Origin of the sequence: Ruicaihuangia caeni (assembly GCF_040536845.1) — a bacterium.
GTDB lineage: Bacteria > Actinomycetota > Actinomycetes > Actinomycetales > Microbacteriaceae > Ruicaihuangia > Ruicaihuangia caeni.
In genome coordinates, this window is record NZ_CP159582.1 from 688,495 (window position 1) to 802,961 (window position 114,467).

100 protein-coding genes, 2 tRNA genes, 3 rRNA genes and 1 other RNA gene (1 of these 106 running past the window's edge) are annotated in these 114,467 nt (G+C 67.2%); 33 read left to right on the forward strand and 73 right to left on the reverse strand.

All coding sequences use genetic code 11. From position 1 onward, the window contains the following. On the forward strand, positions 1–817 hold the 3' portion of the coding sequence (locus ABV606_RS03150; RefSeq protein WP_353988767.1) for an MFS transporter. Its footprint begins 506 nt before the window's first position; only the last 817 of its 1,323 coding nucleotides appear in the window; its start codon lies beyond the left edge, outside the window; its stop codon occupies positions 815–817. Between the two features lie 41 nt (positions 818–858). Here the strand turns inward: ABV606_RS03150 and ABV606_RS03155 are convergent, their stop codons facing one another. The 3 genes from ABV606_RS03155 to ABV606_RS03165 all read right to left on the reverse strand — a co-directional run bounded on the left by ABV606_RS03155 (position 859) and on the right by ABV606_RS03165 (position 4,243). Further along, complete coding sequence (locus ABV606_RS03155) at positions 859–1,728, reverse strand: ADP-dependent NAD(P)H-hydrate dehydratase (RefSeq protein ID WP_353988310.1); 870 nt, start codon at positions 1,726–1,728, stop codon at positions 859–861. A gap of 143 nt (positions 1,729–1,871) precedes the next feature. Then, entirely contained in the window at positions 1,872–2,915 is a 1,044-nt protein-coding gene (locus ABV606_RS03160) for a hemolysin family protein (RefSeq protein WP_353988311.1), read from the reverse strand. Next, positions 2,912–4,243: a hemolysin family protein gene (locus ABV606_RS03165; protein WP_353988312.1), complete on the reverse strand. Its 1,332-nt coding sequence runs from the start codon at positions 4,241–4,243 to the stop codon at positions 2,912–2,914. Before ABV606_RS03165 ends, ABV606_RS03160 begins: the two co-directional genes overlap by 4 nt. Positions 4,244–4,492: 249 nt before the next feature. Here ABV606_RS03165 and ABV606_RS03170 point away from each other — a divergent pair, with 249 nt between their 5' ends. Further along, entirely contained in the window at positions 4,493–8,296 is a 3,804-nt protein-coding gene (locus ABV606_RS03170; protein ID WP_353988768.1) for a multifunctional oxoglutarate decarboxylase/oxoglutarate dehydrogenase thiamine pyrophosphate-binding subunit/dihydrolipoyllysine-residue succinyltransferase subunit, read from the forward strand. A 198-nt stretch (positions 8,297–8,494) separates the two neighbouring features. On the opposite strand, the gene ABV606_RS03175 is transcribed toward ABV606_RS03170, so the two are convergent. After that, entirely contained in the window at positions 8,495–8,737 is a 243-nt protein-coding gene (locus ABV606_RS03175) for a zf-HC2 domain-containing protein (protein WP_353988313.1), read from the reverse strand. After that, on the reverse strand, positions 8,730–9,392 hold the full coding sequence (locus tag ABV606_RS03180) for a sigma-70 family RNA polymerase sigma factor (protein WP_353988314.1): 663 nt from the start codon (positions 9,390–9,392) through the stop codon (positions 8,730–8,732). The genes ABV606_RS03175 and ABV606_RS03180 overlap by 8 nt, the downstream gene beginning before the upstream one ends. Positions 9,393–9,482: 90 nt before the next feature. Between ABV606_RS03180 and aroA the strand changes: the two genes are divergently transcribed. The 3 genes from aroA (at position 9,483) to ABV606_RS03195 (ending at position 12,815) form a co-directional block, all read left to right on the forward strand. Then, a complete protein-coding gene (gene aroA, locus ABV606_RS03185; RefSeq protein ID WP_353988315.1) occupies positions 9,483–10,895 on the forward strand; it encodes a 3-phosphoshikimate 1-carboxyvinyltransferase in 1,413 nt (470 codons plus the stop codon). Positions 10,896–10,910: 15 nt separating this feature from the next. Further along, positions 10,911–11,936 carry a ribosome small subunit-dependent GTPase A gene (gene rsgA, locus ABV606_RS03190; protein WP_353988316.1) on the forward strand — a complete coding sequence of 342 codons (1,026 nt, stop codon included), beginning with the start codon at positions 10,911–10,913 and terminating at the stop codon, positions 11,934–11,936. Positions 11,937–12,068: 132 nt separating this feature from the next. Further along, on the forward strand, positions 12,069–12,815 hold the full coding sequence (locus ABV606_RS03195) for an inositol monophosphatase family protein (RefSeq protein ID WP_353988769.1): 747 nt from the start codon (positions 12,069–12,071) through the stop codon (positions 12,813–12,815). 317 nt (positions 12,816–13,132) lie between these two features. Here ABV606_RS03195 and ABV606_RS03200 read toward each other — a convergent pair whose 3' ends face one another. Next, positions 13,133–14,593, reverse strand: a complete 1,461-nt coding sequence (locus ABV606_RS03200; protein WP_353988317.1) for an MFS transporter — start codon at positions 14,591–14,593, stop codon at positions 13,133–13,135. 167 nt (positions 14,594–14,760) lie between these two features. On the opposite strand from ABV606_RS03200, the gene ABV606_RS03205 reads away from it, so the two are divergent. Continuing rightward, positions 14,761–15,060 carry a DUF1905 domain-containing protein gene (locus ABV606_RS03205; RefSeq protein WP_353988318.1) on the forward strand — a complete coding sequence of 100 codons (300 nt, stop codon included), beginning with the start codon at positions 14,761–14,763 and terminating at the stop codon, positions 15,058–15,060. Between the two features lie 98 nt (positions 15,061–15,158). Next, positions 15,159–16,112: a zinc-binding dehydrogenase gene (locus ABV606_RS03210; protein WP_353988319.1), complete on the forward strand. Its 954-nt coding sequence runs from the start codon at positions 15,159–15,161 to the stop codon at positions 16,110–16,112. A 96-nt stretch (positions 16,113–16,208) separates the two neighbouring features. Here the strand turns inward: ABV606_RS03210 and ABV606_RS03215 are convergent, their stop codons facing one another. The 5 genes from ABV606_RS03215 to ABV606_RS03235 form a co-directional block, all read right to left on the reverse strand. Then, positions 16,209–16,958 (reverse strand): trimeric intracellular cation channel family protein, encoded by a 750-nt coding sequence (locus tag ABV606_RS03215; protein ID WP_353988320.1) that lies wholly within the window; start codon positions 16,956–16,958, stop codon positions 16,209–16,211. A gap of 105 nt (positions 16,959–17,063) precedes the next feature. After that, positions 17,064–17,434: a transfer-messenger RNA gene (ssrA, locus tag ABV606_RS03220) on the reverse strand. 123 nt (positions 17,435–17,557) lie between these two features. Next, complete coding sequence (locus ABV606_RS03225) at positions 17,558–17,941, reverse strand: VOC family protein (protein ID WP_353988321.1); 384 nt, start codon at positions 17,939–17,941, stop codon at positions 17,558–17,560. 63 nt (positions 17,942–18,004) lie between these two features. Then, entirely contained in the window at positions 18,005–18,481 is a 477-nt protein-coding gene (gene smpB, locus ABV606_RS03230) for an SsrA-binding protein SmpB (protein WP_353988322.1), read from the reverse strand. A gap of 79 nt (positions 18,482–18,560) precedes the next feature. Beyond that, positions 18,561–20,390 (reverse strand): glycoside hydrolase family 15 protein, encoded by a 1,830-nt coding sequence (locus tag ABV606_RS03235; protein ID WP_353988323.1) that lies wholly within the window; start codon positions 20,388–20,390, stop codon positions 18,561–18,563. Between the two features lie 36 nt (positions 20,391–20,426). Between ABV606_RS03235 and ABV606_RS03240 the strand changes: the two genes are divergently transcribed. After that, the gene (locus ABV606_RS03240; RefSeq protein ID WP_353988324.1) at positions 20,427–21,932 is read left to right on the forward strand and encodes a glucose-6-phosphate dehydrogenase; all 1,506 of its coding nucleotides are present in this window, start codon (positions 20,427–20,429) and stop codon (positions 21,930–21,932) included. A 94-nt stretch (positions 21,933–22,026) separates the two neighbouring features. On the opposite strand, the gene ftsX is transcribed toward ABV606_RS03240, so the two are convergent. From ftsX to prfB, 3 genes are all read right to left on the reverse strand, one after another. Next, entirely contained in the window at positions 22,027–22,944 is a 918-nt protein-coding gene (gene ftsX / locus ABV606_RS03245) for a permease-like cell division protein FtsX (protein WP_353988325.1), read from the reverse strand. Next, a complete protein-coding gene (ftsE, locus tag ABV606_RS03250) occupies positions 22,941–24,209 on the reverse strand; it encodes a cell division ATP-binding protein FtsE (protein ID WP_353988326.1) in 1,269 nt (422 codons plus the stop codon). Before ftsE ends, ftsX begins: the two co-directional genes overlap by 4 nt. A gap of 100 nt (positions 24,210–24,309) precedes the next feature. After that, entirely contained in the window at positions 24,310–25,416 is a 1,107-nt protein-coding gene (gene prfB, locus ABV606_RS03255; RefSeq protein ID WP_353988327.1) for a peptide chain release factor 2, read from the reverse strand. Here prfB and ABV606_RS03260 point away from each other — a divergent pair. Next, complete coding sequence (locus ABV606_RS03260) at positions 25,415–26,773, forward strand: MFS transporter (RefSeq protein ID WP_353988328.1); 1,359 nt, start codon at positions 25,415–25,417, stop codon at positions 26,771–26,773. The genes prfB and ABV606_RS03260 overlap by 2 nt on opposite strands. Before the next feature lie 44 nt (positions 26,774–26,817). Here the strand turns inward: ABV606_RS03260 and ABV606_RS03265 are convergent, their stop codons facing one another. The 7 genes from ABV606_RS03265 to ABV606_RS03295 form a co-directional block, all read right to left on the reverse strand. After that, on the reverse strand, positions 26,818–27,264 hold the full coding sequence (locus ABV606_RS03265) for a pilus assembly protein TadG-related protein (protein ID WP_353988329.1): 447 nt from the start codon (positions 27,262–27,264) through the stop codon (positions 26,818–26,820). Positions 27,265–27,338: 74 nt separating this feature from the next. Further along, positions 27,339–27,809 (reverse strand): hypothetical protein, encoded by a 471-nt coding sequence (locus ABV606_RS03270; RefSeq protein ID WP_353988330.1) that lies wholly within the window; start codon positions 27,807–27,809, stop codon positions 27,339–27,341. Next, a complete protein-coding gene (locus ABV606_RS03275; protein ID WP_353988331.1) occupies positions 27,784–28,164 on the reverse strand; it encodes a TadE/TadG family type IV pilus assembly protein in 381 nt (126 codons plus the stop codon). Before ABV606_RS03275 ends, ABV606_RS03270 begins: the two co-directional genes overlap by 26 nt. 13 nt (positions 28,165–28,177) lie before the next feature. Next, entirely contained in the window at positions 28,178–28,357 is a 180-nt protein-coding gene (locus ABV606_RS03280) for a hypothetical protein (RefSeq protein WP_435415339.1), read from the reverse strand. 49 nt (positions 28,358–28,406) lie between these two features. Next, complete coding sequence (locus tag ABV606_RS03285) at positions 28,407–29,324, reverse strand: type II secretion system F family protein (RefSeq protein ID WP_353988333.1); 918 nt, start codon at positions 29,322–29,324, stop codon at positions 28,407–28,409. Further along, complete coding sequence (locus tag ABV606_RS03290) at positions 29,312–30,061, reverse strand: type II secretion system F family protein (protein WP_353988334.1); 750 nt, start codon at positions 30,059–30,061, stop codon at positions 29,312–29,314. The genes ABV606_RS03285 and ABV606_RS03290 overlap by 13 nt, the downstream gene beginning before the upstream one ends. Before the next feature lie 132 nt (positions 30,062–30,193). Further along, entirely contained in the window at positions 30,194–31,441 is a 1,248-nt protein-coding gene (locus ABV606_RS03295) for a CpaF family protein (protein ID WP_353988335.1), read from the reverse strand. Between the two features lie 226 nt (positions 31,442–31,667). Here ABV606_RS03295 and ABV606_RS03300 point away from each other — a divergent pair, with 226 nt between their 5' ends. Genes ABV606_RS03300 through ABV606_RS03310 form a run of 3 tightly spaced genes read left to right on the forward strand, consistent with a single transcriptional unit; the run spans position 31,668 to position 35,026 of the window. Beyond that, entirely contained in the window at positions 31,668–33,053 is a 1,386-nt protein-coding gene (locus ABV606_RS03300; RefSeq protein WP_353988336.1) for an extracellular solute-binding protein, read from the forward strand. A gap of 3 nt (positions 33,054–33,056) precedes the next feature. Further along, positions 33,057–34,022, forward strand: coding sequence for a carbohydrate ABC transporter permease (locus tag ABV606_RS03305; protein ID WP_353988337.1), 966 nt, complete (start codon positions 33,057–33,059; stop codon positions 34,020–34,022). After that, a complete protein-coding gene (locus tag ABV606_RS03310) occupies positions 34,019–35,026 on the forward strand; it encodes a carbohydrate ABC transporter permease (protein ID WP_353988338.1) in 1,008 nt (335 codons plus the stop codon). The genes ABV606_RS03305 and ABV606_RS03310 overlap by 4 nt, the downstream gene beginning before the upstream one ends. A 19-nt stretch (positions 35,027–35,045) precedes the next feature. Here the strand turns inward: ABV606_RS03310 and ABV606_RS03315 are convergent, their stop codons facing one another. After that, positions 35,046–35,708: a hypothetical protein gene (locus ABV606_RS03315; RefSeq protein ID WP_353988339.1), complete on the reverse strand. Its 663-nt coding sequence runs from the start codon at positions 35,706–35,708 to the stop codon at positions 35,046–35,048. Positions 35,709–35,824: 116 nt separating this feature from the next. On the opposite strand from ABV606_RS03315, the gene ABV606_RS03320 reads away from it, so the two are divergent. Together ABV606_RS03320 and ABV606_RS03325 are read left to right on the forward strand one after the other, a co-directional pair. Continuing rightward, positions 35,825–35,906: transfer RNA gene (locus ABV606_RS03320), tRNA-Leu, on the forward strand. 551 nt (positions 35,907–36,457) lie between these two features. Beyond that, the gene (locus tag ABV606_RS03325; RefSeq protein WP_353988340.1) at positions 36,458–37,243 is read left to right on the forward strand and encodes a DedA family protein; all 786 of its coding nucleotides are present in this window, start codon (positions 36,458–36,460) and stop codon (positions 37,241–37,243) included. Here the strand turns inward: ABV606_RS03325 and ABV606_RS03330 are convergent. The 8 genes from ABV606_RS03330 to murI form a co-directional block, all read right to left on the reverse strand. Next, the gene (locus tag ABV606_RS03330) at positions 37,218–37,919 is read right to left on the reverse strand and encodes a metal-dependent transcriptional regulator (RefSeq protein WP_281487174.1); all 702 of its coding nucleotides are present in this window, start codon (positions 37,917–37,919) and stop codon (positions 37,218–37,220) included. The two genes, ABV606_RS03325 and ABV606_RS03330, sit on opposite strands and share 26 nt — an antisense overlap. Then, entirely contained in the window at positions 37,916–38,734 is an 819-nt protein-coding gene (locus ABV606_RS03335) for a metal ABC transporter permease (RefSeq protein ID WP_281488087.1), read from the reverse strand. Before ABV606_RS03335 ends, ABV606_RS03330 begins: the two co-directional genes overlap by 4 nt. A gap of 44 nt (positions 38,735–38,778) precedes the next feature. Continuing rightward, a complete protein-coding gene (locus ABV606_RS03340; protein ID WP_353988341.1) occupies positions 38,779–39,543 on the reverse strand; it encodes a metal ABC transporter ATP-binding protein in 765 nt (254 codons plus the stop codon). Then, a complete protein-coding gene (locus ABV606_RS03345) occupies positions 39,540–40,439 on the reverse strand; it encodes a metal ABC transporter substrate-binding protein (protein ID WP_353988770.1) in 900 nt (299 codons plus the stop codon). The genes ABV606_RS03340 and ABV606_RS03345 overlap by 4 nt, the downstream gene beginning before the upstream one ends. A 124-nt stretch (positions 40,440–40,563) precedes the next feature. Continuing rightward, positions 40,564–41,469, reverse strand: a complete 906-nt coding sequence (locus tag ABV606_RS03350; protein ID WP_353988342.1) for a cation diffusion facilitator family transporter — start codon at positions 41,467–41,469, stop codon at positions 40,564–40,566. Between the two features lie 118 nt (positions 41,470–41,587). Further along, positions 41,588–42,214, reverse strand: coding sequence for an RdgB/HAM1 family non-canonical purine NTP pyrophosphatase (gene rdgB / locus ABV606_RS03355; protein ID WP_353988343.1), 627 nt, complete (start codon positions 42,212–42,214; stop codon positions 41,588–41,590). 9 nt (positions 42,215–42,223) lie between these two features. Next, positions 42,224–42,949: a ribonuclease PH gene (rph, locus tag ABV606_RS03360; protein WP_281487170.1), complete on the reverse strand. Its 726-nt coding sequence runs from the start codon at positions 42,947–42,949 to the stop codon at positions 42,224–42,226. Next, positions 42,946–43,854 (reverse strand): glutamate racemase, encoded by a 909-nt coding sequence (gene murI, locus ABV606_RS03365; protein WP_281487169.1) that lies wholly within the window; start codon positions 43,852–43,854, stop codon positions 42,946–42,948. The genes rph and murI overlap by 4 nt, the downstream gene beginning before the upstream one ends. A 221-nt stretch (positions 43,855–44,075) precedes the next feature. Between murI and ABV606_RS03370 the strand changes: the two genes are divergently transcribed. Next, positions 44,076–45,362, forward strand: coding sequence for a nicotinate phosphoribosyltransferase (locus ABV606_RS03370; protein ID WP_281487168.1), 1,287 nt, complete (start codon positions 44,076–44,078; stop codon positions 45,360–45,362). A gap of 170 nt (positions 45,363–45,532) precedes the next feature. Here ABV606_RS03370 and ilvC read toward each other — a convergent pair whose 3' ends face one another. From ilvC to ilvD, 4 genes are all read right to left on the reverse strand, one after another. Continuing rightward, a complete protein-coding gene (gene ilvC, locus ABV606_RS03375) occupies positions 45,533–46,558 on the reverse strand; it encodes a ketol-acid reductoisomerase (protein WP_281487167.1) in 1,026 nt (341 codons plus the stop codon). A gap of 92 nt (positions 46,559–46,650) precedes the next feature. Next, positions 46,651–47,157, reverse strand: a complete 507-nt coding sequence (gene ilvN / locus ABV606_RS03380; RefSeq protein WP_281487166.1) for an acetolactate synthase small subunit — start codon at positions 47,155–47,157, stop codon at positions 46,651–46,653. A 3-nt stretch (positions 47,158–47,160) separates the two neighbouring features. Continuing rightward, complete coding sequence (locus tag ABV606_RS03385; protein ID WP_435415347.1) at positions 47,161–48,954, reverse strand: acetolactate synthase large subunit; 1,794 nt, start codon at positions 48,952–48,954, stop codon at positions 47,161–47,163. Between the two features lie 45 nt (positions 48,955–48,999). Continuing rightward, entirely contained in the window at positions 49,000–50,694 is a 1,695-nt protein-coding gene (ilvD, locus tag ABV606_RS03390) for a dihydroxy-acid dehydratase (RefSeq protein WP_281487165.1), read from the reverse strand. A 103-nt stretch (positions 50,695–50,797) separates the two neighbouring features. On the opposite strand from ilvD, the gene ABV606_RS03395 reads away from it, so the two are divergent. Further along, the gene (locus ABV606_RS03395) at positions 50,798–50,971 is read left to right on the forward strand and encodes a hypothetical protein (RefSeq protein ID WP_353988344.1); all 174 of its coding nucleotides are present in this window, start codon (positions 50,798–50,800) and stop codon (positions 50,969–50,971) included. Positions 50,972–50,980: 9 nt separating this feature from the next. On the opposite strand, the gene mnhG is transcribed toward ABV606_RS03395, so the two are convergent. The 8 genes from mnhG to ABV606_RS03435 all read right to left on the reverse strand — a co-directional run bounded on the left by mnhG (position 50,981) and on the right by ABV606_RS03435 (position 59,773). Then, positions 50,981–51,355, reverse strand: a complete 375-nt coding sequence (gene mnhG, locus ABV606_RS03400) for a monovalent cation/H(+) antiporter subunit G (protein WP_353988345.1) — start codon at positions 51,353–51,355, stop codon at positions 50,981–50,983. Beyond that, positions 51,352–51,741 (reverse strand): monovalent cation/H+ antiporter complex subunit F, encoded by a 390-nt coding sequence (locus tag ABV606_RS03405; protein WP_353988346.1) that lies wholly within the window; start codon positions 51,739–51,741, stop codon positions 51,352–51,354. The genes mnhG and ABV606_RS03405 overlap by 4 nt, the downstream gene beginning before the upstream one ends. After that, positions 51,738–52,286: a Na+/H+ antiporter subunit E gene (locus tag ABV606_RS03410; protein WP_281487162.1), complete on the reverse strand. Its 549-nt coding sequence runs from the start codon at positions 52,284–52,286 to the stop codon at positions 51,738–51,740. Before ABV606_RS03410 ends, ABV606_RS03405 begins: the two co-directional genes overlap by 4 nt. Beyond that, complete coding sequence (locus ABV606_RS03415) at positions 52,283–53,887, reverse strand: Na+/H+ antiporter subunit D (RefSeq protein WP_281487161.1); 1,605 nt, start codon at positions 53,885–53,887, stop codon at positions 52,283–52,285. Before ABV606_RS03415 ends, ABV606_RS03410 begins: the two co-directional genes overlap by 4 nt. Beyond that, positions 53,884–54,528 (reverse strand): Na(+)/H(+) antiporter subunit C, encoded by a 645-nt coding sequence (locus ABV606_RS03420; RefSeq protein WP_353988347.1) that lies wholly within the window; start codon positions 54,526–54,528, stop codon positions 53,884–53,886. Before ABV606_RS03420 ends, ABV606_RS03415 begins: the two co-directional genes overlap by 4 nt. Beyond that, a complete protein-coding gene (locus ABV606_RS03425) occupies positions 54,525–57,404 on the reverse strand; it encodes a Na+/H+ antiporter subunit A (RefSeq protein WP_353988348.1) in 2,880 nt (959 codons plus the stop codon). The genes ABV606_RS03420 and ABV606_RS03425 overlap by 4 nt, the downstream gene beginning before the upstream one ends. A 99-nt stretch (positions 57,405–57,503) precedes the next feature. Further along, positions 57,504–58,295: a trehalose-phosphatase gene (gene otsB, locus ABV606_RS03430; RefSeq protein ID WP_353988349.1), complete on the reverse strand. Its 792-nt coding sequence runs from the start codon at positions 58,293–58,295 to the stop codon at positions 57,504–57,506. Further along, positions 58,292–59,773, reverse strand: coding sequence for an alpha,alpha-trehalose-phosphate synthase (UDP-forming) (locus ABV606_RS03435; RefSeq protein ID WP_353988350.1), 1,482 nt, complete (start codon positions 59,771–59,773; stop codon positions 58,292–58,294). Before ABV606_RS03435 ends, otsB begins: the two co-directional genes overlap by 4 nt. Positions 59,774–59,893: 120 nt before the next feature. Between ABV606_RS03435 and ABV606_RS03440 the strand changes: the two genes are divergently transcribed. Next, positions 59,894–60,739, forward strand: a complete 846-nt coding sequence (locus ABV606_RS03440; RefSeq protein WP_353988351.1) for a sugar phosphate isomerase/epimerase family protein — start codon at positions 59,894–59,896, stop codon at positions 60,737–60,739. Then, on the forward strand, positions 60,736–61,872 hold the full coding sequence (locus ABV606_RS03445) for an MFS transporter (RefSeq protein ID WP_353988352.1): 1,137 nt from the start codon (positions 60,736–60,738) through the stop codon (positions 61,870–61,872). The genes ABV606_RS03440 and ABV606_RS03445 overlap by 4 nt, the downstream gene beginning before the upstream one ends. Before the next feature lie 60 nt (positions 61,873–61,932). On the opposite strand, the gene ABV606_RS03450 is transcribed toward ABV606_RS03445, so the two are convergent. The 16 genes from ABV606_RS03450 to ABV606_RS03525 all read right to left on the reverse strand — a co-directional run bounded on the left by ABV606_RS03450 (position 61,933) and on the right by ABV606_RS03525 (position 84,450). After that, positions 61,933–63,153, reverse strand: a complete 1,221-nt coding sequence (locus ABV606_RS03450) for an MFS transporter (protein WP_353988353.1) — start codon at positions 63,151–63,153, stop codon at positions 61,933–61,935. A gap of 100 nt (positions 63,154–63,253) precedes the next feature. Further along, positions 63,254–63,370, reverse strand: a 5S ribosomal RNA gene (gene rrf / locus ABV606_RS03455). A 128-nt stretch (positions 63,371–63,498) separates the two neighbouring features. Then, positions 63,499–66,611: ribosomal RNA gene (locus tag ABV606_RS03460) — 23S ribosomal RNA — on the reverse strand. A gap of 412 nt (positions 66,612–67,023) precedes the next feature. After that, positions 67,024–68,547: ribosomal RNA gene (locus ABV606_RS03465) — 16S ribosomal RNA — on the reverse strand. Together the 16S, 23S and 5S rRNA genes form the textbook arrangement of a ribosomal RNA operon. A gap of 483 nt (positions 68,548–69,030) precedes the next feature. Further along, on the reverse strand, positions 69,031–70,812 hold the full coding sequence (locus ABV606_RS03470) for a YhgE/Pip domain-containing protein (protein ID WP_353988354.1): 1,782 nt from the start codon (positions 70,810–70,812) through the stop codon (positions 69,031–69,033). Next, the gene (locus ABV606_RS03475) at positions 70,809–73,709 is read right to left on the reverse strand and encodes an MMPL family transporter (RefSeq protein WP_353988355.1); all 2,901 of its coding nucleotides are present in this window, start codon (positions 73,707–73,709) and stop codon (positions 70,809–70,811) included. The genes ABV606_RS03470 and ABV606_RS03475 overlap by 4 nt, the downstream gene beginning before the upstream one ends. Further along, positions 73,709–74,263, reverse strand: a complete 555-nt coding sequence (locus ABV606_RS03480; RefSeq protein ID WP_353988356.1) for a TetR/AcrR family transcriptional regulator — start codon at positions 74,261–74,263, stop codon at positions 73,709–73,711. The genes ABV606_RS03475 and ABV606_RS03480 overlap by 1 nt, the downstream gene beginning before the upstream one ends. Before the next feature lie 83 nt (positions 74,264–74,346). Continuing rightward, positions 74,347–75,909: a glycerol kinase GlpK gene (gene glpK / locus ABV606_RS03485; RefSeq protein WP_353988357.1), complete on the reverse strand. Its 1,563-nt coding sequence runs from the start codon at positions 75,907–75,909 to the stop codon at positions 74,347–74,349. Then, a complete protein-coding gene (locus tag ABV606_RS03490) occupies positions 75,906–76,808 on the reverse strand; it encodes an alpha/beta fold hydrolase (protein WP_353988358.1) in 903 nt (300 codons plus the stop codon). The genes glpK and ABV606_RS03490 overlap by 4 nt, the downstream gene beginning before the upstream one ends. Position 76,809: 1 nt before the next feature. Beyond that, a complete protein-coding gene (locus tag ABV606_RS03495; RefSeq protein WP_353988359.1) occupies positions 76,810–78,249 on the reverse strand; it encodes a carboxyl transferase domain-containing protein in 1,440 nt (479 codons plus the stop codon). Then, positions 78,246–79,865, reverse strand: coding sequence for an AMP-binding protein (locus ABV606_RS03500; RefSeq protein WP_353988360.1), 1,620 nt, complete (start codon positions 79,863–79,865; stop codon positions 78,246–78,248). Before ABV606_RS03500 ends, ABV606_RS03495 begins: the two co-directional genes overlap by 4 nt. A 31-nt stretch (positions 79,866–79,896) precedes the next feature. Then, entirely contained in the window at positions 79,897–80,340 is a 444-nt protein-coding gene (locus tag ABV606_RS03505; protein WP_281489256.1) for a MaoC family dehydratase, read from the reverse strand. 97 nt (positions 80,341–80,437) lie between these two features. Continuing rightward, positions 80,438–81,193 carry an SDR family oxidoreductase gene (locus ABV606_RS03510; protein WP_353988361.1) on the reverse strand — a complete coding sequence of 252 codons (756 nt, stop codon included), beginning with the start codon at positions 81,191–81,193 and terminating at the stop codon, positions 80,438–80,440. A gap of 61 nt (positions 81,194–81,254) precedes the next feature. Then, entirely contained in the window at positions 81,255–82,667 is a 1,413-nt protein-coding gene (locus ABV606_RS03515) for a TRAP transporter large permease (RefSeq protein WP_353988362.1), read from the reverse strand. A 31-nt stretch (positions 82,668–82,698) separates the two neighbouring features. Continuing rightward, complete coding sequence (locus tag ABV606_RS03520) at positions 82,699–83,238, reverse strand: TRAP transporter small permease (protein WP_353988363.1); 540 nt, start codon at positions 83,236–83,238, stop codon at positions 82,699–82,701. 45 nt (positions 83,239–83,283) lie between these two features. Next, entirely contained in the window at positions 83,284–84,450 is a 1,167-nt protein-coding gene (locus ABV606_RS03525) for a TRAP transporter substrate-binding protein (RefSeq protein WP_353988364.1), read from the reverse strand. A gap of 280 nt (positions 84,451–84,730) precedes the next feature. Between ABV606_RS03525 and ABV606_RS03530 the strand changes: the two genes are divergently transcribed. From ABV606_RS03530 to ABV606_RS03540, 3 genes are all read left to right on the forward strand, one after another. Then, positions 84,731–85,684, forward strand: coding sequence for a sugar-binding transcriptional regulator (locus ABV606_RS03530; protein ID WP_353988365.1), 954 nt, complete (start codon positions 84,731–84,733; stop codon positions 85,682–85,684). 135 nt (positions 85,685–85,819) lie between these two features. Continuing rightward, on the forward strand, positions 85,820–87,589 hold the full coding sequence (locus tag ABV606_RS03535; RefSeq protein WP_353988366.1) for a glycerol-3-phosphate dehydrogenase/oxidase: 1,770 nt from the start codon (positions 85,820–85,822) through the stop codon (positions 87,587–87,589). Positions 87,590–87,615: 26 nt separating this feature from the next. Then, positions 87,616–87,810, forward strand: a complete 195-nt coding sequence (locus tag ABV606_RS03540) for a hypothetical protein (RefSeq protein ID WP_353988367.1) — start codon at positions 87,616–87,618, stop codon at positions 87,808–87,810. Here ABV606_RS03540 and ABV606_RS03545 read toward each other — a convergent pair. Both ABV606_RS03545 and ABV606_RS03550 read right to left on the reverse strand, forming a co-directional pair. Then, positions 87,807–88,778 carry an IS481 family transposase gene (locus tag ABV606_RS03545; protein ID WP_353988368.1) on the reverse strand — a complete coding sequence of 324 codons (972 nt, stop codon included), beginning with the start codon at positions 88,776–88,778 and terminating at the stop codon, positions 87,807–87,809. The two genes, ABV606_RS03540 and ABV606_RS03545, sit on opposite strands and share 4 nt — an antisense overlap. A 193-nt stretch (positions 88,779–88,971) precedes the next feature. Continuing rightward, positions 88,972–89,436, reverse strand: coding sequence for a MarR family winged helix-turn-helix transcriptional regulator (locus ABV606_RS03550; RefSeq protein ID WP_353988369.1), 465 nt, complete (start codon positions 89,434–89,436; stop codon positions 88,972–88,974). Positions 89,437–89,869: 433 nt separating this feature from the next. Between ABV606_RS03550 and ABV606_RS03555 the strand changes: the two genes are divergently transcribed. After that, positions 89,870–90,850: an isopenicillin N synthase family dioxygenase gene (locus ABV606_RS03555; RefSeq protein ID WP_353988370.1), complete on the forward strand. Its 981-nt coding sequence runs from the start codon at positions 89,870–89,872 to the stop codon at positions 90,848–90,850. 235 nt (positions 90,851–91,085) lie between these two features. Continuing rightward, on the forward strand, positions 91,086–91,226 hold the full coding sequence (locus tag ABV606_RS03560; RefSeq protein WP_353988371.1) for a hypothetical protein: 141 nt from the start codon (positions 91,086–91,088) through the stop codon (positions 91,224–91,226). Between the two features lie 50 nt (positions 91,227–91,276). Here the strand turns inward: ABV606_RS03560 and ABV606_RS03565 are convergent. Further along, positions 91,277–91,352, reverse strand: a tRNA-Lys gene (locus tag ABV606_RS03565). 153 nt (positions 91,353–91,505) lie between these two features. Here ABV606_RS03565 and bcp point away from each other — a divergent pair. Further along, a complete protein-coding gene (gene bcp, locus ABV606_RS03570) occupies positions 91,506–91,985 on the forward strand; it encodes a thioredoxin-dependent thiol peroxidase (RefSeq protein ID WP_353988372.1) in 480 nt (159 codons plus the stop codon). Positions 91,986–92,003: 18 nt separating this feature from the next. On the opposite strand, the gene ABV606_RS03575 is transcribed toward bcp, so the two are convergent. After that, complete coding sequence (locus ABV606_RS03575) at positions 92,004–92,471, reverse strand: hypothetical protein (protein ID WP_353988373.1); 468 nt, start codon at positions 92,469–92,471, stop codon at positions 92,004–92,006. 171 nt (positions 92,472–92,642) lie between these two features. Here ABV606_RS03575 and ABV606_RS03580 point away from each other — a divergent pair, with 171 nt between their 5' ends. After that, the gene (locus ABV606_RS03580) at positions 92,643–92,891 is read left to right on the forward strand and encodes a WhiB family transcriptional regulator (RefSeq protein ID WP_281489244.1); all 249 of its coding nucleotides are present in this window, start codon (positions 92,643–92,645) and stop codon (positions 92,889–92,891) included. Between the two features lie 134 nt (positions 92,892–93,025). Here ABV606_RS03580 and ABV606_RS03585 read toward each other — a convergent pair whose 3' ends face one another. From ABV606_RS03585 to ABV606_RS03595, 3 genes are read right to left on the reverse strand one after another with little or no spacing between them, the layout of a single operon-like run. Continuing rightward, entirely contained in the window at positions 93,026–94,516 is a 1,491-nt protein-coding gene (locus tag ABV606_RS03585; protein ID WP_353988374.1) for a sensor histidine kinase, read from the reverse strand. A 51-nt stretch (positions 94,517–94,567) separates the two neighbouring features. After that, positions 94,568–95,548, reverse strand: coding sequence for an AAA family ATPase (locus ABV606_RS03590; RefSeq protein WP_353988375.1), 981 nt, complete (start codon positions 95,546–95,548; stop codon positions 94,568–94,570). 17 nt (positions 95,549–95,565) lie between these two features. After that, positions 95,566–96,201: a hypothetical protein gene (locus ABV606_RS03595; protein ID WP_353988376.1), complete on the reverse strand. Its 636-nt coding sequence runs from the start codon at positions 96,199–96,201 to the stop codon at positions 95,566–95,568. Positions 96,202–96,314: 113 nt separating this feature from the next. Between ABV606_RS03595 and ABV606_RS03600 the strand changes: the two genes are divergently transcribed. Then, positions 96,315–96,596 (forward strand): helix-turn-helix domain-containing protein, encoded by a 282-nt coding sequence (locus ABV606_RS03600; protein ID WP_353988377.1) that lies wholly within the window; start codon positions 96,315–96,317, stop codon positions 96,594–96,596. On the opposite strand, the gene ABV606_RS03605 is transcribed toward ABV606_RS03600, so the two are convergent. Continuing rightward, positions 96,572–97,165 (reverse strand): hypothetical protein, encoded by a 594-nt coding sequence (locus ABV606_RS03605; RefSeq protein WP_353988378.1) that lies wholly within the window; start codon positions 97,163–97,165, stop codon positions 96,572–96,574. The genes ABV606_RS03600 and ABV606_RS03605 overlap by 25 nt on opposite strands. 143 nt (positions 97,166–97,308) lie before the next feature. Between ABV606_RS03605 and ABV606_RS03610 the strand changes: the two genes are divergently transcribed. Next, positions 97,309–97,764, forward strand: a complete 456-nt coding sequence (locus ABV606_RS03610; protein WP_353988379.1) for an Rv3235 family protein — start codon at positions 97,309–97,311, stop codon at positions 97,762–97,764. A gap of 56 nt (positions 97,765–97,820) precedes the next feature. Here the strand turns inward: ABV606_RS03610 and secA are convergent, their stop codons facing one another. The 6 genes from secA to mtrA form a co-directional block, all read right to left on the reverse strand. Beyond that, a complete protein-coding gene (gene secA, locus ABV606_RS03615) occupies positions 97,821–100,640 on the reverse strand; it encodes a preprotein translocase subunit SecA (RefSeq protein WP_353988380.1) in 2,820 nt (939 codons plus the stop codon). Between the two features lie 170 nt (positions 100,641–100,810). Next, on the reverse strand, positions 100,811–101,479 hold the full coding sequence (gene hpf / locus ABV606_RS03620) for a ribosome hibernation-promoting factor, HPF/YfiA family (RefSeq protein ID WP_281489236.1): 669 nt from the start codon (positions 101,477–101,479) through the stop codon (positions 100,811–100,813). 49 nt (positions 101,480–101,528) lie between these two features. Then, positions 101,529–102,317: a ComF family protein gene (locus ABV606_RS03625; protein WP_353988381.1), complete on the reverse strand. Its 789-nt coding sequence runs from the start codon at positions 102,315–102,317 to the stop codon at positions 101,529–101,531. Between the two features lie 126 nt (positions 102,318–102,443). Further along, complete coding sequence (locus ABV606_RS03630; RefSeq protein ID WP_353988382.1) at positions 102,444–104,132, reverse strand: GerMN domain-containing protein; 1,689 nt, start codon at positions 104,130–104,132, stop codon at positions 102,444–102,446. Continuing rightward, positions 104,129–105,862, reverse strand: coding sequence for an MtrAB system histidine kinase MtrB (gene mtrB / locus ABV606_RS03635; protein ID WP_353988383.1), 1,734 nt, complete (start codon positions 105,860–105,862; stop codon positions 104,129–104,131). Before mtrB ends, ABV606_RS03630 begins: the two co-directional genes overlap by 4 nt. A gap of 4 nt (positions 105,863–105,866) precedes the next feature. Next, complete coding sequence (mtrA, locus tag ABV606_RS03640) at positions 105,867–106,547, reverse strand: MtrAB system response regulator MtrA (RefSeq protein WP_281489232.1); 681 nt, start codon at positions 106,545–106,547, stop codon at positions 105,867–105,869. A 126-nt stretch (positions 106,548–106,673) separates the two neighbouring features. On the opposite strand from mtrA, the gene ABV606_RS03645 reads away from it, so the two are divergent. From ABV606_RS03645 to ABV606_RS03665, 5 genes are read left to right on the forward strand one after another with little or no spacing between them, the layout of a single operon-like run. Further along, positions 106,674–108,116 (forward strand): hypothetical protein, encoded by a 1,443-nt coding sequence (locus ABV606_RS03645; protein ID WP_353988384.1) that lies wholly within the window; start codon positions 106,674–106,676, stop codon positions 108,114–108,116. Next, the gene (locus ABV606_RS03650; RefSeq protein ID WP_353988385.1) at positions 108,116–108,751 is read left to right on the forward strand and encodes a DUF4129 domain-containing protein; all 636 of its coding nucleotides are present in this window, start codon (positions 108,116–108,118) and stop codon (positions 108,749–108,751) included. The genes ABV606_RS03645 and ABV606_RS03650 overlap by 1 nt, the downstream gene beginning before the upstream one ends. Further along, positions 108,748–110,079 (forward strand): DUF4350 domain-containing protein, encoded by a 1,332-nt coding sequence (locus tag ABV606_RS03655; RefSeq protein WP_353988386.1) that lies wholly within the window; start codon positions 108,748–108,750, stop codon positions 110,077–110,079. Before ABV606_RS03650 ends, ABV606_RS03655 begins: the two co-directional genes overlap by 4 nt. Beyond that, positions 110,072–111,043, forward strand: coding sequence for an AAA family ATPase (locus ABV606_RS03660; protein WP_353988387.1), 972 nt, complete (start codon positions 110,072–110,074; stop codon positions 111,041–111,043). The genes ABV606_RS03655 and ABV606_RS03660 overlap by 8 nt, the downstream gene beginning before the upstream one ends. Positions 111,044–111,098: 55 nt before the next feature. Continuing rightward, a complete protein-coding gene (locus tag ABV606_RS03665) occupies positions 111,099–112,409 on the forward strand; it encodes a DUF58 domain-containing protein (RefSeq protein ID WP_353988388.1) in 1,311 nt (436 codons plus the stop codon). Positions 112,410–112,513: 104 nt separating this feature from the next. Here ABV606_RS03665 and ABV606_RS03670 read toward each other — a convergent pair whose 3' ends face one another. After that, entirely contained in the window at positions 112,514–113,509 is a 996-nt protein-coding gene (locus ABV606_RS03670; RefSeq protein ID WP_353988389.1) for a stage II sporulation protein M, read from the reverse strand. Positions 113,510–113,525: 16 nt separating this feature from the next. On the opposite strand from ABV606_RS03670, the gene ABV606_RS03675 reads away from it, so the two are divergent. Beyond that, positions 113,526–114,383, forward strand: coding sequence for an RDD family protein (locus tag ABV606_RS03675; RefSeq protein ID WP_353988390.1), 858 nt, complete (start codon positions 113,526–113,528; stop codon positions 114,381–114,383). Positions 114,384–114,467: the final 84 nt, after the last annotated feature.

The following is a 114,467-nucleotide window of genomic DNA, read 5'->3' on the forward strand; positions in this document are numbered from 1 at the left end:
GGGATGGACGCTCGTCATCGCGGTCGTCTTCACGGTCGTGTCGTTCGTGCACCTGCTGTTCGTGCGCATCCCTGAGGAGCGGCCGGTCACCGACGACGGAAGGCCGCCGGCGGTCGACCTCCGCGGCAGCATCGCGGTGATCCGTGCCGTGCCGGGCCTCTTCGCGCTCATCGTCTTCACGACCCTGAACAACCTCATCGGCGGTGTCTACATCGCGTTGATGGACCCCTACGGGTTGACGCTGTTCCCTGTCGAGGCCTGGGGAATCGTCTTCGGCGTCAGCTCGACGGGGTTCATCATCGGCGGCATCCTCGTCGCGAAGTTCGGCCTCGGACGCAACCCCATCCGCACGATGCTCACGATCGTCGTCGTGATGGGGGTGCTCGGCGCAATCTTCACAGTGCGCGAATGGTGGTGGCTCTACGCCGCCGGAATCTGGCTGTACATGGTGCTCATCCCGGCCGTGGAGGCGGCCGAGCAGACGGTGATCCAACGTGTCGTCCCCTTCCGCCGCCAGGGCCGCGTCTTCGGGATCGCCCAGGCGTTCGAGGCGGCTGCAGCGCCCATCACCGCGTTCCTGATCGCGCCGATCGCCGAGTTCTGGATCATCCCCTACATGCGCTCCGACGCCGGCGCATCGGCCTGGGGGTGGCTGCTGGGCGAAGGAGACGCGCGCGGCATCGCGCTCGTGTTCTTCATGAGCGGGCTGGCGTTGGTCGTGCTCGCAGTGCTGGCGTTCGCCACGCGCTCGTACCGGATGCTGTCGCAGGAGTTCTTGGCCGGTAGAGCGGAGACACCCGCGGCTGCCACAGCGTGAGGTGAGCGCCGACGAGGAGGCGCGCCTCATCGGCGCTTCGTTCAGGCTTCCGGTTCGCGAGTCGCTTGCCGGGCGAGTTCTGCTATCACCTCGGGCAGGTGTTGGCACAGCTCCAGCACGGTGAACGGTCCTCCCCTGGATGCGCGGTTCGCGGCGATGCCGTGCACGACCGCGGCGCTCGCAGCCAGCCCAGCCAGCGCGGCGGCATCGGCGCCGCTCGCGGCCTCCGCTTCCCACCGGGCGGCTCTGGTCGCGAGCATGGCACCGAGTACGCCGCCCAGCGCGTCGCCCGCGCCCGCTGTCGCGAGCCAGGGGGTGGCCGATCGAGCACCCACTACGACGTCTCCGCCGGCGACGACAGTGAGGTTCCCCTTGAGCAGCACAACGCAGTCCCACCGACGCGAGGCCTCACTCGCAGCGGCGACCGGATCGGCGACCACCGCGTCGCGCGCGGCTCCGAGCATCCGCGCGAGTTCACCGGCGTGAGGTGTGATGATCAGCCGCCCCGGGTTTCCGGTCGAGCGGTGCAGCCCTTCGACCACGAGATCGAGCGCTCCGGCGTCGGCCACGACCGGCACTCCGTCGGCGAACGCTTCTCGAAGCGTGCGCTCTGTGGAGGCGCCCCGATGCTCGGCGTCGATGCCGCTGCCGACGAGCCAGGCCTGCACTCGCCCCCGCGCCAGGACCGCCTCAGGGCGACGCTGCAGCACGAGCGAGCCGACGGCTTCCGGGCCGACGTAGCGCACCATGCCGACGCCGGTGTGCAAGGCCGCGTCGACGCCGAGCACCGCGGCTCCCGGATACGCCTCCGACCCGGTAGCGATGCCGAGCACTCCGCGCGAGTACTTGTCGTCGTGCTCGAGAGGCGCGGTGAGGTACCGCGCGGCGTCAGCGGGGCGCCAGGTTCGCATGGTGCCACGATAAGCGAGCCAGACTGCTCCCGCCGTGGCGGCTTCACGGTCCGGGCGCGGCCCATCGCCCACAGACATCCCGTTGGACGCCGCCGCGCTGTCCGCAGCGCAACCGCGCCTCGGACCGCGTCGCCGCCCCTCGCTCAGCGTCGCCGCGTCGCGTCTCTCACCTCGCCGACCAGTTCCTCGATGATGTCCTCGAGGAAAATCACGCCACGCGTGTTTCCGTCGGTGTCGAAGGTCCTCGCCAGGTGCACTCCGTTGCGACGCATGGTCGCGAGCGCGTCTTCGAGGTCTTGGCCCTCGAACACCGAGATCAGCTGGCGCACGCGCTTCGGCGGCACCGGCTCTGCGTAGCCGCCGTTGTCGAGATCGATCACGTCCTTCAGATGCACGTAGCCGGTCGGCTCACCCTGCTCATCGACGAGGACGTAACGGCTGAAGCCGCGCTGCGCGACCGACCGCTCCACATCCGACGGCGTTGCTTGCTCAGGCAGCGTCACGATGCGGTCGAGCGGCAAGGCGATGTCTCGCACCTGCTTTTCCGTGAACTCGAATGCCGCGCTGAGCGCACCGGTCGTGTCTGCGAGCACGCCCTCACGTGTGGAGTGCTGCACGATCGTCGCCACCTCGTCGAGGGTGAACGCGCTCGTCGCCTCGTTCTTCGGCTGCACGCGGAACAACCGCAGCACACCGTTCGCGACGGCGTTCAGCGCGACGATCACCGGCTTGAACACCCGGCCCACGAACACCAGTGGCGGTGCGAGCAGCAGCACGGCACGGTCGGGCATCGAGAACGACAGGTTCTTCGGCACCATCTCGCCGTAGACCACGTGCAGGAACGACACCAGCACGAGCGCGATGATGAAGGACACCGTGCCGATGACCTCCGGCGACCAGCCGGTGTACTGCAGCGGCAGTTCGAGCAAGTGATGGATCGCGGGCTCGGAGATGTTCAGGATGAGCAGCGAGCAGACCGTGATGCCCAATTGGCTGGTCGCGAGCATGAGCGTGGCATGCTCCATCGCCCAGAGCGCCGTGCGGGCGGCACGCGAACCGCGTTCGGCCTTGGGCTCGATCTGCGAGCGACGCGCCGAGATGACGGCGAACTCTGCACCGACGAAGAACGCATTCACCAGCAGCAGGATGCCGAGCCACGCGATGCCCCACCAGTCGGCGGCGCTCATCGGGATGCTCCTTGGTCGTCGGCCGCATCATCGGCGTGCGGAATGTACCGGATGCGGTCGATGCGCCGCCCGTCCATGCGATCGACTCGCAACGTGCCGCCGTCGAGTTCGACGGTGTCGCCGACGTCGGGAATGCGGCCCAGCTCGCTCATCACGAAACCAGCCACGGTCTCATACGCACCGTGCTCCGGCACCACGACGCCGGCGCGCTCCCTGAGCTCATCGGGTCGGAGGCTTCCCGGGAAGCTCACCCAGTCGCGCGCGCGGACCACGCCGGCCCGCGAACGGTCATGCTCATCCGAGACCTCGCCGATCAGTTCCTCGACCAGATCCTCCAGCGTCGCCACGCCAGCGGTCCCGCCATACTCGTCCACGACGATCGCCATCTGGTAGCCGCGGCCCCGGATCTCACCCAGCAGCATGTCGAGCCGCATCGTCTCGGGCACCCGCAACGCCTCGGTCTGCAGCGCCGAGACAGGCACCTCGGCACGCTTCTCACGCGGCACCGCCACGGCCTGCTTGATGTGCACGAGACCCAGGATGTCGTCGATGCCGTCGTCTCCCGTCACCGGAAAGCGCGAGAGGCCCGTGCGGCGCGCGAGTTCGATGACCGTCTCGGCCGAGTCGCCGCGGCCGACCGTCGATAGGCGCGGGCGCGGGGTCATCACATCGGATGCCGTGCGATCGGAGAACGCCAGCGTGCGCGCCAGCAGGGTCGCCGTGTCGGCCTCGAGCGAACCCTCTCGGGCGGAGCGGATCACCAGCGAACTCAGCTCCTCTGCGGTGCGGGCGCCGCTGAGCTCCTCCTTCGGTTCGATGCCCATGCTCCGGAGCGTGGCGTTCGCGGTTCCGTTCAGCGCGACGATCGCCGGCTTGAACGCCCAGGTGAAGGCTGTCTGGAACGGCATGACGACTTTGGCGGTGGCCAATGGCAGCGCCAGCGCGAAGTTCTTCGGCACGAGCTCGCCGATGATCATCGACAGCAGCGTCGCGATCACCATGGCGATCGTCGAAGACACGGCGGGGACAGCGGCATCCGGGATTCCCAGCCCGGTGATCGGCTCTCGCAGCATCCCGCTGAAGGCCGGTTCCAGGGTGTAGCCGGTGAGCAGAGTGGTGAGCGTGATGCCGAGTTGCGCGCTCGAGAGGTGCGTCGATGTGATGCGCAGCGCCGAGATGGTGAGCCCGAGACGGGTCTCGCCGCGAGCGCGGCGAGCTTCCAGATCGGCTCGGTCGAGGTTCACCAGTGCGAACTCGGACGCGACGAATAGTCCGGTGCCGATGGTCAGGATGATGCCGATGGCCAGCATGACGAGCTCAGTGGGCATCGACACCCCCGATCACCGGCGAGCGTCTATGGGAGGGGTCGGACGAGCAAGACGGAGGGTCATCCATGGTGCGTTCCACTATAACGAGCGCGTTCGATGGAAATTCTGCTCGATTTTTCATGCGGCAGGAGCCTCACCGGATGCCGGCGCAGGCACCAGAACGCGTAGGCTAGAAACCGGTGTGCCTATGACTGGAGGCGCGCGTCAAGAGCAGCGATTGCGTGATTTGGTGAAAGTGGGCGGTTGGCTGTGTCAAGCCGTGTAACCGGAACTCGCTCGAATGATTCCTCGACCGGCGAGTTCGGTGCGAACGAGTGGCTCGTCGACGAGATGTACGAGCAGTATCTCGAAGACAAGAACTCGGTGGATCAGTCCTGGTGGCCGATTCTCGAACGGTACAAGCCCTCGGTGAAGAACGGCGGCGCTGTCGCCGCCACTGAGGCCGGTGAACTGCCGAAGCAAGCGGCATCCGACGCGATCGACGCACCATCGACCGCCGCGAACGGCACCGCACCGCAGGCCGCTCCCGCAGCGCCGGGGGCCGTGAACCCGCCCACCAAGCCCACGCCGACCAGCCCGCCGGTCGTCACCGGCGCGCAGCCCATCGCGAAGACCACTTCGGTGCAGCCGAAGCCGCAGCCGATCCCGGCGCAGGCGCCGACCAAGCAGTCGGCTGAGCCGGCCGCCGAGGTGACCGAGCGGCAGGACGAGGTGCAGCCGCTTCGCGGGGTCGCGAAGACCGTGGCCACGAACATGGACGCGAGCCTCGCGGTGCCGACGGCGACGAGCGTGCGCACGATCCCGGCGAAGCTGATGATCGACAACCGCATCGTCATCAACAACCACATGAAGCGCACGCGCGGCGGCAAGGTGTCGTTCACCCACCTCATCGCGTGGGCGATGGTGAAGGCGCTGAAGGACTTCCCCAGCCAGAACGTCTACTACGACGTCGTCGACGGCAAGCCGTCGGTCGTGACCCCGGCCCACATCAACCTCGGCATCGCGATCGATCTTCCGAAGCCCGACGGTTCCCGCACGCTCGTCGTGCCGGGCATCAAGCGGGCCGACACCATGAACTTCGGCGAGTTCCTCAACGCGTACGAAGACGTCGTCAAGCGGGCGCGGAACAACAAGCTGACGCTGGCCGACTTCCAGGGCAACACCATCTCGCTCACCAACCCCGGCGGCATCGGCACGGTGCACTCGGTTCCCCGGCTCATGCAGGGCGCGGGATGCATCATCGGCGCCGGTGCGCTGGAGTACCCGGCCGAGTTCCAGGGGTCGGCGCCCAAGACGCTGGCAGAACTCGGCATCGGCAAGACGATCACCCTCACCAGCACCTATGACCACAGGGTCATCCAGGGCGCCGGTTCGGGCGAGTACCTCAAGCTGCTGCACGAGCTGCTGATCGGGCAGCGCGGCTTCTACGAGGAGATCTTCGCGGCGCTGCGCATCCCCTACGACCCGATCCGCTGGGCCGCCGACATCAAGATCGATCTCGCCGAGCGCGTCGACAAGACCGCGCGAGTCCAAGAGCTCATCAACTCCTACCGGGTGCGCGGTCACCTCATGGCCGACACCGACCCGCTCGAGTACGTGCAGCGCTCACACCCCGACCTCGACATCAACTCGCACAGCCTCACGTTCTGGGACCTCGACCGCGAGTTCGTGACGAACGGCTTCGGCGGCAAGCGCACCATGACGCTGCGCGACATCCTCGGCGTGCTGCGCGACTCGTACTGCCGCACCATCGGCGTCGAGTACATGCACATCCAAGACCCGGTGCAGCGCCGCTGGTTCCAGGACCAGCTCGAGAAGCCGTACGAGAAGCCGACGCACGACGAACAGATGCGGATTCTCGGCAAGCTCAACCAGGCCGAGGCGTTCGAGACCTTCCTCCAGACGAAGTACGTGGGCCAGAAGCGGTTCAGCCTCGAGGGCGGCGAGTCCACGATCGCACTGCTCGATGAGATCCTGCAGGGCGCGGCCGAGGCCGAGCTCGACGGGGTCGCGATCGGAATGGCGCACCGCGGTCGACTCAACGTGCTCACCAACATCGCGGGCAAGACCTACGGTCAGGTGTTCCGCGAATTCGAGGGGACGACCGATCTGCGCGCACCGCAGGGCTCGGGCGATGTGAAGTACCACCTCGGCACCGAGGGAACCTTCACCGCCGCCTCCGGCAAGCAGATCCCCGTGTCGCTCGCCGCGAACCCGTCGCACCTCGAGGCCGTCGACGGCGTGCTCGAGGGCATTGTGCGCGCGAAGCAGGACCGCAAGCCGATCGGCTCGTTCACGTGGCTCCCGATCCTCGTGCACGGCGACGCCGCGATGGCCGGCCAGGGCGTGGTCGTGGAGACCATGCAGATGTCACAACTGCGGGCCTACCGCACCGGCGGCACCGTACACGTCGTCATCAACAACCAGGTGGGCTTCACCACGCCGCCCGGTGAGGGCCGCACCTCGGTCTACGCGACCGACGTGGCGAAGACCATCCAGGCGCCGATCTTCCATGTGAACGGCGACGACCCCGAAGCCGTCGTGCGGGTCGCGGAACTCGCATTCAAGTACCGCCAGGAGTTCAAGCGCGATGTCGTCATCGACCTCGTGTCGTACCGCCGGCGCGGGCACAACGAGGGCGATGACCCGTCGATGACCCAGCCGCTGATGTACAACCTGATCGAGGCCAAGCGCTCGGTGCGCACCCTGTACGCCGAGGCGCTGGTCGGCCGCGGCGACATCACCGAGGAGGAGTTCCAGGCGGCGCAGCGCGACTTCCAGGAGAGCCTGGAGCGCGCCTTCGCCGAGACGCACGAGGCGCAGACCGGCTCGATCCCTGCGGTGTCGGCCAGCGGCATCATCTCGGCTCAGATCGAGGAGCCGCCCCACTCCCCCGAGACGACCGGCGTCGACCGGGCGATCATCGAGTTGATCGGTGACGCGCACAACAACAAGCCCGCCGGCTTCACGGTGCATCCGAAGCTTCAGCAGCTGATGAACAAGCGCGTGGACATGAGCCGCAACGGTGGTATCGACTGGGGCTTCGGAGAGCTGCTCGCGCTCGGATCGCTGCTGGTCGAGGGCACACCGGTGCGTCTCGTCGGGCAGGACGCGCGCCGCGGCACCTTCGTGCAGCGTCACGCGGTGCTGCACGACCGTGAGAACGGCCAGGAGTGGCTGCCGCTCGGCAACCTCGCGGAGAACCAGGGTCGCTTCTGGGTCTACGACTCGCTGCTGAGCGAGTACGCCGCGATGGCGTACGAGTACGGCTACTCCGTGGAGCGCACAGACGCCCTGGTGCTGTGGGAAGCGCAGTTCGGCGACTTCGCCAACGGCGCCCAGATCGTCATCGACGAGTTCATCGCGAGTGCCGAGCAGAAGTGGGACCAGCGCGCCGGCCTGGTGCTGCTGCTGCCGCACGGCTACGAGGGCCAGGGCCCCGACCACTCGTCGGCCCGTATCGAGCGCTTCCTGCAGATGGCTGCCGAAGACAACATGACGATCGCCCGTCCGTCGACTCCGGCGTCGTACTTCCACCTGCTTCGCCGCCAGGCGTACGCACGGCCGCGCCGTCCGCTCATCGTGTTCACACCCAAGGCGATGCTCCGCCTTCGGGGCGCGACGAGCGAGGTCGAGGACTTCCTCACCGGGCGCTTCGAACCGGTGATCGACGACGCCTCGGTAGACGACCGCTCAGCCGTCACTCGGGTGCTGCTGCATGCGGGCAAGCTCCACTACGACCTGAAGGCCGAAGTGCAGAAGCAGGAGCGAACCGACGTCGCCCTCGTGCGAATGGAGCAGTTCTACCCGTTCCCGGCCGACGAGCTGCAGACGGCGCTGCGCATGTACCCCAACGCGAACGAGATCGTGTGGGTGCAGGAAGAGCCCGAGAACCAGGGCGCTTGGCCGTTCCTGGGCCTCGAGCTTCCGAAGCACCTCGAGGGTCGGAGCCTGCGCGTGTCGTCGCGCCCGGCATCCGCTTCCCCCGCCACGGGCTCGAACAAGCGCAGCGCGCAAGAGCACGCGGAACTGATCGCGGCCGCGTTCGCCTAGACCGCGCCTGCGTGAACTACGGTGCCCGCCTCGGAATCTTCCGGGGCGGGCACCGTTCGTTTGTCGCTGGCTGGACCGGGTGCTAGTGACGCCTGCTCAGTCCGCCGACGTAGATGCCCTGTTCAGACCGCCTTCGCGGTGACCGTGCTCAGTTCGCTGAATTGAGACTCTGCTCAGGCCGTATGGGAGTGACCTTGCTCAGACCGTCTGGGTCGCTTCAACGCTTCGAATGTGGGTCAGCACAAGCGCACGCAACTCTTCCGGCGCGCGCTCCCGGCACGCGCGGCGCACGGCCTCAGTGAGCGCAGCGCCCAATCGGTGCTCGCTCCGACAGTCCTCGCACTCGGCGAGGTGCTGGGCGACCATCGCGGCGTCTTCAGCGCCCAACTCGTTGTGCAGGTACTCCTCGAGTTCGGCGCGGGCCTTCTCGCAATCAGTCATTTCGGGCTCCCGTGCGGCCGATGCCGCGCTCCGCGGCGTAGTCGGCCAATCGCTCTCGCAGCATCCGTCGACCGCGGTGGAGGCGGCTCATGACGGTGCCGGTAGGGGTCTTCATCATTTCAGCGATCTCCTGGTAGGAGAAGCCCTCCACATCGGCGAGGTAGACGGCGATGCGGAAGTCATCGGGGATCGACTGGAGGGCGTCCTTGACGGCACCCGCCGGCATCCGGTCGATCGCTTCGGCCTCTGCCGACCGCGACGAGCTTGACGTCGCCGACTCGGCGGAACCGACCTGCCACTCCTCGAGTTCGTCGATGGAGCCCTGGTAGGGGTCGCGCTGCCGCTTGCGATACGCGTTGATATAGGTATTGGTGAGGATGCGGTACAGCCAGGCCTTGAGGTTGGTGCCTTGTTTGAAGGATCCGAACGCGGCAAAGGCCTTCGCGTACGTGTCCTGCACGAGATCGGCGGCGTCGGCCGGGTTTCGCGACATACGCATCGCCGCTGCGTAGAGCTGATCCATGAACGGCATGGCCTGCGCCTCGAAGACGTCGCGCACGTCGTCGTGCTCACTGTCCTGGCTTCGGTCGTCAGCGGCCGGCTGGATCGCGGCATCCGCGTCCGGCCGGGTGTCATCACCCGTCACGTCGTCCATCGTGCGCCAGTCTAGGCGCGCGGCTTCGAGCGTGAATGCCATTGCGTGAGCCCCGATCCCTTTGAGAAAGTGCCGATACTCTGGAAACCGATGCTGATCTCAAAGTATTCCCAGCCCGATTTCGATCCCTATGGCGACAACCAGCGGAACGCGGGTGAACCGGGACCATGGCAGGCGCCAGTCGCGACGGCGCCCCTGGCCGCGCGGCTTCAACTGCCAGGCTCGAAGAGCCTGACGAATCGCGAACTCGTGCTGGCTGCCCTGGCAGACGGGCCGTCGACCCTGCGCCGCCCGCTTCGGTCTCGCGATAGCGAGCTGATGATTGAGGCGCTGCGCGCACTCGGCGTCTCCATCGAGGCGGTACCGGGCGACGGTGCATACGGGCCCGATCTGCGAATCACACCCCCTGGAGAGCTGCTCGGCGGCACCTCGATCGAGTGCGGGCTCGCCGGCACGGTCATGCGCTTCATGCCCCCGATGGCCGCACTCGCGCTCGGCCCGGTGGCCTTCGACGGTGATGAGTATGCGCGCAAGCGCCCGATGCGCGCGACCATCGAGTCGCTTCGCTCGCTCGGTGTCGAGGTCAATGACGACGGACGCGGCTCGCTGCCGTTCAGCCTGTACGGCACCGGCCGTGTCACCGGTGGCGAGCTCGAGATCGATGCGAGCGAGTCGAGCCAGTTCGTCTCGGCCCTGCTGATGGTCGCGCCCCGCTTCGAAGAGGGATTACTGCTGCGGCACACGGGCGACCGGCTCCCGAGCATGCCGCACATCGAGATGACTGTCGAGTGCCTTCGAGCCCGCGGAGTGACCGTAGAATCCCCGGAACCCGGCGTCTGGAAGGTGGCACGGCAGCCGATTCGGGCGCGCGATCTTACGATCGAGCCCGACCTCTCCAATGCGGCGCCGTTCCTCGCGGCCGCGCTCGTCGCGGGTGGCACCGTCACGATCGACGACTGGCCTGCGACGACCACGCAGGTGGGCGCTCACCTCGAGGAGCTGCTCCCCCGCTTCGGTGCAAGCGTGACCCGCCATGGCGACGCGCTCACCGTCGACGGCGGGGATGGCGTACGAGGCGGAGCTCAGCTGCCTGGTGTGGAGCTCGACCTCAGCGAGGGCGGTGAGCTCGCGCCCGCGCTCGTCGCGCTCGCAGCACTCGCGGCCGGCCCCAGCCGCATCACTGGCATCGGACACCTGCGCGGACACGAGACCGACCGGCTCGCCGCACTCGCAGCCGAGATCAACGGTCTCGGTGGCGCGGTGACGGAACTGGAGGACGGTCTCGAGTTGCAGCCGCGCGAGCTCCACGGCGGGCCTTGGAAGGCGTACGCCGATCACCGCATGGCGACATCCGGTTCGATCATCGGCCTGGCGGTCGAGGGAGTTGCGATCGACGACATCGCCACCACCTCCAAGACGCTTCCGGAGTTCCCCGAGCTGTGGCGAGGCATGCTCTCGCACGACGGCGCCGGGTCGGATGCAGCGGCGATCGGCAGCGTGTAGGCCGGGCAGCGCGGCATGAGCTGGTGGAGCGACGACGACGTCGACGAACCGTACGGCGAGTACGACGAGTCGGCGGTGCGCTCGCGCCCCAACCCCAAGGGGAACCGACCGCGCACCAAGATCCGTCCGGAGCACGCCAACGCGCAGGAGGGACGGGTCATCACCGTCGACCGTGGTCGCTACGGCGTGGTGATCGATGAGGGCGGAGCTGACGAACGGACCGTCACGGCGGCGCGCGCCCGAGAGCTGGGCAAGAAAGCGATCGTGACCGGCGATGTTGTGGACTTGGTCGGCGATACGTCCGGCGAGCCGGGATCGCTCGCCCGCGCCGTGCGGGTGCGCGAACGAGAGACGCTGCTGCGGCGCAGCGCCGACGACACCGACGAGGTGGAGCGCGTCATCGTCGCCAATGCCGACCAGATGCTCATCGTGGTCGCTGCGGCGAACCCCGAGCCGCGCCAGCGGCTCGTCGACCGATACCTGGTCGCGGCCTTCGATGCCGGCATCCGACCTCTCGTGGTGGTCACGAAGACCGACCTCGCTGATCCGGCCGAGTTCCTCTCGAACTTCAGCGATCTCGACCTCGAGGTCTACCTCAGCCGTCAGGACGACCCGCCCGTTGACGAGCTTCGCGAGCGGCTCGCCGGGCACCGCACCGTCGCGGTCGGGCACTCCGGTGTGGGCAAGTCGACCCTGGTGAACGCTCTGGTGCCCGGCGCTGATCGCGCCACCGGGCGAGTGAACGAGGTGACCGGTCGCGGGCGGCACACCTCGTCGTCGACGGTGTCGCTCCGACTGCCGACAGGGGGGTGGATCATCGACACTCCGGGCGTGAGGTCGTTCGGCCTCGGCCATGTCGACCGCGGCAATGTGCTCCGCGCGTTCACGGATCTCGCGGCGATCGCCGAGGGGTGCCCCCGCGGATGCACGCATATGCCGGACTCACCCGATTGCGCGATCGAAGAGGCGGTCGAGCGGGGAGAGATCGCCCGCCATCGCCTCGACTCGGCGCAGCGGCTGCTGGCGGCGCTCGGCGCCTGAGCCCCGACCGGCCCCACCGTGCTGGCGCTGGTGCTGGGCCGACGTTGGGCACGCCCTGGCCGCGCGCGCGGCGGCTACGCTGATGGCGTGACCGAGTACAGCATCGACGACGATCTCGCCTTCGCCCTCTCGATGGCGGGTGATGCAGACCTGATCTCGCTCGACCGGTACCGTGCCGCGAACCTCGATGTGCAACTGAAGGCCGACCGCACCCATGTGACGGATGCCGATAAGCGCGTCGAGGAGGTGCTGCGTCAACGCATCGCCGACTCACGCAAGGGCGATGCGGTCTTCGGTGAGGAGTTCGGGTCGGCGGGCGCATCCGCGCGTCAGTGGATCATCGATCCCATCGACGGCACCGCGAACTTCATGCGAGGGGTGCCGATCTGGGGCACGCTGATCGCGCTCGCGATCGACGGCGACGTGGTGCTCGGAGTAGTGAGCGCGCCGGCGCTCGGCCGACGCTGGTGGGCCTCGCGCGGCGAAGGCGCGTGGATGCAGCACGAGGGCGGCGCGCCCCAGCGGCTCGCGGTCTCAGACGTCGCGACGCTGGCCGAGGCGAACATCAGCTACAACCGGTTGCAGGGCTGGGACGAGATCGGGCGCCTCGATCGCATCATCGAACTCACGCGCACCGTCTGGCGCGAGCGGGGCATCGGCGACATGTGGTCGTACATGCTCGTGGCCGAGGGCGCCATCGACCTGGTGAGCGAGCCCGACCTCAAGCCCTACGACATGGCCGCCATCGTGCCGATCATCGAGGAGGCGGGCGGCAGGTTCACCTCGATCGACGGTGAGACGGGCCCCTGGCACGGCAGTGCGCTCGCCACCAACGGCCTGCTGCACGACGAAGCGCTTCGCGCGCTCGCCGCCCGCTGAGGCTCAGCGCGACCTCACGCCGCGCCACCCGGTGGAGCCCTTCGCCGAGATGACAGAATCGGCGAGCGTCAAGCGGTTTGCGGATGCAGACTGTGTCATCTCGCCGCAAAGAGGTGCGTCGCCGAGGGGTGCGTGAGCGATGGCTCGCGGGCGGGCGTGTCGCGGCGTGGTGTGGCATGGGCGGGTGTGTCGCGGGCGGTCGTGTGGCGGGCGGTCGTGTGGCCGGCGGTCGTGTGGCCGGCGGTCGTGTGGCCGGCAGGCGTGTCGCGGGCGGGCGCGTCGCGGGCGGGCTCGGCGTGGGCGGTAGGGTCCTGCGGTCAGGCGATGGGTCGGTCGCGGCGGAGGATGCGCACATCGGCGATGGCGAACACGGCAGCGACCAGCAGGATGCCGAGAGCCGCCGCCATGCCCGAGGCGTATGCCGAGCGGAAGCCGGCGGCATCCGCTCCCGTTCCGGCGAGCACCGCGTAGAACGCGGAGGCCGCGACGGCCACGCCGATCGCCGTGCCCACGCGCTGGCCCACCTGGCCGACCGAGCCAGCGACACCGCCCTGCACGACCGGAACCTGCGAGAGCGTGATGGTCTGGTTCGGCGAGATGACGCAACCAGCGCCGAGGCCGCCCAGCGTCATTCCGCAGGCAATGGCCCACGGCACCAGGTCGTGCGGAACAAGCACGCCCGCGATGACAACGATGGAGAAGCCGACGAACACTCCGGCAACGCCCACCGCGACCAGCTTGGGCCCGTACTGCTCGACCCGTCGTCCGCTCCACCACGACGTGAATGCGGAGGTGAGTGCGAACGGGATGCTCACCATGCCCGCGATGACCGGCGAGAAGCCGAGTCCCTGCTGCACGTAGAGCACCGTCAGCAAGAAGCTCGCCGGCATCGCCGAGAAGTAGGCGGTCGCGATCAGCGTGCCGTTCCGGAACGTGGCGAGGCGGAACAGCCGGAAGTCGATCACGGGAGACTTGCCGCGCCTGCGGTACGCGAGCTCCCAGTAGGTGAAGAGCGAGCCGAAGACGGCGAAGCCCACCAGCCACCACCACCGCGCAGGGTCGTCGGAGGGCCCCCCGGTCGTGAGCACGAACGGCAGCATCAGGCAGAACACGGTCGCACCGAGCAGACCGATGCCGACGAGGTCGAGCGAGCGGTCGCCCTGCGGCTTCAGCTGCACCGCCGGCAGCAGCTTGATCGCCAGCAGCAGAGCCAGCACCCCTAGGGGCACGTTCATCCAGAACAGCAGGCGCCAGCCGTTCTCGGGGCCTCCTGCTGCGATGAGCACTCCCCCGAGGGTCGGGCCGATCGCGGTGGAGATGCCGATGATCGCGCCGAATACGCCGAACGCCCGGCCGCGCTCGGGGCCGACGAAGAGTTGCTGGATCAGACCGAGCACCTGCGGCATCTGGATGCCGGCCGCGACGCCCTGCAGCAACCTGCCCACGACCAGCATCTCGATGTTCGGAGCGAGCGCGCACCAGAGACTCGCGAAGGTGAACGCGGAAAGGCCGATGATGAACATGGCCTTGCGGGAGCGGAGATCACCCAGCCGGCCGGCCGGTACGAGCAACAAGCCGAAGGCGAGCGCGTACCCCGCCACGATGAGCTGCAACTCGGTCGGTCCGCCGTTGAGCGAGGCTTCGATGGGCGGGATTCCCACGTTGATCTTCGAGATATCGAGGATCGTCAGCGCCGCGACGGTCACGCAGACCGCGAACGCCTCCCACTTCGCGCGATCGGAATGACCAGGGGCTGCGTGTGCTGAGGAATCTGTCATGGGGCTCCCCTCAGTTATAGCCCTACGCTCCGGTTCTTGCAGAACCTGCACGTTCTTGAGCGGCGTGTTCGACGAAGCGGCTCGCACAATGCAGTGTCGATATATCGCACGGGATGAGCGCGGTCTGTGGCAGGGCCGATGACCGAGGTCTGTGGCACGGTGGATGCGTGCGATTCGAGTTCGATGCGGAGCTCTGGCGGTGGCACGCGCGCCGGCACGAGCTCTGGACCTTTGTCAGCGTGCCTGCTGAGGCATCCGCCGAGATTCTCGAGGTCTCTGCGGGCCTCGCCGGCGGCTTCGGTTCGCTCAGGGTCGAGGCGGTCATCGGCGGCACAACGTGGCGCACCTCGATCTTTCCCGGAGGCGACGGCACCTATGCGCTGCCGGTGAAGAAGGCCGTGCGGGAGGCTGAATCGCTCAGCCTCGGCGATGTGGTGACCGTCGCGATCGAGCTCGTGGACATCTGACTGACCGCTGGGAGAGCCGGCGGCCGCCCTTCTCGCCGAGGCGACAGGCTCGCACAATGGCCGCAGGAGAGCGAGCACCGTTCTCGAGGGAGGCTCTGATGAAGGCATGGCAGTTCACCGGTACGAACAAGCCGCTCGAGCTGAATGAAGTACCCGAACCGACCGCCGGACCAGGCGAGGTCGTGGTCGAGGTGAAAGCCGCCGGCGTCTGCCACTCCGACGTCTCGGCGCTCGACGATCCGGGCTGGATGGCGCTGTTTCCCACGCTTCCCCGCACGATGGGCCATGAGAACGCCGGCGTCATCGTCGAGGTGGGCGAGGACATGGACCAGTGGAGTGTCGGCGACCGCGTGGGCTTGGCGCCGGTCATGAGCGACGGCGACGCACTCGGATACGGCAAGTGGGACGGCGGTTTCGCGCAGAAGCTTGTGGCGACCTCCGAGAATCTCGTGCGGCTTCCCGATGAGGTGCCGTTCGATCTGGGTGCCATGGCGACGGATGCCGGCCTCACCGCGTATCACGCCATCATGGCTGTCGGCGGGGCTAGGGCGGGCATGCGCGTGGGAGTCATCGGGCTCGGCGGGCTCGGGTACATCGGCGCCCGCGCCGCTGTGCTCTCGGGCGCCGAGGTGTATGCGGCCGAGGTCAACCCTGAGCCACAGAAGCTCGCCGATGAGATCGGATTGTCGGGCGTTGCCGCATCGATCGACGCCTTCAAAGACAAGAACCTCGAGTTGATCGTCGACTACGCGGGATTCGGCACCACCACCGCAGCGGGCATCGAAACGCTCGGCGAGTTCGGCACGTTCGTGCAGGTCGGCATGGGCAAGCTGGAAGCGCACATCAACACGTATCCGATCATCATCAACCAGTTGACGATCAAGGGTTCGAAGTCGGGCACGCGCGAAGACCTCGAGGGCATCTATGAGCTCATGAAGACCGGCAAGCTGAACCCTCCGATGAACCACATCACGCATGGCGACATCCCGGACGCGATCGACAAGCTGCGCGCCGGCGGTGTCATCGGTCGCTTCATCGCGATGTACGAGTGACCGCGCGGTCGAACCCGCTCATGCGCGCGGGCTGAGCCTCGGCGGTACAGCGGGCCCGGCCGGTGCGCCGGGGCACGAAGCAGAGGATCGACCGCGTCAACCGCGCGGTACCGCTGCTCCCCCGTCGCCTTCATCACCTGGTCCGCGACGTTCGCTGCCACGACGCTTGCTGCCACCGCGCCGGTTGCCGCGCGCGAGACGGGCTCTGGCGGCTCCCAAGGCTGACCACTCGTCGCTCTGCGGCAGCGTCCACTGCTGCCACCTGGCGAGCAGGCAGAGCGCTCCGCCGACCAAGGTCGCCACCACGGAACCGACGACCGGCATGCCGAGTTCGAAGAAGAGCACCATGACCGCACCGGCGAGCAGTGCGCAGGTGGCGTACAAGGTGTTGCCGCCGAGGATCGTCGGGACCCTTCGCAGCACCACGTCGCGCGTGAACCCGCCGCCGACTGCCGTGACGGCGCCGAGCAGCACCGCAGGGAGCCAGCCCAGCCCCACGGCGAGCGCCTTCTGCGCACCGGCTGCCGCCCAGCATCCGAGCGCCAGTGCATCGACGTACGGCCAGACTCGATTCCAGATCGGTCCTTCGATCTTCACGAGGTAGACGGCGAATGCCGCGGCGAGCGCCGTCGGCACATAGGCGTAGTCAGTGAGCGCGACCGGAGGACCGTGCTGCAGCAGCACATCGCGGATCATGCCGCCACCGAGGCCCGACATGACCGCGAGCGTGGCTGAGCCCAGCGGATCGAGCCGCGCTGAGCGGGCGATCACCGCGCCGAGCATGGCGTTGGCGAAGACCCCGACCAGGTCGAGCACGCGCAGCGCCCCGACGACGGTGTCATCCACCGCGCGTACCCCGCTGTCGATTTGCGCTCATCCGTCACAGGGTAGAACAGCCGAGGCGCCTCGACAGGGTGCCCAACAGCGTGTGATTGCGACGACGGTGACCGTTGGTGGAGATGCGGGGAATCGAACCCCGGTCCACTGCTGTAGTCGTGCGCCTTCTACGGGTGTAGCCTGCTCAGCGTTCTGCTCGGCTCCGACCTTTGCTGCAGGCCTCTAGGTCGACGAGCCCAGCCTCAGTTCAAGTCCCGCGGCACCCTGAGACGCAGTGTCGCGGCAAGCTCCCTAGATGACGCCAGACACCGGGGCGGGAACGGACCCACGGGCTGACGGACTATCGGGCTCGCTTAGGCAGCGAGGGCGAAGTCAGTGCGCTTAGCATTGGCACTTATTGTTTGCGGAGGGCGTTAACGAGATAACCCCGCATCCTCGACCCGCTTCTCGCAGTCATTCAGGCAATGTCGAAACCGATCATCCCCATGCGCACCGCGAAGTGGTCGCAATCACACGCTGTTGAGTTTCCAAATCACCTTCGGAGCCCGTGGCATCCGGTGAGCATCACAGTCTAGAACACGCAGGCCGGTTCTGCTATTCCGTCGCGGTCAAGGCGGCTCGGGCGTTGACGAGCTCCTGCTCACCAGGCCGACCGTGTTGCCCTCAGTGTCGATGACGAACGCCATCCACTCATCGGTACCGGCCGGTCCGAGCGCACCATCTCCGTGGTGGAAGATGACTTGCGGTTCTGCTTCAATCGTGACGCCGTCGGCTCTCAACCGTTCTATCGTTTCGGCGAGTTCGTCGACCTCGAGGTAGATGAGCGCGCTCGGGGCGTTGGTCTCGAGCAGCAGCCGCACTGATCCGAGTTCGAAGAACACGAGTCCCGGCGGGTCGAACCAGGCGACCGGAGGCCGGCCGAGCAGGCGCTCATAGAACTCCGCGGCCCGGGGTAGATCGATCGCACGCTGGGCGACTTGCAGCAGCTGCACGACGCCGATGGTACGCCGGCCGCGCCGCGCTCGCGCGCGGGCCCAGCAGGCGGCCCTGGGGCGCTATTCGCCGAGGTTGCGGCGGTGCGACATGGCGCGGTCGGCCTCGCGCTTGTCCTGCTTCTCGCGCAGCGTCTGGCGCTTGTCGTACTCGCGCTTGCCCTTCGCCAGGGCGATCTCCACCTTGGCCCGGCCGTCGTTGAAGTACAGCTTCAGCGGCACGATGGTGTACCCGCCCTGCTTGACCTTCGCCTCGAGCTTCAGGATCTGCTGCTTGTGCAGCAACAGCTTGCGCTTGCGCCGGGGCGCGTGGTTGTTCCACGTGCCCTGGTTGTACTCGGGGATGTGCACGGCCTCGAGCCAGGCTTCTCCGCGATCGATGTAGGCGTAGCCGTCGACCAGGGAAGCTCGGCCGTGCCGCAGCGACTTCACCTCGGTGCCCGAGAGCACGAGGCCCGCCTCGATGGTGTCTTCGATGAGGTAGTCGTGCCGGGCACGGCGATTGGTCGCGACGACCTTCTCACCACGTTCCTTCGCCACAGCCCGCTCCAGCTCCATCGAGTCGACACGCCCGACGGATGCCGGGCAGCCGTCCAGTCTAGCGCGACGTGGCGCGCACTCAGACCCGGGTCTCCTGCTGCTCGCCCTGCTGCCCGCCCGGGGCCTGCTCCCCCGACATCCGCGCGATCCAGTCGGCCGCCTGGACGAGCGCCAGGTGTGACAGCGCCTGCGGGGTGTTCCCCGCGTGCCGGCCGGTATTGGCGTCGTACTCCTCCGAGAGCATGCCGACGTCGTTCGTCAGCGCGACGAGCCTATCCATGAGTCGGCGCGCATCGTCGAGACGGCCGGATCGTGCGTACTGCTCGACGAGCCAGAACGAGCAGGCGAGGAAGGGATGCTCGCCCGGCGGGAAGGCGTCGACGTGAGTCTCGTCATTGAAGCGATACCGCATGAGCAGCCCGTTGTGCATGAGGTCGTGCTCGATCGCGGCGACGGTTCCCAGCATCCGCGGGTCGTCGGCCTCGCAGTAGCCGACCTGGGGAAGCTGCAGCAGCGACGCGTCAACGGCTTTCGAACCGTATGACTGCACGTAGCTGTTCCGCTCCTTGTCGAAGCCGCGCTCCTCGATCTCGGTCCGGATCTTGTCGCGCAGCGCCTGCCAGCGCTCGACGGGACCCGGAAGTCCGTGCTCCTGCACCGCGTGGATGGCGCGATCGAGTGCGACCCACATCATGACTCGCGAGTGCGTGAACACGCGCTTGGGACCGCGCATCTCCCAGATCCCCTGGTCTTCGCGATGCCAGTGCTGCTCGACGAAGTCCATCAGGGCTCGCTGCAGGGGCCACGAGAACGCGTCTTCCTTGACGCCTGCCTCTCGCGCTTCGTCGAGGGCGACCATCACCTCGCCGATGACGTCACCCTGGAACTGCGCCACCGCTGCGTTGCCGACGCGCACGGGAGCCGCCCCCTGGTACCCGGGCAGCGACGTCAGCTCGCGTTCGGGGAGGAATCGCTCGCCGGCGAGCCCGTACATGATCTGCACATCATTGGGGTCACCGGCGATCGCCCGCAGCAGCCAGTTGCGCCAGTTCTCGGCCTCGCTCACATAGGAGTGGGTGAGGAAGGCGCTCAGGGTCAGTGCAGCATCCCGCAGCCACACATAGCGATAGTCCCAATTGCGTGGGCCGCCGAACTGCTCGGGAAGGCTCGTCGTCGCTGCGGCCACGATGCCGCCGGTCGCCTCATGGGTGAGCGCGCGGAGCATCAGCAGCGAACGGATGACCGGCTCGTAGTACGGGCCCTCGTGCAAGTACATCGACGCCCACTTCTTCCACCACGCGAGCGTGTCACGGTAGGCGGCATCGAGGTCGATCGGGCCGGGGTCGTGCAGGTGTGACTCGAACCACGTGATCGAGATGTCGATCGTCTCGCCCTCCGCCACCGTGTAGCTCGCCTCGTGAAGGTGGCCGCGGGCCTTCAACCGGGGACCGCGGCGAACGATCGCGTCTGGGCCGGCGATCGCGACGAGTGCCGGGTGGCCGTGCTCGTCGATCTGCCGCACCCAGGGGATCGCGGCCGCATACCCGAAGCGCACGCGCAACTCCTCGCGCATCTCGACCTCGCCGCGAATGCCGCGAACGCGCCGCACCACGTCGGCGCGGTGGTCGCCATGCGGCATGAAGTCGAGCACCTCCACTTCGCCGGTGTCCGTCTGCCAGCGAGTCGCGAGGATGAACGTGTGATCTGTGTAGCCGCGCGAGACCCGAGCGTCAGCGTCTACAGGAGTGATCAGCCAGCGTCCGTGCTCTTCGTCGCCGAGCAGTGCGCCGAACATCGATGGCGAGTCGTATCGAGGCAGACAGAGCCAGTCGATGCTGCCGTCTTTGCCCACGAGCGCCCCCGTGTGACAGTCGCTGATCAGCGCATAATCCTCGATGGGCAGGCTCATGGTGCCATCCTGTGCGCCGGGCGTACGCTCGACAACATGGCCCCAGAAGGACCTCGCGATCGCCAATCGGATGCCTCGCGGAACCCCGCCGAGCCGGCGAGAGCGTCCCGGAGCGCTGGTTCCCGCCCGTCCGATTCTCCTCCCGCGGAGCTGCCTCGCATCGAAACGCTGCTCGTGCTGGGCGCGAGCGGCGACCTCGCGTCGCGACTGCTGCTGCCGTCCCTCGGTCAGCTCCTGACAGTGGAGCCCGACCGCCGCATCCTGCTCGTCGGCGCGGGCGCCGAACAGTACGACGACGAGCAGTGGCGCACGCGCGTCTCGGATGCGTTCAGATCGTCACAGGCCTCCGGCGACGCTGTCGACGAGCTGCTCTCGCGCACACGGTACCGCTCGGCCGATCTGACTTCCGACGATGGCGTGAGGTCGGTGCTCGACGAGTGCGAAGGCGCCGTCGCGATCTACTTCGCGCTTCCGCCCGCCATCACCTTCAAAGCGTGCCAAGCACTCGAGCGGATCGGTGTGCCTAACGGCTCGGTGCTCGGCCTCGAGAAGCCGTTCGGCAGCGATGCCGCGTCGGCACATGAACTCAACGAGCTCGTGCAGCGAATCGTGCCCGAACGGTCGATTCACCGAGTCGATCACTTCCTGGGCCGCACGACCGTGCTCAACCTGCTCGGTCTGCGCTTCGCGAACCGCGTGTTCGAACCGCTATGGAACTCGACCCACATCGAACGCGTCGACATCGTCTATGACGAGGAACTCGCGCTCGAGAACCGCGCACGGTACTACGACCACGCCGGCGCGCTCGTCGACATGCTGCAGAGCCATCTGCTGCAAGTGCTCGCGATCTTCGCCATGGAGCCCCCGGCAACCCTCGATGAAGCAGACCTGCGCGACGCCAAGAGCACGACGCTGCGAGCAACGCAGGTGTGGGGCGGGGATGCTGCTGGTTCCTCGCGCCGAGCCCGCTACACGGCGGGCCGGATCGGCGACCGGACGCTGCCCGCGTATACCGACGAAGCCGGAGTCGACGCTTCGAACGAGACGGAGACGCTCGCGGAGCTGACCGTCGAGGTGGGCACGTGGCGCTGGGCGGGCGTGCCTTTCACGCTCCGCTCGGGCAAGGCCCTCGGGCGGAAGCGCCGCGAGATCATGGTCACCTTCCGGGAGGCGCCGCGGGTTCCGAGCGGACTCGAGGGCGAGGCGCCGGCAAACGTGCTGCACATCGCGCTCGCCCCGGAGCGGATCGCGCTCGAGCTGAACATGAACGGGCCGGGCGACCCGGAGACGCTGAGCCGCGAGGTGATGCAGGCCGACTTCGATCCGGGCAGGCTGAAGGCCTATGGCGAGGTGCTGCGCGGCATCCTCGACGGCGACCCTTCACTCTCGATCCGGGCCGATACCGCCGAGCAGTGCTGGCGGATCGTCGAGCCGGTGCTCGAGGCCTGGCGAGCGGGCACGGTGCCGCTCAAAGAGTACGCCGCAGGCTCTGACGGTCCGGCGAGCTGGCGTACCAGCGTCCGTACCGGGCAATCGGTGTAGCGCTGGTGCGGTTTGGCTATCGTTGGCGCGTTCGGCGACCCGTGCAACCGTCGCCAAACCCGAGAACCGTCGCCGAAGCGGAGGCCTCGCGCGCCTAGATGCGCAGGTAGCGCCGGATGGCGAAACTCGCGGAGATGCCGGCCAGGAGCACGCCGAGCCCGATGATGATCGGCACGACCATGAGCGCCTCGGGAACGCCCACGAGCGAGGTCGTCGCCGCGAGCGACGGAGCGAGGTAGCCCTGCACGAAGAAGTGCACGAGCCCGACGACGGTCGCACTCGCGAGCGCCGAGCCGATGAGGGCCGCGACGATGCCTTCGAGCACGAACGGCGTCTGGATGAAGCCGTTCGAGGCGCCGACGAGTCGCATGATGCCGAGCTCGCGGCGACGTGAGAACGCGGAGAGCCGGATTGTGGTCGCGATCAGGAGCACCGCCGCCACCAGCATGAGCGCGGCGATGCCGACCGCCGTGATGCTCGCCGCATTCAGCAGGTCGAAGATGCCGTCGAGGTAGGCGCGCTGGTCTTCGACGTTCTCGACACCGGCCATGGTCGAGAGGCTCTCGACCAGGATCGCGGCCTGGTTGGGGTCTTTGAGATTCACCCAGAACGTCTCGTTGAGGAACTCGGGCTCCACGAGGTCGGCCACGGGGTTGCCCTGGAACTGGCGCTGGAAGTTCTCATACGCCTGGTCACGGTTCTCGAACTCGAAACGATCGATGTACGGCGAGAGCGTGTCTGACTCGAGCTGCGCGCGCACTGCGTCGATCTGCTCCTCGGTCGCGGCCGAGAGCATGCAGTTGCCGCCGTTCGACACCTCCGTGCAGAGGTACACGGCGACCTGAGCGCGGTCGTACCAGTAGCCCTTCATCTCGGTGATCTGAAGCTGCAGGAGCGCGGCCGCACCGACGAACGTCAGCGAGATGAAGGTGACGAGGATCACCGAGATGACCATCGAGATATTGCGGCGGAGGCCCTGGCCGACCTCGTGCATCACCAGGCCGAACCTCATCGGGTGCCCTCCCCGTTGCTGCCGTCGAAGCGGTCGCGGTCGACTCGCTCGACGCGGTCGACTCGCTCGGGCCGTTCCATAGCACCGGGGGCGCGGATGACCGTGTCGTCGAGGCCGTCGTCCCACGGGGCCGTGGGCTCGGCGAGCTCACCCGCGTGAAGCGGTGAATCGACCTCGAGCCGGGCCGCCCGCGCGAGCGCCGCCGCCACATCGTCGCCTGGGGCGTGCTCGGGGCGCGGTGGCGTCGACGGGGTTGCGGTCGCCGGCGGCGGGGCGGGCTGCGGTTCGCGAGGCTGGGGCGCAGCCGGGGCGGATGCCGCGGCATCCGTCGGGGCGACGCGCTCGGGCCGCGGGGGCGCCGGCGCCTGCCACGCTGCGGGTGCGCTCGGCGCGCTCTGGGCACTCCGCACGCTCGAGACAGCGTTCGGGCCGGGCGCACTCGCCGGGCTCTGCACGGTCAGGGGGCTGACGGGAGATGAGACCGCGCCGGCCGACGCGCCCGCCGACGGGCCGCTCGCGACCGGCGCGGACGATGCCTCGCGCACAGCGCCCGCCTGGTCGCGCGAAACGACCGGCATGGCCTGGGTGACGTATCCGCCCTCACGCTCGTCGCGCACGACGCGTCCGCCGATGAGCTCGATCACGCGTCGCTGCAGGCGGTCGACGATCGCGACGTCGTGCGTCGCCATCACCACGGTGGTGCCGTTGGCGTTGATGCGCTCGAGCAGCGTCATGATGCCGGCGCTGGTGGCGGGGTCGAGGTTGCCTGTGGGCTCGTCTGCCAGCAGTACGGCGGGTCGATTGACGATGGCGCGCGCGATCGCGACGCGCTGCTGCTCACCGCCTGAGAGCTCGTGCGGGAAGCGGCCGGATTTGCCGGCGAGCCCAACGAGGTTGAGCACATCGGGCACAGCCTGCTGCACGAAGCCCTTGCTCTTGCCGATGACCTGCAGCGTGAATGCGACGTTGTCGAACACGGTCTTGTTGGGCAGCAGCCGGAAGTCTTGGAAGACGACGCCGATGTTGCGCCTGAAGTACGGCACCTTGCGGCTCGAGATCGTGTTGAGGCTCTGCCCGAGCACGTGCAGTTGACCCTTCGACGGCCTGTCTTCACGAAGCACCAGCCGCAGGAAGCTCGACTTGCCCGACCCTGACGCGCCGACGAGGAATACGAACTCGCCCTTGAGGATCTCGAGGGTCACCGAGTCGAGCGCCGGCCGCGAATTGCCCTTGTAGACCTTGGTGACTTCATCGAAACGAATCATGACCATCCGAGCCTAGGCAGCATCGAACGGATGCCGCGCAGCGACTCGCCTGCGACCCGTTCCGGCACGCCGCGCGGTGCAGCACTCAGCCGGTCGCGGCTCAGTCGTTGTCTTGCTTGCGCCAGCGGATGCCGGCGTTGATGAAGCCGTCGAGGTCGCCGTCGAACACGTCGTCTGGTTTGCTCACCTCGTACTCGGTGCGCAGGTCTTTCACCATCTGGTAGGGCGCGAGCACGTAGCTGCGCATCTGGTCGCCCCAACTCGCGGTGATGTTGCCCGCGAGTTCCTTCTTGGTGGCCGCCTCCTGCTCCTTCTGCAGCAGCAGCAAGCGGCTCTGCAGCACCCGGAGCGCAGCGGCGCGGTTCTGGATCTGGCTCTTCTCGTTCTGCATCGAGACGACGATTCCCGTCGGCAGGTGCGTGATGCGCACCGCGGAGTCGGTCGTGTTCACCGACTGACCGCCAGGTCCGCTCGAGCGGAACACGTCCACGCGGATGTCGTTCTCGGGGATGTCGACCTGCTCGGTCTCCTCGAAGAGCGGGATCACCTCGACGGCGGCGAAGCTCGTCTGGCGCTTTCCCGCCGCACCGAAGGGCGACATGCGCACGAGGCGGTGCGTGCCGGCCTCGACACTAAGCTTGCCGAACGCGTAGGGAGCGTCCACCTCGAAGGTGGCGCTCTTGATGCCCGCCTCCTCGGCGTAGCTGGTGTCCATCACCTTCGCGGGGTACTTGTGCTGCTCGGCCCAGCGCAGGTACATGCGCAGCAGCATCTCGGCGAAGTCCGCGGCATCCACCCCGCCCGCTCCTGCGCGGATCGTGATGACGGCCGGGCGGTCGTCGTACTCGCCGTCGAGCAGCGTCTGCACCTCGAGATCGGCGAGCGTCTTCTGCAGCCCTGCCAACTCGTCGGCCGCCTCGCGCGCCGAATCCTCGTCATCCGCCTCGTTGGCCATCTCGACGAGCACCTCGAGGTCGTCGAGGCGGCGCCGGATGCCGGTGATGCGCGCGAGGTCGGATTGCTTGTGGCTGAGGGCACTCGTCACCTGCTGCGCCTTCTCGGGGTCGTCCCAGAGGTCTGGCGCACCGGCCTGCTCGCTGAGCTCGGCGATCTCGGCTTCGAGCCGGTCGACCCCGATCACCGCCACGATTTCGCCGAAGGTCGAGCGCAGCTGGGCGATCTGGTCTGTGAAGTCGAGGTCGATCATGGCTGCACCAGACTACCGCCCGCGCCTGTGCCGCATCAGCGGTGGGCGCGGCCGTAGGCTCGGACGAGTGAGCGCGGATGCCGGCGAGTTCAAGTGGCGCACCGTCATGCTCGCCGCGGTGGCCCCCACCCTGGTCTTCTCGATCGGCGAAGGCGCCATCGTGCCGGTCATCCCGCTCGTCGCCACCGCCCTCGGCTCGGGGCTCGCCGGCGCCGGCCTTGTCGCATCGCTGCTGACGATCGGCGCGCTGCTCGGCACCCTGCCCGGCGCGCGGGTCGTGCAACGCCTCGGCGAACGCCGGGCCATGATCGGCGCGGCGGCGGTGTCGGCCGGCGGTGTGCTGCTCGCGGCGCTGGCACCCAACCCAGCGCTGCTCGCCGCAGGCATCCTGCTCATCGGGCTCTCGGCAGCGGTGTTCGGACTGGCGCGACTGTCGTTCATGACGCTGTACGTGCCGCTGCAGTACCGGGCGCGTTCGCTCTCGACGCTCGGCGGCAGCTTCAGGCTGGGCTACTTCATCGGCCCGTTCGCGAGCGCGGGCGTCATCGCCCTTTCGCATGATCCGCAGACGGCCATGTGGGTGCACCTCGCCGCGTGTCTCGCGACTGTGGCGATCCTCTTGGTCGTCGAAGATCCGGAGGCGTCGTACCGCTCGCAGTTGCGCGGCCCCGCGGCGGAATCCGCTGCGGTCGCGAGCCCCGAGGCCGCAGCGCCTCACACGCCGACCGGTGTCATCGCGACCATGCGCAGCCGTCGCGACGTGCTCGCGCGCTTGGGCGTCGGGGCCATGCTGGTTTCGGCACTGCGCATAAGCCGCCAGGTCATCGTGCCGCTCTGGGCGGTGAGCATCGGCATCCCAGCGGCCGAGACCGCACTGATCATCGGCATCGCGGGCGCCCTCGACTTCGCGCTCTTCTACACCGGCGGGCAAATCATGGACCGGTACGGGCGTCTGTGGACGGCGGTTCCGTCGATGCTCGGGCTCGCTGCCGGCCACCTGACCCTCGCGCTCACTCATAATCTCCCGAGCGCTCAGGGGTGGTTCATCGCTGCGGCCATGGTGCTTGCGGTCGCGAATAGCCTCGGCAGTGGGCTGATCATGACGCTCGGCGCCGATCTCGCCCGTGGACGGCATCCGGCGTCGTTCCTGAGCGTGTGGCGCTTCACCGCAGAGAGCGGCGGCGCCCTCGCGCCGGTGCTCATCTCTGCGATCACCGTCGTTGCGTCGCTGAGTTGGGCCGCCGCTGCCATGGGGGCGCTCGGAGTACTGGGAGCAGGCATACTCATGCGTTATCTGCCGCGGTTCGTTCCGAAGACGCACCGGAGCTTGCCACCGACGAGCGGCGTCGGCGACTGAACGCAGCGCGCGAGTCGGCAGAGCGCCACCTAGGAACGTTCGGATCAGCGAAGCACTGTGCGAGCGTGCGCGGTGACCTCCAATCGGATGCCGTCAGGCACGAACGCGGTGATGAGCGGCGGCCGCCACCATGACGACAGGGTGACGCGTGCGCTGGCGCCGTCAGGACTATGGGCGCGCTCCAACCGGAGCGACTCGAGGGCGGTCGTGTCGGCGCGGGCCAGGTAGGCGGTCGCCGCCGAGGCCACGTCACTCGAATCGAGCACCGGACGGCGCGGCCCATCGGAGGCCACCATGGTGAACGCTTCCGCACCAGCGAGGGCCGCGCCGTCAGCGAGGGTGAACAAGCGCTTGCGTTCGACGTAGAGACTGGTCGCTGCGGCCCCGATCAGCACCAGCACGAGCGCGAAGACCACCACCCCGAGGATGAGCGGCAGGATCGAGCCTCGTTCCGAGTCGTCACCGTCTTGATCTTGGCGGTCCGCCGCCAAGTGAGCGTCTTCCGCCCCCGCGCGACCGCGGAAGCGAGGCAGGTCGCACCGTTTCCGGCCGGCACGTGCCGCATTCACCGGGCGCCCCAGAACCGCGACACCGTCTGCGAGGCGGCCGCTTCCACAGCGACCGCAAACGGAGTCGAGGCGTCGATGGCCGGAATCAGTGGCAGCGGCACGCGCAGCGTGAGTTCGATCGTCACCGTATTGCCGCGCGTGAGGCAGTCGGCGCTCGGTGCGCATGCGATGCGCGCTGCCGCCTGTGCGCGGCTGAATCCATAGTCGGCGAGCGTCGTGATGATCGCCCGTTCTGCGCGATCCGACGCGGATGCCGCGGCATCCGCTTGCACGAACGCCCGTGCCGCGTGCCGCGCGGCTCCCTCGGCTGCAAGAGTGCCCGCCTGGATGGCACCGAGGGCGAGCACCAGGTACACGATCGGCACGAGCAGCAGGGTGCCGAGCGTGATGGTCTCCAGGGTCGCCGAGCCTCGCTCTGACCGAAAGGCTGAGGTCGCGACCTCATCGGAGTTCTTCGAACACCGCATGGCCGCTCACCTCCAACCCGCGGTCGACACCGAGGAGGCCCGCCAGCGGCAGCGTCGCTCTCACTGTGATCGCGGCGAGGTGGTGCCCGTTGCGCGCGACTTCGGTGCTCGAGACCTCGTGCGCGTAGCCGCTGCCGAGCGCAGCGGCGATGAGGTCGCGCGTGCGCTGCTCTCCCTCCGCCAGATCTCTATCTGCGAGCGCTGCGAATCGAGCGCCCTCGGATGCTGCGTCGATGAGTGTGTTGCGAACGTGCAGAGCCAAGGCGAACTGCATCACGGCGAGCGCCATGGCGACCAGCACGACGCTCACCATCACGAACTCCGCTGGGGCCGAGCCTCGGTCGTCGCGGAGCACGCCGCTCAGCACCTCAGAACCCGGTGACGCGTTCGATCGCCTGCTCGAACACATTGCCGAGCGCGGGGCCCGCGATCGCCCAGATCACGATCACCAGGCCCGCGGTCATCAGGCAGATCAGCACCCAGCCGGGAACATCTCCCCGCTCCGAGAGGAGTCGTGCCCCCACCCGTCTCATCCAGCGCTTCACCATCACCATTCCCTTCCGTCAGCAGCGCGGACACTGCTTCTCCCGATACGGCTCACCACGTAGCACCGAGCACGACGACGCCGGGAAAGACCGCGAAGAGCACCGTGACCGGAAGGATCAGGAACACGACCGGCACCATCATGGCGATCTCGTTCCTGCCCGCGGCTTCCAGCAGCCTCCGCTTCTCGGCCTCCCGGCAGTCGGAGACCTGAGCGCGCAGGACTTCGACCATCGGTGTTCCGAGCTCGACCCCGGCCTGCACCTGATCGACCAGGCGCTCCAATTCCGGAAGCGGCAGCCGAGCGACAACGTCACGGAGCGCCTCGATGAGCGGCACACCGGCTCCTATCGCCGCTGACGCAACCGTGAATTCTCGTACCAGCACTCCCGCGCCCACACTTGCGAGGCGGCGAATGGCAGCAGTCATCCCCTCGCCCGCGGAGACGCTCAAGGTCAAGAACTCGAGCACTTGCGGCAGCTCGACGCGAGCGGTCTCGATGCGACGGCGGGCACGCAGTTGCACGAGGCGATGACGCGCCATCGGTATCAGAGCCGCAGTCGCTGCAACGATCAGGGCAGCAAGAGGCAGCGGCACGTGCCGCGTCGATCCCACAACAAGCGCGGGGGCGACACCCGCGCCAGCGCCGAGTGCTGCGAGCGCCAATTGGCCTGAGCGATATCGCTCGGGGGTCGTGACGATCGCGGCGTGCTGCAGGAGACGGGCGAGCGACGTGTCGGAGCTTCTTCGACCGAGCCGAAGAAGGTCTCGGATCGTCGCGAGGTCGAAGAGTGCGCGTCGTCTGGCCACGTGGAGGCGGGCCTCGGCTGAGACATCCTGCACATGAGGCGCGAGGCGATCGATGAGGCGCCGCTGGCCGAACTGCGGAACCGCCATCACGGTCGACCAAAGACCGAGGCCCGCGGCGACCCCGATGAGCACCCACCAGGCCTGCGCGCTCACCGCTGCCATCGCTGCTCCTCGGGCAGCCGAGCGAACCGCAGCATGAGCTGGTAGGCGACCACCGTGGCAGCACCGCCCGCGGCGATGAGTCCGAGACCGCCTCCAGAGTTGTAGGCCGTGACCGCCTCAGGCCGGGTTGACAACAGCACGAGCACGATCCAGGGCGCGGCTGCGCCGACCCTCGCCGCGTTGACGATCCAGGATTGCCGCGCCTCGATCTCAGCCCGCAGCGCGGTGTGCTGCCGCAGGTGCCCCGCGAGCGACCGGAGCACGTCGACCAAGTCGCTGCTTCCGACCTCGCGTGCCATGCGGAGCGTCTCGATCAAGCGATCGGCCACTGGATCTGCGAGCCGGTGCTTGAGCCTGTCGATGCTCCACGAGAACTGCGCTGTCGCCTCGTAATCCTCGGCGAACCGGGCGAACTCGCTGCGCAGCAGCACGGGACCGCCATCGCCGAGTGCCGCGATCGCGTCCGGCAGGGGCAGCCCAGCACGGATGCTGGAGAGCAACCGCTCGACGACCTCGGGCCACAGCGCCGACCGCGCGTTCCGTGAGCGCCGCGCCCGATAAGCGACCACCGCCCAAGGGGTCCATGCGCCGGCCAAGGCTGCAGCCGCGGCGAGCGCGACCACCGGGAGCAGCGCCAGCACCACGGCGCCAGCAACGGCCGCAGTGAGAGCGCACAGCATGACGAGGTGCGCCACCGAGAGGTTGGGAAAGCCCGCCGCGGCGAGCGCGCTGCGCACGTCGAGAGACTCGGTGCCGCGCAGCGCGCTCGCGCTGCTCCCCTGCCCTGTGCTGCTTCGGCCAGAGCAACGGCGACAGCGCGAGGACTGCTCCGGAGCCTGCGACGAGGCCGAGTACCAGGTTGAGGGGCGTCATCGAGAGGCGTCCCCACCGGGCTCCGCGCCCAGCAAGGCCTCGACATCGAAGCCGTGAACCTCGAATTTGCCCGCTCTTGCCGGTCGGATTCCGGTGCTCTGGAGCCGCCCTTCACGGCGGCGGAAGATGGGCTCTGCTTCGATCTCGCCGTCCGACGCACGACCAGTGGGCGCGATGATCTCCACGACGCGACGGCTGCCATCACGCGCGAGCTCGCAGTGCACCACGACGTCGATGCAGCGGGCGACTGTGGGCACGACGAACGTCGAGTCGATGTTCCGGCCGGCGAGTAGCGGCAGGGTCGCAAGCTTCGCGAGGGCGTCGTTCGCGCTATTCGCGTGGATCGAGCACATGCCGGGCAGGCCGCTGTTCAATGCGATGAGCAGGTCGAGCGACTCCGCTTCACGAACTTCTCCCACGACGAGGCGGTCGGGACGCATGCGAAGCGCCTCTTTGATAAGCCGGCGCAGCGTGACCTCTCCCGAGCCCTCGACGCTCGCAGCCCGGCATTGCATGGCCACCGTGTCACGCGCCCCGAACGAGAGCTCGAAGGTCTCCTCGACGGTGATCACTCGCTCCTCTGGGCGGCACGCCGACAGCAGCGCGTTCAGCATGGTTGTCTTGCCGCTCTGGGTCGCACCCGAGACGAGCACGTTGTGGCCGCTCAACACACACATGCGGAGGAACTCGGCGGCTTGCGCCGTGAGTGATCCGGCTTCGACCAATTGGTGCACATCGCTGATGCGCTGAGTGAACTTGCGGATGTTCACCGCCCAGTGGCGTCGAGTGATGCTCGGAATCACCACGTGCAGCCGCGAGCCGTCGGGCAGAGATGCGTCGACGAACGGAGAAGCGAGATCGATGCGCCGGCCGGTGGATTGCAGCATCCGCTCGACCAGCGTGGGCACTTGATGCTCGTCGAGCACGAGTTGCGCCGGTTCCGCAACCCCGGCACGGGCGACGAACACGGCATCCGGCGCGTTGATCCAGATCTCCTCGATCTCTGGGTCATCGAGCAGCGGCTGCAGCGGCCCGAAGCCGGTGAGCACAGAGAGCACGCCCCTGGTCACGGACCGCTCGTCGGAGAGGGTGGCACCGTTGCCGAGCATCGCGGCCTCGCCGTACCGTCGCAGTTCCTCGTCGACGTAGCGCTGAGCCAGGTCTGGGTCGCCGCTCACATCGACACCGTGCGTTTGAAGGCGCGACCGAACGCGTTCTGCGATTGCGGAGACCGGTGTGACCATTCAGCCATCATGACGACTCGACGAGCAAGCCTCAGGAGTTATTCACACCGTGAGACGCGCACGAGAGCGCGCCGACTGAGCACATCGGACGGGAAGAAGCAAACCGGCGCTGACCAGGCAAAAGAAGCGCTGCTCAGAACCGTTGCTCAACTTCAGAAGCGGGAGTACCGTTCGCACCAGTCGGGCCCGAACGACTTCCGCCCGACATTGGCTTCGGGAGGCTCTCATGCGGGTTCGCACATTGTCGAAGGTCGCCATCGCGGCCGTGGCCGTGGGAATGCTGGCGTCGTGCGCAACAGGCTCCAATCAGAGCGCCGACGACGACATCAAGTACGACCGCGATGCGACGTTGAGCGGAAACCTTCAGGTGATGGGGTTCGGCGGTGTCGACGAGATCGCGACCACGCGCTATGACCTTGCGACGAAGGCGCTCGGCGACGGTGTGACCGTCAAGCTCATCGAGGGCGACCTCGACATGCAGCAGTTCCTCTCTGCGGTCGCCGCCGGTGACCCGCCGGCACTCGTGTACGCGAACCGCGACCAGATCGGCTCGCTGGCGGCCCGCGGCGCGATCATGCCGCTCGACAAGTGCATCGAAGGCGAAGACATCGGCACCGACCAGTACCTCGAAGCGGCGCTCGACCAGGTGACGTTCGACGGAAAGGTCTACGGCATCCCGGAGTTCAACACGGTGCAACTGACGATGGCCAACGCCGACCTTCTCTCCGCCGCGGGACTGACCATCGACGACGTCAACGGCTCGGATTGGGACGCGGTCACCAAAGCCGCGGAAGCGATGATGAAGAACGATGGCGGCAAGCTCAGCGTCATCGGGGTCGACACGAAGCTGCCCGAGTTCTTCCCGCTCTGGGCGAAGTCGAACGGTGTCGACCTCATCTCTGAGGACGGCCGCACGGCGCAGCTCAATGATCCGAAGGCGGTCGAGGCGCTGGAGTTCGCAGTGGGCGTCTACGACCTGCAGGGCGGATTCAGCGCCGTCAAGGCGTACCGCGACTCCGCCGACTTCTTCGGCGGAGGCAACCAGTACGCGACCAATGTGCTCGGATCCATGTGGATGGAGCAGTGGTACATCAACGTGCTGAACGATGTGTCGCCCGACGCGCCCATGGCGTTCGACACCTTCCACTCGAAGGACGGCGAGAGCCTCGCCTACGCCAGCGGCTCGGCGTGGGCGATTCCCGCCGGCAGCAACGAGACCGCACCCGCGGCATGCCGCTTCGCACGGGTCATGACCGAGGTCGACAGCTGGGTTGCAGCGGCGCAGGCCCGCCTCGACCTCAGGAATGCGGACGGCAAGCCGTTCACCGGCGTGCTGACCGGCAACGCGGATGCCGACGAGAAGATCCGCGAGATGGTGACCTCCGGCGGAGAGCCGTGGGACACCGGCGTGAAGAAGATGTACGAGGCGAACGACAACACGTTCTCGCTTCCCGCGAACCCGGCCGACGCCGAGTTCAAGACGGCCTGGCAAGACGCGGTGAACCGCGTGCTGAACGGGCAGGAGGATCCGCAGACTGCGCTCGACAAGGCGCAGGACGAGGCGCAGAAGGCCCTCGACGCGGCATGGAAGAAGATGGAGAACGGGAAGTGATCGATGAGCGTCACCGAGCTCGCGCCCGCGGCATCCGGTATCGATCCTGAGCGGCAGCGCACGCGGCGCGCGGCCCGCCGCCGCAACACCCGCGCGGCGCTGCTGTTCCTGAGCCCCTGGATCATCGGCTTCCTGGTCTTCACCGCCTGGCCGATCGGCTACAGCGCGTACTTGTCGCTCACCGACTACGACGTCATCAACGACCCGTCGTTCGTCGGGTTCGACAATTACGTGCGGCTCATCGAGGACCCGAAGATCGCGTTGGCGCTCTGGAACACGTTCATCTTCACGGTGCTGCAGGTTCCGCTATACGTGATCGTCTCGGTCGCGCTGGCGGTGCTGCTGAACCAGGCCGGGCGCCGGTCGTCGGGCTTCTTCCGCACGGTGTTCTTCCTGCCGAAGATGACCCCTCCGGTCGCGGTGGGCGTGCTGTTCCTGCTGCTGTTCAACGGGCAGAACGGGCTCATCAACCACGTGCTCGGCTGGTTCGGCATCAACGGTCCGGCGTGGACCACTGACCCGGCATGGGTGAAGCCGGGCCTCGCGATCATGAGCTTGTGGACCGTCGGAGGCTCGGTGATCATTCTCCTCGCCGCGCTTCGAGCGGTGCCGAACCAGCTGTACGAATCGGCGCGGATCGACGGGGCGAACTTCTGGCAGCAGACCACGAAGATCACGGTTCCGATGATCAGCCCGACCATCTTCTTCATCGTGGTCGTCAACACCATCGCGGCGTTCCAGACATTCGATGAGGCGTACACCGCGTTCTTCGGCAGCGGCAACACCACCTACAGCAATGACGCGGCGTTGTTCTACGTGATCTACCTGTTCCAGCAGGCGTTCCAGTTCCTGCACATGGGCTATGCCTCGGCGATGGCCTGGCTACTGTTCGTCGTGATCATGGCCGTCACCGCGATCCAGCTCTGGGTCAGTCGCCGAGTGGTCTACTACGAGGCGGACGTGCGATGACCCAGCAGATCTCACGACCCATGGGCGAACCGGTGCCCACTCCCACCGCTGCTCCGCTCGGCTTCGATGCAGGCATGAGGTCGCGGGCCGAGAGGAGCAGCGGCCTGGAGCAGGATGCTGTCGAATCCGAGCTCACGGCAGGGTCCAAGCCCCCGCAGGACCGCCAGCGCCCTCGCAAGCCATTGCTCGTTCGCATCGCCGTCACAGCGCTGCTGATCGTATTCGGTGTCGTCTTCACCTATCCGTTCATCTGGCTGGTGAGCGCATCGTTCAAGCCCCGCGGTGAGGTCTTCGACAACCAGCTGATCCCGAACACGTTCACCCTCGAGAACTACGTGACCGTGTGGCAAGAAGCGCCGCTCGCGCTCTGGCTGTGGAACACGCTGCTCGTGACGGCGCTCGCCGCCGTGACGGTGACGATCTCGAGCGCCATGGTCGCGTGGGGATTCTCGTACTTCCAGTTCCGCGGAAGGAATGCGCTGTTCGGGCTCGTGCTCGCGACCATGATGCTCCCGGGTGCCGTCACGATGATTCCGACGTTCCTCATCTGGAACGGGCTCGGAGCGACAGGCACTCTCTATCCGTTGTGGGCGGGCAACCTCTTCGGGAGCGCGTTCTACATCTTCCTGCTCAGGCAGTTCTTCCTCGGCATGCCGCGCGACATCTTCGAAGCGGCCCGCATCGACGGCGCGAACAACTGGACGATCTTCACGCGGATCGCGCTGCCCCTGATGAAACCGGCGCTCGTGGTGACCCTGCTCTTCGAGGCACAAGCGGCGTGGACCGACCTCATGCGCGGGCTCATCTACCTGCGCGACTCAGACACCTTCACGGTGCCTCGAGGGCTCAAGGCACTGGTCGACCAGTTCGGCTTCGGGGGCGAGTGGCACTGGGAGATCTTGGTGACGGCGAGCGTCATCACGACCGTGCCGATGATCATCCTCTTCTTCATCGGCCAGCGGAGCTTCGTCGAGGGCATCGCGACGACCGGCAGCAAGGGCTGAGGCGCGCGGAGGTCCGCGATCAGAACGGTGTGAACGACAGCGCGGGGGCTCTGAGCAGCACGATGGTCTCGTTCGCGGGATCGGAATCGAGCTGCACAGTGCGCGTCGGCTCGCTCAGGTCCGCGATCAACTCGGGCTCGCTCGGATCGATGCGGTACGCGGTTCCACCGGTGTTCAAAGGCTCTTCCACCCCGACACCAGCGGCACGCACTTGGTCCACGCTCGACCCGACCGCGAGGCCCGCCACAGTCTGGATCGAGATGCCGCCCACCTCTTCGGCACGCACCTCCACGGCGGCGGGCAAGAAGTAGTCGCTGCGCGACATCTCGCCGAGTCTCGCGATGGACAGTGAGAATGCGTCCCAGGTGTACACATCGAAGTCGGCGAAGTGCGTTCCGTCGCCGGGCTGGAACGACTGGCTGGAGCGCATCCCGAATACCTCGTCCAGTTCAGTGACGATGTCGCCGGGATCGTCCGCCCATGCGAACTCGATCGTCGATAGCCCATCGCTGTCGAGCACGGAGAATCCCTCTGCCTCGATCACGATCGTCGCTGGCACAGCGGATGCCCGCGATGGAGTGCCAGTTGCCGGGGAGCCGGTCGGAGCGCTCGTCGGAGTAGCCGGAACCGCCTGGGCGCACCCGACGAGTGCGAGCAGGAGCAGCAGGGCGGGTAACGGCACGAAGCGCTTCACTCTCAAGTTCTAGCGGCCTGGCGCTGCGATCCGCAAGAGCGCCGCAGCGCAGACTTCTTCGGCGAGGAGCCATGTCGCCGCGGCCCCTACACTGGAGTCGCCGCGCGGAAGTGGTGAAATTGGCAGACACGCAGGATTTAGGTTCCTGTGCTCTCGGGCGTGCGGGTTCAAGTCCCGCCTTCCGCACGAAGCGAGTCCGGCACCTTCTGGTGTCGGACTTGATTCGTTCAGAGGGCGTCGCGCGAATTCGCCCTGCGGGTGGGCCCCTGCCGCTCGAGGCTCCGCACGACGCGAAGCGGCGTGTGGAGAAGCGGTAGGGACAAGTCCCGCCTTCCGCACGAAGCGAGTCCGGCACCTTCGGGTGTCGGACTTGATTCGTTCAGAGGGCGTCGCGCGAATTCGCCCTGCGGGTGGGCCCCTGCCGCTCGAGGCTCCCCAGCCGGGGTCTTGGTCGGCATCCGCGCCACCTGCGGACATCCGCGCCAGTTACACATGGCGCGAACGTGAATAGCTGGCGCGGACGCAAACTTGACGAGCGAATCGACGTGACCACCAAGATCCGGCTGCAGCAGCAGCGCAACTCCGCGAGAGTGGCCGCCACCGCGTGGCACGGCGCCCGCACGCGATTTGGGGGTGGATTCCCCGCTTGGAAGCTCGATCCCGCCAGTACGCTTGTCTCACCCGAAGCAGTTCGCCCCGAACCGTTTTCACGACCCGCTCGATGACGGAGGTCATGCATGCCCATCATGGCGTCCGGCCTCTTCGACATCGAAGGTCTGCTGCACGGTGCGGGACCATGGGCGCTCGCCGTGGTCTGCGCGATCATCTTCGTAGAGTCGGGGCTGCTCGTCGGGTTCCTGCTGCCCGGTGACACGCTGCTGATCATCACCGGCGTGCTGCTGTACCAGGGGTTCATCGACGTACCCGTGTGGCTCGCCTGCCTGTTGATCTTCGTCAGCGCGTTCCTCGGTGACCAACTGGGGTACTACATCGGCGTGAAGAGCGGGCCCGCGATCTTCGAGAAACGCGCGACCGGCTTCTTCAGCCGGGCGAGCATCGAACGCACTGATCGGTTCTTCACGAAGTATGGCGGCTTGGCCGTGACCATTGCACGCTTCATCGGCGTCGTGCGCACGCTGACACCGGTCGCGGCTGGGGTCGGCCGCATGCACTACGGGCGGTTCGTGGCCTACAACGCGCTCGGCGGTCTCGTCTGGGGAGCGGGCCTCACCTTCACCGGCTGGGCCGTCGCCCACATCCCCGCCGTGCGCGACTTCGTGACGCAGTACCTCGAGTTCGTGCTGCTCGGGGTCATCGCGCTCACCCTCGCCATCATCGGCACGCATTGGGTGCGCATGCGACTGGCGATCCGACGAGAGCGGTCGTCGAGTGCCGGGCACACGAGCCCAGGCCAGCCGAACCCAGGCCAGCCGAACTCCGCGGAGCAGCATGCAGAGGGCGCACGGGCGGTCGAGCCGTCGGCCGTGTCACTCGACCTCAGCGCGCCGCATCCGCACCGCTAGGTCCGCTGACCCAGATCGCACCGACAGCGTCTTCGCCGAGATCGACCGGCTGCGAAGCCGAGCCTCGATCGTCGGATGCCGCGTGCACCCGCACCGTGAACGCCCCGCCGAACGGCACGCGTCCTTCGACCTCGAGCTCGGCGCCAACGACGATGCCGCGCGCCTCGAGGTGGCGGAGCAGCGCAGGATCGCGATCGCTCACCCGGCAGACCACCCCGCGAGTGCCGCTCCCGGCATCCGCCAACGGCATCGCGCGGGGCGGCGCCAACGTTCCGTCGGCCGCGGGGATCGGATCGCCGTGGGGGTCGACCGACGGCCGGCCGAGCTTCTCGTCGATCGCGTCAAGCAGCCGGTCGCTGATGGCGTGCTCGAGCACCTCGGCCTCGTCGTGCACCTCGTGCCAGCCATAGCCGAGCTCGCGCACCAGCCAGGTCTCGACCAGCCGGTGCCGGCGCACCATCGCGAGCGCGCGCTGCCGCCCCGCCTCGGTGAGCGTGATCGCCCCGTACCGCTGATGCGTCACGAGGCCCAGTGCTGCCAGCTTCTTCACCATCTCGGTCACCGACGATGCCGCGAGCCCCAGGCGGGCGGCGAGTTGCGACGGTGTGATCGGGTCTGGCTGCCACTCGGTATGCGCGTAGATGACCTTGACGTAGTCCTCGATCGCGGTCGTCACGCCGCCACCACCTCTCTCCGGCTGCGGATCCAGTTCACCACGACGCCGCCGCGCGGACCGAATAGATAGGCGAGCAGGAACGCCGCCGACTGGGTCAGCACGACGGCGCCGCCAGCAGAGGCGTCGAGGTAGTAGCTCAAGTAGAGGCCGGCCACTGCGCACACCACGGTGATTGCCATGCTGAGCCACAGCATCCGGTCGAAGCGCTTGGTGAGCAAGTACGCCGTGACGCCCGGGGTGATCAGCATGGCGACGACGAGCAGGATGCCGACAGCCTGCAGCGCGACCACGACGGTCAGCGCAAGCAGTCCGAGCAGCAGCATCGATAGCCACCGCGTGTTGATGCCGATGGCGTCGGCGTGCGCCCGGTCGAAGGCGTACAGGGTGAGATCGCGGCGCTTCAGGAGCAGCAGCGAGACCGCGATCGCCCCGCTGCCGAGCACCTGCCAGATATCGGCGTCGCTCACTCCGAGCACGTTGCCGAACAGGATGTGCCCGAGATCCGTTTGGCTCGGCGTCTTCGAGATGATGACGAGGCCGAGCGCGAACAGCGCCGTGAAGACCACGCCGATCGCGGCATCCGACTTGATGCGGGTGGTCGCGCGCACACCGCCGATGAGCGCGACCGCGCCCGCTCCGAAGATGAACGCACCGACGGCGAACGGCCAGCCGAGAATGTAGCTGATCGCCACTCCCGGCAGCACCGCGTGGGAGACCGCATCGCCCATCAGCGCCCACCCGATCTGCACGAGCCACACGCTGAGGATCGCGCAGGTGAGCGCGGCGACCACGGTGACGAGCAGCGCGCGGGCCATGAACGCGAATTGCAGCGGCTCGATCAGCCACGAGATCCACTCGGTCACGCCGACTCCAACCCGAATACGAGTGCCAGCCGCTCCGGGCTCAGCGCCTCACTCGGCTCGCCGCGGAAGAGCACGCGGTTCTTCAGCAGCACCACGTCGTCGCACAGCTCCGGCACGCCGGCGAGGTCATGGGTCGAGATGAGGATGCTGCACCCCTCGTCTCGGAGTTCCCGCAACAGCGCGGAGATCGTCGCCTCCGAGGCCTTGTCGACGCCGGCGAACGGCTCGTCGAGCAGCAGCAGGCGAGCCCCTTGAGCGATCGCCCGCGCCACGAAGACGCGCTTGCGCTGACCACCGCTCAGCTCGCCGATCTGGCGGGAGGCGAGCTCGGTGAGACCCACCCGGTCGAGTGCCTCGCCCACCGCTGCCCGATCACGCCCATGCGGCCGTCGGGTGAGGCCGAGTCGGCCGTAGCGGCCCGTCATCACCACCTCGCGCACCGAGATGGGGAAGTCCCAGTCGACGTTCTCCGACTGCGGCATGTAGGCGACGAGCCCTCTGCTGCGCGCTTCCTTGGGCGCAGCGCCGAAGAGCCGAACCGAACCCGCAGTGGTCTTGACCGTGCCCATGATCGCGCCGAAGAACGAGCTCTTGCCCGAGCCGTTCATGCCGAGCAGCCCAGTGATCGTGGCCGAATCGAGCGTCAGGTCGACGCCCTGCAGGGCTTGCACCGTGCCGTAGCGCACGGCTACTCCGCGTGCTTCGAGCGTCGGCGCGGATGCTGCCGAGTCCACGTGGTGGTCCGCAGCGGTGGGCGTCATCGTGCCCCACCCCCGAGGCCCTCCGCGATGAGTGCAACGTCGTAGCGGAGCAGGTCGAGATAGGTGGGCACCGGCCCGTCTGCCTCGCTGAGCGAGTCGACGTAGAGCAACCCGGCGAATGCCGCGCCGGATTCGCGCGCCACTTGCTGCTGGGAGGCGGGGTTCACCGTGGTCTCGCAGAACACCGCCGGCACCTGTCTCTCCCGCACCGTCTCGATCGCCTGCTTGATCTGCTGGGGTGTGCCTTGCGTGTCGCTGTTCACCGGCCAGAGGTAGGCCTCGTCGAGACCGAGGTCGCGCGCGAGGTAGCTGAACGCGCCTTCACAGGTCACCAGCATCCGGTGGTCAGCGGGAATCGATTCGACTGTTGAGGCGAGGTCATCGGCGATCGCCTGCAACTCGGCCTTGTACGCGATCGCGTTCCGCTCGAACTCCTGCGCGTGCTCGGGCAGCAGCTCGGCGAGTGCGGCCGCGACGTTGTCGACATATGACTGCCCGGCGATGGGTGACATCCAGGCGTGCGGGTTGGGCAGTCCTTCATAGTCGCCGGCCTTGATGGCGATCGGCTCGACCCCGTCGCTCAGCACCGCGTGCGGCACATCGAGTCGGTCAACGAACGACTCGAACCAGCGCTCGAGCCCGAGCCCGTTGTCAAGGATGAGCGAAGCGGATGCCGCGGCGCGAAGGTCTGAAGGCGTGGGCTCGTAGCCGTGGATCTCGGCTCCGACTTTCGTGATGGAGGCCACCTCGATGCGATCGCCGCCGACGACGCGAGCCATATCGGCGATGACCGTGAACGTCGTGAGCACGGTCGGACGTCCGGTCCCGCCGGTGCCGGGCGCCGCAGCGTCGGTGCTCGAAGTGGTGCAGCCCCCGAGGGCCAGAGCCACCACCAGTGCCCCGGCTACGGCACTCAGCGCCGCCAGGAAACGGGGGCGGCCACTTCGGCTTGGCGTGTGTCTGATTTTCGGCACACCGAAATCTTAGCGCCATGCGTTCATGGGTCGACAGAGATATCGGTCAAGGGTGCGGCTGGTGACTGCCGTGGGTCGCGTGCTCGATCGGCTCCAGCTGAATGGTGGAGTGATCGACGTCGAAGTGATCGCGCAAGCAGTAGTCGAACTGGCGGAGCATGGCGCCCGCGCGCCCCTCGGCGAAGACCTCGGCCTCGACCACCACGTGGGCAGAGAACACGGGGGAACCAGACGTGATCGACCACACGTGCACGTCGTGCACATCGACGACCCCGTCCACTCCGCCCAGGTGCTCGCGGATCGTCGCCACGCTGATATCCGCCGGCACGCTCTGCGCCAGCACGCGGAAGACGTCTCGAAGCAGCACGAACGCCCTGGGGGCGATGAGCAGTGCGATGGCGACGGATGCCGCAGCATCCGCCTTGGTGAAGCCGGTCGTCACGATGACGATCGAGGCGGCGATCGCGAGCACCGAGCCGATGAGGTCGCCGAGCACTTCCAGGTAGGCGCCACGCATGTTGATCGAGCTGTCTCGTCGATCATGGAGCACCAGGAGCGCCGCGACGTTTGCTGCGAGGCCTGCCGCGGCCACCACGAGCATGGCGGTGCCCGCGACCTCGGGCGGTTCCTCCGCCACCAACCGTCGCACCCCCTCGATGCCGACGGCGAGCGCTACCACCGCCAGGATGCTGCCGTTGATGAGCGCGCCGAACACTTCGGCACGCTGGTAGCCGAAGGTCTGTCGGTCGTTCGCCGGCCGAGCGGCGATGACGGTCGCGATGAGCGCGATCGTCAGGCCGAGCGAGTCGGAGAACATGTGCCCGGCATCCCCGAGCAGTGCGAGTGACCCGCTGAGCACCGCACCGACGATCTCGACGACGAGGAACACCACGATGATCGCGAGCGCGATCGCCAGCCGTCGCCGGTTGGAGTGCGTGTGCTCGTGGGTCATCTCTCCAGGCTACCCAGCGGGGAAGCGCAACGATTCAGGGCACCGGGGCTCGACAGCGCGCCCTCTGCAGGGCGCGCTGTCGGTCATACCGCGGCGGTTGCCTCCTCGCGGGTGATGGCTATCCGAGACGCCCGCGCACCATCGGCATGATCGCGGCGAACGCGCGCGTTCGGTGGCTCACAGCGTTCTTCTCTTCCGGAGTCATCTCTGCCGACGACACGTCGCTGCCGTCCGGCTGGAACACCGGGTCGTACCCGAACCCGTGCTGCCCCGCCGGCGCGTCGAGCACCCGGCCGGGCCAGATGCCGAGCTCCACGTGTTCGAAGTCGCCGTCGACGAACGCGGCTGCGCATACGAACTGCGCCGAGCGGTCCGCCGCCCCCTCGAGGTTCCGCAGCAGCAGTTCGTAGTTGTCGCGGTCGTCGCGGGTGCCTGCGTACCGGGCCGAATGGATGCCGGGAGCCCCGCCAAGCGCATCTACCGCGATTCCGCTGTCATCGGCGAGCGCGGGAAGCCCCGTGTGCCTCGCCGCCGCGCGCGCCTTGATGAGCGCGTTCTCTGCGAAGGTCGCGCCGTCCTCGACTGGTTCCGGGCCCTCGTAGCCGACCAACTCGTGCATGCCGAGACGATCACCGAGGATGCGGCGCAGTTCGACCACCTTGTGCGCGTTGTGCGTGGCCAGCACGATCCTCGTGCCCGGCCGACGGGCGTCCGCTGCCGCTTCGATCCGCTCTTCCTTCGCCATCGCGCGCCTCTAGCTCTCGAGCGCTTCGCGCTGCAGACGTGTGAGCTCGGTAGTGCCGGCGAGCGCGAGGTCGAGCAGCGAATCGAGCTCCGTCCGATCGAACGGCACACCCTCGGCGGTGCCCTGCACCTCGATGAACTTGCCGCTCCCGGTAGCGACGACGTTCATATCGGTGCCCGCGCCGACGTCCTCCACATACGCGAGGTCGAGCATCGGCACCCCGCCGATGATGCCGACGCTGACGGCAGCGACGCTGTCGGTCAACGGTGTGGCCTTCGCGGGGATGTGCTTCTTGCCGCGGGCCCACTCGACAGCATCCGCCAGTGCGATGTACGCACCCGTGACGGCGGCGGTGCGAGTGCCCCCGTCGGCCTGCAACACGTCGCAGTCGATGACGATGGTGTTCTCGCCGAGCGCCTTCGTATCGATCACGCCTCGCAGTGAACGCCCGATGAGTCGCGAGATCTCGTGGGTGCGACCACCGACGCGGCCCTTGATCGACTCGCGGTCGGAGCGCGAGTTCGTCGCTCGCGGCAGCATCGAGTACTCGGCGGTGACCCAGCCCTTGCCCTGACCGGTGAGCCAGCGGGGAACCCCCGGGGTGAACGACGCGGTGCACAACACCTTCGTGTCGCCGAACGACACGAGGCAACTGCCTTCGGCCTGCTTGCTCCAGCCGCGGTCGAATGCAACCGGGCGCAGTTGGTCGGCGGTGCGGCCATCGGTACGGATCATGTGCTCGCTCTCTCTTCAGGGGATGCCGAGTCGGTTCGTGAGGTTGCGGCTGGCGCGCTGCCCGAGGCCGACGCGCGCTCCGCGATCGGCACCGCGCCCGTCTCGAAGGTCTCGACCCGGTTGACCTCCGGTCCGAGGAAGCGGTGCGCAAGACGGAGGAAGTGCTCTTTGTCAGCACCGGTCGCCTCGAACAGGTGGCGAGGCGGTGTCTGGTCGCGGCGCAGCATCCCGTGTCTGACGAGCACGCGGTAGACGTCGAACGCCGTCTCTTCAGCGCTCGAGACCAGCGCGACTCCGCGCCCCATCACGTACTGCAGCGCGGCGGCCATGAGCGGGTAGTGCGTGCACCCGAGCACGAGCGTGTCGATATCCGACGACTTCAGCGGCGCCAGATACTCCTCGGCCACTTGGAAGAGCTCTTCGCCGCTCGTGATGCCGCTCTCGACGAACTCGACGAAGCGGGGGCATGCCTGCGTCAGCACCTGCAGATCGGGGTCGGCGATGAAGGCGTCTTCGTAGGCGCCCGAGCGGATGGTGCCCTCGGTGCCGATGACCCCGATGCGCTTGTTGCGGGTCTTCCGCACCGCAGCGCGCACCGCCGGCTGGATGACCTCGACGACGGGAATGCCGTGCCCCTGCGTGAACCGTTCGCGGGCATCGCGGAACATCGCAGCGGATGCCGTATTGCACGCGATCACGAGCAGCTTCACGCCCGCGTCGACCATGTCGTCGAGCACCTCGAGCGCATAGCGCCGAACATCTGCAATGGGCTTGGGGCCGTAGGGCGAGTGCGCGGTGTCGCCCACGTAGAGGATGCGCTCGTTGGGCAGCTGGTCGAGGATCGCGCGCGCCACGGTGAGCCCGCCGACTCCGCTGTCGAAGACTCCGATCGGCGCGTCGCTCACAGGGGTCAAGCCTAGCCGCGCGCTGGAGCTTGGAGCGAAGGCGATTTCTCGCCTTCGCCGCGACGCCGGCGCGCTGGAGCTCAGAGCGGAGACCATTTCTGGTCTCCGCCGCGACGCCAGCGCCGAGCGCCGTCTCGGCGCTCGGTCTGAACCATCTCGGCACTCGGTCTCAACCGTCTCGGCGCCAAGGCTCAGAGTCACCATTAAGTAGGCTGACCCCCATGAGCACGGCCCTGCTGACCGACCGGTACGAACTCACCATGCTCGATGCGGCGCTTCGCAGCGGCCACGCCGAACGGCGGTGCATGTTCGAGACGTTCGCGCGGCGGCTGCCCCAGGGCAGGCGCTACGGCGTCTTCGCAGGCGGTGGGCGGCTTCTCGACGCGATCGAGCAGTTCCGCTTCGGCGACGAGGAACTCGAGTGGCTTCGCCAGGAGCGGGTGGTGCACGACGACACGCTCGAGTGGCTCGCGAACTACCGCTTCTCCGGCAGCATCCGCGCGTACCGCGAGGGCGAGGTGTACTTCCCCGGATCGCCGGTGCTCGAGGTCGAGGCGAGTTTCGCCGAGGGCGTGCTGCTCGAGACGCTGATTCTGAGCGTGCTCAATTACGACACGGCGATCGCGACCGCCGCAGCTCGGATGGTGTCGGCAGCGGCCGGTCGCCCCCTGGCAGAAATGGGGTCGCGTCGAGTGGGCGAGCGCAGCGCCGTCGCTGCCGCGCGCGCGGCATATATCGCCGGCTTCGGCGCCACCAGCAACCTCGAGGCGGGGAGGAGCTGGGGCGTGCCCACCATGGGCACCGCCGCGCACTCGTTCACGCTGCTGTACGACAGCGAGCGCGAGGCGTTCTCAGCGCAGCTCGACGCCATGGGCGCCGGCACGACGCTGCTGGTCGACACCTTCGATGTCGCACGCGCCATCGACCTCGCCGTGGAGCTCGCCGGACCGGAGCTCGGCGCGGTGCGTCTGGATTCGGGCGACCTGCCAGTGCTCGTGCACGAGGTGCGTCGCCAGCTCGACTCGCTCGGAGCGACTGGCACCCACATCACGGTGACGAACGATCTGGACGAGTACGCGATCTCGACGCTCGCCGCGGCGCCGGTCGACTCGTACGGCGTCGGCACCTCGCTCGTGACCGGCTCAGGCTCGCCCGCGGCCGGAATGGTCTACAAGCTCGTGGCGCACACCGACGGAGACGGCTGGGTGCCGGTGGGCAAGCGCTCCGCCGGTAAGGCGAGCGTGGCCGGCCGCAAAGATGCGGTGCGTGAGCTGTCGAGCGGGCGGGCGCGGGCCGAGATCGTCCACGTCGAGTCGGATCCCGAGGCATCCGTTGGTCGGCTGCTGCAGGTGCCGCTCGTGGTCGACGGCGAGATCGACGAGCAGTGGCGGGGGCCCGCCGGGGTGCAAGCGGCCCGTGAGCACCGCGCGATGGCGGTTGCTGAACTCCCCCGCGACGCGTTTCGCCTGAGCCAGGGCGACCCGGCCATCCCCACCGTCTACCGCTGAGTTCCGATCGCCGCCGACCGCCGACCGCTGACAGCCGACCGCTGCTGATCGGCGTCTGCCTCTGGCTGCTCAACCGAATCGCTCGTTAACGGCGGATGCCGGGAGCGTCGGCTCCCGGCATCCGGAGATCTGCAGCGTCAGCGCCGCCGCAGCGCGAGGTCAGCGCAGGCTCAGCGCGCGGCCGAACCGTCGACGTAGTCCTCGTCCTGCTGCTTCCAGGCGAAGAGCGAACGCAGCTTCTTGCCGGTCTGCTCGATGGGGTGCGCCTCGCCCTTCGCGCGCAGCGCGAGGAACTCGGGGGCACCGGCGTCCTGGTCGGCGATGAACCGCTCGGCGAACGCGCCCGACTGGATGTCGGCGAGCACGGCCTTCATGTTCTCCTTGACACGCGGGTCGATGACGCGCGGGCCCGAGACGTAGTCGCCGTACTCAGCGGTGTCGGAGATGCTCCAACGCTGCTTGGCGATGCCGCCCTCCCACATGAGGTCGACGATGAGCTTGAGCTCGTGCAGCACCTCGAAGTACGCGATCTCGGGCTGGTAGCCCGCCTCGGTGAGCACCTCGAAGCCGTACTGCACCAGCTGCGACGTGCCGCCGCAGAGCACCGCCTGCTCGCCGAAGAGGTCGGTCTCGGTCTCCTCGGTGAAGGTGGTCTTGATGCCGCCGGCTCGCAGGCCGCCGATCGCACGAGCGTACGACCAGGCGAGGTCCCAGGCCTTGCCCGAGGCGTCGACCTCGACCGCGGCGATGACCGGAACACCACGCCCGGCCTCGTACTCGCGGCGCACGGTGTGGCCCGGGCCCTTCGGCGCGACCATGAACACGTCGACGCCCTCGGGGGCGGTGATGTAGCCGAACCGGATGTTGAACCCGTGGGCGAACATCAGCGCCTTGCCGGGCTTCAGCGCCGGCTCGATGTCCTCGGCGTAGAGCTTCCGCTGGTGCTGGTCGGGAGCGAGGATGACGATCACGTCTGCCTGCTCAGCCGCCTCGCGGTTGGAGAGCACGGTGAAACCGGCCTCCTCCGCCTTGGCGATCGACTTCGAGCCCTCGCGCAGGCCGATGACGACGTCGACGCCGGAGTCGCGCAGGTTCTGCGCGTGGGCGTGGCCCTGCGAGCCGTAGCCGATCACGGCGACCTTCTTGCCCTGGATGATCGAGAGGTCGGCGTCCTTGTCGTAGAACACTTCGGTCACTGTTGTGGTTCTCCTTGTTCGTTGTGGATGATGCCCGCTCGCGCCTTCGACAGGCGCCTGAGCTGCGGATTCGTTGGTTGCCTGTTGCCTGTTCAGCTCTTGAACACGCGATCGCTGATGCTCTTCGAACCGCGCCCGATGGCGAGCAGTCCGGACTGGGCGATCTCGCGGATGCCGTACGGTTCGAGCACGCGCAGGAACGCCTGCACCTTGCCCGAATCCCCCGTGACCTCGATCACGAGCGAGTCGGTGGCGACATCGACGACACGTGCACGGAACAGCGTGACCGCCTCGAGGATCTGCGAGCGAGTGACATTGTCGACGCGCACCTTGATCAACAGATGCTCGCGCTGCACCGATTGCGCAGGGTCGAGCTCAACGATCTTGATGACGTTGACCAGCTTGTTCAGCTGCTTGGTGACCTGCTCCAGCGGGCCCTCTTCGACATCGACCACGACAGTGATCCGCGAGAGGCCCTCGATCTCGGTGCGGCCGACCGCGAGCGATTCGATGTTGAACCCGCGGCGGGCGAACAGCCCGGCGACCCGGGTGAGCAGACCCGGCTTGTCTTCGACGAGCAGTGACAGCACGTGCGACATGGCCTACTCCTCCTCCCACTGCGGCGCGTGATTGCGCGCGTACTGGATCGCCGAGTTGGTCGCGCCTTGGGGCACCATCGGCCACACCATCGCATCGCGCGACACGATGAAGTCGATCACGACCGGACGGTCATTGGTCTCGAGCGCCAGCTTGATCGCGTCGTCGACCTCCTCAGGCTTCGTCACGCGGATGGAAAGGGCACCATACGCCTCACCCATCTTCACGAAGTCGGGAATGAACGCCTGCTGCTCACCGGCCTGCAGGTCGGTGAACGAGTGACGGCCGTCGTAGAACAGCGTCTGCCACTGCCGCACCATGCCCAGCGACGAGTTGTTGATGATCGCGACCTTGATCGGGATGTTGTTGATCGTGCAGGTGGCGAGCTCCTGATTGGTCATCTGGAAGCATCCGTCACCATCGATCGCCCACACCACGCGATCAGGCTGCGCGACCTTGGCACCCATCGCAGCGGGCACGGCGTAGCCCATGGTGCCCGCACCGCCCGAGTTGAGCCACGAGTTGGGGCGCTCGTACTTGATGAACTGCGCCGCCCACATCTGGTGCTGCCCGACACCGGCCGCGTACACGCCCTCCGGCCCTGTCAGTTCGCCGATGCGCTCGATGACCCACTGCGGCGACAGCAGCCCGTCGTCGGTCGGGGTGTAGCCGAGCGGATACTGTGTGCGCAGCAGCTCGAGCCGGCTCCACCAGTCGCTGTAGTCGGGCGCCTGCTTCTCGGCCGCCTTCTTGAACGCGTCGATCAGGTCGATGATCACCTCGCGCGCATCGCCCACGATGGGAACGTCCGCCGTGCGGATCTTCGAGATCTCAGCAGGGTCGATGTCGACGTGCACCACCTTGGCGTGCGGCGCGAAGTCGCTCACCTTGCCGGTGACCCGGTCGTCGAACCGCGCGCCGAGCGAGATGATCAGGTCGGATTCCTGCAGGCCGAGCACCGCCGTCACCGCGCCGTGCATGCCCGGCATGCCCAAGTGCTGCTTGTGCGAGTCAGGGAACGCACCGCGAGCCATGAGCGTCGTCACGACCGGAGCGCCGGTGAGTTCGACGAGCTCCTTGAGCTCTGCTGAGGCGCGGGAGCGCACGACACCTCCGCCCACGTAGAACACGGGCTTCTTCGACTCGGCGAGCAGCTGCGCCGCGGCGTGGATCTGCTTGCCGTGGGCCTTCGTGACCGGACGGTATCCCGGCAGGTCGACCTTGGGCGGCCAGATGAACGGAGCGGAGTTCTGCTGCGCGTCTTTCGTGACGTCGACGAGCACGGGACCCGGACGTCCCGTGGTCGCGATGTGATATGCGGCCGCCATCGTCGCGGGGATGTCTTCCGGCCGACGCACCAGGAAGGAGTGCTTGGTGATCGGCATGGTGATGCCGACGATGTCGACCTCTTGGAAGGCGTCGGTTCCCATGACGGTCGAGAAGACCTGCCCGGTGATGGCGATCAGCGGCACAGAGTCCATATGCGCGTCGGCGATCGCGGTGACGAGGTTCGTCGCGCCGGGACCGGAGGTCGCGATCGCGACCCCTGGTCGACCGCTTGCCGAGGCGTAGCCCTCGGCGGCGTGGCCCGCGCCCTGTTCGTGGCGCACGAGGATGTGGCGGATGCCCTTATCGCTCATGAGCTCGTCGTAGAACGGCATGATGGCGCCGCCCGGCAGGCCGAAGACATCGGTGATGCCAAGCTTCTCGAGCGATCTGAGGATCGCACCGGAGCCGGTCAGGATCTCAGGCTCTGCGGCATCCGCCGGCCCTGGCACGGGTCGTGGTTCTGCAGCCATGGAGGAAGTTCTCTTCTTTCGATGGGGGTGGTCTGTGACAGCCGCCTACCCGGTGATCGCGCCCTTCGCAGCGGAGTGCACGAGCTTCGAGTACTTGGCGAGCACGCCTCGGGTGTAGCGCGGGGGAAGGGGAGCCCAGCCTTGACGGCGGGTTTCCAGCTCAGCCGGGTCGACCAGTAGGTCGATCGAGCGAGCTGCGATATCGACCCGTATCAGATCACCATCGCGCACAAAGGCGATCGGTCCAGCGTCGACCGCCTCGGGAGCTATGTGGCCGATGCACAGGCCGGTTGTGCCGCCGGAGAATCGACCGTCAGTCAAGAGTAGTACATCTTTTCCGAGCCCCGCGCCCTTGATCGCCGCCGTGATGGCGAGCATCTCGCGCATTCCGGGGCCGCCCTTCGGGCCCTCGTAGCGGATGATCACCACGTCGCCGTGGCCGATCTTCCCCTCGGTGAGGGCGTCCATGGCCGCGCGCTCGCGCTCGAACACGCGCGCCGGGCCTTCGAACACCGCGGCGTCGAAGCCGGCGGTCTTCACGACGGCGCCCTCGGGCGCCAGCGATCCGTGCAGGACCGTGAGGCCGCCGCTTTTGTGGATCGGGTTGTCGAGCGTGCGCAGCACTTCGCCGTCGAGCGGGTCGGGGTCGAGTTCGGCAAGATTCTCGGCGACCGTCTTGCCGGTGACCGTGAGGGCGTCGCCGTGGATGAGGCCGGCATCCAGCAGCGCCTTCATGACGACCGGAACACCACCGTGCCGGTCGACATCGTTCATGACGTACTTGCCGAACGGCTTGAGGTCGCCGATGTGCGGCACGTTGTCGCCGATGCGGTTGAAGTCGTCGAGCGTGAGTTCGACCTCGGCCTCGTTGGCGATCGCGAGCAGGTGCAGGATGACGTTGGTCGAGCCGCCGAACGCCATGGCCACGGCGATCGCGTTCTCGAACGCCTTCTTGGTGAGGATGTCGCGGGCGGTGATGCCTTGACGCAGCAGGTTCACGACCGCCTCGCCCGACTGCCGGGCGTAGTAGTCGCGACGGCGGTCGGCCGAGGGCGGCGAGGCCGAGCCCGGAAGGCTCATGCCGAGGGCCTCGGCGACGCTCGCCATGGTGTTCGCGGTGTACATGCCACCGCACGCACCTTCGCCCGGAGCGATGGCGCACTCGATGCGCTTGAGATCCTCGGGACTCATGGTGCCGGCCTTGCAGGCGCCGACGCCCTCGAAGGAGTCGATGATCGTGACTTCCTTCTCTGTGCCGTCGCTGAGCTTCACCCAGCCAGGCGCGATCGAGCCGGCATAGACGAATACGGCGGCGAGATCGAGCCGCGCGGCTGCCATGAGCATGCCGGGCAGCGACTTGTCGCAGCCCGCGAGCAGCACGGATCCGTCGAGGCGCTCGGCCATCATGACGGTCTCGACCGAGTCGGCGATGACCTCGCGACTCACCAGCGAGAAGTGCATTCCCTCGTGGCCCATGCTGATGCCGTCACTGACCGACACCGTGCCGAACTGCAGCGGGTAACCGCCGCCCGCATGCACGCCCTCCTTCGACGCCTGCGCAAGGCGGTCGAGCGAGAGGTTGCACGGAGTGATCTCGTTCCAGGAACTGGCGATTCCGATCTGCGGCTTGTCCCAGTCCTCGTCCCCCATGCCGACCGCGCGGAGCATGCCTCGCGAGGTGGTGGCTTCGATACCGTCGGTGACTGCGCGCGAACGCGGCTTGATGTCGATTTCGGCCATGCCTACGAGTCTAGGGCGCGATCACGTCGCCTCAGTGCCCGGCGGAATCGCCCGCGCCGAAATGCCGGGTGTGCCGTTTCACGAGCGGGAGTAGTCTTCGGGCATGTGGGCCGTATTGGTAATCCTGCTGGTCGTCTGGCTGATCCTCACCGTAGTCGGCTTCGTCTTCAAAGGCCTTCTTTGGCTCGGGGTCATCGGCATCGTCTTGATAGTCGGCACCATCGTGTGGGGTGCACTGCGATCCGCTCGAGCGCGACGCAAGCGCGAGACGATGTAGCTGATCGGGTCAGCGAGCGCTGCGACGCTGCTCTCTGGTTGCTTTGTCGACCGCTGGGGCGAGTTCGTCGACGAGGGTGTGCTCGTCGCTGAAATTGTGAGTGCGGTACGCAGCCCTACCGATCATGTGGGCGGATATGGGCGCGGTCAGCGTTTGCAGCACTACTACCGGCACGAGGATGAGAACCGTCACCCAGGAGCGCTGGTCGAGCGCGATCGCGGCGATCACGAAGAACAGCCCCATGATCTGTGGCTTGGTCGCGGCGTGCATTCGGCTCAGGGCATCGGGGAATCGCAGCAAGCCCACGCCGGCGGCCATGGATAGGAACGCGCCGAGGGCGAGACAGACCAGTGCCGCACCATCGATGATCGCGTCTACGTTCACAGCGGGCCTCCTTTCTCGGGCGAGGAATTCCCTGCCTCGGGCGGTGCTTCCGGTCCAGCCGCCGGGGCGTCGGCCACCGGCCCGCGACCGAGCGCCCGTCGCTCGGCGCCGTTCCTCGGACTGTCCTGCTTCGACACGTACCGAGCGACCGAGATCGACGCGAAGATCGCCGTCGAGGCGAGCACGATCATGAGGGGCACGGTGTCGAGGTGATCGTTGTAGACCATCTCTACGCCGACGACGATGACCAGCGTCGTGAGCAGCATGTCGGAGGCGATCATGCGGTCGAGGATCGACGGTCCGCGAACGATGCGGTAGAGCGCGAAGAGCGAGGCGAGCAGCAGCATGGTGCCGCTGAACCAGAACAGCAGGGATGCCGCGCTCATGCGCCCAGCCTCCTCAGATCATTGCGATCGCCCACCGCCCGGATCAGCAGTTCCTCGATCCAGCGGACTTCGCGTCGCATCGCCTCGACATCCTTGAGCGTGCGCGTGTTCAGCACATGCAGGTAGAGGGTCGACTGATATCGATCGACCTCCGCGACGAGCGAGCCGGGGATGAGCGAGATGGTCATGCCGACCATGGTCAGGATGAAGTCGGACTTCGTGCGGAGCTTCACCCGCACGAACGAAGAGTGCGGCACCCCGCGTGGATCCAACGCGAGGAATGCCACCTGGAACGACGCGATGACGAGCTCGCGCAGGAAGTACCCCAGGTAGCGCAGCAGCCACCACGGGTTGACGCGACCCGAAATATCAACGGGCGGCAGGTAGAAGACGCGCGTCACGATGATCGCGAGCACCACGCCGACCACGACGTTCAGTGCCGTGACGTCGCCCCAGAGCATCAACCAGAAGACGACCAGGCCGATCATGACCGGCAACTGCCGTAACCGGAGCCGCCGGATGAACCCGTGCTCGGCGGGACTCATGGGGCACTCCCGTTCACACTGTCGACCGATGCGTCGGCTTCGGCGCTCGTGCCGGGTCCGAGCACGGAGTCGATATAGGTGCCGGGGCCCGTGATGTTCTGCCCGGCGCGATCCGCGAACGCGTAGAGCGGTCCAGCGAGCACGGTCAGCGCCACGCTCACCGCGACCATGGAGGTGGTCGCCACCGTCATGAGGCGCGGAATGCGTCGCTGCTCGCGCGGCGAGCCCATCTCCGGCGCCGAGCGTAGCAGGGCGGTGATCGTCGAGTCGTAGTCCTCGACTTCCTCGCTGCGGCGCCAGAAGGCGAGGTTCCAAACTCGCGCGAGTGCATAGAGCGTCAGCAGCGACACGGCCGCTCCGACCCCCATGAACACATACGCCAGCGCGCTGCCCTCGCGGGCGCTCGCGTCGAAGAGCGCCAGTTTGCCGATGAAGCCTGAGAAGGGCGGGATGCCGCCGAGGTTCAGCATCGGGACGAAGAACAGCACCGCGATCACCGGCGCCGACTTCAGCAACCCGCCGAGACGATTGATCGACGTGCTTCCACCGTGGCGCTCGATCAGCCCTGCGGAGAGGAAGAGGGTCGTCTGCACGACGATGTGGTGGACGATGTAGAAGATCGCTGCGCTCATGCCCGCGGCCGTGCCGAGGGCGACGCCGAGCACCATGTAGCCGATGTGGCTGATGAGCGTGAATGAGAGCATGCGCTTGATGTCGACCTGCGCGACAGCTCCGAGTATCCCGACCACCAGCGTGAACAGGGCGACGACCATCAAGGCCGTATTGAGCTCCGGCAGTGGGAAGAGCAGTGTCTCCGTGCGGATGATGGCGTAGACGCCGACCTTGGTCAGCAGGCCCGCGAAGACAGCGGTGACCGGTGCGGGAGCCGTCGGATACGAGTCGGGCAGCCAGAACGCGAGCGGGAACACGGCCGCTTTGATGCCGAAGGCGACGAGCAGCATCACGTGCAGCACGATTCGGAGGTCTTCGGGCACCTCCTGCATCCGCAGGGAGATCTGCGCCAGGTTCACTGTGCCGGTGGCACCGTAGATCATGGCGATCGATGCGAGGAAGAGCAGCGACGACAGCAGGCTCACGACGATGTACGTGATGCCGGCGCGGATGCGCTGCTCGGTGCCCCCCAGCGTGATGAGCACGTAACTGGCGACGAGCAGTATCTCGAATCCCACGTACAGGTTGAAGAGGTCGCCGGCGATGAAGGCGTTGAAGACGCCGGCCGAGAGCACGAGATAGGTCGGGTAGTAGATGGAGACCGGCGTCTCCTCATCACCGTCGGCAAGACCCTGGCCGACCGAGAAGAGGAGCACGCCCAGCAGCACGATCGCCGACACCATGAGGAGCAACGCCGAGAGCCGGTCGACGACAAGCGCGATGCCGAACGGGGCGGTCCAGCCGCCCACCGACATGGCGAGCGGTCCATCGTTGTCGACGATGCCGAGCATGACTGCGCTCAGAACGAGCACAGCGCCGAGGGCACCGACCGTGATGAGCTGCTGCAGCCGTGGACGGCGGCCGAATACCAATGCGCCGGCCGCGCTGAGCAGCGGCACCAATACGACGAGGGGCACCAGGGCGTTCATCGTGCGTCCCCCTCGGCGCTGTCGTCAGGTGGGCCTTCGTCACGGTGGTCGTCGTGATCGGCCGTCGCACCGTCGGCGGCTGCCTCGTCGGAGGTCGCATCGCTCGGAGAGCCGGGGTACGCGGCATCCGACCCGTGGATCTCGTCGGTCATGGCAGCCGCATCGGCATCGAGCGAGCGGTGCACGGCACCCAATTCCTCCTGCAGTGCCCGCGCTTGCACATCGTCGGCGAACTCCGTGTCGCTCGTGTCGACCTCTTCGATGCTCGTCTCAGCGATCGCGCTGCTCTGCTTCGCGATCTCGATGTCGTCGAGGTCGTCCTGCACGATGTCGACCTTGCCGAGCCGCCATGAACGATAGATGAGCGCCATGAGGAATGCGCTCACGCCGAACGTGATGACGATCGCCGTGAGGATGAACGCCTGCGGCAACGGGTCGCTCATCACAGCGGGAGCACTGCCATCGTCGCCGAGCAGGGGCGCAGCGCCGAACCCGTCCGACATGAGGAAGATGAGCAGGTTGGTCGCGTTGCCAGCGAGGAGGAAGCCCAGCAGCACCCGCGTGATGCTTCGCTCGAGCATCAGGTAGATCCCTGCCGAGTACAGCACGACCATCAGGGCGACGAGCACGAGAGGCATCATGAGCGCACCTCCGACTGCTCTGCGTCTTCTTGGTGGCGGTCGACCTCGGCCCCGAGGCTGCGAAGCACATCGAGCGTGAGCCCGACGACGACGAGGTAGACGCCGATATCGAAGAGCGTCGACGTGACGAACACGATCTCGCCGAACCAGCCGAGGTCGAGTTCGAACCACGTCGAGGTGAGCGCGTCGGCGCCGAACAGCAGCGGCACGGCTGCCGTGCCCGCCGCGAACAGCAAACCGGCGCCGAGCAGCTTTCCGGCGTCGAGCGGCGCCGCCGCGCCGAGCTCGTGCCGTCCGCCCGCCAAGTAGCGGCTGACGAGCGCCAGGCCGGCGACGAGTCCGCCAGCGAAACCGCCGCCCGGTGCGTTGTGCCCAGCGAGCAGCAGGAAGATCGACAGGAGGATGATCGCGTGGAACACCAGCCGCACGACCACTTCGAGCATGATGGATCGGTTGCGGGCGGCGAGGGTGCGTCCTGCCAGCAGCCAGGACCCGCGCTCGGTGGCGTCGTTGGGGTCGGCGACTCGGCGAAGCGTCTCGCGCACGCGCTCCTGGGCGTCGCGCCGCGAGAGTCTCGGCAGGTAGTCTCGTCGTCCGCTCACGAAGATGAGGCTCGCGACACCCGTCGCGGCTGCGATCACGACGCTGAGCTCGCCCATGGTGTCCCAGCCACGGAGGTCCACGAGCATCACGTTGACCACGTTCTGCCCGTGTCCGCCCTCGTACGCGAGACGCGGCATCTCGTCGGAGATGGGCGCGTCGACGCGAGCTGCAAGGGCTGCGAGAGCGATGGTGCCCATGAGCAGACCGACCGCGACTCCGATCCCTGCGCGGGCGAGCCGGTGCACCGAGCCGTGCCTCTCGCCGAGGCGCGCGGGAAGCCTGCGCAGCACGAGCACGAAGGCGATCAGAGTCACCGTCTCGACGAGCACCTGCGTCAGCGCAAGATCGGGCGCGCCCAGCAGCGCGAACAGGGCGGCCATGCCATAGCCCGAGACACCCACGAGCACGACCGCTTGGAAGCGCTTCTGGGCGGTGGTCGCCGCGAGGGCGGCGATGATCACGAGGATCGCCACCGCGCCTTCGACCGGATGACTCATGAACGTGAAGGTGTCTGGCCAGGTGCGATTGAGCACCAGCGGGACGCCGACGAACGCGAGCAGAGCGATGAGGATGACGCTGAGGTAGAACGGCAGGGAGCCCCGCTGCGTCGTCACGGTCACCCGCGCCGCTCCCCTGTCGACGCCGCGGAGGATGCGCCAGTACATCTCATTCGACCCGAGCGCTTCGGGCACATGCCACCCGGATCTGTTGACCCAGCCGGAGACCAGGAGCGCCCCCGCACCGAGCACGAGCACCAGCACTGAGAGCCCGAGCGCGGGAGTGAGCCCGTGCCACAGGGCCAGGTGATACGGCTCACGAGCCGGCGGGAACGAGTCGGCGTAACCGGCGACCCAGCTGTCGACGACGTTCGGGAGCAGACCGAGCACCAGACCCGCCGCGGAGAGCACCGCGGGCGCGATGAGGAAGTCGACGCGCTGGCGGTGAAGCGGCGGGGCCGACTCGACGCCCGGCTTGCGTGAGAACGCGCCCCAGATGAGTCGGGCGGTGTATGCCACGGTGAGGATGCTGCCCACCGCGACACCCGCGAGCGCCACCCAGCCGACCGTAGATCCTTCGCCGGCCATGGCGAGCAACGAGTCGAAGACCGCTTCCTTGGCGACGAACCCGATCAGCGGAGGCAGCCCCGCCATGGATGCGGCGGCGACGATGGCGATGACCGCCAGCGCCGGCGCATCACGTCCGAGGCCGCTGAGCTTACGCAGGTCGCGCGTACCGGCGCGGTGGTCGATGATGCCGACGACAAGGAAGAGTGTCGACTTGTAGAGCGCGTGGGCGATGAGCAGAGCCAACCCCGCGAGCGCGGCATCCCGCGATCCCGCCCCCACCACGACGGTGAGGAAGCCCAGCTGGCTGACCGTGCCGAACGCGAGGAGCAGCTTCAGGTCGTATTGCCGGAGGGCGCGCCCTGCGCCGATGAGCATCGTGATGACTCCGAAGAGCACGAGCACCTCGCGCCAGCCGGGGATGTCGGCGTAGCCCGGCGCCAGGCGTGCGATGAGGTAGACGCCGGCCTTCACCATGGCGGCCGCGTGAAGGTAGGCGCTGACCGGCGTCGGCGCCGCCATCGCGGCCGGCAGCCAGAAGTGGAATGGGAACAGCGCAGATTTCGATACCGCGCCGAGCAGCACGAGCATGATCGCGACGACGACGATCGCACCCTCGGGCGGGTTCGCGACGAGCGCCGAGAGCTGAGTCGTGCCAGCGGTGACCGCGAGCAGCACGAAGCCGACGAGCATCGCAAGCCCGCCGAAGGTCGTTACGAGCAACGCCTGGAGCGCGGCTCCGCGACTGGCTCGGCGGCCCGTGTAGTGCCCGATCAGCAGGTAGGAGAAGACAGTGGTCGCTTCCCAGAACACGAACAGCAGGTACACATCGTCGGCGATGACGAGGCCGTACATGGAGCCGGCGAACGCCAGCAGGATCGACGCGAAGCGGGGAAGACCTTCCTCATCGGCGTCGAAGTACCGCATGCAGTAGAGCAGCACCAGGGCGCCGACGCCGGTCACGACGAGTGACATGACCCAGGCCAGCACATCAAGTCGGGTGCTGACCTGCATCCCGAGCTCCGCGATCCACAGGTACTGCTCGCGAACACTGCCGCCGGCCAGCACCGTAGGTGCCTGCGCAATGGTGTAGACGAATGCCGCTGCGGGAATAAGTGCCGCGACCGCGAAGGCGGGCCGCCCGATCGACCGGGTGAGAGGGTAGAGAACGAGGGAGGCGACCGAGAAGACCGCGAGGATCACCAGCATCCAACCCTCCCCTCAGTCATGACTCTCACGCATGCTGGTCCGTCGAAGGTCGAACCGTTACACCCGTCGCCGGGAACTATTTTAGACGATGAGCAGTACTCATTCCGGCCGGTGCACATACACGGACCGCTGCTCAGCAAGCTGGAGCAGCAGCTCTGCCACATCCCCGGGAGCCGGCACGCAGAACTGCGCGTGCGTCGGCGGGGCCCCGCACTTCAACCCGAGGTCTCCGTCTTCGAGCGCTGCGAGCGCGTCTTCATCGGTGACGTCATCGCCGGCGAACAAGACGGCATCGGCGCCCGTGAGGGTGCGCAATTCCACGATGCCATCGCCCTTCGTCGCCGGCCGGACCGCGAACTCGAGCACGTTTTTGCCCGCGCGCTCCGTGATATCGCTGAGCGAGGATGCCGCGACCGCTGCGCGAGCGGATCGCTGCGCCTCTGCCGCCGCATCGTGGGTCACCAACCGTGTGTGCACGGCGAACCCCACGGGCTTCGCTTCGAGCCACACGCCATCGTGCTGGTCGACGCTCGCTGCGAGCACTTCGCCGAGCAGGCGCCGCCGCTCGAGATCGTGGGTGCCGAGCAGCGAGCGCTCGCGCCCCTGGTAGCGCATCTCCACGCCGTGCGACCCGACGAGTGTGACCGAATCCGAGACACCGGCCACTCGCTCGAGGCTCGGCAGACCGCGGCCTGAGACGAGCGCGACGGGAGTGCCGGGCAGCAGCGCCAATCGGCGGATCGCCTCCTGGGCGGCCGGCAGCATCCGCGCCTGCTCCGGGTCGTCGACTTCCGGAGCCAGTGTGCCGTCGAAATCAAGCGCGACCAGCAGCGTCGGCACCTGAGCGATGCGATCGAGTGCCTCTGAGAGTGAAGGGGCGGTCACGCTCATGATCCGGACTGCTCCACGACGGGATCGACGGGCGACTCGTCACGCGCCGCACTGTTTCCGCGAGCTTCGCGAAGCACGTCGAGAAAGCTCGACGACCATCTGGCGACATCGTTCTCGAGCACGCGCCTGCGCATGGCGCGCATGCGCCGTCGGCGATCGGCCTGCGGCATCCGTGTCGCCTCGAGGATCGCCGCCTTCAACCCGTCGATGTCGTGCGGGTTGACGCGAAGGGCCGTTCGCAATTCGTCGGCGCTCCCGGTGAACTCGCTCAGCACGAGCACCCCGTCTTCGTCGAAGCGCACCGCCGGGTACTCCTTGGCGACGAGGTTCATGCCGTCGCGGAGCGCGGTGACGAGCATCACGTCGGCGGCGAGGTACAGGGCGACCATCTCGTCACGGGGGTAGCCGTGGTGCAGATAGCTCACGGGCTGGTGGCGGATCGACCCGAAGTCGCCATTGATGCGCCCCACGGTGAGCTCGATCTCGTCGCGCAGTTGGCGGTACGTCTCGACGCGCTCCCGGCTCGGACTCGCGACCTGCACGAAGCTCACCTCTTCGGGGTCGAGCTCGCCGGCTGCGAACAGTTCCCCCAGCGCCTTCAGCCGGTGCTGGATGCCCTTGGTGTAATCGAGCCTGTCGACACCGAGGAGGATCTTCTTCGGGTTGCCGAGATCCTCCCGGATCTGGCGTGCTCGAGCTTGCACATCCGGCCGCTTCGCGACCTCCTCGAACGCTCGCGAATCGATCGAGATCGGGAAGGCGCGCGAGATGACCCGCCGGAACGGTTTGCCGTCCTGCTCGATGTCGATGGCTCCGGCACGGCGCACCGAGTGGCCGAGCAGCCGGCGAACGGCAAGGCTGAAGTTCGCGGCATCCCCCACCCGCTGGAAGCCGATCACATCGGCGCCCAGGAGGCCCTCGATGATGGGCCGGCGCCACGGCAGCTGCGAGAAGATGCCATATGGCGGAAATGGAATGTGGTTGAAGAACCCGATGGTCAGATCGGGCCTGCTCTCGCGAAGCATCATCGGCACGAGCTGCAATTGGTAGTCGTGCACCCACACCGTGGCGTCCTTCGCCGCGAGCCGCGCTGCCGCGTCGGCGAAGCGCCGGTTCACGCGCACATACGCGTCCCACCACACTCGGTGGTAGCTCGGCGGAGCGATCACGTCGTGGTACAGCGGCCAGATCGTGTCGTTGCAGAAGCCCTCGTAGTACCGCTCCACCTCGACCGCCGTCAGCGAGACGGGCACCAAGTGCATTCCCTCGTGGTCGAAGGGGTCGAACTCCAGATCGGGGCGACCCGGCCAGCCGACCCAAGCACCTCCACTGGCCTGCATCATCGGCTCGAGCGCCGTGACGAGGCCCCCCGGTGAGGCTTGCCAGTACTCGGTGCCGTCCGGCGACGTCTGTCGGTCGACCGGCAATCGGTTCGACACCACGATGAAGTCGTATTCGCCCTGCTTCTCCGAAGCCATCGTTGCGGATCGTCTCCTTCTGCCCCGCTGGCGGGGCGTTGTCGCGCCTTCAGGCTAACAGTGTGCCTCTAACGGGGGTTCCCCAGGGCGGCCCCGGACGGCCGACGTAGACTCGAGACGATGATCAGCCTCGGCATGAGCACCTCGTGCGTGTATCCGCGCGGCCCTGAGCATGCGTTCCAACTCGCTCGGCAGGCCGGTTACGACGGGCTCGAAGTCATGGTGACGAATGACCCGGTCACGCAGGATGCCGACGCGCTGAACGCTCTCGCAGAGCGCTTCGGCATGCCCATCCTCTCGATCCACGCTCCGGTGCTGCTGCTCACCACGTTCGTCTGGGGCCGCGATCCTCAGGTGAAGCTGGAGAAGTCCGCCGAGCTGGCCGCCAAGGTCGGCGCAGACACGGTCGTCGTGCATCCGCCCTTCCGCTGGCAGGCGGGATACGCCCGCAACTTCGAGCGCATCGTGCGCGAGACGGCCGCGGCATCCGGTGTCGACATCGCCGTCGAGAACATGTTCCCGTGGAAGGTGCGCGGCTCGAGTGTGAAGGCCTACGCGCCGAGTCCGGATCCGACCGACATGGATTGCGACGCCATGACGCTCGATTTCTCGCATGCCGCGCTCTCCGGGGCCGGCTCGCTCGAACTCGCCCGCCGCATGGGTGATCGTCTGCGGCACATCCATCTCTGCGACGGCTCCGGGTCGATGGACGAGGGCCGGGTGTTCGACGAGCACCTGGTGCCCGGCGCGGGTCACGAGCCGGTGGCGGAAGTGCTGAAGATGCTGATCGACAGCGGCTGGAACGGTTCGATCGTGGCTGAGGTCAACACTCGAAAGGCTCGCACCGAGAGCGAGCAGCTCGATCTGCTGATCGCGACCAGATTGTTCGCGAGTCGCATCATCGGTCGTCGTCGACCGAGCATCCGTGCGAGGGCGAGGCGAGCGGTCGCTTCGCTCCGTCGATGACGCGACCAGTCGGCAGGCTGAGACGAGCAGCGGTCTACGCCGGCGGCTTCATGGGCCCTTTCGCCGGCGGTATGGCGGCGGCGATCCTCACGGAACTCGGCGGAAGCTTCGGAATCAGCGCGGCAGCCGCGGCCGCTTGCATCCCGGCGTATCTGGTCCCCTTCGCCTCGATCATGCTCGTCTCCGGTTCGATCGCCGAATCGGTCGGCCGCGCTCGGGTGCTCCGCATCGCGTACGCGAGCTATGTCGCAGCGGCGCTCATGTGCGCGCTCGCTCCCACTTGGGGAGTGTTCATCGCGGGCTGCGTCCTCGCGGGCTCATCCAATGCGTTCACCACCCCGATCCTGCTCGCCACGCTCGGAAGGAGCGCGGCGAAGGCGCGGCTCGGCAGGGCGCTCGGGCTCTATAGCGCTGCCCAGTCTCTGGGCCAGCTCTCGGCGCCCGGGTTCGGCGGCCTCGTGGCCGTGCTCGATTGGCGGTTCGCGTACGGTGCAGTGGCGCTGGTGGCCCTGGTGCTCTTCGTCATCGGTGTTCCAGCGGATGCCGGCAGTGGCCGGCTGCGCCTCCGGTCGCTCGTCGACGGCATCACACTGCCCGTGCTGCGAATCGGCGGCGCACAGTTCGCGATCGGCTTCGGAGCCCTGGGCATGGCGTTCCTCATCGCGCTGCAAGCCGGGACCGAGTTCGGTTCAGGCCCGGCGGAGCGAGGCCTCATCGTCATGTGCGGCGGGCTCGCGGCCTTCGTCACCTCACCGCTCGCCGGGAGGGCGGTCGACCGCTGGGGCACGAAGCGGGTCATGCTCGCCGGGCTCGCAATGACCGCGGCGGCCATCGCTCTCCCGCCGCTCACTCATGCTCCGTGGGCGATCGCGCTCGTCTGGTCGTTGGCGTTCGCGTCAGCGCAGCTCGTGACGGTGTCGTCGAATGGCGCCGTATTGGCTCTCCCCAACGGCGGGGCAGGCGTCTCGGTGACCCAGGCGTTCCGGTTCTTCGGCTCAGCCGTCGCGCCGGCGGTGGTGCTTCCGATCTATGTCGCGCAGCCCGGCTGGGGATTCTGGGTTCCCGCCATCGCGTTGATCGCTGCGATGTCGCTGCTCGCGATCAGCTCGGGGAGGCGTCCCCGGCAGGGGTGAGGCAGCGCATCGTTTGCACGCTCGCGCGTCGGCACAGGGGACGCCTCGACTCGAGCCGCGCTAGTGCCCTGGCCGCCAGCGATCAAGCAGGTCGGTCTTCAGCATGACGATCCCTCTCGCCGAGGCGGCGAGCACGGCCATTGCGGCCAGGAGCAGCAGCGGCAGGGTCGTGCCGATCGACGGCTCCACGAAATCGAGCAGCAGAGGCACAGCGAACCCGAGGTACGTGAACACGTAGAAGACGCCGATCACCATTCCGCGCGTGGCTACGGGCGCGAGAAGGTCCACGTCGACGAGTCCTTCTCGCAGGCACAGGCCGTAGGCGGTGCCGAGCACCACGATCGCGACCAAGAACAGCCAGACGGGCGGATGCTGCACATAAGCCGTCACCGTGAAGCCCGCAGCCGCGAGCCCGGCTCCGCACACGCCCGCGATCGGTCCCCAGGCAAGGCGGCGCGCCAGCGCTTGCGCTCCGATGCCCGCCCCGAATCCCAGTATCGAGACGAGACCGGCGACGAGCGCTGTGGATCCCGCGGGCAGGTCCATCCGGCTCGGGAGCACGATGAACGCGACGGTCGCGGTCGAGAACACCCAGAGCGCCATCGGGAGAGCGACCGAGAACGCTCGGCGTGCGCTGCGGATACGGATCGGCGCGGATGCCGGCACGGTCACACCACTGCCCGGGACCCGAGCCTGCAGTGGTGACCCCCCGGTTGAAGCCCGCGACGATACGACGAGCACGACCGCGACGATAGACAGTGCGGAAGTGACAACGAAGGGGGCGGTCATTCCAGGGTCCAACGGAAGCACTGCGGCGAGGATGCCGCTGGCGAAGGGGCCCGTTGCGAAGCCGGCGGTGAGGATGATGCCGGCAAGCGTCGCGCCGCTCGCGCCTCGAAGCATGACGGCCCAGACGGTACCGGCGCTCACCGCGAGCCCGATGCCGCCACCGACCACGAGGCGTCCGGCCAGCACGCCGAACTCGGCGTGCCAGATAGCCATGGCGAGGTTGCCGGCTGCGGCGATCATCGCACCCGCCAGCACGATGCGTCGAGGTCCGATTCGGTCGGCCAGCGCTCCACCGCCAAGCAGACCCGGCAGCAATCCGATCGCGTAGATCGCGAAGGCGCTGTTCACGGTGACGCTCGGCAGTTCGCCGGCGGTCCGGAGCACCGGAACCAGCGCGGTGAAGTGGTTCGCGGCCCACCCCGTGGCGAAGAGGAGCAGCGCCACGCGCCAGAAGACTCGATCGCCGCTGACTCGGCCCGCCCCCGGCGTCATGAAGCTCTCTCCTTGAAGTACTACGAGCCCCTCAGACGCTTCGCGTCTTCGGGTTAGACAGAGCTGGCCACCCCAACGGGGTGGCCAGTTCCGGAATGAGGTCCGGCGGTGTCCTACTCTCCCACAAGGTCGCCCTTGCAGTACCATCGGCGCAGAAGGTCTTAGCTTCCGGGTTCGGAATGTGACCGGGCGTTTCCCCTTCGCTATGGCCGCCGTAACAGTGTCGATCTTCGGTTACAAAACACAGGCCTCCACCACTGGTGTGGTGGGGGTGTGTGGTTCCGACCGTGTATCGGGAACCACAAAGTGGACGCGAGTCATCTCCCACCCGAAAGGGTGGGGTGTGTTGTCAAGTCATTGGCGTATTAGTACCGGTCAGCTCCACGAGTCGTTAGTCCTCGCTTCCACATCCGGCCTATCAACCCAGTCGTCTGGCTGGGAGCCTCTCCCCCCGAAGGGGATGGAAATCTCATCTTGAAGCCGGCTTCCCGCTTAGATGCTTTCAGCGGTTATCCGTCCCGAACGTAGCTAATCAGCGGTGCTCTTGGCAGAACAACTGACACACCAGAGGTTCGTCCATCCCGGTCCTCTCGTACTAGGGATAGCTCTTCTCAAATTTCCAACGCGCGCAGCGGATAGGGACCGAACTGTCTCACGACGTTCTAAACCCAGCTCGCGTACCGCTTTAATGGGCGAACAGCCCAACCCTTGGGACCTACTCCAGCCCCAGGATGCGACGAGCCGACATCGAGGTGCCAAACCATGCCGTCGATATGGACTCTTGGGCAAGATCAGCCTGTTATCCCCGAGGTACCTTTTATCCGTTGAGCGACAGCGCTTCCACAAGCCACTGCCGGATCACTAGTCCCGACTTTCGTCCCTGCTCGACCTGTCAGTCTCACAGTCAAGCTCCCTTGTGCACTTACACTCGCCACCTGATTGCCAACCAGGTTGAGGGAACCTTTGGGCGCCTCCGTTACTTTTTGGGAGGCAACCGCCCCAGTTAAACTACCCACCAGGCACTGTCCCTGAACCGGATCACGGTTCGAAGTTAGATATCCAGAGTGACCAGAGTGGTATTTCAACAATGACTCCACGAACACTGGCGTGCCCGCTTCATAGTCTCCCACCTATCCTACACAAGCCACACCGAACACCAATACCAAGCTGTAGTAAAGGTCACGGGGTCTTTCCGTCCTGCTGCGCGTAACGAGCATCTTTACTCGTACTGCAATTTCGCCGAGTTCATGGTTGAGACAGCTGGGAAGTCGTTACGCCATTCGTGCAGGTCGGAACTTACCCGACAAGGAATTTCGCTACCTTAGGATGGTTATAGTTACCACCGCCGTTTACTGGGGCTTAAATTCACAGCTTCGCTTACGCTGACCGCTCCTCTTAACCTTCCAGCACCGGGCAGGCGTCAGTCCGTATACCTCGAATTGCTTCTTCGCACGGACCTGTGTTTTTAGTAAACAGTCGCTTCCCACTGGTCTCTGCGGCCATCACACGCTCAGGGAGCAAGTCCCGTCACGCTTCAGGCCCCCCTTCTCCCGAAGTTACGGGGGCATTTTGCCGAGTTCCTTAACCATGATTCTCTCGATCTCCTTGGTATTCTCTACCTGACCACCTGTGTCGGTTTGGGGTACGGGCGGCTAGAACCTCGCGTCGATGCTTTTCTTGGCAGCATAGGATCACCGAATTCCCCCGTGAGGGGTATGCGTCAGATCTCAGGCATATGAACGACGGATTTGCCTATCGTTCGCCCTACATCCTTACCCCGGGACAACCATCGCCCGGTACGGCTACCTTCCTGCGTCACACCTGTTAATACGCTAACCGCGCCAGCTCGGGTCACGCGCTCCCCCGCACGATCCACCCCGAAGGGCTTCACTATGCGGGTTCGGGCGCTTAGCATTGCTGGGTTGGTTGGGACGGTTCTTCGCCGGTACGGGAATATCAACCCGTTGTCCATCGACTACGCCTGTCGGCCTCGCCTTAGGTCCCGACTCACCCAGGGCAGATTAACTTGACCCTGGAACCCTTGGTCTTCCGGAGGACGGGGTTCTCACCCGTCTTTCGCTACTCATGCCTGCATTCTCACTCGTGTGGCGTCCACGGCTGGATCACTCCGCCGCTTCACCCGCCACACGACGCTCTCCTACCCATCCGCACGGCTGAACCACGAAGGCTTACCAATAATGCGAATGCTACAACTTCGGCGGTGTGCTTGAGCCCCGTTACATTGTCGGCGCGGAATCACTTGACCAGTGAGCTATTACGCACTCTTTCAAGGGTGGCTGCTTCTAAGCCAACCTCCTGGTTGTCTGAGCAACTCCACATCCTTTCCCACTTAGCACACGCTTAGGGGCCTTAGTTGGTAGTCTGGGTTGTTTCCCTCTCGACGATGAAGCTTATCCCCCACCGTCTCACTGCTGCGCTCTCACTTACCGGCATTCGGAGTTTGGCTGACGTCAGTAACCTTGTAGGGCCCATCGGCCATCCAGTAGCTCTACCTCCGGCAAGAAACACGCAACGCTGCACCTAAATGCATTTCGGAGAGAACCAGCTATCACGAAGTTTGATTGGCCTTTCACCCCTATCCACAGCTCATCCCCCCAGTTTTCAACCTAGGTGGGTTCGGTCCTCCACGCGCTCTTACACACGCTTCAACCTGGCCATGGATAGATCACTTCGCTTCGGGTCTAGGACACGCGACTGAACGCCCTGTTCAGACTCGCTTTCGCTCCGGCTCCCCCTCACGGGTTAACCTCGCCACGTGCCGCTAACTCGCAGGCTCATTCTTCAAAAGGCACGCCGTCACCGATACAAGTCGGCTCCGACGGTTTGTAAGCAAACGGTTTCAGGTACTATTTCACTCCCCTCCCGGGGTACTTTTCACCTTTCCCTCACGGTACTTGTCCGCTATCGGTCATCTGGGAGTATTTAGGCTTACCAGGTGGTCCTGGCAGATTCACACGGGATTTCTCGGGCCCCGTGCTACTTGGGAACACTCACCAGCCGTCACCGCATTTCGACTACGGGGTTCGCACCCTCTTCGACCAGGCATTCAAACCTGTTCGTCTATACGGCTCCGTCACTGCGGGTGACCGGCAGATCACCCTGTAAGGTCCCACAACCCCGACCATGCAACCCCTGCCGGGTATCACACATGGCTCGGTTTAGCCTGTTCCGCGTTCGCTCGCCACTACTGACGGAATCACTGTTGTTTTCTCTTCCTGCGGGTACTGAGATGTTTCACTTCCCCGCGTTCCCTCTACCCGCCCTATACATTCAGGCGGGAGTCACCAGGTCGCACAAACGCCTGGCGGGGTTTCCCCATTCGGAAATCCTCGGATCACAGCTCGTTTATCAGCTCCCCGAGGCTTATCGCAGATTACGACGTCCTTCTTCGGCTCCAGATGCCAAGGCATCCACCGTTCGCTCTTAGCAACTTGAAATCACATGAGATGAAACACCACCACAACACCAGAAGTGTTGGATGGTGAGACCACAATTCACCAGCATCACCGAAGTGACACTGGCAAGATGCTCGCGTCCACTGTGTAGTTCTCAATAAACGATCGGCACCCGCCCAAGCCCCACCACAGTGGGAACCCGAAACGGGTCCGAAGGATCCAGTCCCACCCCACCACGTTTCCGCAGCGGCGCCGGCCCGGTCCCTCAGGACCCAACAGTGCGCACCCGACCCAACCCATCCGAACCAGTGCCGTTCCAACCCCGAAGGGCGTACTGAACACCAGCCGAACCGGCCAGCTCTTGTCAAATGTTCCACCCATGAGCACCCAGCAAGGAACATTCGTCCTTGATCTGGGATACCTACGCCACCAAACGGTGACGAGTGCTCCTTAGAAAGGAGGTGATCCAGCCGCACCTTCCGGTACGGCTACCTTGTTACGACTTAGTCCTAATCACCGATCCCACCTTCGACAGCTCCCCCCTTACGGTTGGGCCACTGGCTTCGGGTGTTACCGACTTTCATGACTTGACGGGCGGTGTGTACAAGGCCCGGGAACGTATTCACCGCAGCGTTGCTGATCTGCGATTACTAGCGACTCCGACTTCATGAGGTCGAGTTGCAGACCTCAATCCGAACTGAGACCGGCTTTTTGGGATTCGCTCCGCCTTACGACATCGCAGCCCTTTGTACCGGCCATTGTAGCATGCGTGAAGCCCAAGACATAAGGGGCATGATGATTTGACGTCATCCCCACCTTCCTCCGAGTTGACCCCGGCAGTATCCCATGAGTTCCCACCATTACGTGCTGGCAACATAGGACGAGGGTTGCGCTCGTTGCCGGACTTAACCGAACATCTCACGACACGAGCTGACGACAACCATGCACCACCTGTACACCGACCTTGCGGGGCGACCATCTCTGGCCGTTTCCGGTGTATGTCAAGCCTTGGTAAGGTTCTTCGCGTTGCATCGAATTAATCCGCATGCTCCGCCGCTTGTGCGGGCCCCCGTCAATTCCTTTGAGTTTTAGCCTTGCGGCCGTACTCCCCAGGCGGGGAACTTAATGCGTTAGCTGCGACACAGAAACCGTGGAAAGGTCCCTACATCTAGTTCCCAACGTTTACGGCATGGACTACCAGGGTATCTAATCCTGTTCGCTCCCCATGCTTTCGCTCCTCAGCGTCAGTTACGGCCCAGAGATCTGCCTTCGCCATCGGTGTTCCTCCTGATATCTGCGCATTCCACCGCTACACCAGGAATTCCAATCTCCCCTACCGCACTCAAGTCTGCCCGTACCCACTGCAGGCTGGAGGTTGAGCCTCCAGGTTTCACAGCAGACGCGACAAACCGCCTACGAGCTCTTTACGCCCAATAATTCCGGACAACGCTCGCACCCTACGTATTACCGCGGCTGCTGGCACGTAGTTAGCCGGTGCTTTTTCTGCAGGTACCGTCACTTTCGCTTCTTCCCTACTAAAAGAGGTTTACAACCCGAAGGCCGTCATCCCCCACGCGGCGTTGCTGCATCAGGCTTTCGCCCATTGTGCAATATTCCCCACTGCTGCCTCCCGTAGGAGTCTGGGCCGTGTCTCAGTCCCAGTGTGGCCGGTCACCCTCTCAGGCCGGCTACCCGTCGTCGCCTTGGTGAGCCGTTACCTCACCAACAAGCTGATAGGCCGCGAGTCCATCCCCAACCGATAAATCTTTCCACCCACAGAAGATGCCTTCATGGGTCGTATCCGGTATTAGACGCCGTTTCCAGCGCTTATCCCAGAGTCAGGGGCAGGTTACTCACGTGTTACTCACCCGTTCGCCACTAATCCACCAGGTGCAAGCACCCAGCTTCATCGTTCGACTTGCATGTGTTAAGCACGCCGCCAGCGTTCGTCCTGAGCCAGGATCAAACTCTCCGTAAAAAATTTGATGCTGACTGAAAGACTGTCAATGCTGACAATCCAATCAATCCAAAGGAATCTCAAACACCAACCAGGCAACCGAAATCGCCCGATCAATGCCGAGGTTATTTGGCATTTGACATGTGCACACTGTTGAGTTCTCAAGAACCGGACACCCCGCCCGACCCCTCCCAGGGCCGCAAACAGGGCAACTTCTCTATATTACTTCTTCTCTTCGGCATGTCAACTCGGCCCGTGTTCCGATCCCTGCCGAAGAGGCCTGGAGAAGGAGCCACGGGCGCAGCGTTACGCCTGTGAAAGAAGAAGGGGTTCTGTCCCGCTTGAGGCCGGCGAGCGATCCGCTCCGCCGCACCTTTGGGGTGACAGGTGAATACATTACGGGCGCCTTCGGGTCGGCGCAAATCGACCGTGTCAGCCGGGTGTGTCGCGCGGATTCCCGCGGTTCTCGTCGCCGATCACGCGCTCCTGCTCAGCACACGCGGCTCACGCCGCGAAGGCCGCGGCCGGCGCTGCGCGCCGTGAGCGCATCCCTGCTACACCGAGCGCGAGTCCCACCACCGCGAAGCCCGCCAATGCCGCCGTCGCAGCGAGGCCGTCCGCGGGAGCGCCGCCGGTGAGCACGGACTGGAGGGCTCTCGAGAAGTGCGTCAGCGGCATCCACGGCGCGACCGCCTGGAACGGCTCGGCGAGGAGCGCCCGGGGGAACACGACACCGCTCGAGACGAGTTGCAGCGCGAGCGCCAGTAGTGACAGCACCAGTCCCCCACGTCCCGCGAGCGACAGGAGCGCGAAGTGGATGAAGGCGAACGCGATCGCCGCGAGAAGACTGATGCCGAGGGTCCAGGGCACGAGAGACCACGGCGCCGCTCCGGTTGCATGGATCATCACCGTGAGCGCGACCGCCTGAGCCACCACCAGCAATGTCGGGGGAAGCAGCCGAGCCTGGACAAGCCTGCCCAGCCGCGCACTCGACTGCAGCACGCGCTGCGACAGCGGCGCCGAGACGAGGAACACTGCCAGCGCCCCTAGCCACAGCGCGGCGGGAGCCACTGCTGTCACGATGGCGGGCGATGCGCTCTCGAGCGCGTGCTCGCGGTCGACTGTGGCTGACACCGGGCGCGCGAGGGCCGCGGCGGCGGCTTCGGTATCCGTGCCCTCGCTGCTCGGCACAGCCTTCGCAGCCGTGTCGAGGCCGCCCGCGAGGTCGCCGGCTGCGCTCGCCAGTTGCTCGGCACCCGCGGTCAACGCCGCAGAGCCCTCGTGCGCCTGAGTCGCGCCGGTGTGAAGTGCGTCGCCTTCGCGGGCGAGCGTGGCGGCGCCCTGCGCGCTTCGGGTGATGCCCGATTGCACACCTTCGATCGCACTGGAGGTGGACGAGGCCAGTCGACCGCCCCCGGCGGCCAGCTGCTCGAGCTGAGCCGAGATGGCCTGCACCGTGCCGAGCGCGACCGGGTCGGAGGGGTTCGCGGAGAGTTGGGCGACCGCACCGGAGAGGGCGGCACTGAGCGATGCGGTTCCACCCGTGAAGTCGTTCACCGCTGATGCGACGCCGTCGAGCTTGGCCGCCCCGGAGTCGAGGTTCGCCAGCCCGCTGCTCAGCGAGCTGACGCCCCGCGTGTACCCACCCACGCCACCGGCGAGACTCTCGAGGCCGGCGGTCGCCTCTGCTGATCCCTTCGCGAGGCCGTCGACCCCGGCGCCGAGTTGGCGAGCGCCTTCCGCTGCTGTGCCCAGCGAATCACCCAATTGGCCGAACGAGTCGAACATGCCGGCCAGCACCTGCTGAGTGATGGTCTGCCCGAACGCGGCGACCATGCCGTCGCTCACCGCTTGCAGCACGGCCCCGGTGAGCGGGTCATGTGCGTCGTCGGTGCGGATGTCGATGCTCGCCTGCTCGGGCTTGTCGCTGCCCAGCGAGGTGATCGAGCGCGAGAAGTCCTCGGGCACGGTGACGACCGCCGAGACTCGACCATCGCGGAGCGCTTCTGCAGCTGCCTCGTCGTTCGTGACCGTCCAGTCGAAGCCGGCCGAGTCGGCACCGGTGAGCTCGGTCACGAGCAGACGTCCGGCGAGCACGGGCTGCTGCGCTCCGGCGGCATCCGTCTGCATGACCAGCTGATCGTTGTTGACGATGGCAGCCGGGATGCGGTGCACGCCGGCCTCAGCGTCAGAGAACGCGCCGATCGCGAGTCCGGCGAACGCGAGCGGCACGGCGGCTGCGGCGATCGCGGCAAGGATCCGCCTCGGTGATGCAATTCGGTTCATCGCACGGCCTCCTCGAGGCTGGGCGTCGTCGTGAAGGACGGCAACGGCGTGGTGGTTGGTGGGAGTGGCACGTGGTGGACACGGCGCGACGTCATGGCGAGAGGCATCGGCGCCGAGAACACGAGGACCGTGCTCGGGTCGGCCAGAGACTCGATCGCCCGCGCGAGAGTTTCCACTTCGAGTTGCGGAGAGTCGTTGCCGAACTCGAACACCGCGATGGGCGTCCCCTCCGCGAGGACCGCAGCCGCCACGGCGAGCCGGCTCTGGGCTCGGTCGAGACCGGCACGTGGGCTGATCGGCTGAAGCCCGGCACTGCGCGACGCCGTGTCGAGCCGGCTCAACCACTCACGAGTCTCCCTCCGCACGAGCGACGGACGCCAAGGGTGTCGCAGCCGCAGCCGCTCCTCCAGCAGACTTCCGGCGGTCAGCCCGGCCTGCTCGGTACCGAGGTCGGCATACGCCACGGCCATTCGCGCCCGGGCGACATCGGATGGCACGGTGTGCCCGGCGAGTTGCAGGCGCCCGGATGCCGGGACGCGCCGTGCGGCGAACGTCTGCGCGAGCGGGGAGCGCGATCGTTCCGCTCCCGTGATGACCAGCGCCTCGCCCGCCGCGATCTCCACATCGACCGTGGCCGGACATGCCTCGGCGTCGTGACTCGCAGGTTGGAGGGCGGCCGCGCTCAAGACGGATCCATCGCGGTCGCGAGCCCAAGCCACCGCCTCTCGGTGTTCGAGCAAGCGTGCGCCTTCGATATCGACGTCGGGCATCGCTCGGTCGAGGCGACGGGGCAGCCACCATGCGGTGCGCCCCATGAGGGCCATGACCGCGGGTACGAGCGTCATCCGCACCAGGAACGCGTCGAGGAACACCCCCGCGGCGAGCCCGAGCGCCATCACCTTGATGACGCCTGACCCTTCCGGCACGAACGACACGAAGACGGCGAACATGATGAGCGCGGCCGCGGTCACGACCCGAGCCGCGCCCGCGAACCCGCGTTCGATCGCCTGCCGCGGTTCGGCACCGTGCACGTAGCGCTCGCGCATGCCCGAGACGAGGAACACCTCGTAGTCCATCGCGAGGCCGAAGAGCACGGCCATGAGGAGAATCGGCATGAAGCTCAGCACGGGTCCGGGCGTGATGCCGAGGAGTTCCGCGCCCCATCCCCATTGGAAGACCGCGACGACCACACCGAAGGAGGCGAGCACAGAGAGCACGAACCCGAGCGCGGCCTTGAGCGGCACGAGCACCGAGCGGAAGACGAGCATGAGGAGCACGATCGACAATCCGACGACGATGACACCGAACGGCAGCAGCGCATCGTTCAACCGCTGGGAGATGTCGATCTGCACCGCAGTGGTGCCCGTGACGGCGATGGGAGTGTCGTGCTCGGCGGCGATGCCGGGCGCGAGGTCGCGGATGTCGTGCACGAGTTGCGCCGTGGCAGGGTCTGCCGGCCCCGTCTCCGGGATGACCTGGATGACCCCGGTATCGAGCGAGCGGTTCGGCATGCCGGCGCTGACGGCATCCACCCCAGGCAATGCGCGGAGCTCGTCGGAGATGGCCTCGAGCGACTCGAGCACTTCAGTCGTCTGAGTGATGTCGACCGCAACGATGAGCGGTCCGTTCCGCCCCTCGCCGAGGTCGTTCGCGATCGTGTCATACGCCTGCCGCGCGGTGGTGCCCTCTGGGTCGCTCGCTCCGCTCGGCAGCGCGAGCTGCAGGCTGAACGCGGGGACCGCCAGAGTGCCGAGCACCGCGAGCACCAGGACCACCGCGGCGACCGGCGCCTTCAGCACTCCGCGCACCCAGCGGGCTCCCAAGGCCTTGGACGGCGGCCCATCGGCGGATGCCGCTGCAAGCGCTCGGCGCTCGGTGCGACTGCCGGCCCGAGGGGCGAGCCTCGAGCCGGCGAGACGGAACACCGCCGGCAGCAGGGTGACCGTCGCGACCACCGCGAGCAGCACCGCGAACGCAGCGGCGATTCCCATGGTGCTGAGGAACGGGATGCCGACCACGAGCAGGCCGAGCAGCGCGATGATGACGGTGAGCCCGGCGAACACCACCGCGCTTCCCGCGGTGCCGGTGGCCATGGCCGCCGACTCGGCCGGGGCGATGCCCTGCGCGAGTTGCTGCCTGTGCCGCGAGAGCACGAAGAGTCCGTAGTCGATGCCGACCGCGAGGCCGATCATGAGCGCCAGCATCGGTGTCGCGTTCGAGATGGTGGCGAACGCGGCGACGGCGAGCACCGCGCCCATGCTGACCGCGAGCCCGAAGATCGCAGTCAGCAGCGGGATGCCGGCAGCGATGAGCGAGCCGAAGGTGACCAGCAGCACGATGCCCGCGATGATCACACCGATGAGTTCGGTCACGGTGACGCCGTATTCGACGTCCTGGTACAGCATCCCGCCGAAGTCCACCGAGATGCCGGCGCGCTGCAGCGGCTCGACTGCGGCATCCACCTCATCGAGGGTCACGTCGGTGATGTCTTCGACGGCTCCGTCGAACTGCACCTGCATGACCGCGGTGCGGCCGTCCTTCGACACGGCGTCGAAGGCGTATTCGGAGAACGGCGAGACCGCTTGCGAGACCTGTTCGAGATCGGTGAGGTCTGACGCCACTGCGTCGATCTCGTCGCGGCTCGCGTCGAGGGGCGCTCCGTCATCGGACTGCAGGACGAGCTGCGCGCTCGCGCCAGCCGTCTCGGGGAACACTGCGGCGAGGCGGTCGATCGCGGCCTGCGATTCGGTGCCCGGGATCGCGAACGACTCCTGCATCTGGCCGCCGAGTCCGAGCCCCGCGCCGAGCGCGAGCGCTGCGAGCAGGAGCCACGCAGCGATCACCGCCCAGGCACGCCGGAACGAGAACGAGCCGATGCGGTAGAGGAGCGTGGCCATCAGCGGGCAGCCTCGGGAACGAGCAGACCGATCAGGATGCGATTGAGGCTCTCGCGCACCTCGATATCGTCGGGCTGCGGGCCGGGCAGCACTCCTGCATTCGCGAGCAGGTACGCCGCTCCGCCGAGCGCGATGCCGAAGCGCATGTGCTCGTCGAGCGATGCGGTGCGCTCCATCAGGAACTGGGCGATGCGCTCGATGAGCGCGTCTGCGCGGCGCATGACCGTGAGATCGGCCAGCGTGCTGCGCTGGTTCATGAAGATGTGGACGGCCAGGCGGTTCCGGAGCAGGAACTCGACGAAGCCCTCGACGAAGACCTTGCGCTCCTCGACGCCCAGTTCACCGGTGCCGACTCGGTCGAGCAGTTGCTCGAGCTCCTCGATCGCGGAGCCGACCGCCGAGGCGAGCAGCGCCTCCTTCGATTCGAAGTGATACAGCACCGACGCCTTGCTCACCCCGGCTCGCTCCGCGATGCGGGCGATGGAAGTGCCCAAGTATCCGGATGCCGCGAACTCGGTGAGCGCGGCCGCTTTCAGAGCGGTGAGATCGGCCATTCCTCCACAGTACTGACCGATCGGTCAGGTGTTTGACCGATCGGTCAGACTCGCGGCGAACGCTCAGTCGCAGGGCGAATTGCTCAGCCGCGCGGGAGCGCGGCACTCGTGTCGTCGTCGACCCAATCGAGGGTGCGCTCGACGGCCTTCCGCCAGACCCGACGGCGCCGGTCGCGCTCCTCGACGGGCATCCGTGGCTCCCATCGTGCGTCCTCCTGCCAGTGCTCGCGAAGCTCATCCAGCCCCGACCACAGGCCAACGGCGAGCCCGGCCGCGTACGCCGCCCCGAGCGCCGTCGTCTCGGTCACCTTAGGCCGCACGACCGGAACGCCGAGGAGATCGGACTGGAACTGCATCAGCAGCGAGTTCGCCGTCATGCCGCCGTCGACGCGAAGCTCCTCGAGGGGCGCATCAGCATCGGCATCCGCAGCTTCGAGCACCTCCCAGGTCTGCAGGGCGGTCGACTCCAGCGCGGCGCGTGCGAAGTGCGCCTTGGTCGCGTATCGGGTGAGACCCACGATCACGCCGCGAGCGTCTGGGCGCCAGTGGGGCGCGAAGAGGCCGCTGAAGGCGGGGACGATCTGCACGCCGCCGTTGTCCTCCACGCTCGCCGCGAGCTGCTCGACCTCAGCCGAACTGCTGATCAGCCCGAGGTTGTCTCGTAGCCACTGCACGAGCGAACCCGTCACCGCGATCGAGCCCTCGAGCGCGTATGCCGCCGGTTGCTCCCCCAACTGGTAGGCGACCGTCGTGATGAGGCCATGCTTCGAGCGCACGATTTCTGTGCCGGTGTTCACGATGAGGAAGTTGCCGGTGCCGTAGGTGTTCTTCACCTCGCCGCGCGAGAACGCCGCCTGGCCGAACGTGGCGGCCTGCTGATCGCCGAGGATGCCCGCGACCGGCACGCCGTCGAGGGGGGAGCCCGACGCGACTTCGCCGTAGGTCTCGGAGGAACTGCGGATCTCGGGAAGCATCGCGCGTGGGATGCCGAGCTCACCAAGGATCGTGGCATCCCAGTCGAGGGTCCGCAGATCCATGAGGAGCGTGCGGCTCGCGTTCGTGACGTCGGTCGCGTGCACTCCGCCGCCAGCGCCGCCGGTGAGGTTCCACAGCAGCCAGCTGTCGGTGGTTCCGAACAGCACCTCGCCCCGTTCGGCGCGCTCCCGCAGTTCGGGGTGCTGCTCGAAGAGCCACAGGATCTTGGTGGCGGAGAAGTAGGTGGACAGCGGCAGACCGGTCGCCTCCGTGTACCGATTGATGCCGTGGCCTTCAGCGAGCCGGTCGACGATGGCCTGCGTGCGCGTGTCCTGCCAGACAATGGCATTCGCGACGGGTTCGCCAGTCGCACGATCCCACAGCACCACGGTCTCGCGCTGGTTGGTGATGCCGACGGCCGCGATCGACTCCGCTGCGACCCCCGCCTGGCGCATCGCGCCCTCGATGACCGACTGCGCGTTGCGCCAGATCTCCGCAGCGTCGTGCTCCACCCAGCCCGGCGCGGGGAACAGCTGGCGGTGTTCGAGTTGCGACGACCCGCGCGGCACTCCCCTGGAATCGAACACGATCGCACGGGTGCTGGTGGTGCCCTGGTCGATGGCGAGGATGTGATCGGCTGTCGTCGGACGTGCGCCGCTCGTCGGGCTCATGCGCTCTTCTCCTCCAGTTCGCTCGTGCTGAAGTGGTCGTCGAGCATCGAGGCGAGTTCGTCAGCGAGTTCGACGGGGACGGTATGCCCCAGCCCCTCGGCGATGCGCAGCACCGAGCCCGGGATCGCGGCGCTGGTGTCGTGGCCGCCGGAGGCGTCGATCATGGGATCGTCGCTTCCGTGCACCACGAGCGTCGGCACGACGATGCCGCCGAGCCGCTCGCTTCGGTCGCCGTCGCGCTGGATGGCGCCGAGCTGGCGAGCAGTGCCGCTCGGGTCCACTCCCCTCGCCCAGGTCGCCTGAGCGAGCAGACTCGCGCGGGCTTCATCGACGTAGCGGGCGCCGGCGATCGACGCGTGGTGCGCCAAGCAGTACCGAAGCCAATCCTCATAGCCGCCCTCGGTGAAGGGCTCCTTGAAGATCCACTTGGCCTCGGTGCTCGGTCTCCCGACCCCTCTCCTGCCCGTGGTCGACATCAGCGACACGAGCGAGCGAGTCAGGTGGGGCGCTCGCAATGCGAAGTGCTGCGCGAGCATGCCGCCCATCGAGATGCCGACCACGTGCACGGGGCCGAGTTCAAGCGATTCGACGAGTCCGATCCAGTCGTCGGCGAGATCGGTGAGCTCGTACTCCATGGCCTCGGGGTCCACGAACTCCGTCGCCCCGTTGTCGCGGTTGTCTGCCAGCAGCGTGCGGTACCCCAGGCGCTGCAGCGCTGAGACGAACTCTGCTGTCCACTCGATGCGCTGCATGCCGAGGCCGGGTATCAGGGCCACTGTTCCGCGTGGACCGGGCGCCGACAGCACATAGTTCATCCGGATGCCGCGGCCTTGCCAGTACTCGCCGCCCGCGGCATCCGTGATGGCTTGCAGCTGCTCGAGCGTCATCGCATCTGACACGTCAGTTCCCTTCACTCGCACCGTATCGGCGGTGGCGCGCCGCGCCGCGTTCATCGGCGCTCTGCCTGCTGAGCAGGGCCAGCTGCGACGTCAGCGCCTGTCGCAGCACACCGTTCGACTCCGCGGCACCCGCGAAACTCGGTCCGCTCAGCGTGTGGTCGGAGTAGCCGCGGGTACGCAGTTCGGCAGCGCCGAGGCCGAGCTGATCGGCGACATCCGCGGCGAGACCCGGATCCTTGAACAGGATGGCCGCAGCCCCCTCCGGGGCGATGACCTCGAATACGGCGTCGTCCTGCATCAGCAGACGGTCGCACACCGCGAGGGCCATGGCCCCTCCGGACCCGCCTTCTCCCACGACGGCGGCCACCGTCGGCACGGTCGCCTCCATGAGCGCGACGGCCGTCTCCGCGATCGCGTTCGCGAGCCCCGCGCGATCGGACGGGGTCGAGGCATCCGCCCCCCGCGTGTCGATGAGGGTGACGATGGGCAGCTTCCAGCGCGATGCGAGATCGATCGCGCGCTGGGCCTTGCGGAACCCCGCCGCAGTGGGAGCTCCGCGGTAGCCATTCGGGCCGACAGCGTTGCGGTCTGTTCCGATCACGACGACCGGCGCGCCGCCGAGCGACGCGAGCGCAGCGAACATCACGTCGTCATTCGTGCCCGTGCGCGCGCCGCCGAGTTCGGCGACGGTGTCAAACACTTCGGAGGCCACCTGTCGCGCCGTCGGCCGTGAGTCGTCGCGGGCGCAGCGAAGGGCGTCCCAGCCCGTCAATCGACGGGTCGACTCCTCGGGCATCTCTGCAGGCGTCGGCATGACGCGGGCGGCGGGGTGCGCGAGCCGAAGCCATACCCCGATGCGTGACAGCGCCGTGCTCTCGTCGACGAGTTCATCGATGAGCCCGTCGGCGAAGTACTGCTCGGCGGTATGGCTTCCCTTCATCGGGAAGACGCCAGCGAGCGCATGCATGACTCGCGGACCGGCGAATCCGAGCGTCGCTCCCCGGTCGGCGAGCAGCACATCCGAGGCCGAGGCGTATGAGGCGTGCACTCCGCCTGTCGTCGGGTGGCGCAGCCACGAGATGGTCGGCACGCCGGCCTTCCGTGCACGCGCCATGGCACCGGAGGTGCGGGCCATCTGGAAGAGCGCGTCGAAGCCCTCCTGCATCCGGGCGCCGCCCGACCGCACGATCGAGACGAAGGGCAGGTTGTCGCGTGTTGCTCGATCCAGCGCGGCCACGATGGCGTCGCCATGGTCGCGCCCCATCGAGCCTCCGAGGAAGTCGAAGTCGAGCCTGGCGACGACGGCATCCAAGCCGTCGAATGACTCGACCCCCACCTCGACGGCATCCCTGCGGCCCCGTCGCTTGCGCGCTGCTGCAAGGGTCTTCGGATATGCAGCCCAGAGCTCGGCGGCCTTCGAGCCCAGCGCGGCGTCGCTCATTTCGAGGCCCGGCGCTGCGGCGCTTCCCACGTGGCGTCGGAGATCGGCAGCTTGCGCAGCAGGTTCTTCTGAATCTTCTGCGTCTCGGTCTTCGGGATGCTGTCAACGATGTCGATGTAGCGCGGCAGCATGTACGCCGCCATCCGAGTCTTCAGGAACTCGTGCAGTTCAGCGGGGTCGATCGAGATGCCGGGCTCCTCGACGATGATCAGACGCACCTCGTCTTCACCGAACTCGGATTCCGCAGCGACAGCCGCCACCTCCTTCACACCCGGGAATGGCCGCACTTCGCGCTCGACCTCGGCAGAGGAGATGTTCTCGCCGCGACGGCGGATCGCATCCTTCTTGCGGTCCACGAAGAAGTAGCGGTCGTGCTCGTCGCGATAGAAGGTGTCGCCCGTGTGGAACCAGTTGTTGCGGTTCGCCTGCACGGTCGCCTCGGGCCGTCGCAGATATCCGGTCGACATCGTCCACGGGTCGTCGTGCCGCACCACGAGTTCGCCGATCTCACCGACGGGCACCTCGCGGTCCAGGTCGTCGACCAGCCTCACGGTCACTCCCTCGCGCACGGTGCCGCAGCTTCCGATGCCGTCGTTGACCCATCCGTCGGACACGAGCGGGCAGCTCAGCTCGGTCATGTTGTACACGGTTCCCACTCGCACGCCGAAGCGTCGCTCGAGCTCCTGCACCTCGGCGATGACCGGCGCGACGATCACCTTGTCGAGAGGGTTGTTCTGCTCGAGAGGGCTCGGGGACTGGTTGAGCAGGAAGTGCGCCATGGCCCCCTGCAACAGGGTCGTCGTGCAGCCGTACTCGACCACTTCGGGCCAGAAGTCCGAGGTGCGGAACTGCTGCTTGACGACATAGCCGCCGCCGACGAGCAGCATGCTGTAGAAGTACGCCTTGCCCGTGATGTGACAGGGGGCGTACGGGCAGTAGAAGACGTCGTCGGCATCCATGTGCTCGACCGGGATGATCGTTCGGCCGCTCTCGAGCATCTGCGCCCAGGGAATGACGACACCCTTCGAGGGTCCTGTGGTTCCCGAGGTGTAGAGCACGCAGCTGGTGTCCTCGAGCCGCGGCTCCTTGAACGACGACACATCGAAGGCCGTGGCTCCGGCATCAGCGCCCGGAAGCATCGCCCAGCCGTCCACGGGCGACGACGGGATGTCGCGCTCGTCGACATCGATCAGCACGAGGCGGTCGACGTGCTCGAGCAACCCGGCGACCTCCACGAGGCGCGGAACGAAGTCGGACGTCGTGACCACGACGGTCGCGCGCGTGTCGTTCAGCACATCGGCGAGCAACTGGTGGCGATACCCCGTGTTGAGTGCGGCTTCGATCGCGCCCGCCCACGACAGCCCGAGCCAGATCTCCAGGGCGCGGATCGAAGCGGGCAGGAAGGTCGCCACGACCTCCTCACGGGCGATCCCGAGTTGCTGGAAGTAGGCGCCGTGCGCCAGCGCCCCATCGTGCATCTCGGCGTACGTCCGCGAGGGGCCACCGATCTCACGCGCGAACACGGCATCAGGCGTCTCGCCCGCGCGCGAGCGCAGGAGCGTTGGCAGAATGAGCTCAGCGCGAAGACTGAAATCGGCACCGGTAGCCGTGAGCATCGATGACCCCTTCTCGGTGTTGTGGAACGGTTCAGCTGAAACGGAAGAGCGCGGTGCCCACGAGCACGGGCTTCTCTTCGCCTTCGGCTTCGAGACGCAGGTCGAGCTCTGCAATGGCAGCATCGCCCTTCACGCGCGTGCGAGCAATAGTCATGTGCATGCGAATGCGCGCGCCGGCGCGAACCGGGCCGGTGAAGCGCAGCCGGTCGATGCCGTAGTTCACGGTGAGCGAGCGGTCGGTGATGACGAGCAGCTCGTCGAGGAACTGAGAGATCAGTGACACGACCAGGTAGCCGTGAGCGATCGTCGCTCCGAAGGGGCCCTTTGCAGCGCGCTCGACATCGACGTGGATCCACTGGTCATCCGTGGTGAGCTCACTGAACTTGTTGATGAGCTCCTGCGTGACGGTGAACCACTCGCTGGTGCCGAGGTCGAGCTGGTCCGCGTTGCGAACCTGTTCGAGGGTGAGTTCCATTGCTGTCTTCCTTCGATAGATGGTGGTGGCACCGGTTGAGCGGCCGGCGCCGTGCCGCTGGATGCGTCGACCGGTCGGGGCGACGAGATCGAGGCGACTAGATCGAGATGCCGCCATCCACCGGCACGACCACGCCCGTGATGTAGCCGGCTTCGGCCGAGGCGAGGAAGGCGATGGCGGGCACCACCTCGTCGGTGCTCGAGAAGCGCTGCATCGGCACCTCCTTGCGGATCTCCTCGCGACGCTCCTCCGGAATCGAATCGATCATGGCGGTCTGCGCGTTCGGGCTGATCGCGTTGACCGTGACGCCGAACGCCGCGACCTCCTTCGCGACGGCCTTCGTGAGGCCGATGATGCCCGCCTTCGCAGCGGAGTAGTTCGCCTGGCCGAAGTTGCCGCGGATGCCGGCGTACGACGTGGTGTTGATGATCCGGCCGTAACCGGCCTTCCTCATCGCCGGCGTGCAGGCACGGATGAAGTTGAACGTTCCCCGCAGGTGCACGTCGAGCACACGCGTCCAGTCATCGTCCGTGAGCTTCCAGTGGATGCGGTCGCGCAGCACGCCGGCGTTGTTGATGAGGATGTCGACCTCGCCGTCGAGCGCTGCGACGGCGCGAGCCGCGGTCTCAGGATCCGCGACGTCACCGTCGATCAGGTGCAGAGCCCCGTCGCTCCGCTCCGCCAGTTCGGTGAGCGCGGAGGTGTCGAGGTCGACCGCGACGACCGTCGCGCCATCCGCGAGGAAGCGCTCGACAGTTGCGCGGCCGATGCCCTGGGCCGAACCCGTGTGGATCACCCTGCGACCGCTGAAGTCGAACCGGAGGTCGGAACGGGGGCTGCTGTCGGTAGACATACTTCTCCTTAAGGGACGAGGGGTTTCGGCGCGGTGGCTCGTCAGTGCGCGAGGTGAACTGCTACTGGACGACGAGCGAAGGAAGGAACAGCACCAGGTCGGGCCAGGCGAAGAGCACCGCCACGACGGCGAGCTCGACGAGCACGAGAGGCAGGATGCCGCGGAACACCGTCTGTGCAGGCACTCCGGTCGTGCCGGCCACCACGAAGCAGCTCACGCCGACGGGAGGGGTGACCAGACCGATCTCGATGAGCTTGACCACGAGGATGCCGAACCAGATGCCGTCGAACCCGAGCCCGGTCACGATCGGGTGCATCAGGGGCACCGTGATCACCAGGATGGAGATCGACTCGAGCGCCATGCCCATGGGGATGAGGATGAGCAACAGGATCATCACGATCATCCAGGCCGGGACATCGAGCGACGTCACCCACTCGGTGAGCCGGTGCGGTACTCGCGACGCGACGAAGAACGTCGAGAGCACAGTCGAGCCGACGACGATCGCGAACACGCTCGTCGTGGAGACCGCGGACTCCTTGAGCGCGGTGATGGCGGTCGAGCGAATGCGCCCCATACCGTCGCGACGAAGCTCGATGAACATGATCGCGAGGGCCGCAAGTGCACCGATGGCCGCCGACTCGGTAGGCGTGACGAAGCCCGAGTAGAGCCCGCCCATGACGATGAGGAAGAGGATGCCGATGCGCACGAGTCCCCGCCACGGCAACTGGCGCAGCGGCGGCAAGGCCGGCTTGACGCGAGTCTCCGTCTTCACCTCGAGCTTCAGAGCGGTGCCGCTGTCGCTCGGTTGGCCGGTCGCAGCGTTCTCAAGCGCGCTGTCGAGGGTATCCGCGGGCTGCACGATGACGCGGCGGGCCACCGACATGATGTAGATGATGTAGGCGAGTGCAGAGAGCAGGCCAGGCACGATGCCCGCCGCCAGAAGCGCTGCCGGCGACTCGCTGGCGAGCACCGCGTAGAGCACGAGGATGATGCTCGGCGGGATCATGACGCCGAGGGTGCCGGCGACCGCGACGATGCCCGTCGCGAAGTGGGCGGGGTAGCCGTACTTTCGCATCTCGCCGACGGCCATCTGCGACATGGTGGCCGCCGTGGCCACGCTCGAGCCCGAGACCGCAGCGAAGCCGGCGCAGGCCATCACGGTGGCGCAGCCGAGGCCGCCCGGGAGCTTGCGGAACACCCGGTTGGCGATCGCGAAGACATGCTCCGCTATTCGGGCTTTCACCGCCAGCGTGCCCATCAGGATGAACATGGGGATCATCGTCAGAGTGAAGCTCGAAGAAGCCGTGAATGGCACTGAGCCCAGCACGTTGGTGGCATAGCCGAAGTTGTGCAGCAGCACGAGGCCGAGGGCTCCTGAAAGCCCGAGTGCGAACGCCACTGGTGTCTCGAGGGCGAGCATTATGAACAGCGCCGCCAAGACGATGACGATGATGAGTGAAGTGTCGATGATCATCGGTGCTCCGTATTTCCCGTGTCCGGGGCGCTCAGACCGCGACCTTGGTCGGGTCGTCGGTCTGCGGGGTGAGTGCGGACTCCTTGCCGAGCATGGCGAGCGCATTGCCCCACAGCGTCAACAGGAAGACCGGAATCGTGACGAGGATGCCGACGGCGATCGCGGTGCGCGCCGGCCAGAGCGGCCAGTGCGCTAGACCGAACTTGAACTCGCCCGAGGTGAACGAGTCGATCGCTCGGCCGGCGGTCGCCCAGAACATCCAGATGAGGAGCCCTGTGACGAGCACCGCGGCGACCACGCGGGCCGCCGCGGCGACGCGGCTGGGCAGCGCCAAGGTGACGAGGTTCATCGAGATGTGTGCGCCAAGGTACCCGCAGTACGAGAGCCCCAGGAACACCATCGACACCAGCAGGGTCTCGGAGAGCTCGACCATGCCGACGAGACTTCGCCCCGTGAAAAAGCGCGCCAGTACGTCAGCGGTGATGGCGAGCGCGAGCAGCAGGGTGCACAGCGTCGCGAGTACCGCTGCGACGGACGACACCTTGCTCGAGACCGTGTCGAGGATTTTCATCGTTGAACCTTGTCTTTCAGACCTGTTGCCCAGCCGCGTTCAGTGTCAGCGCTCGGCTGCGAACCGCTCGGCGCAATCGGCGAGGGGCGCGACGCGGTGCGCCTCGTCCGAGCCGTACTCAGCGAGCAGTTCCTCGTAGCGCTCGAGCACCTCGGATGCTTCGGCTACGCCCGAGTCCTCGGCGGCCTTGACCCAGGCATCCTTCGCCTTGGTACCGGTCACGCGCTTGAAGTCGGCGATCTTGTCGTCAGACCAGCGCACGAGTTGCACGTTCTCCTGCTCGATCATGTAGTCGCACTGCGTGGCAGCGGTCTCCGCGAATGCCTCGATGCCGACACCCGTGTTGAGCTTCTCCTCGGCGTCGTCGATCACGGCCCGCTGTTCAGGCGAGAGCGAGTCGTACACCGACTGCGAGATCCAGAGCCCGATGGTGATGTAGTGCCCGTAGCCCGTGTCGGTCCAGTGGTCGAGCACCTCGGTGAGCTTGTACGAGATGGGTGCGTCGATGTTGTTCGCGACCGCGTCGATGACACCGCGCTCGACGCCCTCGTACATCTCGCCGGCGGTGAGGGCGACGGGCGAGGCGCCGACGGCCTCCATCGCCGAGAGCAGGCCATCGCCGACGGCGCGGATCCTGATGCCCTCGAGGTCGTCGATCGACTCGAGCGGCTTCTTGGAGCCGAACAGCGACGCACCGGCGGGCCAGTAGCCGAGCGCCTTGAGCCCGATGCGCGCGCTCTCGTCTGCGAATGCCTCGCTCTCCTGGCCGAGGGTGTAGAAGGCGCGCATCATGGCCGCGTTGTCGTCGGTCATGAACGGAAGCGCGCTCAGGTTCTGCAGCGGGAACTTGTCAGGCGTGTAGCTCGGCACGGTTACGCCCAAGTCGGCGCGGCCGTCGCTGACGCACTGCACGATCTCGCCACCCGGGCAGAGCGACTCGTTGGCGAAGTAGTCGAACGTGATGCTGCCGCCGCTCTCCTCCTCGACGTAGTCCATCCACCAGTGCACCATGTCGGCGTTCGGCGTGCCGTCGATGAGGAAGCTCGCGACGCTGAGCGTCACCGGCTTGCTCTCGCCGTCAGTGGCGTCGCCGCTGCCGCCGCTCGGCGCGCACGCCGCGAGCGCGAGGGCCGCGCCAGAGGCGATCGCGATCGCGGACGCGGCGCGCCGCTTGAAGTGCGTGACGGGCTGCGAGTGCTCGCTTGTGCCCATGTCGTTCTCCCATCGTCGTTGATGGCGCAGTCTCCAGGTCAGGTGACTGCGGCCGTCTGCTGTGTGCCCGCCGATGAACACGGGCTGTCTCATCGGTGACTCACTATGCAAGTCAATGAACGCGCGATCAAGTTGGGTGAGAAAACGTGCACGCCGCGGGCAGAGAGCGCCCGGGAATCTGCCGCTGCGGCGCGGCGGAGAATGCGCGGTCCAGCTGCCGTCCGCGATATCGTGCACGGAGGATGCACGGCCGTTCAGAGGGGAAGATCGCTTGGACAGCATGGAGTCGACGCACGAACTGCATCGCGCGGCCCACCTGTACTACGTGCAGGAACTCACCATGGACGCCATCGCCCGAGACCTGAACACCTCGCGCTCGACGGTGTCGCGGATGCTCGCGCGCGCCCGGCAGCTGGGCATCGTGAAGATCGAGGTCGAGCTGCCGAGCGACCAAAACCCGCACGTCCTGAACACGATCGCGCGGCGCTTCGGCGTCACGGCGCACCTCGTGCCCGTGCCGCGGCAGCTCAGCGACGTGGATGTGCTCGATCGCGTTGCCGCGGGCACCGCCAGGCTGCTCGGGCAGCACTTCGAATCGGGGATGTCGCTCGGCATCGCCTGGGGCTCCACTCTCACGGCGGTGAGCCGGCACCTGGCGCCAAAGGACCTCACTCGCACCAAGGTCGTCCAGCTCAACGGCGCAGCGAGCAGCGCCGCGAGCGGCGTCGAAGTGGCGGGCGAGATCCTACGACGCTTCGCACGAGCGTTCGGCTCCGAGAGTGAGCACTTCCCGGTTCCGGCTTTCTTCGACAATCCCGCAACCAAGGCCGCGATGTGGAAGGAGCGCAGTGTGCGACGGGTGCTCGAGCTGCAGCGGCAACTCGATATCGCGCTCTTCGGCATCGGATCGCCTCGCTCCCAGGTGCCAGGCAAGGTGTACCGCGCCGACTATCTGGATCGGGACGACTACGCGGGACTCGCGCAGGCGGGTGTCGTCGGTGACATCGCGACGGTGTTCTTCAGGGCCGATGGCACCTCTGATGGGATTCCGCTCAACGCCCGCTCGACCGGACCCGACTTCGAGACGCTGCGCAAGGTGCCGCGCCGCATCTGCGTCGTTGCCGGCAGAGGGCGGCTCCTTGCCCTTCGAGGCGCACTTGAGGCCGGCCTCGTCTCCGACATCGTGATCGACGAGCCGACGGCCACCTGGTTCGCGCGAGAGCTCCTGAACTGACCGAACTCCCCAACCGACTCCGAAACCGGCTTCAAGAACCGGCCGGTCGGCGAGCATTCGTGCAACCACTGCACGTTCGTTCACTCGGCTTGAACTTGCGTGCACGCGCCTCCCATGATGATCCGGAGCGGCACGATGACGCGCCGCCAGAAGGGGAGCGGAATTTTCATGGCCGAGCGGATGCAAGCAGCACAACGACGACTGCGCGAGGGCGGCGCCGAGAGCGTGCTCATCGTCGGTGGCGGCATCAATGGCATCGCCACGCTGCGCGAGCTCGCACTGCAGGGCATCAACGCGGTGCTCGTCGAGCGCAACGACTACTGCTCCGGCGCCTCGGCGGCCTCCTCGCACATGATCCACGGCGGCATCCGGTACCTGGAGAATGGCGAGTTCCGGCTGGTGCAGGAGTCGGTGCGCGAGCGCAATCGGCTGCTTCGTCTCGCCCCGCACCGCGTTCGCCCGCTGGAGACCGTGGTGCCGCTGTTCAGCACGTGGTCGGGTCTCATCAGCGCCCCCCTGCGACTGATCCGTCACCGACGCAGCGGTCGCCCGGCGGAGCGAGGCGCTCTGCTGGTCAAAGTCGGGCTGATCCTCTACGACCTCTATTCGAGGGACGGCGGCCGGGTGCCGCGGCACAAGTTTCATGGGCGCCGGAAGTCGCTGGAGGCGATGCCGCGGCTCAACCCCGATGTCAAGTACACGGCCGCGTACTTCGACGCGTCGATCGCCGACCCCGAGCGCCTCGCCCTGGAACTCCTGGTCGACGCGCTCGCGACCGGTAACGCCGAGAGCCTGAACTACACGGAGGTCATCGGCGAGAACGAAGACGGCATCCTGCTGCGTGACCGCACGACGGGCGAGGAAGCGGCCGTGCGCCCTGGACTGGTGGTGAATGCGACCGGTCCGTGGACCGACATGACAAACGCCGCGCTCGGACGTCCCACCCACTGGATGGGCGGGACGAAGGGCTCGCATATCGTGGTCGACAACCCTGATCTCCTCGAAGCCTGCGGTGGGCGCGAGGTGTTCTTCGAGCACGCCGACGGCCGCATCGTGCTGATCTACCCGCTCGCCGGCCGCGTGCTCATCGGGACTTCCGACATCCATGCGCGGGGCGAGCTCGACACGGTCATCTCCGAGGAGGAGATCGTGTACTTCCTCGATCTCGTGCACCATGTGTTCCCCGACATCGAGGTGCGCCGCGATCAGATCGTGCACACCTTCTCAGGAGTTCGTCCCCTTCCCAGCGAGGGAGACGCCGCGCCCGGCTTCATCTCTCGCGACTACCGCATCGAACGCGACCGCTCACCGCGGGGCACTCGCCTCGTATCGCTCGTGGGCGGAAAGTGGACCACCTTCCGAGCAGTCAGCGAGCACCTCGCCGACACCGTGCTCACCGAGGTGGGTGTGCAACGGACCGTGTCGACGACCGACCTCCCGATCGGCGGAGGCAAGGGCTACCCGGCACTGCGCGAGCAGGACAGGTGGCTCGCGGAGCACTCGCAAGGTCTTCCGATCGCGACCATGCGGACGCTCTTCGAGCGCTACGGCACTCGGGCTGCAGAAGCAGCAGCCGTGATCGCGCAAGACGATCAGGCACTGGCAATCCTCGAGGACTACTCGCGGGGCGAGATCCGCTGGATCGCTACTGCGGAGTCGGTCGTCAGGCTCGCCGATGTCGTGCTTCGACGCACGTCGATCGCCTTCACCGGCCGGGCTTCGCAAGAGGCCCTTGAAGAGCTGGCCGAGGTCGTCGGAGGTGCTCTCGGCTGGGATGACGAACGACGCGCGGAAGAGGTGCGCCGAACGTTCGACGAACTGGCGTCACGGCATCCGAGCCGCTCGACTGACGCCCTGACGGAGAGCACCGACGCCAAGGTGTCGTCTTCGACCGCTTCCAGCTAGCGTAGGAAGCCAGTCGAGGAGGTCGAGTGCGCAAGTATCTGCTCAGCACCAGTGTCTTGAGTGCGATGTTCAGCGGGTGGGGAACCATCCAGCAGACACGCAAGGGGCCCCGCGATTGGCGCCTGGCGTTGCACTGGATCGTCTGGGTGTGCACCCTCGCCATCGCGATCGGCACCGTCGCCAAGAACTCTGACGAGATCAAGCGCCGACTGGGCGCCTAGCTGTAACTCCCACTGACGTTATGAACGCGGTCGATGGGTGAGTGTCCGCCGATCCCGCTGTGGGGTCTGTGGTGATTGTAGTGATGGAGCCGGGTGCCGTAGTCAGCGGCCCTGGCTTCGTCGCTGGGATAGGGCTTGGCGTAGGCCCATTCGGCGGCGAGGGTGCGGTTGAAGCGCTCGACCTTGCCGTTGGTCTGCGGCCGGTAGGGCCTTGTCCACTTGTGCTTGATGGTCGGCCCGAGCGCGTCGCGGAACGCGTGGGAGCGGTAGCAGGAGCCGTTGTCGGTGAGGACACGGAGCACGGTGATGCCGTGGGCGGTGAAGAACGCATTTGCGCGTTTCCAGAACGCGGCAGCGGTTTCCTTCTTTTCGTCGTCCAAGATCTCGGAGTAGGCGAGGCGGCTGTGGTCGTCGACTGCGTGGTGCAGGAATGAGTAGCCGCGACCGGTGCGCGGGTTGTTCTTCCGACCAGCTTCCCGGCCGAGGACCCGGTGGCCGCCGCCGTCGGGGATGCGGCCGAGTTTCTTGATGTCCACGTGCACCAGATCGCCGGGGTTGGGATGTTCGTAGCGGACCGGTTTCGGGCGGCGCACCGGCAGCCCGGTCGCCTGATCGAGGTGGGACAGCTTGGGCATCCGGAAGCGGTTGAGGACCTTCTCCACCGTCGACCGGTTGAGCTGCAGGTGATGGGCGATCCGGTGCGGTCCCCAGCGGCGGGTGAACCGCAGGGCGATGATCCGCCGCTCGGTGCGTCGCGGGGTCTGGTTCGGGCAGGTCAACGGCCGTGAGGACAGATCCCGCATGCCTGCCGGGCCCGCTGCCCGATACCGGTCGGCCCATTTCTTCACCGTCGATGCGGAGCAGCTGAACCGATCCGCGGCCCGGCGCAGCGGCCAGTGATGATCGACGACGAGCTTCGCCAGCCGTAGTCGGCCAGTTTCGGACAGGGGCGCGTTAGCGTGGGTCACGAGGGTCTCCGTGTTGCCGATGCGAGTGTGGTAACCCACATCGAACCGGAGGCCCTCGCCCCGTTAGATCACGCCACGCTGTTCACAACCTCCGTGGGAGTTACACCTAGCCCGCTGAACAGCCGCGTCGCAGGCAAGAGCAGCCGAGGAGCGGCGACCGACTAGCGGATTCACTCGCTCGCGCGTGACACTGTCACGCGATGGCGCTGACGCTCCCCCTGGCGCCGCCCGGCGCTGCCGCATTCAGCAAGTGAACCAGTCGGTCGCGAAGCTCTTCGAGTTCTGAGACGTCCACCCCCAGCTGTTCGATGATCGCGGGCGGCACCCGCTCCGCCTCTGTCTTGAGTGCCCGGCCGGCGTCTGTGAGCTCGACATCGAGCGCGCGCTCATCCTCAGCGTTTCGACCCCGGGTGATGAGGCCGGCAGACTCGAGACGCTTCAACAGGGGCGAGAGAGTCGCCGGCTCCAGGTAGAGCGCCTCGCCGATATCGCGCACCCGGCGAGGGCTGCGTTCCCACAGCGCCAGCATCACCAGGTACTGCGGGTGCGTGAGCCCCAATGGCTCGAGCAATGGTCGATACAGGCCGATGACGTTCCGCGAAGCGACCGCCAGCGCGAAGCACACCTGGCGGTCGAGCGAGAGGAGGTCGCCTGCCATAATCGTTAGTGTACTAATCGTTTGCGCGAGAGGCAGTAATGGCGAAGCGAGAGCGTCGGCCGTGGTGGGCGATCCTGAACGGCACGTTCCGACCCGTGATGGGCCCGGCTCAGCTCGGTCCCTTCAATGAGCCGCCGCTGCCCCCGACGCATGACAAGCCGTGCCCCCTGTGCGGCAACCCCATGGCGGAGCACACCATGTCGCGGAGCGCCGACCAGGCAGTCTCGACCCGGCTGAAGTGCCCTTCGCGGGGCTAGACACCGGCATCCGTCACAGCGCCCTCCTTTCTTCGGCGGTCGCGTCTTCCGTACCGGGGATGCTCGCGGCGGGATGCTTGACCCTTCTCTGCGGCACCCCTACTGTCGGGTCCAATCCGTCTCTCGCGTCATCGCTTGCTGCCGACGCTTGACGCGCCGCCACGAAGGGAGCCCCTATGCCCAGCGCCACGCTCGATATTCCGGTGATCGACATCGATCGTGACCCCCGCACGGTGGGGAAAGAGATCGACGAGACGCTGCGCACGGTGGGCTTCTTCCAGATCACCAATCACGGCGTGGATCCCGACATCAGCGAGCGCTGCTGGCAGCTCACCCGGGCGTTCTTCGATCTGCCCCTCTCCGACAAGTTGGAGATCGAGCGCGAGCCGGGCGGGTCGTACGGGTACTTCCCGGTCGCGACCGAATCGCTCGCCGCGTCGCTTGATGAGGCGGCCCCTGGCGACCTCAAGGAATCGCTGAACGTCGCGGCCACGCCCCACGGCGGTCACCCATTCGCTGATGACACCGAACGCGGACTCTTCGCTCCTGCGCGCTGGCCCTCAGCGCTGCCGGACCTGCAGGGCGCGTGGGAGGGCTACATGCGCGAGATGCGATCGTTGGCCACCCGCTTGATGTCGATCTTCGCGCTGGGCCTCGATCTGCCGGCGGACTTCTTCGACGACAAGGTCGACCGCTCCCCCAGCGCGCAGCGAGCGATCAACTACCCCGAGCAGTCCGCACCTCCCAAGGAGGGGCAGTTGCGCGCCGGTGCGCACACCGACTACGGCACGCTCACCATCCTTCGGCAGGAACTTGGCAGAGGCGGGCTGCAGGCGTATGACGGCAAGTCGGAGCACTGGGTCGACGTCGCCCCGGTCGAAGGCGCCTACGTCATCAACATCGGCGACCTGATGGCCCGGTGGACGAACGATCGCTGGACCTCGACGCTGCACCGAGTCGTGAACCCGGATGCTGGATCAACGGTGTCCACGAGGCGTCAGACGATGCCGTTCTTCTTCAATGCGAACTACAGCCAGCTCGTCGAGTGCTTGCCCACCTGCCTCGGCCCGGATGGCACCGGCAAGTACGAGCCGGTGCTGGCCGGTCCTCACCTGGCAGGGAAGACGATGAAGAGCATCGAGCACACCACGATGTAGCAGCGGCCGGGAGCGGGCGATGGGCGCGTGCACGGCCGCCCATGACGACTCTCCGAAGCGCCACTCGACGCACTTGAGACCCCGTGGGAAACGGGGCATCATCCCTCGATTCGGCACAGAATGTCGACGAGCTCCGGTGGCGACATCGCGCTGCTGCAGCGCGGCCGGCGACCCGGGTGTCGCCGTTGTCAACGCAGGAGTCGTCATCCGCCGGAATACCCCAGAGGAGCAACGAATGAATGGGCAGGACAACAAGCCGAGTCAGGCCGAAGGCGAGGATCCAGAGCGCCCCGACGAGCATGAGGTACTCCCGCAGAAGGGGCACCCTTCACAGGCGGAAGGCGACGACGTCGGCTCCGAGGACGGTGAATCCTAGAACGGTGAACAGCGACAGGCGACGATCAAGTCGTCGCCACGAACACTCGGTGGTACACCCCCCGGGACTCGAACCCGGAACCCACTGATTAAGAGTCAGTTGCTCTGCCAATTGAGCTAGAGGTGCTCGATTCGCAACATGCGAACCGAGGGTCAACTGTAGCACCCATGCGACTCGGCACGCGAATCGGGCAGGGCTCCCCCTGCGGACGGCTGCATCAGCGAGGGCGGCCGCCAAGGTGCTCCTTCGTAGACTGGAGTGACCGAAGAACGAGGAGCAATGACCGAACCGCGCTTGAACCCTGGTGACGCCGCACCCGCTTTCACACTGAACGACCAGGACGGCACCCCTGTGTCGCTCGCAGACTTCACTGGCCGCAAAGTGATCGCATTCTTCTACCCTGCCGCGATGACGCCGGGGTGCACCAAGCAGGCGTGTGATTTCCGCGACAGCCTCGAGCCGCTGCAACGCGCGGGGTACGCGGTGGTCGGCATATCGAAGGATGCCGTCGACAAGCAGCGCCGATTCGCGGACCGCGATGCGCTGCAATACCCGCTCCTGAGCGATGAAGACCTCAGCGTGCATCGCGCCTACCACGTGTGGGGCCCGAAGAACCTCTACGGGAAGCTGTTCGACGGCGTGCACCGCTCGACATTCGTGATCGACGAGCACGGCCGCATCGAGCACGCCCTGTACAACGTGCGGGCGACGGGTCACGTTGCGCGTCTGCGCAAGATGCTGAGCGTCGACGAGGGCTGATCGCCCGGTAGGGCAAGGTCAGCGCAGCGGCGTTGGCCCGTCCGCTTCCGAGTCCGCCTCGGGATCCGCGCCCTCACCCAGCGCACCCGGCTCGAGCGAGGCACGCGCGGTGGCCGCGATCACGGGCTTGGTGAAGAGCAGCCCTGCCCCGAGCAGGGCAGGCACCAGCAACGCCCAGCCGATGTCGAACCGCGCGTCGGCTCCCTGAAAGCTTCCGATCGCGACAGCGAGCTGCAGCACTTGCCACACCAGAGCCGGCCCTCGCACCCACGACCGTCGCCGAAGCGCACCGAGCGCGAGGCTCGTGACCCAGGCGGCCGCAGCACCCGTGAGCACCGTCAATGCGATCGCGCTCGCGTACGACTCGGGGCGATCGATCAGCAGTTCGACGACCAGGAAGACAGTCGCCCCCGCCAGCAGAGCAGCTTCCGCGAACAGAACGGTGACGAGAAGGTAGAGCAGCGGTGACGCCGGGGCAGATTTCACAGGTTAATCCCGAAGAAGACTATTGATTTTGGCGATTCTGCTATGAGAACCTATCTGAGGTTGTTCTGAGCCCACACTGTGGTGGGTGCATACCGAAGTCTCATCACTGCATCGCAGACCCATTGTTCTTGCGTGCGCTTCGAAATGCCCACTGAAGGAGTGTGTGTATTCATGGATTGGCGTGACAAAGCCGCCTGTCTGACAGTCGACCCGGAGTTGTTCTTCCCGGTCGGCAACACCGGCCCGGCTGTCGACCAGATCGAGAAGGCCAAGTCGGTCTGCGCTCGATGCACGGTCACCGAGATGTGCCTGCAGTACGCCCTGGAGACCAACCAGGATTCCGGCGTCTGGGGTGGACTCAGTGAAGACGAGCGCCGCGCGCTCAAGCGTCGCGCCGCCCGCGCGCGCCGCGCTTCCTGACTCGACGCGATGAGGCCCGGAGCTGAACGCTCCGGGCCTTTTCCGTGCGCGGATGCCGTTGCGCTCAGCGCGTGTCGCGAACGCCGTCTTGCGGCATCCGCCGTTCTTGCCGCCGTGCTGCACGTTCACTCGCTTCACTTCTGCAGGTAGAGCAGCGGCACTTCGATGGTCACCTCTGTGCCCTCGCCCTCGAGCGTGTGCCAGTCGATGGTGCCGCTGAGCTCGCCCTGGATGAGCGTGCGCACGATCTGAGTGCCGAGTCCGCTGCCGACCTTCCCCTCGGGAAGACCAGCGCCGTTGTCTCGGACCTTGACCTCGAGCATGTCGTGCGTGCGAACGGCGATCGTCTCGACCTCGCCGTCGCGGCCAGCGAGTCCGTGCTCGACGGCGTTCGTCACCAGCTCCGTGAGTGCGAGCGCGAGCGGTGTCGCGTACTCGCTCGGCAGCGTGCCGAAAGTGCCCGTCTTCTTCGGCCGAACCGTGGTGTTGTGGCTCGCCGCCACCTCGGCGACGAGCATCAGCATCCGCTCGAACACGACGTCGAAATCGACTGATTGGTTGAGCCCTTCCGACAGGGTGTCGTGCACGACTGCGATCGCCGCGACACGGCGCATCGCCTGCCCGAGCGCCTCGCGCGCGACGTCGCTGTGCGTGCGTCGGGCCTGGATCCGCAGCAGAGACGCAACGGTCTGCAGGTTGTTCTTCACGCGGTGATGGATCTCGCGGATCGTGGCGTCCTTGGTGATCAGCTCGCGCTCCTGGTGACGCACCTCGGTGACGTCGCGGCAGAGCACGATGGCCCCGACCCGCTCCCCCTGATCACGGATCGGGATCGCCCGCAGCGAGACCGTGACGCCGCGCGCTTCGATATCGGTGCGCCATGGCGCACGGCCCGTGACGACGAGCGGCAATGACTCGTCGACGATGAGCTTGCCTGCCAGGAGTTCCGTCGTCACCTCGGCGAGAGAACGGCCTTCGAGCTCGCCCTCGAAGCCCATGCGGTTGAATGCCGACAGTCCATTGGGGCTGGCAAAGGTGACGATGCCGTCGACGTCGAGCCGGATCAGCCCGTCGGAGGCACGCGGCGCGCCACGGCGAGGCGCTTTGGGCGCCCCGAGATCGGGGAAGTCTCCCACCGAGATCATGCGGAACAGGTCGTTCGCGCACTCGTTGAAGGTGAGTTCCTGGCGGCTCGGCGTGCGCGCCTCGCTCAAGTTGGTGTGGCGCGTGATGACGGCGATGGGCCGCTCCGTGGTCTCTTTGCCGCTGGGGTCGAGACGCCGCATGACCGGTACTGCGCGCACTCGCGTGGGCATGTCCTCGTACCAATCGGGGCTGTCGGAGTCGACGATCTGCGCCGTCTCGAAGGCCTTCGTGACCTTGTCGACCCACTGCGACTTGATGCGCTGACCCACGAAGTCGCGGTAGAAGAGGGTGGCCGAGCTGGAGGGGCGAGCGTGCGACACCGCGATGAAGTTGCCGTCCTCGGTGGGCACCCAGAGCACGATGTCGGCGAAGGCGAGATCTGCGAGCAATTGCCAATCCCCGACGAGCAGGTGCAGCCATTCGATGTCTGCGGTTGACGAGAGCCCTTGGGCCTGGACGAGATCGCTCAGGGTCGACACGATTCGAGCCTAGCTGCTCGTTCCCGCGCCTTTCCTGCGGGCGACTCGCAGCTAGTGCCCGGCGCGGGACTCCTCGCTCCTTACTCGGCGCCGCACCGATCGCCCTCGCCGCGCTCCGGAATCGGGCGCGGCAGCGGCCGGGAACTCCGCGTCGACGAGCTCGCGAATGGCAGCCCTGATCGCAGAGCGCGGGGCGGCCTCGGCGAGGGTTCCGGCGGCGGAGAGCGCAGCATCCGTCGCATCGAGATCGAAGGGAAGGTACCAGGGATCCCGGATGCCGCCGAAGCGCTGCAGCACCTCTGAGATCTGCCGTGCCGCGCCGCTGCCGATCGCCCCGCGGCGCAAACGGTTGACCACGACGATCACGCGCGCGTCGGGGGCGACGCGGCGCAGCTCCTGGTGCTCGCGCAGGAATCTCGCAATCCCCACCGGGTCGGCAGATGCGACCGCGAGCACCACATCAGCCGACGAGAGCGAGGCGAGAGTCGCGGCGTTGCGACGCGGGGCGTCGATGTCGCTGGAGATCTCTTCGTCGCGCTCGAGGTTGAAGCCGACGTCGAGCACGATCGCGTCGTTCCATTCCTTCAGCACCTCGAGCAGGCCCGACACCCGTGCGGCGCCGACCTCGGGCCAGCGATCCGCACGGCTGAGGCCGCCGAGCACTCTGAGCCACCCCGCACCCACGGCCACGTTCTGCGTGAGCCGCTCGAACTCGGCGAGCGAGTATTCGCCGCGCTCGATGAGCCGACCGCTGGCTGCGAAGCCGGGCGATTCGTCGAACAGACCGAGCATCGTGGCGATCGAGCCGCCGTAGGTGTCAGCGTCGGCCAGTGTCACGGCGGCTCCTCGCGCGGCCAACTCGGCTGCCACATTGATGGCGACGGTGCTGCGGCCGGGAGCTCCGGTCGGGCCCCAGACCGCGACGACGATCCCCGCGCGCGAGTGGGAAGCGAGTTCGCTCGGTGCTTCATGCCGAACGGCGGAGTCAGGCCCCTCAACGAAGCCGCGCTCGAACGGCCCGGCTCCAGCCATGTCAGGAAGCAACGAACTCACCTCCCGAGAGGGAGGCCGACGGGGACGAGAGAGATCGCGTCACCATCGGCCATGGCCTCGAGAAGCAGTGCGAGCCGTTCGCGCGGTACGAGCAACTCGACACCAGTGGTGCGCCCCGACACCATGCCGCTCGAGTCGACCTCCACACTGACTACCGTCGCTGCGGCCACGATCACGGTCGGCGCGAAGTGGTCACCGCCTCCGGCCTGCTGCGCCGCCCACACATCGACCGTCGCGCCGGGAAGGATGCCTCCGCTCAGTCTCCCCGTGACACCGATCACCACTGCGCCGTAGCGGGTGCTTCGCCGATCGGCGATCGCGGACACCGGGACGAGCTCGCCAGCATCGACCGCCCTCGTCACGATCACCCCGCCTTCCGGCAGCTCAGCGGGCACCAGGTATCGCGATTCCGCGTCGCCGAGGCGAACGTGCCGCTCAATCAGATCGGCCGCGGTGACGGTCTCACCGGGCGTCAGGGTTCGGGATGCCGCGAGCGCCGGTCTGACGTCATCCGAAGCGGCTCCGAGCAGCATCGCGCCACCCACCGACGCTGCGATGAGCGCGATGCCGATGAGCAATCGAGCATCGAATGCGGACCGCGAACGGGCGCCGCGCGGGGCTGGCACTGGCATGACGGACTCCCTGGATCGGACTTGGCCCTGCCATCGTCGTGACATCCGGCCCGCAGTGGCGCGAGTTATCCACACCCGCCGCGGGGCGGCGCCTGGGGATCCATAATCTACGGATGACTGCCTCGAACTCCGCACGTGACCGCGAGCGCTTCCTCACGCCGACGGATGCTGCGGAAGTGCTCAACGTGCCGGTGGACGATGTCTTCGACGCGATGCAGTCAGGCGAGCTCCCGGCCATTCGCGTCGGCGGGCACTGGCGTATCGAGCACGACCGCCTCGAGCGCTTCATCGAAGGGCGCTACGAGGAGACTCGCCGCATGGCGCTCTGGCAGCAAGCCGAACTCGCCGACGTGGTCGAACTCTTCGACCACTACCCGCGCACGACGACCAACTGAGCGACCGGAACCAGGAGCCGCTGGCGAACCGCAGCCGAACGCGGTGGAACGCCTGGCTCATGCACGGCGAGCTCCAAGTAGTCGGAGCCCACTGCATCGATCGTGCCGACACGCTCCAGGGTGACAGCGCGAACCAGTACCGTTCGCCGGCGTCTCGCGAGCTCGCGGAGCGGTGAGACGATCCCGAGTCGGCGGATCACTGGCGACGCCTCGCCCGGAACCGGTCGAGCGCTCGCAGGATCGAGGAACTCGATGGCGTCGATCGCGGATGCCGACACGATCGCCATGCCGCGATGCCCGCCGAGCGCGCTCCCACCGCTCCCCTGTTCTTCGCCTGAGATCCAATCCAGGCCGACGTCGAGCACTCGGAGCGACATTGGCACCCCGCGCGCCGTCACATTGACGGTGGCTTCATCACCGGCGTCTCTCACGAACTGAGCGACCCGCTCGAGCAGCGTCTGCCGCGCTCGAGCGGCTCGCGCACGTTCGGCATCGACCGCTGCACGCTCGAGGCCGTGTTCCGCCGCGAATTGGGCTTCGAGATCGTCGAACAGATTGGGCCATCGCATCGGGCGAGGCTAGCCGCCGCACTCCTCCACGGAAGCTGAGTTATCCACAAGTAACGAACACTCTGGACGCGAGAGATCCTCAACTGATGTGGTCGAGGCCGGGGCGCCCGAGGAGGGGCGCCGCTCTCGGACGGAGGTAGAGCATGCCAGGTGCCGCTTCTCAATCGGCTGCAGCGACGTCGGTCGCGCCCACGAGGCGGATCACGGTCCGTCAGAGCGACGAAGACCGGTTCGGTTTCCAGCGCACCGTCACGGCGGCACTGCCCGATCCTGAGCCTCTGGTGATGAATCTCGCCAGGTGCGTGCTCGAGATCCTCGCCGGGGCCCGGGATCTCGAACAGGTCGCGCGCTGGGTCACCGACCAGGTGTACCGGCACCTGCTCAAGCGCGTGGTGACCGCCTCGCGAGCGAGGCAGGCCAAGGGCATCGTGCCCACGAGACCGGCGTTCTCGCTGGGCGCGCCGATTATCACGCACCCGGCAGACGGCATCGTCGAAGCGGTTGTCATCGCAAACGGCCGAGCTCGAGCGCGGGCCATCGCGATCCGCCTCGAGGGGCTGGATCGCCGGTGGCGCGCCACCGCCATCCACGTGCTCTAGCCGCGGCCTGAACCCGAGCCGGGCCCACCCTGCGAGGGGACCCTGCCCGGCTGGAGTCAGCGGCGCTTGTCCTGGGCGCGACGCTGGGCGCGGTTCAGGGGCGCGGCAGGCGCCGCATCGGCATCCTGCTCGACCTGCCCGAACGCACCGCGAGTCGGCGCTGCCGCCGGCTGCTGGGCCTGCGCCGCCGCACGCCGCAACGCAGCGGCCTGCTGCTGGAGACGACGCGTCTCAGCCGCTTGCACTTGCCCGCGCTGGTTCCGAACTTCGACCTCGTTGGTGTTGTCAGAGCTGGGGGCCGAGTAGCTGAGCCGCTCGGTGGGCGTCTGCGGAACGCCGAGCCCCTTCGCTGCGACATGCGCTTCGCCGTGCTCGCTCGTGACCTGCACCTCGAGGTTGAACAGGAAGCCGACGCTCTCCTCGCGGATCTGGCCCATCATGTTCTGGAAGAGCGCGAACCCCTCGCGCTGGTACTCGACCAGTGGGTCGCGCTGTGCCATGGCCCGGAGGCCGATGCCGTCCTTGAGGTAGTCCATCTCATAGAGGTGGTCACGCCAGCGGCGGTCGACAACGCTCAGCACCACACGGCGCTCGAGCTCTCGCATGGCCTCCGAGGAGAGGCTCTCCTCACGACGCTGATACGCGATCTTCGCATCGGAGATGATCTCCTGCGCGAGGAACTGGGCGCTCAGCTTGCCGCGGGTCCCTGCCTCGGTGAGCACCTCGTCGATCGTGATCGAGATCGGGTAGAGCTGCTTCAGCTCGGTCCACAACGTCTCGAGGTCCCAATCGTCACTGTGCCCCTCGGCCGTATGCTGCTCGACGATCTCGGTGATCGCCTGCTCGATGAAGGTCTGCACCCGGTCGTGCAGGTCATCGCCCTCGAGGATGTGCCGGCGATCGCTGTAGATCGCCTCGCGCTGACGGTTGAGCACATCGTCGTACTTGAGCACGTTCTTGCGGATCTCGGCGTTCCGCGACTCGACCTGCGACTGTGCGCTCTGGATCGCCCGACTGACGACCTTCGACTCGATGGCGAGATCGTCGGGGACGCTGCTCCGGCCCATCAGCGCCTCGGCGGCACCGGCGTTGAACAGGCGCATGAGGTCGTCTTGCAGCGAGAGGTAGAAACGGCTCTCGCCGGGGTCGCCCTGTCGACCGGCGCGTCCGCGAAGCTGGTTGTCGATGCGGCGCGACTCATGGCGCTCGGTGCCGAGCACGTAGAGGCCGCCGGCGTCGATGACCTTCTCGGCCTCCTTCGCGACCTCGGCCTTGACCTGCTCGAAGACGGCGTCCCACTCCGCCTCGTATTCCTCGGGGGTCTCGCTGGGGCTGAGGCCCTTCTGCTGCATGCGCTGCACGGCCAGGAACTCCGCGTTCCCGCCGAGCATGATGTCGGTACCGCGACCGGCCATATTGGTGGCGACCGTGACGGCTCCTGCGCGGCCTGCCTGCGCGATGATCGCGGCTTCACGGGCGTGGTTCTTCGCGTTCAGCACCTCGTGCTTCACGCCGCGCTTCGCCAGCATCCGCGAGAGGTACTCGCTCTTCTCGACACTCGTCGTGCCGACAAGCACCGGCTGGCCCTTCTCATGCCGCTTCGCGATGTCTTCGACGACCTGCGTGAACTTCGCCTGCTCGTTCTTGTACACGAGGTCGGACTGGTCGATGCGCTGCATCGGCTTGTTGGTCGGGATCGGGACCACGCCGAGCTTGTAGGTCGACATGAACTCGGCCGCCTCGGTCTCGGCGGTTCCGGTCATGCCGGAGAGCTTCTGGTAGAGCCGGAAGTAGTTCTGCAGCGTGACCGTCGCGAGCGTCTGGTTCTCGGCCTTGACGGCGACGCCTTCCTTGGCCTCGATCGCCTGGTGGATGCCCTCGTTGTACCGGCGTCCGGCGAGGATGCGGCCCGTGTGCTCATCGACGATGAGCACCTCGCCGTTCATCACGACGTAGTCCTTGTCGCGCTTGAAGAGCGCGCGAGCCTTGATCGAGTTGTTGAGGAACGAGATCAGCGGGGTGTTCGCGGACTCGTACAGATTGTCGATGCCGAGGTAGTCCTCGACCTTCTCGATACCCGGTTCGAGCACGCCGACCGTGCGCTTCTTCTCATCGACCTCGAAGTCGACGCCCGGAGTCATGCGCTTGGCGATGTTCGCGAACTCGGTGAACCATCGGTTGGCCTCGCCTGACGCGGGCCCGGAGATGATGAGCGGGGTGCGGGCCTCGTCGATCAGGATCGAGTCGACCTCGTCGACGATGGCGAAGTAGTGGCCGCGCTGCACCATGTCGCTCGTCTGCCAGGCCATGTTGTCGCGCAGATAGTCGAAGCCGAACTCGTTGTTCGTGCCATAGGTGATGTCGCACGCGTACTGCTCGCGACGCACCTCGGGCGTCTGGCCCGACAGGATGCAGCCGGTCGTCATGCCGAGCGCCCGGAACACACGGCCCATGAGCTCGGACTGGTAGCTCGCCAGGTAGTCGTTGACCGTGACGATGTGCACGCCGCGCGAAGCGATGGCGTTGAGATAGGCGGCGGTCGTCGCGACGAGGGTCTTGCCCTCACCGGTCTTCATCTCGGCGATGTTGCCCAGATGCAGTGCCGCGCCACCCATGAGCTGCACATCGAAGTGACGCAGACCGAGCGTGCGCTTCGACGCTTCACGAACGGCAGCAAAGGCTTCTGGCAGCAGATCGTCGAGCGACTCGCCATTGCCGTACCGCTGACGCAGCTCAGCGGTCTCATTGCGCAGCTCATCGTCCGTGAGCGCCTCGAAGTCCTCTTCGAGTTCGTTGATCGCCTGCGCGTACGCCTTGAGCCGCCGCAGCGTGCGGCCCTCGCCGACACGGAGGACTTTCTCGAGAAGGTTTGCCACCGGCTGCTCCCATTGGTCGTCGTGCGCGCAGTGCTGCACGCCTCACCGGTGCCGGCGCGAACGAGCGCACCGGCATCGGCGGGTTATCGTAGCAAGCCTACCCAGCGGCATCCTTGGCCCCATTACCACCCGGGCATCCGGATGGCGTCCCGCGACGACGCGGGACACGGTCACGAGGAGACTGCGCGCGCCACCGGTTCCTCGTCACCCAGGCTGATGACACCGTATGCCCAGCCCTTGCGCCGGTAGACGACGCTCGGCCGATCGCTCTCCGCGTCGACGAACAAGAAGAAGTCGTGCCCGACGAGCTCCATGTGGTCGACCGCCTCTTCGGCGCTCATCCGCGTTGCCGGGAACACCTTCTGGCGGATCACGACTGGCGACTCGGCGGCATCCTCATCACGCTGCTCGCCGACGACCGGGGTCGAGCCGGTCGCGACCTTCTCGATCAGCTCCGCGTCGGCGGGCTGGATGCCCACGCCACTGAAGCCGGATGCCGCCGCTTCGGCGAGCGAGACCGGTCGGTGGTTGCCGCGGTGGATCTTGCGGCGGTCCTTCACGCCGCGGAGGCGCTCGGTCAGCTTGTCGAGGGCGATGTCGAACGCTGCGTACTTGTCGGATGCCGCCGACTCCGCGCGCACAAGCGGGCCCGGGCCGACGAGCATGAGCTCCACCTTGTCGCTGCCCTGCGCGCCGCGCGGTTCGCTGTGCCTAGTGACCTTTATCTCGAAGGCGATCGGCCGGTCGGCGAGCTTCGACACCCGTTCGGCCTTCTCCGTCGCATAGTCACGGAATCGGTCCGTGATGTCGAGATTGCGTCCGGTGATGGTGATGTCCACGGCGACCTCCTTGAGCGAGTGTGCGCGGGCCGCCCGGCTGGCCAGGCGGTCATGTTCGCGCGCCTTTCACGCCACCGTAGTCCGGGGCGGGTGGGTTGTCATCGGCGCTCGGCGTTTCCGCAGCAGGCAATCCGATGCGCCGGGGCGTCCACGCGAGCACGGCCGCAGCGATCGGTTCGCCCCCCGCCTCGCGCACCGCGCGGCAGGCATCCATCAGCGTCGCGCCGGTGGTGAGCACGTCGTCCACGACCACGACGCGACGTTCGGCGAGCGAGCGGATGCTGCGCATGCTCCCCGTGCGATTCAACGCGCGTTCATCGAGCGAGAGTCCCTTCTGCACCCCGCCTCTCGTGCTCACCAGCGCCCTCAGCGGGCGCGCTCCGGCCCTCCGCAGCAGCAGCGCCGCGGGCTCGTAGCCGCGGCGGCGCCATGCGGCGCGGGATGACGGCACGGGTACCGCCGCGAGCGGCGGCGTGGCGCTCGCGGCGCGCGTGTCAGTCGAGAGGCCGTCGACGAGGGAGGCGTGGGCAGCGTCAGCTGCGGCGGTGCAGACCACCGTGGTCACCGCGGCGTGCAAGGCGAGAGCGAGGGGGCCGGCGGCATCCGTTCGCCCCTGCTCCTTGAACGCCAGCAGCGCGCGCCTGACGACTCCCTCGTAGCGGAGCGCTGCCGCAACGGGAGTGCCGTCGGCGAGGGAGCGCACGACCGGTCGGGGTACGAGAGCCGCGCGGCACTCCGCGCACACGCCTCGCCCCGGTCTCCTGCACCCCACGCACTCGACCGGCGCGACGATGTGCAACACGTCGAGCGCGGTCTCACGGAGGGACGCGATCGTCATTCAGCCAGCATCCGTCCGGCGATCGATGCCCCACTGGCGACCGCGAGGATCGCCCTCCATCCGCGACCGGGCCGGCCATGTTGAGGGGCCCGCCGCACTTCGCGTGTCTGGCTGGGCGAGCCCTGCTTAGCGACGGTGGGCGAGGACCAGTGCAGTGACTGAGGTGCTCTGCCATCCCGTGCCCCGGCCCTGGTACACCACACCCTCCGGCCCCAGCACCCGCAGCCCATCGGGTCCGTTGCCGCCGACAATGCTCGTGCCGCCCGGAATCCTGCCCAGGGGCTCGCTCATGCCACCGACCGTGTGCAAGGTCACCCGGTAGTCGGCTTCCGCCCGATCGAGCGTTGCGATGTGCACCTGGTCGCTCCAAGTCGCCGACACGATCGAAGTCTCACTTGTCACGATCGGTCTCAGTGCGCCGATGGCGATCGGCACACCGCCATCGCGCACGATCGCGCCGGTCAGCAGCCGACTCCGTCCGTCGATCTCGAACAGGAACAGCATGCGAGTGTCATCGCGAGCCACTTCCATACCTCGCAGCACGCCCCGCGCAGGCAGCGGGGAGGCGAGTGGGTGCTGCACCCCATCCGATCCGATCGCGACCAGGCTCGAGGGGTCGCGCGCCTGCGCTGACCAGACGAACCCGAGACTGTCGAGCGCGGGTGCGACGAGCTCCGGCCGCTCGTCGATGAGGCGCGAGCCTCCCGACTGCACAGCGTAGACACCCGCCGGAGTGCGCACCGCGGCGAGCCCCAGCGCGGACGAGAAGCTGATCGCGTCGGGGCGCAACTGCGTCACCTGCTCGCTGAGCCCCGGCAGCGGCGCGAGCTCTCCCTGTTGCAGATATCCGAATCCGTCTTCCGTGAGGACCACCGAGCGGGGGTCGACCTCCGGCTCTGCGACCGCCTGCTGACCGTTCATCTCGGGCAGCACCACCTCGGTCTGGTTGACCGAGAGCGCGACGCTGGTGACCGATGTGACGTCCGCCAGGCTGGCCTGCAACTGCTGATGCATGCGCTGCAGTCGATCGGCATCCGCCTCGGTCGCCTCGGCGCTGAGATCGACGATCGCGCGATTCGACTCGATGCGCACGCCGTCTGGTCCGAGCCGGGTGCCGTTCGGGAACTCTGTCACGACCGCTGCGGCGAGCCACTCCGATGGGCCTTCCAGGAGCGCCTCGGCGATCCGACGACTCAGCGATGAGAGCGCCGTCGAGGGGAACCACCGCTCGTCGGGCACGAGGAAGCGGAACGTCGGGTCGAAGAACTGCAGCGTATAGGGCTTGAAGATCAGCGGGAACGCCGACGCTGTCAACACCGTGCCGTCGGGCGCGTCGCTGATGCGCCACTCCCCCCGCACCCGTTCGAAGGTGAACTGCATGAGCTGCGGCCCGGTTGATTCGCTCTCGGTGTAGCGCCCCCAGGCATCGACTGTCGCCTGCGGCACCACCCGGTACTCGATCACGCGCTCGCCCACGTCAATGAAGCTCTCGGCTCCCTGCTGGGCCACCGTTGTGCCGGCCCTCGGGTTCCATCGGTCACGGAACTCATCGGTGAGGAACTCACGAGCGACGGAGTAGTCGCTCTGCGGTCCGGTGCCCGCGCGCAGGAACCCCTGCAGGATGCCCAGCGGTTCGGCGCCCGCTTCGGGCCCTTGCGGCAGCAGCACCGAGGCGGGGGCGTCTTCCTCGGCGATCGAGCCTCCCTCGACCACGCCGCTCGAGGTGGGGATCGCCACGCACCCTGTGAGCAGCGTCGCTGCGACGACCATGACGGATGCCGCGATCGCGACGCGGCGCAGTGTCCTTCGCTTCACTCGGACTCCTCACCCGCAGGGCGCGACGGCGCCTGAGCGATGTGCCGTCGCTGATCCTGCTCCTCCTCGGCCCGTTGCCGCAGGGCGTGCTCGAGCACTTCGTCGAGCGCAGAATCGGTGGGCGGCGGCAGATCGAGCGGTGATTCCACCAGGGCGACCTCGACGTCGCTCCGCCTTGGCAGCGTGAGCCTGAAGCAGGTGCCCTCTTCGGGCTCCGACCACACATCGAGCGCACCGCCATGGAGTGCGGCGTCCTCCAGTGCGATGGCGAGCCCGAGGCCGGTGCCGCCCGTGGTGCGCTGTCGCGACGGATCGGCGCGCCAGAAGCGGTCAAACACGCGCGCGACCTGCTCCTCGCTCATGCCGATGCCGAAGTCCCGCACGGCGATCGCCACCGCGTGCTGATTGCTGTCGACGTAGACCATGATCGGTCTGCCCTCACCATGGTCGATCGCATTGCCGAGCAGATTCTGCATGATGCGGCGGATGCGGCGCGGGTCGACATCCAGTTCGACATATCCGCCGAGGGGCACCACCCGAACCGCTGAGCCCTTGCTGTCCGCGAGGGGTCGTACCGCCTCCACAGCGTCTTCGACCAGGCGCACGATATTGGTGCGCTCGGTATCGAGGTTTGCCACACCCGCGTCAAAGCGGCTCATCTCGAGGAGGTCGGCCAGCAGCAGCTCGAAGCGCTGCACCTGGGCATGCATGAGCTCCGCCGCACGCGCAGTGGTCGGGCTGAAGCTCTCGCGCTCGTCGAAGAGCACATCGCCGGCGAGCCGGATGGTCGTGAGCGGCGTGCGCAGCTCGTGCGACACATCGGAGACGAAACGCTGCTGCACACGCGACAGCTCCCCCAGCCGGGTGATCTGCCACTGCATGCTGTCGGCCATCGCGTTGAACGAGCGTGCCAGCGTGGCGATGTCATCCTCACCACGGTCGGGGATGCGTTCCTCCAGCTGGCCCGCGGCGAGCTTCCGACTCGTCTCGGCGACGAGCCGGATCGGGCCCGCGACGAACCTCGCCACCACGAACGCGATCGCGCCGATCATCGCGACGAGCGCGATGCCGCCCACGAGCAGCGTCTGCTGTGCGAACGTCAGGGTGCGCTGCACCCCCTCGAGGTTGTACACGAGGTACAGCTCGTAGCGCCCGGCGGTGGGCACATCGATCGGGGCGCCGACGACGAGCCCGGGCACCTCGCTCTCGGGCGTTCGAAGGGCTACGGACTGGTAGTAGAGCGCATCGTCGGATGCGGCGACGGCATCCCGAAGCGTGCTGCCGATGATGCGGATGTCGAGATCCGTGCTCGCGACGCCCTGCATGTTGTTCAGCGTGCCCGCCTGCCTGGGGCTGCGTTCGAGCGCGAACCGGGTCCCGCTTGCGCTCGACGTGGTGCGAGCGATCGCCGCCTGAGCGCCGTTCCGCAGCAGGTCGAGCTCACTCGTCGTGAGCTGATCCGAGGCCGAGGCTCCGTCGAAGATCTGCTGCACCTGCGCCGCCGCCCGGCTGGACTCCAGCAGGATCTGGTCGCGCTGCGACTCGAAGAGGTTCACGCCGATCGACAACGACATGGTTCCGAGGATCACGCTCACCGCAGCGGTCGAGAGCGCCACCGTGACGGTGACGGTGCGGAACTGCAGCGAGGTGCGCCACCACTGCACCGCACGGTCTCGCAGCGCTCGCCACTCGAGCCAAGGCCGCAGACCGCTCGGTCGTGAGCGGGCCATGAGCTCAGTCGCCGTTGCCGGCGCGGTAGCCGACGCCGCGCACGGTTGTGACGATGCGCGGGTTGTCGGGGTCTTCCTCGATCTTCGCGCGCAGGCGTTGCACGTGCACGTTCACCAGCCGGGTGTCGGCCTTGTAGTGGTATCCCCACACCTGCTCGAGCAGCATCTCGCGCGTGAACACCTGGTTGGGCTTCATCGCGAGCGCCAGCAGCAGTTCGAACTCGAGCGGGGTGAGGTTGATGCGGGTGTCGCCCCGACGCACCTCGTGGCCAGGCACGTCGAGGGTGAGGTCTCCGATGTGCAGCAGTTCGGCACTGGGCTCGGATGCCGGGCGCAGGCGCGTGCGGATTCGCGCGACCAGTTCCTTGGGGTTGAAGGGCTTCACGACGTAGTCGTCGGCGCCGCTCTCAAGACCTTTCACCACGTCGGTGGTGTCGCTCTTGGCGGTGAGCATGATGATGGGCACGCCGCTCTCGGCCCGGATGAGCCGGCATACCTCGATGCCGTCGAGCCCCGGCAGCATGAGGTCGAGCAGCACGAGGTCGGGCTTGGACCTGCGGAACGCGTCGAGGGCCGCGGCGCCGTCAGAGGAGAACTGCGGGTCGAATCCCTCGGTGCGCAGCACGATGCCGATCATCTCGGCGAGCGCGACGTCGTCGTCGACCACCAGAATGCGCGCGTTCATCAGAACTTCCCTCGAGACCAGGTTTTCGCACAAGCGTAGCCGAGTGTGAAACCATGAAGGCGAAGGCCAGAGAACCGCGGATTCCCGGTGCTCGCGGCGGGTCGCAGCGGAGCAGCGCGCTGTCGCGTGACACAGCCGGAACGCGGCGTCTTCACGTTCGAGATTCATGAGATGCGGGGGCAGCGGTTCGTGAGCGAAGACCAGCAGTGGCAGGCGCCTGAGAGCACCGGCCCCGAGAACTCAGCGGCAGCCGATTCCGCGTCGGCGAACCCGGCGCCGACGAGCCCGGCGACGCCTTCCGAGCAGCTCAACCAAGACCCGCCTCGATACGGCGCTCGCGCAGAGGGCTCCGGATCTCCCACGCCGGGCGAGCAGCCCTACGGTTCCCCTACCGGGAGCGCGCCTACGTATGGCGCACAAGTGCCGCCTGCCTACGGCGCGCCGCCGTATGGAGCGCCCGCCTATGGCGCACCGGGCGGCCAGCCGTACGGGGCACCGCAGGCCACCGGCTGGACGCCCCCGCCCAAGCCCGGCTTGATCCCGTTGCGACCGCTCTCGCTCGGTGACGTTCTCGGAGCGTCGTTCCAGGTGCTGCGGCGCAACCCGAAGCCGACGTTCGGCGTCTCCCTGCTGTGGCAGGCGATCGTCATCGTGCTGACCGTCGTGTTGATGGGAGGGGTGACGGCGCTGGTGGTCTGGCGCACCAGCATGGCGAGCGGCGCGGATGCCGATGCGGTCGCCGCGGGCGGGGTCGCCGCCATTCTGGTGTCGGCGGTCGTGCCCCTGCTGCTCTCGGTGGTCGCAGCCGGGCTCATGCAGGGCATCATCGCGCTCGAGGTCGCGCGGGGTGCCGTCGGTGAGAAGCTGCGGTTCCGCGGGCTGTGGCAATCGGCGCGCGGCCGGCTAGGGGCGCTGGTGGGCTGGACGCTGCTCGTCACGCTGGCCGTGCTCATCGCGATCGGCATCGTGGTGGCCGCGGTGGTCGGCCTCGGCTTCGCGGTGGGCGGTGCGGTCGGGATCGCCATCGCTGTCGTCCTGAGCATCTTCGCGGTGCTCGGCGCGCTCGCCATCGGTGCCTGGCTCGGCACCAAGCTCGCCCTGGTGCCGAGCGCGCTGATGATCGAACGCCTCCCGCTGCGCGAGGCCGTCGCCCGCTCGTGGACGCTCGTCTCCGGGCATTTCTGGCGGAGCTTCGGCATCCTGCTGCTGGTCGCCGTCATCCTGAATGTCGCCTCGCAGATCGTGACGACACCGATGAGCCTGCTGCTCGGCATGGTGACTCCGCTCTTCTCCCTCGATGACAATGAGACGTCGGCAGTCGTTACCGGGCTCGTGGTGTACCTGCTGCTCATTGCCGTGTCGCTCGTCGTCGCCGCCGTGGCCCTGGTGGTGCAGGCGGCGACCGCGAGCCTGATCTACATCGACCTGCGCATGCGCAAGGAAGGTCTCGATCTCGAGCTGCAGCGGTTCGTCGAGGCGCGCCACCAGCCAGGGGCCGACGCGCGCGACCCTCTGCTGCCAGGTTCGACGGCGCGGGGAGCCGAGCCGGGCTGGTCAGCTCAGGCGTGATGAGGCTCACCGAGGCGCCGCTCGACCCGAGCGCAGATGAAGCGCGCGAGTGGGTGCTGCGCGAACTCGCCGACCCGGCGTACCAGGCCGCACAGCCGACTTGGTGGGACCGGCTGTCGCAAGCGTTCTGGGAGTGGCTCACGTCGCTCGAACTCGGCGGGGGTGAGGGGCCGCCCGTTCTGGCTCTCGCCGTGATCGGCGGCCTGATCGCCATCGGCCTTCTCGTCGCGTTCCTCGTGTACGGCTTGCCACGCCTCAACAAGCGCAGCGCCGCGACCATCGAGCTCTTCGGCGACGACGACACGCGGGATGCCGCAGAGCTGCGCCGCGCCGCCCAGCTCGCCGCGAGCGCAGAGCGCTGGGACGAAGCCATCGCGGAATCATTCCGCGCGATTGCGCGCGGTCTCGTGGAACGCACGCTCGTGCAGGTGCTCCCCGGCACCACAGCCACCGAATTCGCACGCCGGGCGAGCGCGGTGTTCGTCGATGAGCGGGACGAACTGGCAGCGGCCGCCTCAGCCTTCGACCGGGTGCGGTATCTCGGCGAGCCGGGCACTCGCGAGACCTATGAGCGGATGACGGCCCTCGACACGCGACTGCGTCAGCGCCGCGCGAGCGAGGTGCTGCCCGCATGACGGTGCTCACTCCAGCCGCCCGCACAGTCGCGCGGCGAACGGTGTTCTGGGTCGCTGCGGCGACCTTCGTGGTCCTGATCGGGCTGCTGATGATGGCGATGGCCGGCTCGAGCGCCGAGAGCGAGCGCCTCGCTCCCTCGAGCGCCGCTCCGGCCGGCGCCCGTGCCGTGACCGAGGTGCTGAGGGACAACGGCATCGAGGTCGTCGAAGCGGAGTCGCTCGCCGAGGTGCGCGACACCCTCGACGGCAGCCGCTCCGGCGGGTCGACACTGCTCGTCCACGACGTGCGCGGCATCCTCGAGGGCGACCGTCTGCAGGAGCTCGCCCAGCTTGGTGATCGCCTGGTGCTGCTCGAGCCCGATTTCGCCGCGCTCGACGCCCTGGCGCCCGCACTTGCGCTCGCCGGTTCGGTCGACGGCGCACTCGACGCCGAATGCTCGCTGCGGGCGGCTGTCAATGCCGGCACCATCACCGGCGACGGCCAGGGGTACCGCGTGATCGACGCCGATGCGAACGCGACTGCGTGCTTCGGCAGCGGCGACGACATCTTCTCCCTCATCGAGCTGGCCGAGCGTGATCGCAGCGTCACGGTCCTCGGGGCGACGGCGGCGTTGACGAACGAGCTCATTGCGGCCGAAGGAAACGCGGCCCTCGCACTGACGCTGTTCGGCGAGCGGCCGACACTGGTCTGGTACGTGCCCGGTCCCGCCGACCTCCCGGCATCCGATGCACCCATCACCGCCTACCTGCCGCACTGGGTGTCGGTCATCTCGATCGCCCTCCTCGCGGTCGGAATCGCTGCCGCGTTCTGGCGGGGCCGACGACTGGGTCCGCTCGTGGTCGAGCAACTGCCGGTCGTCGTTCCCTCCGGCGAAGTGACGGAGGGACGTGCTCGGCTCTACGAGCGGAACGGCGCCCGGCTGCACGCCATCGACTCGCTGCGCATCGCCACCATCGACCGGCTCGCGCGCAGTTGCGGGCTCCCCCGCACCGCGGGCGTCGACGAGGCCGCCGCAGCGGTCGCCGCCATCGCCGGCCGGCCGACCGCGCAGGTGCGCGCAGCGCTCGTCGACAGCGAGCCGAGAAACGACGCCGAGCTCGTGCGGCTCTCCGACGAACTGCTGAGCCTCGAGGATGCTGTCGAGCGCGCGCTCGGCGGACCCCGCGCGGAACGCGGGAGCACGGCATCCGGCCGTGGCTCCCCCGTCGTGCGGTCATCCGGCGCATCCACTTCCCCGACCGGCAAGGCTCGCCGCAACGCCCGGAATGATGGCTCGTTCAATGAGCGCCACGCTCCCGATGAAAGGAACACCCCCGACCATGGCTGAACCCACTGATCGCGACCACGAGCTCCGTTCGGCATTCAGCCGCGTGCGCGCGGAGGTGTCGAAAGCCGTGGTCGGCCAGGACGGCGCCGTCACCGGGCTCATCATCGCGCTGCTCGCCGATGGACACGTGCTGCTCGAGGGAGTCCCCGGTGTCGCGAAGACGCTGCTCGTGCGCACGCTCAGCCACACCATGCACCTCGACACCAAGCGTGTGCAGTTCACGCCCGACCTCATGCCGGGCGATGTGACGGGGTCGCTGGTGTATGACGCGAAATCGGGCGAGTTCGAGTTCCGTGAAGGGCCGGTGTTCACCAACATCCTGCTCGCCGACGAGATCAACCGCACACCACCGAAGACGCAGTCGGCGTTGCTGGAGGCCATGGAGGAGCGCCAGGTCTCTGTCGACGGCCGCACTCGCAGACTGCCCGTGCCGTTCATGGTCGCGGCCACCCAGAACCCGGTCGAGTACGAGGGCACATACACCCTGCCCGAGGCCCAGCTCGACCGCTTCCTTCTGAAACTCGTGCTCGACCTGCCGGCACGCGATGCCGAGGTCGAGGTGCTGGTGCGGCACTCCTCCGGCTTCAACCCGCGCGACCTCGTCGCGGCCGGAGTGCAGCCGGTGCTGGGCGCTGAGGAGCTCATCGCCGCCCGCGCTTCGGTCGCTCGCGTGGCAGCCAGCGGCGATGTGCTGGCATACGCGGTCGACCTCGCGAGGGCGACCCGCCAGTCGCCCTCGGTCAAGCTCGGAGTGAGTCCGCGCGGCACGACCGCGTTGCTCGCGGCTTCGAAAGCCTGGGCCTGGCTGCAGGGATTCGATGCGATCACGCCCGATCACGTGCAGGCCATGGCGCTCCCCGTGCTGCGGCACCGGCTTCAGTTGCGGCCGGAGGCAGAGCTCGAGGGCGTTTCAGCCGACAGCATCCTGCGCTCGATCATGCAGCAGGTGCAGGTGCCCATCTGATGACGACGGATGCCGAGGCGCTTCTCACGCCAACGCCTCGCGGGGGTGAGCACCCGTGGCCGTGAGCGGCTGGCTCGTGCTGCTGGTGGCGGCGGGCATCGTGCCGGTCGTGCTGCTCGACGCGCCGGTGGTGCTCTGGTGGTGGCTGCTGGGAGTGGCCGTGCTGGTCGCGGTCGACCTGCTGCTGGCGGCATCCCCCCGTGCACTGCGGTTCGAACGAGAGCTGCCGGCTCGCACGAGGCTCGGCGAATCGGTGACCGCCCGCTTGCTGATCACGAACCCCGCACGGCGCAGCCTGCGCGGCGTGGTGCGTGATGCCTGGCAGCCGTCGGCCGGGGCGGTTCGCACACGGCATCGCATCACTGTGCCCGCTGGAGAGCGACGCGCAGTCGAGACGCGATTGCGCCCGTTCCGTCGAGGCGAACGCCGCGCTGAGCACGTGACCGTTCGCTCCTTCGGACCGCTCCGGCTCGCGGCCCGCCAGGCGACGGTCGCGGTGACGGGTACGCTGCGCGTGCTGCCGCCCTTCGCGTCGCGCAAGCATTTGCCCTCCCGCCTGGCGCGGCTCCGCGAACTCGACGGCCGCACCAGCGTGATGATCCGGGGACAGGGCACCGAGTTCGACAGTCTCCGCGAGTATGTGCGAGGCGACGATGTGCGCTCGATCGACTGGCGCGCGACCGCGCGGCGCACCGATCCGACCGGCGCGCAGAAGCTCGTGGTGCGCACCTGGCGACCCGAGCGCGACCGGCGGGTCGTGATCGTGGTCGACACGGGTCGTCTTTCGGCCGCACGCGTGGGCGACGAGCCGCGCATCGACACCGCCTTCGAGTCGTCGCTGCTGCTCGGGGCGCTGGCCTCCCACGCAGGCGACCGCGTCGACCTGGTCATGGTCGACAGACGCGTGCGCGGGCGCGTGCAAGGTGCAACAGGTGCTGAACTGCTGACGCGCATGGTCGAGGCGATGGCACCTGTCGAGCCGGAGCTCATCGAGACCGATTGGGCCGCAGTGCCCGGCATCGTCCGCTCGGTGACCACCCAGCGCGCCTTGCTCGTGCTGCTCACCGCGATCGACGGAATCGGCTCGTCGCGGAGTCTTCTGTCAGTGCTGCCACAACTCACCGAGAAGCACCTGGTGATGGTCGCCTCGGTCAGCGACCCGGCAGAAGTGGAGGCCGCCCGGCAGCGCGGAGACGCCCGTGAGGTGTACCGTGCGGCTGCTGCCGAGCGCTCGCTGCTCGATGCAGGTCGCGTCGCGGCCGCGATCAACAGGCTGGGCGGCGAAGTCGTGCTCGGCGCGCCGGCCGAGTTGCCGCCCGCCGTCGCCGACCGGTACCTGGCGCTGAAGGCGGCGGGGCGCCTCTAGGCGCGTCGGGCTACACCGGTCTGGCGTGCTCGGGTCTTGCTCGGACCGATCTGACGCACGCGGGGCAGGCGCGCCGGGGTCAGGCGCCCCAGGTCAGGTGCAGCTCAGGCGGCGACGATGCGACGCGCCCCGGCTTCGAACGCCTCAAGGTCTCCGGTCTGGCCGGCGCGGAAGGCGCGACGACCGAGGCCCCACTGATACCAGAGGAACGCGGCGAGCGCGATCGTGCCGATGCCGATCTTGATCGGCCATGGCCAATCCTGGCGCGTCACGTATCCCTCGATGACGCCTGAGACGAGTAGGGAGAGCACGAGGCCGATGACGATCGTGAACAGGGCGCGGCCGTCTTCGGCGAGCGCCTGCGTTCGCGTACGGGCTCCCGGAGCGACCCACGACCAGAAGATCATCAGCCCTGCCGCCGCTGCGACGAACACCGAGTACAGCTCGAGCTGCCCGTGCGGCGAGATGTAGAGGAAGAAGTGATCGAGCCTGCCGAACTCGTGCATGACCGCCGCCGAGGTGCCCAGGCCCTGTGCATTCTGGAACAGCACGACCGGCACCCAGACGCCCGTGATCCCGAACGCCACGCATTGGGCCGCGATGAACGCATTGTTCGTCCACACCTGTGCGCCGAACGACGCCTCTGCGCGATCGGAGTAGTAGCCCACGAACTCCTGCTCGGCGTACCGGCGCAGCTGCTCGTACGGGCCGAGCCCCGCGAGCACCTCCGGATTCGAGGCTATCCACACCGCGTACAGCGCAGCGACCGCGGTGGTGGCCGCGGCGACAGCGAGCGTCGTGTACCGCACGCGGTAGAGCGCAGCAGGCAGTTGCACGGCGAAGAACACAGTGAGCTGGTGCAGCACGTTCGTGCCTGTCCCAGTGAAGCGCAGGCGCGCTCGCGACAGCACGAGGCTCAGCCGGTCGCCCTGCACCGACCGTCCTGCCGATGTCTTCATCGCCGAGAGCTGGCTCGCCCCCGCGCGATACCGCTCGATCAGCTCGTCGGCTTCGGCGCCCGTGAAGCGGCGCTTCGCAGCAAGCTCGCCCAAACGGCGCCACTCGTCGCGATGCGCGGCGGAATATGCCTCGAGATCCATCTGATTAGATGATGGCATGGCTGCGCCCGACCCGAGATTCGTCGTGCAGCACGAGGCGGATGCCGACGAACTGATCACCGGCGAAGCGGTCGGCCTCGACCTCCGTCCCACGAGCTTCGTGCTCCGCGCAGCCGGCGCGATCATCGACTTCGTCACCTACGCGGGCGGGCTGCTGGTGTTCATGCTGCTGCTGTTCCAGGCGGTCGCATGGCTCGGCGTCGATGAGGCGATGACGACCGCGCTGGCGCTCGCTGGAGTGGTGCTGTGCATCGTCGTGGCGCCGCTCGTGGTCGAGCTCGCGACGCGCGGGCGCTCGCTCGGCAAGCTGGCTGTCGGCGCCAGGATCGTGCGCGACGACGGCGGCGCCATCGGCTTCCGGCACGCGTTCATCCGCGCCCTCGTCGGTCTTTTCGAGATCTTCCTCACGCTCGGGGGCGGTGCAGCAGTCATCGGGCTGCTGAGTCCGCGAGCCAAGCGCCTCGGCGACCTCTTGGCCGGCACCTATAGCCAGCACGAACGCTTGCCGAAGACAGATCCACCCGTGTACGGCGTGCCTGTGGAGCTCCAGACGTGGGCGGTCACCGCCGATGTCGCGCGCCTGCCCGACCCGCTCGCGAGGCGCATCACGGCGTTCCTCGCCCAAGCGCCGAGGTTCACGGAGGCGACGCGGCAGCGGTTGAGCGCCGAGCTCGCGCACGAGGCATCCGTCTTCGTCTCGCCCTTGCCCCATGTGCCCGCAGAGCTGTTCCTCGCCGGCGTCGCGGCCCTGCGCCGCGAACGAGAGGCCGAGGCGCTTCGGCTGCAGGCACACCGGCTCAAGCAGCTCGCGCCGACGCTCGAGGCGCTGCCGCACCGCTTCCCCGAACGCGGCTGAGCGGCTGCTCCGGGCCAAGCCGACACTCGTCGATCAGCGGGCGTGCGGTCGCCTCCCGCCGGATAGGAGCCACCTGGGCCCGGA

What these genes read in the sequence shown, in the direction of transcription:
- ABV606_RS03650 (WP_353988385.1), top strand. Translation starts at nt 108,116, where the DNA reads ATGAGGCTCACCGAGGCGCCGCTCGACCCGAGCGCAGATGAAGCGCGC.
- ABV606_RS03295 (WP_353988335.1), bottom strand. Translation starts at nt 31,441, where the DNA reads ATGGTCACACCGGTCTCCGCAATCGCAGAACGCGTTCGGTCGCGCCTT.
- ABV606_RS03425 (WP_353988348.1), bottom strand. Translation starts at nt 57,404, where the DNA reads ATGCTGGTGATCCTCGCGGTCTTCTCGGTCGCCTCCCTCGTTCTCTAC.
- ABV606_RS03235 (WP_353988323.1), bottom strand. Translation starts at nt 20,390, where the DNA reads ATGAGCCTGCCCATCGAGGATTATGCGCTGATCAGCGACTGTCACACG.
- ABV606_RS03655 (WP_353988386.1), top strand. Translation starts at nt 108,748, where the DNA reads ATGACGGTGCTCACTCCAGCCGCCCGCACAGTCGCGCGGCGAACGGTG.
- mtrA (WP_281489232.1), bottom strand. Translation starts at nt 106,547, where the DNA reads ATGAACGCGCGCATTCTGGTGGTCGACGACGACGTCGCGCTCGCCGAG.
- ABV606_RS03600 (WP_353988377.1), top strand. Translation starts at nt 96,315, where the DNA reads ATGACTGCCTCGAACTCCGCACGTGACCGCGAGCGCTTCCTCACGCCG.
- ABV606_RS03165 (WP_353988312.1), bottom strand. Translation starts at nt 4,243, where the DNA reads ATGCCCACTGAGCTCGTCATGCTGGCCATCGGCATCATCCTGACCATC.
- rsgA (WP_353988316.1), top strand. Translation starts at nt 10,911, where the DNA reads ATGAGCTGGTGGAGCGACGACGACGTCGACGAACCGTACGGCGAGTAC.
- ABV606_RS03510 (WP_353988361.1), bottom strand. Translation starts at nt 81,193, where the DNA reads ATGTCTACCGACAGCAGCCCCCGTTCCGACCTCCGGTTCGACTTCAGC.
- ABV606_RS03480 (WP_353988356.1), bottom strand. Translation starts at nt 74,263, where the DNA reads ATGGCCGATCTCACCGCTCTGAAAGCGGCCGCGCTCACCGAGTTCGCG.
- ABV606_RS03505 (WP_281489256.1), bottom strand. Translation starts at nt 80,340, where the DNA reads ATGGAACTCACCCTCGAACAGGTTCGCAACGCGGACCAGCTCGACCTC.
- ABV606_RS03515 (WP_353988362.1), bottom strand. Translation starts at nt 82,667, where the DNA reads ATGATCATCGACACTTCACTCATCATCGTCATCGTCTTGGCGGCGCTG.
- glpK (WP_353988357.1), bottom strand. Translation starts at nt 75,909, where the DNA reads ATGAGCCCGACGAGCGGCGCACGTCCGACGACAGCCGATCACATCCTC.
- ABV606_RS03410 (WP_281487162.1), bottom strand. Translation starts at nt 52,286, where the DNA reads ATGAGTCCCGCCGAGCACGGGTTCATCCGGCGGCTCCGGTTACGGCAG.
- ABV606_RS03305 (WP_353988337.1), top strand. Translation starts at nt 33,057, where the DNA reads ATGAGCGTCACCGAGCTCGCGCCCGCGGCATCCGGTATCGATCCTGAG.
- ABV606_RS03335 (WP_281488087.1), bottom strand. Translation starts at nt 38,734, where the DNA reads ATGGCCCGCGCGCTGCTCGTCACCGTGGTCGCCGCGCTCACCTGCGCG.
- ABV606_RS03270 (WP_353988330.1), bottom strand. Translation starts at nt 27,809, where the DNA reads ATGCGGTGTTCGAAGAACTCCGATGAGGTCGCGACCTCAGCCTTTCGG.
- ABV606_RS03520 (WP_353988363.1), bottom strand. Translation starts at nt 83,238, where the DNA reads ATGAAAATCCTCGACACGGTCTCGAGCAAGGTGTCGTCCGTCGCAGCG.
- ABV606_RS03160 (WP_353988311.1), bottom strand. Translation starts at nt 2,915, where the DNA reads ATGAGCGCCGCCGACTGGTGGGGCATCGCGTGGCTCGGCATCCTGCTG.
- aroA (WP_353988315.1), top strand. Translation starts at nt 9,483, where the DNA reads ATGCTGATCTCAAAGTATTCCCAGCCCGATTTCGATCCCTATGGCGAC.
- ABV606_RS03475 (WP_353988355.1), bottom strand. Translation starts at nt 73,709, where the DNA reads ATGGCCACGCTCCTCTACCGCATCGGCTCGTTCTCGTTCCGGCGTGCC.
- ABV606_RS03280 (WP_435415339.1), bottom strand. Translation starts at nt 28,357, where the DNA reads ATGGTGAAGCGCTGGATGAGACGGGTGGGGGCACGACTCCTCTCGGAG.
- ABV606_RS03240 (WP_353988324.1), top strand. Translation starts at nt 20,427, where the DNA reads ATGGCCCCAGAAGGACCTCGCGATCGCCAATCGGATGCCTCGCGGAAC.
- ABV606_RS03370 (WP_281487168.1), top strand. Translation starts at nt 44,076, where the DNA reads ATGAGCACGGCCCTGCTGACCGACCGGTACGAACTCACCATGCTCGAT.
- ABV606_RS03595 (WP_353988376.1), bottom strand. Translation starts at nt 96,201, where the DNA reads ATGCCAGTGCCAGCCCCGCGCGGCGCCCGTTCGCGGTCCGCATTCGAT.
- ABV606_RS03660 (WP_353988387.1), top strand. Translation starts at nt 110,072, where the DNA reads ATGGCTGAACCCACTGATCGCGACCACGAGCTCCGTTCGGCATTCAGC.
- ABV606_RS03440 (WP_353988351.1), top strand. Translation starts at nt 59,894, where the DNA reads ATGATCAGCCTCGGCATGAGCACCTCGTGCGTGTATCCGCGCGGCCCT.
- ABV606_RS03590 (WP_353988375.1), bottom strand. Translation starts at nt 95,548, where the DNA reads ATGGCTGGAGCCGGGCCGTTCGAGCGCGGCTTCGTTGAGGGGCCTGAC.
- ABV606_RS03420 (WP_353988347.1), bottom strand. Translation starts at nt 54,528, where the DNA reads ATGATGCCTCTCGTGCTCGTCGCCCTGATGGTCGTGCTGTACTCGGCA.
- ABV606_RS03415 (WP_281487161.1), bottom strand. Translation starts at nt 53,887, where the DNA reads ATGAACGCCCTGGTGCCCCTCGTCGTATTGGTGCCGCTGCTCAGCGCG.
- ABV606_RS03285 (WP_353988333.1), bottom strand. Translation starts at nt 29,324, where the DNA reads ATGGCAGCGGTGAGCGCGCAGGCCTGGTGGGTGCTCATCGGGGTCGCC.
- ABV606_RS03260 (WP_353988328.1), top strand. Translation starts at nt 25,415, where the DNA reads ATGGCTGCACCAGACTACCGCCCGCGCCTGTGCCGCATCAGCGGTGGG.
- ABV606_RS03155 (WP_353988310.1), bottom strand. Translation starts at nt 1,728, where the DNA reads ATGCGAACCTGGCGCCCCGCTGACGCCGCGCGGTACCTCACCGCGCCT.
- ABV606_RS03175 (WP_353988313.1), bottom strand. Translation starts at nt 8,737, where the DNA reads ATGACTGATTGCGAGAAGGCCCGCGCCGAACTCGAGGAGTACCTGCAC.
- ABV606_RS03450 (WP_353988353.1), bottom strand. Translation starts at nt 63,153, where the DNA reads ATGACGCCGGGGGCGGGCCGAGTCAGCGGCGATCGAGTCTTCTGGCGC.
- ABV606_RS03495 (WP_353988359.1), bottom strand. Translation starts at nt 78,249, where the DNA reads ATGAGCGACGCCGCGCTGGGCTCGAAGGCCGCCGAGCTCTGGGCTGCA.
- ABV606_RS03445 (WP_353988352.1), top strand. Translation starts at nt 60,736, where the DNA reads ATGACGCGACCAGTCGGCAGGCTGAGACGAGCAGCGGTCTACGCCGGC.
- ABV606_RS03535 (WP_353988366.1), top strand. Translation starts at nt 85,820, where the DNA reads ATGACGCGCCGCCAGAAGGGGAGCGGAATTTTCATGGCCGAGCGGATG.
- ABV606_RS03610 (WP_353988379.1), top strand. Translation starts at nt 97,309, where the DNA reads ATGCCAGGTGCCGCTTCTCAATCGGCTGCAGCGACGTCGGTCGCGCCC.
- ABV606_RS03605 (WP_353988378.1), bottom strand. Translation starts at nt 97,165, where the DNA reads ATGCGATGGCCCAATCTGTTCGACGATCTCGAAGCCCAATTCGCGGCG.
- ABV606_RS03180 (WP_353988314.1), bottom strand. Translation starts at nt 9,392, where the DNA reads ATGGACGACGTGACGGGTGATGACACCCGGCCGGACGCGGATGCCGCG.
- ABV606_RS03395 (WP_353988344.1), top strand. Translation starts at nt 50,798, where the DNA reads ATGTGGGCCGTATTGGTAATCCTGCTGGTCGTCTGGCTGATCCTCACC.
- ABV606_RS03580 (WP_281489244.1), top strand. Translation starts at nt 92,643, where the DNA reads ATGGATTGGCGTGACAAAGCCGCCTGTCTGACAGTCGACCCGGAGTTG.
- ABV606_RS03675 (WP_353988390.1), top strand. Translation starts at nt 113,526, where the DNA reads ATGGCTGCGCCCGACCCGAGATTCGTCGTGCAGCACGAGGCGGATGCC.
- ABV606_RS03200 (WP_353988317.1), bottom strand. Translation starts at nt 14,593, where the DNA reads ATGACAGATTCCTCAGCACACGCAGCCCCTGGTCATTCCGATCGCGCG.
- ftsX (WP_353988325.1), bottom strand. Translation starts at nt 22,944, where the DNA reads ATGAGGTTCGGCCTGGTGATGCACGAGGTCGGCCAGGGCCTCCGCCGC.
- ABV606_RS03325 (WP_353988340.1), top strand. Translation starts at nt 36,458, where the DNA reads ATGCCCATCATGGCGTCCGGCCTCTTCGACATCGAAGGTCTGCTGCAC.
- ABV606_RS03350 (WP_353988342.1), bottom strand. Translation starts at nt 41,469, where the DNA reads ATGACCCACGAGCACACGCACTCCAACCGGCGACGGCTGGCGATCGCG.
- ABV606_RS03210 (WP_353988319.1), top strand. Translation starts at nt 15,159, where the DNA reads ATGAAGGCATGGCAGTTCACCGGTACGAACAAGCCGCTCGAGCTGAAT.
- ABV606_RS03340 (WP_353988341.1), bottom strand. Translation starts at nt 39,543, where the DNA reads ATGACGCCCACCGCTGCGGACCACCACGTGGACTCGGCAGCATCCGCG.
- ABV606_RS03525 (WP_353988364.1), bottom strand. Translation starts at nt 84,450, where the DNA reads ATGGGCACAAGCGAGCACTCGCAGCCCGTCACGCACTTCAAGCGGCGC.
- ABV606_RS03405 (WP_353988346.1), bottom strand. Translation starts at nt 51,741, where the DNA reads ATGAGCGCGGCATCCCTGCTGTTCTGGTTCAGCGGCACCATGCTGCTG.
- bcp (WP_353988372.1), top strand. Translation starts at nt 91,506, where the DNA reads ATGACCGAACCGCGCTTGAACCCTGGTGACGCCGCACCCGCTTTCACA.
- ABV606_RS03560 (WP_353988371.1), top strand. Translation starts at nt 91,086, where the DNA reads ATGAATGGGCAGGACAACAAGCCGAGTCAGGCCGAAGGCGAGGATCCA.
- mtrB (WP_353988383.1), bottom strand. Translation starts at nt 105,862, where the DNA reads ATGGCCCGCTCACGACCGAGCGGTCTGCGGCCTTGGCTCGAGTGGCGA.
- ilvN (WP_281487166.1), bottom strand. Translation starts at nt 47,157, where the DNA reads ATGTCGCACGTGCTGTCACTGCTCGTCGAAGACAAGCCGGGTCTGCTC.
- ABV606_RS03530 (WP_353988365.1), top strand. Translation starts at nt 84,731, where the DNA reads ATGGAGTCGACGCACGAACTGCATCGCGCGGCCCACCTGTACTACGTG.
- ABV606_RS03550 (WP_353988369.1), bottom strand. Translation starts at nt 89,436, where the DNA reads ATGGCAGGCGACCTCCTCTCGCTCGACCGCCAGGTGTGCTTCGCGCTG.
- ABV606_RS03625 (WP_353988381.1), bottom strand. Translation starts at nt 102,317, where the DNA reads ATGACGATCGCGTCCCTCCGTGAGACCGCGCTCGACGTGTTGCACATC.
- ABV606_RS03385 (WP_435415347.1), bottom strand. Translation starts at nt 48,954, where the DNA reads ATGGCTGCAGAACCACGACCCGTGCCAGGGCCGGCGGATGCCGCAGAG.
- otsB (WP_353988349.1), bottom strand. Translation starts at nt 58,295, where the DNA reads ATGAGCGTGACCGCCCCTTCACTCTCAGAGGCACTCGATCGCATCGCT.
- ABV606_RS03670 (WP_353988389.1), bottom strand. Translation starts at nt 113,509, where the DNA reads ATGGATCTCGAGGCATATTCCGCCGCGCATCGCGACGAGTGGCGCCGT.
- ABV606_RS03300 (WP_353988336.1), top strand. Translation starts at nt 31,668, where the DNA reads ATGCGGGTTCGCACATTGTCGAAGGTCGCCATCGCGGCCGTGGCCGTG.
- rph (WP_281487170.1), bottom strand. Translation starts at nt 42,949, where the DNA reads ATGATCCGTACCGATGGCCGCACCGCCGACCAACTGCGCCCGGTTGCA.
- prfB (WP_353988327.1), bottom strand. Translation starts at nt 25,416, where the DNA reads ATGATCGACCTCGACTTCACAGACCAGATCGCCCAGCTGCGCTCGACC.
- ftsE (WP_353988326.1), bottom strand. Translation starts at nt 24,209, where the DNA reads ATGATTCGTTTCGATGAAGTCACCAAGGTCTACAAGGGCAATTCGCGG.
- ilvD (WP_281487165.1), bottom strand. Translation starts at nt 50,694, where the DNA reads ATGGCCGAAATCGACATCAAGCCGCGTTCGCGCGCAGTCACCGACGGT.
- ABV606_RS03435 (WP_353988350.1), bottom strand. Translation starts at nt 59,773, where the DNA reads ATGGCTTCGGAGAAGCAGGGCGAATACGACTTCATCGTGGTGTCGAAC.
- ABV606_RS03470 (WP_353988354.1), bottom strand. Translation starts at nt 70,812, where the DNA reads ATGAACCGAATTGCATCACCGAGGCGGATCCTTGCCGCGATCGCCGCA.
- ABV606_RS03195 (WP_353988769.1), top strand. Translation starts at nt 12,069, where the DNA reads ATGGCGGGTGATGCAGACCTGATCTCGCTCGACCGGTACCGTGCCGCG.
- ABV606_RS03310 (WP_353988338.1), top strand. Translation starts at nt 34,019, where the DNA reads ATGACCCAGCAGATCTCACGACCCATGGGCGAACCGGTGCCCACTCCC.
- ABV606_RS03555 (WP_353988370.1), top strand. Translation starts at nt 89,870, where the DNA reads ATGCCCAGCGCCACGCTCGATATTCCGGTGATCGACATCGATCGTGAC.
- rdgB (WP_353988343.1), bottom strand. Translation starts at nt 42,214, where the DNA reads ATGGCGAAGGAAGAGCGGATCGAAGCGGCAGCGGACGCCCGTCGGCCG.
- ABV606_RS03500 (WP_353988360.1), bottom strand. Translation starts at nt 79,865, where the DNA reads ATGCTCACGGCTACCGGTGCCGATTTCAGTCTTCGCGCTGAGCTCATT.